This is a genomic window from Achromobacter aegrifaciens, from assembly GCF_902859735.1.
GTDB classification, from domain to species: domain Bacteria; phylum Pseudomonadota; class Gammaproteobacteria; order Burkholderiales; family Burkholderiaceae_B; genus Achromobacter; species Achromobacter aegrifaciens.
Window position 1 is genome coordinate 731471 of record NZ_CADIJY010000001.1, and the last position, 115343, is coordinate 846813.

Sequence of the window (115343 nt, forward strand, 5' to 3'; positions counted from 1 at the left end):
GCCGCGCCTTCGACGATGGTATGCGTGCCGCTGCACTTGGGGCAGGTGACGCGGTCGCCCAGCCGGGCCATGGGCTGGCCGAAGATCATTACTGTTTCGTCGCCCGTGACGACCACTCCGCCATGCGAGGTGCGGTCGCCCTTGCGTATCACCGATAGCTGCGCCATGGCTGCCTGTTGCCCTGTCAGTTTGGTTATGTGTGCTTACAGATAGGTGCCGTCCGGCGCCTGCCGCGGCGTGCCGGTGACGAAGCTGCCGTCGGGCGCCATGCGCACCGGACCGTCGCCGCCCACATAGCGGCCGTCAGGCGCGCGCTGCGGCTTGCCGGCAACGTAAGTGCCATCCGGCGCGCGGGTGATGGGTCCGCCGTCGCCGACGTAGGTGCCGTCGGGGCAACGGCGCGGCTTGCCAATGATGAAGCGGCCGTCGGGCATCATGTGGAATGACTTGTTCATCGCGCATCCTTGTCCTGGGGAACCCGCATGATATCCAGGGTCCGTGATGCGTTTTGTAATAGGACGTGTCATCTTCAAACGCGCAGTCGTTACAGATATGGGAGGATCGGTCCTCTTGTCGCTGCCCGCCGCTGGCCCGGCGGCCGCGATCCTGCCATCCGACCAGATTTATATGAGCGATATCGACACATTGCTGCAGCCCATTGCGGGCGAGGCGCCCTGCGGCGTCGACATGGTGTTCTCAGCCGAATTTGACGCCATCCGCGAAGCCCGCCGCCACGATGATCCGAACCTGGACCAGGGCGACTGGGTTATCGACATCAAGGAGGCCGACTGGCCGGAAGTCATCCGCATTTGCACCACGGTGCTGCGCGAACAGAGCAAGGACGTGCGCGTGGCCGCCTGGCTGGCCGAGGCCTGGGCCAAGACGCGCGGCTTCGCCGGCCTGCGCGACGGCTATCTGCTGGTGGACGGCCTGTGCAGCCACTACTGGGACGGCCTGCATCCCGTGCCGGACGAGGGCGACGTGCAGCAGCGCGTGGGCAACCTGGCCTGGCTGCTGGCACGCTCGCAACAGCTGATCCGCGAGCTGCCGCTGACTCAGTCGGAGGGCGGGCGCTATGGCGCGGCGCTGTGGGACAGCGCCTCGCAACTGGCCAACGCGGTCAAGCGCGCGCCGCAGAACGCGGCCGAGATCACGCGCGGCAAGCTCACGCTGGACCAGTTCGACGCGGCGCGGCGCGACACGCCGCCCGCTTTCTATTCCGAACTGGAAGGCAATCTGCAAAGCTGCTTCGCGGCGCTGGATACGCTGGAACAGACCCTGGCGCAACGCCTGGGCGACGAGGGCCCGGCCTTCTCGCCGGTGCGCGACGCGTTGCGCGACGTGACCGAGCTGACCCGCCGCTTCGCCCGCGACGCCGGGCTGCTGGTGCGCGCGGATACCGCGGCGCCGGCCGCTCCCACCGCTGCGCCCGCAGCTGCCCGGATGGAGCCGACCTTGTCCGCTGCCGACCCTGTTTCCGCCGCGCCCGCAGCCGCGCGCGGCCCGCTGCAAACGCGCGAGCAGGCGCTGGCGCAGCTGCGCGAAGTGGCGGAGTTCTTCCGCCGCACCGAGCCTCACAGCCCCGTGGCCTATCTGGCCGACAAGGCCGCCAGCTGGGGCGAGATGTCGCTGCACCTGTGGCTGCGCACCGTCCTCAAGAACGGCGATGCGCTGTCCGGCCTGGAAGAGCTGCTGGGCGTGCCCAAGCCGCCGGACCACAACGGCTGAACGCAAAGTCACTGTTTGCACAAGCCGGCCCGCGCGGGCCGGCCAAGCGCCAGGCGCCTAGCGGCTGGCGCGGAACTCGATGCGGCGGTTCTTGGCGCGGCCTTCGGCCGTGGCGTTGGTGGCGACCGGCTGGTCAGGCCCCGCGCCCAGCGTCTCAAAGCGCGCGGGCGGCAGGCCCTTGTCCACCAGGTAGGTTTTGACGGCATCGGCGCGCGCCTGGCTCAGCGCCAGGTTGGTGCTGCGGCTGCCGGAGCTGTCGGTGTGGCCGATGATCTGCACCTTGTCGCTATGCAGCTTGGGCACCACGTCCGCCACCTTGTCCAGCAGCTCGCGGCCGCGCGCGGTGAGCGTGGCGCTGCCGGTCTCGAATTCCACCACACGGTTGGTCAGTACCTGGTCCAGCAAGCCCTGTTCGTCCTTGCTGGCGGATACGCGCAGGCCGTTGACGATCTTGTAGGTGGGATTGAGCGAGGTCGCGAAGGCGCTGGCGATCTGCTGGCGCGAGGCTTCATTCTGCACCTCGCCGCGCAGGCGGATCTGGGTGCCGTCGATCTCCAGCTGGCCGCGGTTGATCTGTTTCAATGGCTGGCCGATGAGCTTGCCGACGTGCTCCGACCAGTTCGGCGGCGCGACCACGCCGCCCACATCGATCTGGTCGATCACGTTGCCCACGCCATACACCTGCTGCAGCCGGGCCAGCACATCGGCCTTGGCGGCTTCGTCCGGCACGGCGCCGCTGGCCACGACCTGGCCGGGCTGGGGGATGACGTTGGCGGGCACCACCGTGGCCGCGTCCTGGGCTGCGGCCGTGCAGGCATACAGCGCCGCCATGAGCATGAAGGAAAGGCGCATGGTCAGGCTCCGGTAAAGACTTCAAGAAAGGTGTCGAGCGCCAGGCGCAAGGACAGGCGCGGCTGGTCCAGGTAGCTGGACAGCTTTGCCAGGCCGTGGCTGGCCGATACGTGGTTGCGGACCCAGGGCGCGTCCTCCAGCACGATGTGCTGTTCGGCATACGCCTGCGGCGTGGACAGCAGGCTGGCCAGCGTCTGCGGCGAGGCGCCGCGGAAATCCACGGCCAGCCGGTGCTTGCCGGCGATGCGGCCGATGAAGAGGGTGATCTCGAAGTCCGCGCGCGACAGGAAGGGCGAGATCAGCGTCATCCAATAGGCGGCCACCAGGTTGATGTAGAGCGGATCGTCCGGCAGCGGCAGCGACAGTCCCTTGTCCAGCTGCGAGGAGCCGCTGGACATCACCGGCTCCAGCAGGATGCCCAGCGCCAGGATGATGTCGTGCACGCGCGCGGCGTGGCCGTTGCCGCGCAGCATCGCCTCCAGCCGCTCCACGGTCTGCAGGTCGACGAAGGCGTCGAAGCCGTCGTCGGCCGCTGTGCGGATTTCGCCTTCCAGTTCGTTGAGCGTTTGCAGCGCCGAGGCGGGATCGCCGTCCTGCATCAGCAGGGCAGCGGCGCCGCTCATGCGGTTCCACATGCGGCTGAAGGCAATGGGGCTGCGAGCAATGAAGGCCAACGGCTTCTGCACTTCCACCGAGGTGGCGGAAAGGAAAGGGTAGCGGCGGCCCGACAGGTCCTGGCTGGGCTGCAGATGCCCGGCGATGGCCAGCTTGCCGCGCGACCCCAGGATGGCGAACGGCATGGGCTCGGCTTCGTCGTAAAGCGCCTTCCAGTGCGGTTCCTGCGCCAACATCTCCATGGTGCTGGCGACCCAGGCATCCAGCGTGGCCATCAGCTGCGGATGTGAAGTGTTCTTCACGAAATCGCCGCGGCTGGGAATCTTGCCGAAGTAGGCCGTGCGGAACAAGGGGGACTGCGGGCTGCTCATTGCGGCGCTCCGGGTTGCGTCTGGGCGGAGGATTCGGGAGAGGCGCCGATCACGGACGAGGGCAGGCGCAGGTTGCGCAGGCCCTGGCTGCCGCCGGGCTCGCTGCCGCCGGCGCCGGGCGCCTGGGCGTTGCTGATGATGCGCAGCTTCACCGGCACCGTCACGTTGGATTTGCCCCAACTCATGTTGAAGCTGCCGTCGGCGTTGGCGGTGCGCTGGGCCGTGGAGATCAGGCGTTCCAGGCCGAAGCGGCCGGGTTCGTTGACGATCTCGACCACGCTGCCGTCGAAGGTGGTGGCGGTGATGCGCGCGCCGGGGGCGCCCTGGGCGTTGGGCCACACGAAATTGACCCACTGCGGCGGGGTATTGCGGTAGCGCAGCTGCTGGCCGTCGATCTCGATGGTGTACTCGGTCACGCCGGCCGCGGGCTTGGGCTGGATCTGGAACAGCGTCTGCGGCTGGCTGGCCGCGCCGCTGCCGGCCGCGCCTCCCGAGAGCGGCGCCACCCACTGCGCGAAATTGGCCGTGAAGGTGGGCTGCAGGCTCACGCCCATGTCGCCCCAGGTGCGTGCCGTGAGGATGTCGCCGCGGCGCACCGTCAGCGGACCCAGCGTGTCGTTGACGTACTTGGCGATGCTGCCCTGCGGGCCGAACACCTGGCCGATCTCATCGCTGCTGGCTTCGACGCTGGCGCGGCTGGCAAAGGGGTACTTCTCCGCCAGGGTCTGGTTGAACGGGCGGTAGACCTGCGCGTTCCAGACCTTGTTCAACTCGGATTCCGCCGGCTGCATGGTCACGGCGTAGGCCTGGATCAGCGGGCGCACCAGCAACGGGCGCAGGGTCTCGCGTTGCGTCGCCGACATGCCTGCCAGCATCTGCTCGTCCACCAGCTTCAGCGCGTCGGCCAGTTCCGAGTCTTTGCCTTCCAGGGTCTGGCGCATCAGCGTCAGCGCGCCGGGGCCGGGATCGCCCTGGTTGTTCAGCAGGTTGAAGCGGGTGCGGATCTTGGACAGTGCGCCCATGTAGTTGCCCAGCAGCGACTGGTTGTCGCGCGTGACCACCAGGCGCGCCACGTCGGAGAATTCGCGTCCCACCGGACCCATCGGAATCGCCTCGCCGTTGGCGGCGGTGGCGGGCGCGGCGGACGGCGGCGTCTGGCGCAGGATGACGCGCTTGAACCAGCCGACCACGCCGCTCTGGGCCTGCTGCAGCCCGGCGTTGATCAGCGAAGGGTTGTCCCAGGAGGTTTGCTCATAGGTGGTATTGATGAGCTTGGCGATGGGCGAGGTCTGCGGATCGCCCAGGCGGTTCATCGCGCCCACCGATTGCTCGAAGCTGGTGAAGGGCTTGATCGTCACGCCGCGCAGGAATTTCTGCCACTCCTCGGCGTACTCGGTCTTGTACATCGTCGCCAGGCTTTTCTGGATCTGCTCCGGGCTGCCTTCCAGCGTCAGGTCGTCGCGCGCGTTCACGCCCAGCACCCAGTCGCTGGTCTGCACTTCCTTCTTGGCGGCCTCACCAATGGCGGGCTGAATGTACTGTTCCCAGGCTTCGCGCGTGAACGTGCCGGGGATGGCGTAGCTGCCGGCGACCACGCCCGCGTCGTTCTCGCCCACGATGCGCGCCACCGTCATGGCCTGGAAGCGCGTCGCGGCGCGCGCCTTGAGCGTGGCATAGGCGCGTTCGCGCGCCGGCATGCCCTGCATCACGGCGCGCAGGCTGCCGCGGGTCTTTTCGACCAGCGCCAGATTGGTGTCGATCTGCGGCCAGCCTTCGTCCTGCGCGCGGCCGACATAGAACGAAATCAGCCGCTCGGCGCTGCGGATCAACTGGTCGCGCGGCATGGCGCCGCGGTTGGTTTCCAGCCAGCCGCGCCAGAAGCGCGTGATCTGGTCGGACAGGTGCGTGGGGTCCACGTGCTGATGGTTGGCCATCATCAGGTAGGTCTTGAGCGCGTTGTAGGCGTCGTCCGCGTTGGTGGGCGAGGCGTCCTGGAACAGCGTGTCGCCATTGCCCGCGTGCGCGGCGCGGGCCTGCTGCGGCGCCGGTTGCGGCGCGTTGCCACTGGCTGCTGCGGCGGAGGTGTCGACCTTGGCCAGGAAGTCTTCCAGGCTGGCCTTCACCGGCGTCAGCATGAACTGGCGCGCGCCGTTGTAGTACTCGGCCAGCAACCGCTCCTTCAGCACATCGCCCTGGTACAGGCCCAGCCCCAGGGACCACGGACGGCTGGAGGAATAGCGATCCAGCTGTTCGATGCGGTCCTGCAGGATTTCCATTGCTTCGAGCCTGCTTTGCAGGTCGGTGCGCTCGCTTTGCAGGCGCACCACCTTGTCCAGGTCGGCTTGCACGTTCTGCGCCAGTTGCCGGTTGCCCAGGTAGGACCAGCTCCAGCCGCCCAGTACCAGCCCCAGCGCCAGCACCAGGCCGAAGAAGGCCAGGTAGCGCATGCGCGTCTTGGCGGGACTGGCGTGCTGGCGCACCAGTTTCTTGTCCGCGAAGATCACGCTGGAGAACAGGTCGCGCAGGAAGAAGCCATTGTTGGAGGTGACGCTGCGCGACTGCGCGCGCGCGGCGGGACGCAGTTCGAATCGTTCGGCCAGGCGCTCGGTGGAAGTGCTTTGCGTGATGCCTTCCTGCAGCGCGCTGGTGAAGTAGAAGCCGCGGAACACCGGCTTGTACTGGAACGGATTGGTCTCGAACAGCGTGGACAGGAACGTGCGCAGCGCCGGCTTGATGCCGGCGAATTCCAGCGGGAACGTCAGCAGGCCTGGCGGCAGGTCGCGACTGTTGCGCAGGGAGATCTGCGCCGTGCCCATTTCCTTGAGGCCTTCATACAGTTCGTCGAAGCGGCTGTCGAACAGCGCCAGCACGTCGCGGTTTTCCTCGGCGCCGTAGGGCAGGGTCGCGCCCCAGACACGGTCGCGCTCGCTCTGGTCGCTGTCGGAGAAGAACTCGCTGAAGCCCGAGATCAGGTCGGCCTTGGTGAAGATGATGTAGACCGGCGCGAACACTTCCAGGCGGTCGGTCAGCTCCTGCACGCGCTGGCGCAGGTTCTTGGCCAGGTTGATCGCGAACTCCGGACCCGCGCCCGTCAGCTCGTCGATGCTGGCGGCCACGATGATGCCGTTGATGGGCGCCTTGGGACGGTGCCGCTTGAGCAGGTCCAGGAAGCCCATCCATTCGTTGCGGTCCTCTTCATGCACCGAGTAGCGTCCGGCGGTGTCCAGCAGGATGCCTTCGGTGGTGAAGAACCAGTCGCAGTTGCGCGTGCCGCCCACGCCGCGGACCGCCGCGCCGTTCTTGTCCGCAAAGGGGAACTGCAGGCCGGAATTGATCACGGCGCTGCTCTTGCCGGCCGCGGGGTTGCCGATGACGATGTACCAGGGCAGCTCGTACAGGGCCTCGTTGCCCGAGGTCTGGCCGATCTTCGAGGTCTTGATGGTGCGCACCGCCTGGGTCAGCCGCGTGCGCAGCGCTTCCACGTCGTTGCGGTTGGCGGCGGCGCCCGTCTGCACCTGCTGCTCCAGCATGTCGCCCAGGTTCTTGTTGGCCTTGCGGGTACGCCGCCGGCGCCACAGATAGGCGCACAGCCACAGCAGCACGCATACGCCCAGGGCGATGCCCGCCCAGACCAGGCCGATCTCCACCGTGTCGGCGAACAGGAACAGGAAGACCACCAGGGCCAGCAGCCCGAGCGCCATGAAGGTGCGCGGATTGGCCAGCGCGCGCGAGGACCAATGTCGGCCTTCGCTGATGGCGCGGGAGGCGCCGGATAGGAGATCGGAGGGGCTGCGCATGGTTTGAACTATGTTCTTGTGGGTCAGGCGGGAAGGGTTTCGGAAGGCGACACCAGCGCCAGCGTCCGCAGCGCCGGGTCCTGGGTCATGAGGGCGAGCACGGGCGCGCCGGCCTGGGCGCAGGCGGCGCCCGCGACGGCCACGGTCAGCAGATGCGCGGCCGCGCCGGTATGGCCGCAGCCGGAACCTACTGCCAGGCAGTCCTGGTTGGGGTCCAGCGCCGGAAACAGCGCAGCCGCCAGGCCGGCGGTCTCCAGCGGGCGGCTGCCGCGGTGGTCGGCATCGCTGATCAGCGCGGCCACGCCATCAGCGGGTTGGCCTTGTTCGGCCAGGAATTGCGTGGCCAACTCGGTCACGCGTGGCTCATGCAGCGCGCCGCGCGCGTCGGCGTCGACCGCGCGCTGTGTTTGTGCGGACAGGGTCAGGGTCAGCGCGGAGTCGCTGCGTGCGGGCTCGCCGCCAGGCGCATGGGCGCCCAGGTCCAGCAACAGGCCCGCCGCGGCTTCGCCAGGCACCTGGCCTTGGGGATTGGCGTTCGACATGAGCCGGCCGGCGGCGTCCCATTGCTCGACGCGCGTCGCATCGATGTGGGAGTCGGCGACAGCAACCAGGCGTAGCGTGGCGCTGCGCGCGGTCAGGGGTTCCTGCGCCAGCTGGCGCAGCAGTCCATCGCTGGTGAGCGCGTCTGGCGCGGCGTGCAGGCGCTGGACCATGCGGCTGGCAGGCCACGCCGCCGCCGCGAGTACCTGGTCCACGGCATGGTCGCGCACGGCGTCGGACCAGTCGGCGGGCAGCAGCAGTTCCAGCTGCAGCAGCGGCCATGCTTCGTCATGTTGCGGTTCGCCTTGCTTCAGCACGATGGCGCGCGCTTCCAGCGCCAGCGCCTCCACCACCTCTGCCAGCAGGGCGGTTGCGCGCACGGGTTCTTCTTCGAGCGCGGCGGCCGGGGCGCGGGCCTCGCGCGCCGCGGCGCGCAGCGCATCGGTATCGAGCTGCGGCGCGCGCGCGCTGAAGACAGGAAAGCCTTGCGTGTTCTTGAAGGAAGGGTCCAGATCCGGACGCTGCTGCGCGGCCAGTGCGGCATGGATCGCGATGGCCTCGCTGCCTACGGCGGCGCTGGCAGCGCTGGCCAGCACGCGCAGACTCGCGGCCTGGGGAGCGGGTTCGGCGGTCTGGGCGGCGTCGTCCTGCGCGGGCTGCGCCGGCGCGGCGCGGGCCTCGCGGCGCGCACGCACGATGCGCGCGCCGCTCCAGGCGGCGGCGATCAACGCCAGCGGCAGCGCGAACAGATAAAGGCCGATGTCCACGCCCGTAGGCAGCGTGCGCGACTCCTGCCACCAGATGATGACGGCGAGCCAGACCACGCCGAAGACGAGGGCCAGCAACAGCCCGGTTTTGAGTATGCGGCTCATGGATGCGATATGACGCTTTCGGAGTTGATCATTGCGCGGCTCCGCCATTGCGCCGCATGACGCCGGGGCGGCGCAGCTCGGTGTGGCCGAAGTCCATCATCTTCCAGCGGCCGCCCCAGGTCAGGCCGACGCGCTCGGCGGTTTCGCCGAACAGTTCGTAGCCGCGCATGGCCCAGGGATCCTTTTCGGACACGACCACCTTGCCGTCGCGCAGGAAGGCGCTGTCCGCGGCCAGGCCGAACTGGTGATAGCTCTGGTAGGCGCCGGCATTGGTCACGTGCGAGCCCATCTTGGCAAGCTCCGCCTGGCGGTCGGGGCTGCGATAGCCTTCGATCAGCACCATCTCGTAGCCGTGCTCTTCACGCATCACGCGGTACGCGGCCAGCAGGCGCTGGCGGTAATCGGCGTCCAGCAGGTTCCAGTCGCGGCTGGCGCCGCCCAGGTTGGGACGCACCAATTCCACTTCGCGCGTGGTGAACGCTTCGGGCGGCAGCGGAGGCGGCGGGACCAGTCTTTCGCCGGTCAGCAAAGCCTGGATGCGAGGGTCCGGACCCGCGGTTCGATCCTCGTAAACAAATGTGTGATTGTGTCGCATGACGAAAGCGAAAAGTGACGGAAGCAACACAACCAGCAGGCCCGCAGCGATGTGCCAGCGGTATGCCGAAAACGCGCCGCCAGCCTTTCCAAAGCCCGTGCGCAGCGCCTGCGCGGAGTCGCCCATCGCCCCTCCTGCGTGTCCCGCGCCGCGCGCCATGCCCTGGCGTATTCCCTGTGCAAGCGCGCGCGCTCCCCTTGCCGTGGCCTCCCGCAAGGACGGAAAGACAAGCAACGCGGAAACGCCGATGGCGAGCAGAAAGTAGAGAGGCAGCAGGAGAAGCAAGGAGGTCCCTCAGTTACGAAGGCGTAATCTTTTGTTCTATTCGGGATTCAGGCAAGCGCTTGGACGTTGCAAAACGCGTCTGTGGCTTAGAACTCGTAACAAGAATCGATGATGCGAAAGAAGTCATCAGGTATTCTCGAACCCCTTGGTTACAGGGGTTTAGACGACCTCTGCAGACACGGGACTTCGCATGGCAGAAGACGAAAAAAGATCGCGATCACCGACCTCTGTTCCCAGCTTGCTCGCAGGACGCTCACCGTCACCGGATGAACGCGCAGCGTCGCGCATCCTCGCCGCGCTAGAGGGGCGAGTGCCGGACGCCGAAGTCAAACACCTGGCGCCCAAGCGCCGTTCCCGCTTGCCGCTGGCCTTGCTGCTGCTATTGCTGACGGGTGCTGCGGGCGCGGTGTTATATAGCGTGTTCGATACGCCGCCGCTGCCTGTGGTCGCTGAATCGACTCCTCCGGTTACGCCGCCAGCGCAGCCCGCCGCCGCGCCAGCCGCTCCAACAGCGGGTGCGCGCGTGGCCGCTGCCGATCCCGACCCGCAGCCTTCTTCCGCGGCCGTCATCGAAGACCACCCTCTCGCGCAATTGGGACTTCCCAATGCCGATGAGGACCGCGCGCCCGAGAACCCCTTGTCTGCGTTGGCCGTCACCGCCACGCCGCCGCAGCCTCGCGCTGCGTTGCAGGCGCAGGCCGCTGCGCCCAAGGCAGCCGGGCCCACGGTGCCGCGCGCGATCACTTCGCAAGGCTCGCCCAAAGCGTCGCCCCAGGCCGCGCCGCAGCGCGCCAAGACGCCGCGCAACGATTCCGACGCCGCATTGCTGGCCGCGCTGATGTCCTATGGCCTGCCGCCGGCGTCGCCGCCCGGTACCAAGGTCTACAAGAACGACGGCGTCTTCGTCCGCGAACTGCCGGGCTCGCCCCTGGCGGCCCGGTTGGAGCAATGCCGCAAGCTGGGCTTCCTGGAAAGCGAGCAATGCCGCTTGCGGGTGTGTTCGGGCTATTGGGGCACGGCGCCCGAATGCCCCAATCCGCAAGCCCAGGTCGAACCCTGAGTCTTCAGAGAAGGTTTTTTTCCGCAATGGATCCGACTGCAACGCCTGGCCTGTTCAGTTCCGACGCCCGCCTCTACAGCCTGGAAGGCGAGGGCGCGCTCGCCTCGCTGCAGGTCGAGGGCTGGATCGCGCGCGAAGCCTTGTCGGGCGTTTCGCAGACGCGCGTGGTCGCGCTGTCCGACGACGCCGGCCTGGAATTGCGCGACATGATCGGCCGCCCCGTGACACTGTGGACCACGCGCGCCGACGGCAGCCGCGCGAGTCGCAGCGGTCTGGTCCGCGAAGCCGAGCTGCTGTCGGGCGACGCGGGCCTGGCGCGCTACCGCCTGACGGTCGCGCCCTGGCTGTGGCTGGCCACGCAGCAGCGCAACAGCCGCGTGTTCGAAGCGCGTTCCGTGCTGGACATCGTCAGCCATGTGTTGGGCGGCTACGAAGGCTATGTGCATCGCGTGGCTCCCGATGCGGCCGAAGCGCAGGCCGGCGTGGCGCCGCGCCCCTACACCACGCAGTACCGCGAGACCGACTATGACTTCATCAGCCGCCTGCTGGCCGAAGCAGGCCTGGGCTGGACGACGGTCGAAGATCCGGAGGTTCCCGCGCGCCACGTCGCGCTGATCTTCGCCGACAGCCGCGGCCTGGCCGAGGACTCCGAGTCCGCGAGCGGGGGCGTGCGCTTTCACCGCGCCGGCGCGACCGAGTCGCGCGACACCGTGCAGGCCATGTCGCGCCAGTGGCGGCGCGGTCCTGACCGCGTCACCGTCCTGGGCTGGCACGGCGGCGGCAAACGCGCCGTGGCGGCAGAGGCGCTGGCGCGTCCGGCAGACGGCACTGACGACGCGGGCCTGGAATGGTACGAGGTGGCAGGCCACGGCAGCTTTGCTGATGAGGCCGAGGCGCGTCGCCAGGCCACGCTCGCGATGGAAGCCGTACAAGCCGGCGCTGAGACTTTTGTCGGCCAGGGCGGGGTGCGTACCTTCCGTTCCGGCACGCGTTTCACGCTGCAGAACATGTCTCCACTGGGGCCTGCCGGCGAAGAAGGCTTCGAGCCCGCCTTTGCGCTGGACCGGGTCGAGCACGTCGGCATCAACAACCTGCCGCCAGAAACCCGAGCCTCGCTGTCGCAGCGCTTGGGCGGGTTGGACGCACATTTGGCCTTGGATACCGAGGCGCCCGCGGCGCCTGGCGCGGCGGGTTCGAACGCCGATCCGTCGCGGCCCGACGCCGCGGTGTTGGCGAAAGCGCGCGAGGTCGGCTACGCCAACCGCTTCCAGGCGGTGCGTTGCGACCGCCCCTGGCGGCCAGCGTTGCCGCAGACACGCGGCGCGCGCCTGAGCGGCGCGCCTTCGGTCCATGGCGTGCACACGGCCATCGTCACGGGCGCCGACGGCGCAGTGCAGGCGCAGGGCGAGGACGAGATCCTGCGCAACAAGCGCGGCGACGTGCGCATCCGATTCCATTGGCAGGCAGACGATGCCGAGGGGGTGGCCAAGAGCCGCTGGGCCCGCGTGGCGCAGCGCCAATCGGGCGCAGGCATGGGCATGAGTTTCGTGCCGCGCATCGGCCAGGAGGTGCTGGTGCGCTTCCTGGACGACGACGTGGACCAGCCCATCGTCGTGGGCGCGCTGTACAACGGCCGCGGCGAGGGCGGCACGCCCGCCACGCCGGGCGGCCGGGACGGCGGCAAAGCCGACACACAGGTCTACACCGCCGCGCGCGATGCCGCACCCAGCGCCCAGGCCAACCTGGCGGGAGGCAATGCGCCTGCCTGGCATGGCGCCGCGGGCGGCGACGAGAACCACCGCAACGCCGCCGCGCTGAGCGGCTTCAAGAGCAAGGAGTTCGGCGGCTCGGGCTACAACCAGATCGTGTTCGACGACAGCGACGGACAACTGCGCTTGCAGATCAAGAGCAGCCAGGAAGCCAGCGAACTGAACCTGGGCCACCTGATTCATCAGGCCGGCAACTACCGCGGCGGACTGCGCGGCCTGGGCGCCGAGCTGCGCACCGACGCCTACGGCGCCGTGCGCGGCGGCGCGGGCGTGCTGCTCAGCACCTACGCCGGCACTGGCGCCAGCGCCGGCCCCGCAGGCGAGGCTGCGGGCTTGCAGGCGCTGGCCAGCCAGGCCGACCAGATGGCGCGTTCGCTGGATGGCGTGGTCGGCGCGCACCAGGGCTTGCGCCTGGCGAGCGCGCTGGGCTCCAAGGGAGCGGAAGCCAGCGTGCTGGACGACGGCAAGGCGCCTTTGGCCGCCATGCATCGCGCCGTGTCCGGCACCGTCGCAGGCGAAAGCCTGGATGGTGCGCGTAGCGACGCTTCGGCCAAGCACACCCAGGCGGCCGAGGGCAAGGTGCCGCACCTGACCGATCCGGTCGTGTTCATGGCCGCGCGCGCGGGACTGGCGCAGGTCGCCGGCCAACACATGCAATACACCGCCGGCGAGACCGTGCACTGGTCGGCCGGCAAGGACCAGAACCTGGCCGTGATGGGCGCGCTGCGCGTGCACACCGGGCAGGGCCTGGGCATCGTCGCCGGCCTGCAGCAGGGCGGCGCGGACTCCGGCCTGGACCTGATCTCCGCCACGGGCGACGTGCACGTCCAGGCCCAGCACGACATCCTGCGCGTGCAGGCGCAGAAGGACATCACCATCGGCAGCGCGCAGACCAACGTCGAGTATGCCGCGCCCAAACGCATCCGCATCGCCACCGCGGCCGGCGCCAGCATCGTGCTGGAAGGCGGCAACATCACGGTGACCGCGCCGGGGCGGATCGATGTGAAGACGGGGAACAAGCAGTTTGCGGGGCCGGACCGCATGCCTTACGCTTTTCCCCAGTTCACGGTCTGCAAACAATGCGTGCTGGACGCGCACGATGGCGTGCAGTCCATCACGGACAAGGCATGAGGCGGGCAAGCGCATGACGGATTGGCAATCCCTGCTTGGCGAGACGTTGCGGCATGCTGAAATCAGCCGCATCGAAACGGGCGAGGCAATGCATGCCTATCTGCTCGTGGATTTCCGCAACCGCGCGGAGCTGGCCGCGCCAATCAAGAGCAGCGCTCAAGTCAGCCACGGTTCGGTCTGGCTGGGAACGGATCTGGCCGTATACGGTGAAATCGCGCCCCTGCTGATCGAAATAGACGATCTGACGCGTTTTGAACTGGGGCGCGACACGGACGGGCCATACACCTCTGAACTATTGCGGCTGCTGCGCAGGGTGTACGAGGCGGACGGTGGGCAGTTTGCGGTCACCCATATCCTGTCGCCCATGGCCCTGGCCGAACTAATGGCACATTGCGCGTACTACGGCGACTATGGCTTGCCGGACGGTCGCGAGTATTACCTGCACTTCTACGACAGCCGCATTCTGGACCGCGCTTTTCAGGTCTGGAGCGAAGCCGAGCGCGAGCGTTTCCTGGCGCCGCTGACGCTCATGCGCTATTTGCGCCGGGACGGTTCCATCGCCGAGTGGAAGGGCGGTGGAGAACGTGAATTGAGCGCTGCGGCGCTGCCGGCGCCACAGCCGTTTACGTTGGCGCAGCATCAGGCGCTGCTGGATATGGATTATCCGGACAAGCTGACCCAACAAATCCGCCGCATCTATATGGGAGTTCTGGGCAGCGACCTGCGGCAGGACGAATTGCATGAGCAGGTGCTGGAGCAGATGGCGCGGGCGCGTGCCTACGGGATAGAAAGCGAGCGGGACATGCTGGACTATGTGGCGTGGGGTATCACAATATCGCCGCGTTTTGATGAACACGAGGTGATTCAGTCCGCGCTGCGCGCATTCAAGGGCTCTGGGCTGTCGCAGGCGCTGGAGGATGTGCCTGACGACGTGTGGGATGGATTGTTGCGGGAGAGGACGGGAAATGCGTAAGGGCTTGATTGTCGTTCTGATGTGGCTGGGCTTGCTGGCGGGCTGCAATGGCGAGCCTACGTACCAAGGCGTGACCTTGGTTGCCTTCAACTACACACCTTGGGACCTTGACACCATTCAACTGACCGACAACGCAGGCCGCAGCGCCAGCTCGGGTGCGGTCGGCGTTGGCGGCGGAGAAGGGTCGGGTACGTGTTGCTACACGCTGAAAGGCACCGATTTCGTCGTGAAATGGAGCGGCGCCGACGGCGAAGAAGCGATCAAACATTTGTACGACGGCAAGCTCGACGAGGTGATCTTTCATAAGGAAACGAAGGTGCATTTCCCTGCGGCGCAGATTCCTTCGGGTGACGGTCCGTTGTACATGGAGTTGCACATCTATCCCGACGAGCACATGGAAATCGCATTGAGCCGAAAGTTGCTTGGGCAAACGCGTCTGCCGCTGGTTTCCGTCACGGATTGGCTTTATGCCGCTCATCGAGATGCGCTTCAGGGGTACAGGGATGGCTATGCGGTATTGAGGGCCGTGGGAAAGGTAGCGAGGACGGCTTGGATTGAATACCGTATTGAAGACAAGCGCGACATGCAGCAATACATGCTGCTGTATTTTACGGTTTCGCCAAATTTTGATCGAGATCCGAAGATTGCCGCAATGCTGGCCAAGCCGGGCCGCCAACCGGGCGACTTTGCCAAGGCTGTCGAGGCTATGCCTGAAGGAGAGATTGCACGTCTGAGGGCGGAAGAGAAGGCTTCAGGAGAGAAGAATGGTTGACAAAACCTCGGGTGGCCTGCCGCCGGAAGATCGTACGCCGGCTTCCGTATTGAAGAAGATGGCCGAGAACGAAGCTGCGTATCCCAAGGACGATTGCCTGGAGTGCGGTGCGGTCATTCGGATCGGGTTCTTCTTTGATGGTTTCGGGCGCAGCCGGGACGTGGACCGGAATGATCCGACGTTCTATTCGAACATTTGCAGGCTTTGGGAGGCACACTACATTCAGACGGATCTGGGGCGTCCCGAGAAGCAATTCTGGTTTCGCTTCTATTACTCGGGACTGGGAACCGAGTTGAACGAGGATGCAAAAGAAAAGCAAGACGCCCTGATCTATGCGGCTACCGTCGCGGGCAGCAAGGCGCTGAGCGAAAGCGCCAAGAATCTTGGCAAGGCGGGCCAGAACATCGCCCGGCTGGATGAGATTCCTGAGCATGACGTTCTGAAGCGCTTACGAGCCGCGACGCAGAAGATGATCAAGGAAGGCTCCTTCCAGCCTATGGTAAAGGCCTACAACGACGTAGTGAAGGACGTCAAAACGCTTCCCGACAAGGCTGTGCGGATATGGAATGCCTGGGATCCCGAACGCCTGGCAAATCGTGCGAAAGCCACGGTACAGGGGTTCTGGTCCGGCTTCAAGAGAAACCCCTTGAAGGTCGCATGGACTGCGGGAAAAGAGGTCGTCAAGACCACCGCGATGGAAGGGGTACCCGTGATCCGGGACAATGAGACGGTCGCCTATCTCATGGGAACAGGAGTCGACACTCGGGTCGACGCCGCTCTACGTCAGCTCAAGGCAGCCCATGACGCGGTCAGCGCCGAGATGAACAATGTGCGGCGCATAGAGATCTCCGTGTTTGGCGCCGACCGTGGCGGTGTGATGGCTCGCCAATTCATCAACGACTTGGTCAAGAAGTATCGGCGTCGGAACGATCAAGACCTGGTGATGCCGGGGAAGGAGGGGGCTCCCGCTGCGGAGATCCGGATCCGGTTTCTTGGCCTGCTGGACTCCGTTTCCTCCATCATGGACGAGAGCACCTTCCTGGGATTCATGCCATTTACCGACTTGCTGAAGCAAACCCACAAGGACCGTGCCTTGACGGTGCCGGCCGCCGTGGAGAAGTGCGTTCACTTCGCAGCAGGCCATGAACTGCGCGCCAATCAGCGCATCGACAGTCTGGAGAAGACTCGGGGCGAGCAGTATCTCTATCCAGGTTCCAGCGGCGATGTCACTGGAGTGAGTCCGGCAGGCTCCTTGGGTGCTCGCACGGAACTCTCTCGGGTGCCCTTGCGCGATATGTTGCACCAAGCCCTGGCAAGCGGCGCAGCGATGTACAGCATGGAACAGCTCTTCAAGGTTCGGCCGCTGATCGCCATCAAATTTTCCCTGGCGTCACGCGTGGGGGAGGGGGCGCAGAGCTATGGCATCGCTGAACTGGTGGACGCATATCGCGGCGTGGTGAAGTATGAGAAAGGCATGGACTTCATTCCACACATGGAAGTATTCCTGCGGTGGCTCGCAGTGCGCTACCAGGATCCCGTCTTCAAAGCTGATATGTCGGATCCTGCCGAAAAATGGATCCAGGATCGCGATTTCTTCACTCCGGAGCAGGAATACAACGAAGAGTTCAGGCGCGTATCCATGCTGCCGCGCGAGGAACGCAACAAGCCCGAGAACACGGCTCGCCTGAAAGAGCTGGAAGCGCTCAAGGACGAACGTTGGAATCGTGCCGTCGCGAGCCGGGGCGAATTGCCGCCGCAGCGCTTCAAGCCGCTATGGCAACGCCTGGAAGCGGAGTATCTCGCGCTCGAAGACGCGGAACGCAAGGATGCCGAAGATGAACAGCGCAAGGAAGATTTTCGCCGCAAGAATCCAAATACCGTGCAGGCCATGGAAAGAATGGAGCAGGATCTCCTGGACCAGCAGAACATGCGCAACGAGCTCATCACACGCGGCGGTGGCACGCTGACCGAAGAGGACAAGCCGAAAGATCCTTTCGCTGATATGAAAGCCAAGCGCGAAGTGCAAAAGCGCCTGCTCAACGTATGGCGCGAGGCGAGCGCCGGGACCAACCCTTTGCCTCCTAAGGTCATGGCGCTGTTCGACTTCCTGGTGCATGACGCCATGTTGAGCAGCTGGCCCGATCATTTGCTGGCCAGCACTTCACTGTATTTCCGCGTGCGGGACAAGGACATTTTTGGCAAGACCGACTTCAAGGCGGAACAAGCCAAGTTCAAGTCGGACAATGAGTCGGCATCGCGGGTTGATCAGATGCGTGCCAATCTGGATGGAATGGCTCCGGTTCGTCCGTAGCTGTGTCGGCGTCGGAAGCATCCGGCTTGGGTGATAGAGCATAGGGGATGAGCATGCCGCGAGAGCGTCGGGGACTCTAGCCAGCTCGCTTTGCGACAGCAACAGAAATGCCAGAGTCCGTGGATGCGCAGGAATCGGTGTGGAACCAGTGGCGACTGGGCAAGCCTATGATCAAAGTGGGATGTCGAGGATGTCTGAGCGGAATCAGGGAAAGACAGGGCGCTCGCAACTCGGGCGGTTGGTCGCACTCGGTGTACTGGCGGTGATCGCCGTGGCGGCGGGGGCTTATGTCTACGTAGAGCGAAGCCAGACGCAAAATTTTCAACGAAGCGCGTTGGAAGGATCGGTGGCGGTCTACTCGTACAACTTTACGCAGTACGACGTGGCGTATTCGTTGATGCCTGGTCTGCGATGGATCGCCAGAGCGAATTCGGCCACAGGAAATAATGTGCAGTCATTCGGTTACAGGCCAGCTGCGCCTGATGCTCCGATGCAGATATCGTGGCGCTATGACTCTGGTCCTCAAGCAACGGGAGAGGGAGACTATCCATTTGTCGTGATGCTTCCACAGCCACAGCGGCCAGCGGGCGCCGTGGTGCTGGAATTGCGTATCTATCCCGATGGCAAGGCTGCTGCGCGCTATGTCACGCGTCCGCTGGTATCGGATTTCAGCAACGTGGCCCCTGAGCTTCCGGGAAGCGATTGGGTGTCGAATCGATGATCACGTCAGAAGTCCGGACAGAGATAAACCTTGATGAAGCGGGTCATCGGAGAGCTTGATCCGTAGGAGACGGTTTTGCGTGAATTCGTCATGTGGTCCACCGACATGATCCTCTACGCCACAAAAGCCCTGGGTTTTGCGCTGCCCCTACTCTATCTCCTCGGGATCGCAGTCCACGTGCGCCCAAACCGTTTCGGAGCCCTGGGCTCCGCGGCATCGCGCAAATGGTTTGCCGTGTCCATGGTAGCCGTCTGGGCGTTTGCGGCCGTGGGTGCCCTGCTCGTCTATTACGTCGCCCGGAACTATGACCGTTGGTACGGGTATTTCCTGTTCTTTTTTCCCTACTATCTGGGACCGGCGCTGATTTTGTCCGTGATCGGCCTGTGGGTCCGGGACAGGTTGTGCAAGGGGGTGGTGAAGGACAATGCCTGATGTGCCGCTAAAATCCCGCCATGCTTCCGCCTCAAGTCCTCGTTGCCCTCATCGTCCTGATGCTCGCCGTCGTCATCCCGCTGTTCGCGGTGACGATCCAGCTAAGCCGTTTCATCCATTGGTCCTTCTGGGCCGACAAAACCACGCGCGGCGATCGGCCGCATTTCACGGGGCCGGTGCTGGCGCTGATCTTCAGCACCCTGGCCGCCAGCGATTTCGTGGGCTATGAACCCTTTCTGACGATCTCGGCGATGAATCCAGTGCCGATCGAGGCCAGGGCCTATTTCACCGTTGCGATGCTGGCGCTGGCTGTGTGGTGCTGGGCCTATGGGCGGTCGATCCGGGACCGCGTGCTGCGCATGATCGGGACCCGCGCGTCTTAGCGGGGGCCAGGGTTCACGCATGATGTCGATCTACGGCTTTCTTGCGTTGGGCGCCCTGGCATTGGCCATCTGCGTGCCGTTCGCCGCGACGGCGATACAGCTGATTCGCCTGCTGTGGTTCATCACGGGCGACAAGGAGACGCGCGGCGCGCGTCCGCGCTTCACGGGCCTGGTGCTGGCGATGTTTTTCAGTTCGCTTGCGGCTACCGAACTACTGTCCGCGGAGCCATTCCTGACCCTGTCCCACCTGAATCCGGTGCCGCAGCAGCACCGGGTGGAATTCATGATCGCGATGCTGGCGCTGGCCCTCGCGGGCTGGATATGGGGCGGCGCGATCTGGAACCGCCGGTCAGGCGGCTGAGGCGGCCGCTGGAAACAGGGCGCCTACTTCGCCGCCTGCACTTCGATCTTCACCGTATTCGAGCGCACGCCGTTCGATTCGATATACACCTCGTAGACCGCCGGATCCTTGGGCAGCTGCACCTGCGCCGCCAGGTCGGTGCTGAACTGCGTGCCCACGCTGATGCCGGGGCTGATGGGGATGCCCTTGGGCGGACGCGAGCTGGGGATCTCGTCCACTTCCATGCCGGGGCGTTTGCGCGGCTTGTATTCGTAGGCCACGCCTTCATAAACCGCCTTGGTCTGCGTATTGACGGCGACGAAGCGCGGCAGCTTCTGGTTCTGCGACACGGGAATGATGCCTTGCGCGCAGACCGGGATCACCAGCGCGCCGGACGCCTGCGGACGTACGCGCGCGGGCGCGGCGATGTTGAGCTGGTCGTCGCTGCCATGGTTGGGCGGAATGCAGGCATGGTCGCGCACCGTGCCGATGGGGGCGGTGGCGAACGAGGGCGGGTCGATCCAGTCGGTGTTCATCGTGGTCTTCTGGGTATGTGGGGTGGGGCGCGCGGCGGTGGCGGCGCCAGGCGCGGCCATGGCCATCGCGGCCGCGAGCAGCAGGGCCAGCGCCGGCGCCACGCGGCGCCGCGCGTCAGAACGAGGGCCAGCCATTGGACATGTCCGTCTTGCGTACGGCCTGGGCGCAGCTGGCGCAGAAGCGGATGCTGACGCAGTCGCCGCCGAACATGACGCAGGAGCCGGTGTGGCTGGGATCGGCCTGGCTGGCGGGCAGGCCGAAGTGGCAGTGGTTGCCGAACTGGGAGTAGAAATACGGACCCTTGTCGAGTTTGGACGAGTCCATGTCGGCTTCGTCCGGGTGGGCGCGTACCCACTCGGGTCCGCTGGGCGTCATGCCGATCAGGTGGCCGATCTCGTGCACCAGCGTCTGCTGCAGATAATCCAGCGTGTTGGGCTCCCAGGGGCTCATCGCCGCCACGCCGAGGAGGTTGGTGCCAGGGAACGCCACGCCGCCTGCGGAGCTTTCCAGCAACCGGACCTTCAGAATGATCTTGCCCGAGGTCGGCACGGGCACCAGGCCCGCCATGCGGATGTTCAGGGTATCGCAGGCCTTGGGATTCGCAGGGTCGTAAGGCACCGGGGTCATGCGATCCTTGGGGATGGGGACCTGCCTGATGCCGGCCGCAGGGTCGGTGTACTCGAACAGGCATTCGACGTACCAGTCCACGCCAGGTTCGATGTGATACCACAGGAAGCTGAGGGTGCCGTCGGCGTTGACGAACTGCACCTGCTTGTCGGCCGCGCCGGGGCCGGCCGAGGCTTGCACGTAAATGGGCTGGACGGGCAGCATCGTGGCCAGCCGGTCGATGTGGCAGACGACGAGCGTATAGGGCTCGTGATCCGGGCCCTGCGACCCTGGATAGACGGAGGCGGCCAGCCGGCGCAGGCGTTCATAGCCGTCGTCCGTGAACACGTCCATGTTGGCGTCGCCGCGCGTGCTGACCGGCGGCAATTGCACGACGTCCACACCATGCCGCGCGTATTCCGTAGCGGTCGGCTGGAAGCCGTGGCGGCGCGCCAGAGCCTCGGGGCCGGGTAGCATGATCTCCTGGAGATATAGCCGCCTTGCGGTCTCGACCTGCTCCGTGGAGATGATCTGGTTCTTGTCGTTCACCACCTCGAAGGTATAGGTGTTCAGGCCGGCGGCGGGCAGGGTGATGTTGTCGACCACCTTGGTGCCGTCGGCGTCGGTTACGTAGCTGTACGAACGCTGGTTGGGCTCGCGGTACAGCGGTTGGCGGCTTTGCTCACGCGCGGAGTACACCGCGTTGCCCGGACGCGGGCTGACCTTGACGCTGAAGCGATGCTGGCCGGCCTTGTTGAAGCGCACGCGGATCCTGGGCCTGTTGGTCTGGCGGTCCAGGCTGTCCAGCGCCTGGCCATCGTTCCAGACCTCGTCCTCTTCCTTCAGGTTGACGTACTGGAGCTTGGCGCCGCTCCTGGCCCGGTAGGCGGACGGCGTGGGTGCGCCGGCATCCGGCGTCCCGGCCGCTGCGGAGCCGCCCGCGTCCTGGCCGCCGGGCGCGCCAGCGGGCCTCGCCACAGGGCCGGGCAGGCCGACGCCGGCCATTTCCATGACCCGCTTGGCCATCGCCGGATAAGGCGAGTTCGCCACCGCCGGAATGTTCATGATCGCCTCCGCCACCTTGGGCAGCGTGACGTTGGATATCGTGGGCGATTGCAGGATGGCGCCGACCACGGACGGAATCGCGGAGTCGGTCAGGCCCGGCGTGCTGAGTATGGCGCCCGCCACCGCGGGCAGATTGCCCTGGTTGACGTCGGGCATGGCCAGCAGCGTGTTCACCGCGGAGCTCAGCGCGGCGGGGCGGCCGCCCATGGCGCCCATGGCCTGGGTCATGACCGGGCCAATGGCGGACCCCACGCCACCGCTGCCGGCGGCGGTCAGGTTGGAGGCGGCGCCCAGGGCGGATGCCGCCGTGGCGTTGCCCATTGCCGTGGCGGCGCTGGAAGCGCCCGACAGCATGCCCGAGGCCGACGGGCCGGCGCCTGCGGCCGGCGAGGCGAAGGTGGATGCCTGCGAGGCCAGGGCCGACGCCTGCGTAGCCATGCCGCCGGCCTTGGACACGGCGCCTGCCGCGTCAGTCAGCGCCTGGGGCATGGAAACCGCGCCGGCCAGTGCGTCGCCAGCGCCCTGTGGAATCTTCATGGTGGAGAGGCCGCCGTCCATCAGCGACGGCGTTGCCATGCTGGCCAAGGATTGCGTGGCGCCGTTAGCCAGTGAGGACGTGGCGCCGCCAGTCAGCGACGGAGCCACATTCTGCATGGCCGTTTGCGCCATGCCGCCGGCCTTTGCCATGGCGCCCGACATCAGTTCCGAGCCCGCCTTGCCCGCTGCCTGCATGGTCTTGCCGGCCATCGCGCCCAATTCCTGCACGGGCTTGAGCGCTTCGCCGGCCATGCTCTTGGCCTGGTCCAGCATGCCGGAGGCGCCATCGGCCGCGGCGGACAGGCCGTTGGATACGGCGGTTGCGCCGCTTGCAAGCGCCGCGCCCGCGCTACCCAGCAGCGAGCTTTGCGATCCACTGGCTGCAGCTGCTGTGGGGCCTCCAGCCGCTGCAGCCGAGGCGACCGCGCCGGTCGCCCCAGCCGCATTCAGCGCCTGGCCGGAGCCGGCTTGCGCCTGCAGCTTGGCCTTGGGACGGTGCACCAGTTCGGCCGTGACCAGCATCGGATCTCCCACTTGCGAGGACGGCAGCGCCGGCAGCGCGGCCGCGTCGCTGGCAGGCCCGATCAGGTTGTGGGATGCGCCCTTGACCGAGAACATCCCCGGCCCCTTGAACAGGATGTCGCCGCCATTCATGACGATGCTGGCGCCGGCGGCCTGCAGGGTGATGCTCTGGTTCGCCAGGATCTCGATGCTGTCGGTAGTGGAGGTGACGGTGATGTCCTGGCCGGCCAGCATTTCCAGCATGTCGGTATGCGCGTGGATCGACACAGGCGATTCGGCGGCGACGGCGCGGATGCCGCCGTCCTGCACGAACAGGCTGGTGGAGCGGCCGGAGGCCGTGGCAAAGGTCTGGCGCGCGGCCACGTGGCCGTCGGCCTGCGCGGTGACGTGCAGGTTTTCGCTGGCGTGCAGGATGGCCGAGGCGGGCGTGGCGAAGTTCAGGGAGGACGGCGCGTCGATCAGCATGCGGGCGCCGTCGATGCGCTCCACTGCGTCCGTGCCGGTGCGTTCGCCGCCGCTGGCCTTGACCGCCTGCTGGCCGCCTACGCTGCCCGGATAGCGGCCATCGCCCTTGGGATCGATGGCGCGGGTCAGCGTGTCGTATTGGCTGGTGGCCGCGAGCGCGCGCGCCTGGCGCTGCGCGCCGGCGGCATCCAGGCGTTGCGCCGCATTCTGCGCCCCGCGCAGCAGCGCCAGCGCTTCCTGCGCGTCGGCCTGGGTGGAGCGCGCGTCCTCGCGTGCGTTGGCGGACAGCAGCATGCCTTGTCCTGAGCGCACCACGGTCCAGGCATCCGAGCGCAGCTCGAAGCCGGTGCCGCGCCATGTGCCGCGACTGGATTCATCCGCGCCCTGTGCGACCAGATAGCCCAGGCCCAGCTGCGTGGCGCCGATGGAACTCGACAGGCGCGTGCGCATCTGCCGCGGCGTGTCGTCGAACAGCCATTGGCTGTGGCCCTCGCCGTCCAGGCCCTTGCTGTGCCAGCCGCTGAGCCTGCCGGGATGATTGGCTTCAGCGTCCTCGCCGGCGGACCAGGGCGGCAGGTCGGCGTCGTTGTACAGCTGGGCCGAGGCCACGGGCTGGTCGATGTCGCCGTCCAGGAATTCGACCAGGACCTCGGTGCCTTTGCGCGGCAGATGGTGCGCGCCCCAATTGGGACCGGCCTGTGCGCCCGCAACGCGCAGCCAGGTGCCGGAACTGTCGTCGCCCGGCGCATTGCCGGTGTCGTCGCCATGGCTGCGGTGCGCCAGGCCACCCGGTAGCGGACGCGCGCCGCGCTGCCAGGGGAATTGCACCTTGATGCGCAGGTCGCGGCCCGAGGAAATGGGCGCGTCCTGCGCAGCCACCACTACGGCCGCCAGGCCTTCGGGCGCCGTGGGCTTGGCGCGCCAGCCGGGCATGAGCGGCGCGGCTGCCGGCAGGGCGCCGAAGGTATTGCGGTAAGAGCCATGTTCCAGATCGGAATCGCCCAGCGCCTGGGCGGCCTGGCTGCCCAGGTTGTTGGCGGCTTCGTGTTCGACGTGCAGCAGCGTGTAGCGGTTGCCGCCCATCTCATCGACGGCCTGGCCCGAGCCCCCGGCGTAGCGGCTGTGCTGCGTCAGCGTGAAGTCATGGCCGGGCATCATCTGGCGGGCCGTGCCGCCGCCGTCGAAGCGCACCATGCGGGCTTCATGCGCCTGCAGGCTGCGCGCGGCGGCAAGCTCCGCGCTGTCGCCGTCGGCATGGCGGCCGTGGCCGTCGTAGTCATAGTCTTCAAGGCGGGGCACCGCGCCGGCCTGGACGTCGGACTGCGCATGCGCCGCGTGCGCGAGCAGCTTGCGGTCGTCCCAGGCCAGGCGCGTCACGGCATTAGGCCGTACCGCCCGGGACGCGCCAAAGCGTGTGATGCTGTCCTCGGTTTCCGTGGCGTCGCTGCGGTGAAAGCGCAGCGTGGCATCGGGGCAGACGGGCCGCGCCGCGCGAGTGTCGAACACGACCAGCCGGTGGCGCGCGCCGCCCGAGGCTTCGTCCTGCTGTTCGCCCTGCTGGTGGTCGAAGCGGAAGCTCAAGCCGGCTTCGGCCATCAGGCGCAGCACGAAGGCCAGGTCGGTCTCGCGGTACTGTGTGCGTAGTGGACGCGGCGCGGGCGGTTCGGCGATGTCGAACGAGTAGGCCGCCTGCGGATAGTCGGCGAAGATCTCGCTCAGGATGTCAGTGACCGACTTGTCCTGGTACAGAAAGCTGTCGCGGCGCAGGCCCAGGGCTGCCAGCCAGGGCGCGGCGTGCAGCCGGTAGCGCGCCAGGCCGCCGTCTGCGCCCAGCGCGTCCACGCCTTCCACCACTGCATGCCATTGGCGCCTGTTGCCGTCGGCCAGCAGCAGGCTGACGCTGATCTCGCGGCCCAGCAGGGCTTGCACATCCAGTTCGGCCGAGGACGCCAGGCAATCCAGCGTCAGGGCAAACAGTTCAGACACGCCTTCGCGCAGGACCATCCGTTCTACCGCCAGCGCCGCATCCAGGGGCGTGCGCACCTGTAGCATGCGGGCGTTCTGGGAGAGGGCGGCAACATCCAGGCTGCTGAATCCGGCGGGCGCTTGGGAACGGTCGGTCATGGTGCTGAGCGGTGGCCTGAGGCCTTCAGGGTAGCGAGATGGTCAGGTGCGCGGCGCGCGGGCCGATCTTGACGATGTCATGGTACGGAGCCATGGCGGTCTGCATGTCGCGGTTCAGGAAGTGGCTCATGCCCAGATAGGCCAGCAGCCCCAGCAGCGCGAACAACGCGCCGATGCTCCACAGCGGCACGTCGCGCTTGAGCGTGTGGGCGATCTTGTCGGGCAGGGGCCAGTGCGGCGCGAAGCCCGCGCGCTTGCCGCGCAGCAACGTGATTTCATCGCCAAGCCGCGCCGTGAGATAGCCCAGCTTCTCCTGGCCTTCGATCATGTACTTGCCCTGGAAGCCCAGCAGCAGGCACATGTAGAACACTTCCAGCGATTGCAGGCGCGGCGCGCCCTGCGCGCGCAGGTCTTCCAGGCGCGCAAAGAAATTCTCGCCCGCAAGCTGTTCGCCAAACAGGGTCAGCTGCAGCGGCTGCAGCATCCAGGCGTCGCGGATGGAAAAGCCCGAATTCAGCACGGTCTCGTCCACCGCGGCGCAAAATGCGTACTTGGTGGCGTAGACGTCCTCGGCCGGAATGTCCATCTTCTTCGCGCTGCGCTCGAAGTCTGCCAGGAACTGCTGCACGCGCGCCGAGAACGAGGCGGCGTCCACGGGTTCCTGGCCGCTTTTCAGCAGGAACAGCATCAGGAAGCCGTCGTACAGCAGGTCCAGCAGGGACTTCGCGGGGCGCGAGCCATAGAAATCGGCGGCTCGGGGAGGGAGCGAGGCTCCGGGCATCAGGGTAGGCGCGGCGGCGGTCATGGGCAGGCTCTAGCGGGTGACGGCGATGAGGTCCAGTTTCAGTTCAGGTATGCCCGAGGGGGCATAGATGGCGATGCTGCGTGCCTGCAGCATGCGGTCATACAGCGAGCCGCGTGTTTGCAGGGTGAAGTAGCAAGCGCCCGGCTTGACGGGCACGGCGGGCGGAACCTGCGGCGTGTAGACGAGCTGCACGCCGGGCATGGCCGAGAGCACCAGCTTTTCCACGTCGTCGGGCGCGCCCACCTTGAAGCGCAACGGCACGGTCTCGGCCAGTTCGCTGGCCGGCGTGGCGGCGGATACCGACAGGTAGAGCGCGGTGGTCTCGTCGAGCTTGCCGGAATCCAGCCGGCCGACGTGGAACGAGGGGCGCAGTTCTTCCAGCACGATGGAGAAGTAGCGGGTGGAGATGACGGTGTCGAGCAGGTCGCGCAGGATTTCGTCCAGCTGCGCGAAGGCCGCGCCCGGCGCGTCATGCTGGTAGGCCGGCAGGTCCGCCAGGGTGTGCACCTTGGAGAAGGTCATGAGCGCGCCGGCCAGCCGCAGCATTTCCTGGAACAGGCGCTCGGGATGCAGCTGCGGGTTGTGGAACAGGTGCGACAGCGCGGAATAGGCTTCGTTGCAGGTGTGCAGCAGCCAGAACGAGGCCACATCGCCCGAGCGGAACTCGATGATGTTCTTGTTCGGTTCGCGGTGAAAGCCATAGAGCGCGTTGACCTTGGCCTGCAGCGCGTCCAGCAGCCGGCGCAGCTGTTCGAACAGCGCGCTGCACGCCTGCACCGTGACGCTGGGGGCGATGAAGCTGGTGTCCAGCTCGTAGCCGGCGCTGGCCGTGCGGCGCACGCGCGCTACGGGAATGGTCAGCAGCGCGTCGCGTGGCTCGTGTTCCGACAGCAGGCGCACGTTCTTGCGCAGGAAGGCAAGTTCGGCCGTGCTGGCGTTGGTGTACAGATCCGGCGCGGGGCTGTCCTGGTGCGCATAGCGCGCATCGAAGCCCTGTTCCTGGCGCGTGTCCCGATAGTTGCCGCCGATGTCCTTCATCGGATGCAGCGCCAGGTAGAACACCGCCGTGCTGGCGCCGTCCAGGCCGTCCAGCGCGACGGCGGGCGGCAGGTCGTCGTTATGGGGGGCGCTGTAGATTTCGCCGTCGGGAAATATCGCGGAGAGCTCGGTGGCGCGCAGCATGCCGTTGGCAAGCGCCGCCGCGTCGAAGCGCGCCGCGCGCAGGCCCCATGCATAGGGATGCAGCGCGCGGCTCATTTCCGCGAGGCGGGCCTCGTGGTACGCGTCTTGGCGTTGAAAATGTTGGGGCCGCAGGAACAGCCCCTCTCCCCACAGTATCTTCGCTGAATGGCTCACGTTTGCTGGCTCTTGCTTCTTATATATAGAGGGCGTCGATGACGGCGGCTAGGCGCGGCTTGCGTTCAGTTCGGGCATTGCACCGAGCCGAGGCGGGCCGGGTCGAAGCCGGGCACGCCCGGTGGCAACACTATCTGTCCGGTGACCACGGTCATCGCGCAGGCATGGGCGCCCATGACGATGCCGGTGTCCTCGGCGGTCTTCACTTCGAATACGTATTTCCAACGCTGCGGCGCGGGCGCGTAGAACAAGCCCGCGACAGCGATGTAGGCAGCGGTTTTAGGCACTTTTTCCAGGTGTTCGTAGCGCTGTCCCGGCGTCAGTGTGACTTCGCGTGCAGCGATGATGCTGTCACCCAACGCCGCCTTTTCGGCGTCAGTATCAACCAATTGCGTGAGCGGTGCGCGCTGAAATGCCTCGGCATTCTTCAAATAGTATATTTTCGTAACCACAGCCATTGGCTGTCCGCTACTCGCATTCAAATTTTCTCCGGCATGTATCGCCAATTTCACATCGATTGGCGCATTCGGGTCTTTTTTCAGGCCCGCCATATCCATCATGCCGCCGGTCATTCCGGCCACCGCTCCGATCGCTGAAACCGCTGCGCAACCGCTGATTACGGGGCTTGCCGCGATGATGGCCGCTGCTGCCATGCACCGAGAAAAATAGAGATGTTTTGACATGGCTCTTTATACCGGAAGCCTGCGACAACATACAGATCACGGCACGATGAGCGAAGTTTCTGCGCGAGTTACATGAAGTAATGCACTGTAGTGCTGCGCTAACAAAAGGTTGTTGAAATACGCGGCCTTGGTTACACCCTCCTACATACCAAAAAAATGCACATATCCCGGGTTCTCCTCATCGGCGCAATGATGGCCTTCCTCGCGGGCTGCGCCACGTCCCCCAAGCCGCAGACCGACGCCGAGTACAAGCAGTCGATGACGCACGCCACGCAGACGCTGGCTGCCAAGGGCAACGATCAGGCGGTTGCCGAGTTCCAGGAAATAGCCCTGCTCAATCCCGCGCGCGGCGAGCCGTGGTCGTACATCGCCAAGATCCGCTTCGACGAGCAGAAGTACGGCGAGGCCATCGTCGCGGCCGATGAAGCGCTGAACCGCGACCCCGAAGACTTCACCGCCAAGACCGTGCGGGCCGTGGGCGGCCTGCGCGTGGCCATGCAATCGCTGGCCGATCTGCGCGCCAACGCGCTGTTGGCGGGCAACGCCCGCACTGATGCGGTGGCGCTGGCTGCCGCCATGCGTGAAACCCTGGGCCAGGACGTGCTGTTCCCCGAGGGTTACAAGCCCCCGCGCCCGCGCCAGCCGCGGCGCAACGATGCGCAGGGCGCGGCCGCCGCGCAACAGGCCAAGCCTGCCGCCAACGCGGCGGCGGCGACGCCGCCCGCTACGCCTGCGGCCCCCGCGGCGAATTCCGCTGCGGCTCCCGCCGCAAAGCCGCCTGTGGCCCCGGCTGCTTCCGGCGCCGCGCCGGCCGGCCGCGCGCCGGATCCGTTCGGCAACCTCCTCAAACCCTGATCGGGCCCCACGGCCTCTTCACTATGCACTTCGCTTGGAGCCCCCATGGCTAAGAAAGAAAGCGTTCAGAAAAGACTCCAGAAAGTACGTCCGCCGCGCGTGCAGCTGACCTATGACGTCGAGAAGGGCGACGCGATCGAGCAGAAGGAACTGCCGTTTGTCGTGGGCGTGGTCGGCGACTTCAGCGCGCAGTCCGAAGCCGAGCTGCCGCGCCTGAAAGACCGCAAGTTCGTCAACATCGACGTCGACAACTTCGACGACGTGATGCGCGGCCTGGAGCCGCGCGCCGCGTACCGCGTGAAGAACCGCCTGACCGACGAAGGCGGCACCTTCGGCGTGGACCTGAAGTTCCGCTCGGTCGAGGACTTCCGGCCCGAGGCCGTGGTGCAGCAGATCGAGCCGCTCAAGGAATTGCTGGACATCCGCACCAAGCTGGCCGACCTGCGCAACAAGCTGGCGGGCAACGACAAGCTGGAAGACCTGTTGGGCGAAGTGCTCAGCAGCACTGAAAAACTGCAGCAACTGACCAGCGAAGCCGGCAAGAACGGCAAGGGAGGCAGCAATGAGTAATTCCGCCGCCGCGCAGAACGTATCCGCGCCCGCCGCCGAGGCCGACTCGGGCCTGCTGGACCAGATCGTCGAACAGAGCCGCGTGGCCAAGTCCACGGCCGAGCACGACCGCGCCAAGGATCTCATCGGCGAGCTGGCCCGTGAAGTCATGAAGGGCACCGTCGTGGTCTCGGACAACCTGTCCGCGATGCTCGACGCCCGCGTGGCCGAGCTGGACCGCCTGATCTCGGCCCAGCTGAGCGAAGTAATGCACGGCGCCGAGTTCCAGAAGCTGGAAAGCACCTGGCGCGGCCTGCATTACCTGTGCCAGGAGAGCAACACCGGCCCGATGCTGAAGATCAAGGTGCTCAACGTCACCAAGCGCGATCTGGTGCGCGACTTCCAGACCGCCATCGACTTCGACCAGAGCCTGATGTTCAAGAAGGTCTACGAAGAAGAGTTCGGGACCTTCGGCGGTTCGCCGTTCGGCGCGCTGCTGGGCAACTTCGAGATCACGCGCCAGCCCGAGGACATGTACTTCATCGAACAGATGTCGCACGTGGCCGCGGCCTCGCATGCGCCCTTCATCGCCTCGGCCTCGCCCGAGCTGCTGGGCCTGGACAGCTTTGCCGACCTGGGCCGCCCGCGCGACCTGGCCAAGGTGTTCGATACCGTGGAATACACCAAGTGGCGCAGCTTCCGCGATTCGGAAGACTCGCGTTACGTGGGCCTGACCATGCCGCGCTTCCTGGGCCGCCTGCCCTATGACCCGAAGGAAGGCACTTCGGTAGAGGGCTTCAATTTCGTCGAGGAAGTGGACGGCACCGACCATGCCAAGTACCTGTGGTGCAACGCCGCCTGGGCCTTCGGCGCGCGCCTGACCGCGGCCTTTGCCGACTTCGGCTGGTGCGCGGCGATCCGCGGCGTGGAAGGCGGCGGCCTGGTCGAGAACCTGCCGACCCACACCTTCAAGACCGATGACGGCGAAATCGCCCTGAAGTGCCCGACGGAGATCGCCATCACCGACCGGCGCGAAAAGGAATTGAGCGACCTGGGCCTGATTCCGCTGGTGCATTGCAAGAACTCGGACTACGCCGCGTTCTTCGGCGCGCAGTCGGTGCAGAAGGCCAAGAAGTACAACACCGATAGCGCCAACGCCAACGCGGTGCTGTCGGCCCAGCTGCAATACATCTTTTCGGTATCGCGCGTGGCGCACTACCTGAAGGCCATGATGCGAGACAAGATCGGCAGCTTTGCCTCCGCGCAATCTGTCGAGAGCTTCCTGAACCGCTGGGTCTCGCAGTACGTGCTGCTGGACGACAACGCGAGCCAGGAGCAGAAGGCGCAGTTCCCCTTGCGGGAAGCATCGGTGCAGGTTGCCGAGGTGCCGGGGCGTCCCGGCGTGTTCCGGGCCGTGGCGTTCCTACGGCCTCACTTCCAGCTCGATGAGCTTTCGATTTCGTTGCGCCTGGTCGCGGAACTCCCCGCCCAAGCCCAGAAGTCGTGACCACCGTCGGATTCGACGATTTTTAACCAGAGAGGCTATTAATGAAGGACATCTACGTCAAATTCGGCAACCCCGCACTCAAGGGCGAGTCGCAGGACAAGGACCATCCGGACTGGATCGAAGTCGGATCGTGGCGCCATGAAATCATCCAGCCGCGTTCGGCTACCGCCTCCACCTCCGGCGGCCACACCGCCGAGCGCACCGAGCATGGCGAGATGGTCTTCACCAAGGACCTGGACGTGGTCAGCCCGCTGCTGTATCAGCACGCTTCCGGCGGCACGACGTTCGACGAAGTGACCATCGATTTCCTGCGCGCCGACGGCGAAGGCAACCGCGTCAAGTACCTGGAAATCAAGCTCAAGTACGTGATCATCTCGCGCGTGGCGCCGGAAGTCGTCAGCGAAGGCCTGCCGCACGAATCGTTCTCGCTGAAGTACGCCGCCGTGCAGTGGAAGTACACGCAGCAGAAGGTGGGCGGCAACCAGGGCGGCAACGCCCAGGGCGCATGGAGCCTCACCAAGAACGACAAGACGTACTCGGTCTGAACCTGACCGCATGAACGGCAAAGGCCCCGGCCGGTCCGGCGCCTTTGCTCAATGAGGCCGCGATGAAGGGATTCGAACCCAGCCTGTTCGACAAGTTGTTCGACGGCGACGGGCAGACACCGCATGCGTTGCGACGCCTGTCGGTGGAAGAAATCAAGGAAACGGTCGCGCGCGACATCGAGGCCCTGCTCAACACGCGCATGGTCTTCACAGAAGACTCGCTCAAGCGCTTTCCGAACTGCCAGCGGTCCATCCTGACCTATGGCTTGTCGGATTTTTCCGGCCTGAGCCTTGCCAGTCACTACGACCGCGAGTTCATCTGCCGGTCGCTGGAGCAGGCGATCGCCCGCCATGAGCCGCGCCTGACGCATGTGCGGGTGTTGCTGCAGGTGGACAGCCGCGCGACCTCGGTGCTGTATTTCGCGATTACCGCGATGCTGGACGTAGGGCCTGCGCATGAGCCGGTCACTTTCGACGCGACGCTGCAGCCGTCGACATTGCAGTACTCGGTGAGCAAGGGCCGGGCCAAGGCCGCGGCGGCCGCCTGATAACAAACCATGCACGCGGGCGCCGGCGGCACGCCGCCGGCGAAGAAGGGAAAGATGGAAGAACTGCTGCCTTACTACGAACGCGAACTGGGCTTTCTGCGCGGTTCGTCGCGCGATTTTGCGCAGCGCTATCCCAAGATCGCCGCGCGGCTCGGGCTATCCGGTGAAACCTGCGAGGATCCGCACGTCGAGCGGATGATCGAATCGTTCGCGCTGCTGGGCGCACGCATCAACAAGAAACTGGACGACGATTATCCGGAATTCACGGAAGCGTTGTTCGAGGTCATGTACCCGCATTACCTGCGCCCGTTCCCTTCGTGCTCGGTGGCGCAGTTCGACATGGGCGGCATGGCCTCGCAGCTGACCGCGCCGGTGCGCATGGCGCGCGGCACGGAATTGAAGTCGCATCCCGTGCGCGGCGTGGCGTGCCGTTTCCGCACGGCGTACGACGTGACCCTGGCGCCGGTGAGCGTACGCCAGGCGGTGTTCGCGGCCACGGCCAATGCACCGTCTGCAGCCAGCCTGCCGGCGGGCGTGACGGGCCGGTTGTCGCTGACGCTGGCCTGCCTGGCAGAAACCCAGAATTTTTCCACCCTGGCGGTGGACCGTCTGCGCGTATACCTGCATGGCGAGCCCTCATTCGTAGCCGCGCTGCGGGACTGCCTGTTCCTGCGCACCGCCGCGGCCTATCTTGAAACACAGCCGGGCCGCTGGAACCGCATGCAGGATGTGCCGCTGGCGGAGGTGGGGCTGTCCGAGGACGAAGCCCTGATCGACTTCCCGGCCAGCTCGCATCCCGCCTACCGGCTGCTGGCGGAGTACTTCGCGTTCTCCGAGAAATTCAACTTCGTGGACATCGACCTCGCGGCGCTCAGGCGCGCGGCAGGGCCGGTGCGTGAAATCACCCTGCATCTGGCATTGAAGGGCGTGCGCGCGGATTCGAACACGGCGCGCCTGCTGGAGTCGGCCTCCGCGGACAATTTCCGGCTGGGCTGCACGCCCGTGGTCAACCTGTTCGCGCAACGCGCCGATCCCATCCGCGTCACCCATGCGCAGGCGTCCTATCCGGTGGTGGCCGACGCGCGCCGCGCCTATGGCTACGAGATCTATTCGATCGACCGCGTGCGCCAGGTGCGGCAGAACATGCAGGGCGATTCGGTGGTGGAATTCCGACCCTTCTATTCGCTGCATCATGGCGAAACGCCCGAGGGCGCCGGTCACTACTGGACGGCGCGACGCAATGCCATGGTGGCCGAGCGCAGTCCGGGCTACGAAATGGAGTTGTCCATCGTCGACATCGATTTCGATCCCTCGCTGCCGCAGACCGAGACCCTCAGCCTGGAACTGACCTGCACCAACCGTGACCTGCCCGCGCATCTGGCGGTGGGGCAGCCGGGCGGGGACCTGTTCCTGGAGGGCGGCTCGATCGCGCGTGAGATCCGCATGTTGCGCCGGCCGACGCACACGCATCGTTTCCAGCAGGGGCGGGCGGCGCACTGGCGCCTTATTTCGCATCTGGCTCTGAACCACCTGTCGCTGGTCCACAGCGGTCTGCCTGCGTTGAAAGAGACGCTGCGGCTGTATGACCTGTCGCACTCCGCGGTGGCGGCGCGCCAGATAGAAGGGCTGGTCGGCCTGGACTACAAGCCTGCCACGCACTGGATGCCCGGCGAGCCGTTCGCGACCTTCGTGCGCGGCATCGAGATCCGGCTGACGATCAACGAAGACAACTTCGTCGGCACCAGCCTGCATGCCTTCGTGGCGGTGATCAACCGCTTTTTCGGCCTATACGTGCATGCCAACAGCTTCGTGCAGCTGGTTGTGCTGTCGCGCCGCGGCGCGGAAGAAATCCTACGGTGCGCTCCATGCAACGGCGACGCGATCCTAGCGTAATCGAATCGCTGCTGGCCGAGCCGCAGCGCTTCAAGTTTTTCCAGGCCGTGCGCGTGCTGGAGTCGTGGTTCGCGCGGCAGGAAGGCAGCCGCGCGCGCAATGCCGTGCCCGCGCACCTGCGCTTCCTGAACTCGTCTTCGCTGGGCTTTCCCGCCAGCGAGATCGCCGCGCTGACAGCCTATGACAAGCAGGGCCAGGCGCTGGAAGACACCGAAGCGCGGCTGGCGGCGCTGGCAGCAGGCAACCTGGGACGAGTGGAGATCGAACCGGCCTTCTTTGGCCTGTTGGGCGCACAGGGCGCCATGCCGCTGCATTACACCGAGATCCTGAGCACGCGCGAGAGCTCGCGGCGCGACCGCGGCGCCCGCGCCTTTTTCGATATCTTCTCCAACCGGGCGGCGGCGCTGTTCTATGCGGCCTGGAAGAAGTACCGCATGCCGGTGCGGCACGAGACCGAACAGGACCACCATTACCTGCCGCTGCTGCTGGCGCTGGGCGGCATCGGCCATCCGGCGCTGCGCGACCGCCTGCAGTCGGGGCAGGGTCGGGTGTTCGACGAATCGCTGGCGCACTACGCCGCGGCCGCGCGCCAACGGCCGGTATCGGCGGCCTACCTGCAACGGGTACTGGCGGACTACTTCCAGGTGCCGCTGCGGGTGGAGCAGTTCGTCGGGCGCTGGTATCACGTGCCGCCGCAGAACCGCACGCAGCTGGGCATGCCTGGCGCGGTGCTGGGCGTGTCGGCCATGGCCGGCGACCGCATCTGGCAGCGCGACATGCGCATCCGGCTGTGGATCGGCCCCTTGTCCAAGGACGCGTTCACCGACTTCCTGCCCGGCGGCGCGCGCGCCCAGGCGCTGGAGAAACTCCTGACCATGTTCGGCGGCATGAGCTTCGAATACGAAGTGCGGCTGGTGATGGCCAAGGAAGACGTGGGCGGCAGCGTGCTGGGCGAAGGCGGCGGCGCGCGTCTGGGCTGGAACTCCTTTCTTTGCACCGAAGCGGTGGCATCGGACCGCGATGACGCCAGCTACGAATTGCACACCATACATTGAGACTAGACGACCTGGAATATGGCCACACCCTTGAAGACCCTGATTGGAAAGCTCAACCAGACCTGCCGCCAGGCGGCCGAGCGCGCCGCCAGCCTGTGCATGGCCCAGGGGCACTATGAGGTGGACCTGGAACACCTGTTTTTGGCGCTGCTGGAAAAGCCGGCCAGCGATTTCAGCATCGTGGCGCGGCGCTGCGGTATCGAGGCTTCGGTGCTGGAAGCGGACCTGAATGCCGAGATCCGCGGCTTCAAGAATGGCAACACCCGCACGCCGGTGTTTTCGCCGCATCTGCCGCGGCTGTTCGAACATGCCTGGCTGATCGCTTCGCTGGACACGCAGACCACGCGCATCCGTTCCGGCCATCTGCTGCTGGCCTTGCTGACCGAGCCCGACCTGGCCCAGTTGGCGCGCCGCGGTTCGCGCCTGTTCGAATCGTTCAGGCTGGATGAACTGAAGCACGATTTCGCCGCGCTGACGGCGGGCTCCGAAGAGGCGGGCCAGTCGGTGGCGCTGGGCGACAGTCCGGCAGCGGACGCTGCCCAGGACGGCGCGGCCCCTGCTGCCGGCCTGTCCAAGACGCCGGCGCTCGACCAATACACCGCCAACCTGACCGAGCGCGCGCGCGAAGGCAAGATCGATCCGGTGATCGGGCGCGATGCCGAAATCCGCCAGATGATCGACATCCTGACGCGTCGCCGCCAGAACAATCCCATCCTGACCGGCGAGGCCGGCGTGGGCAAGACCGCGGTGGTCGAGGGGCTGGCGCTGCGCATCGTGGCGGGCGACGTGCCGCCGGCGCTGGCGGGCGTGGCCCTGCGCACGCTGGACATGGGCCTGTTGCAGGCCGGCGCCAGCGTCAAGGGCGAATTCGAGAACCGTCTGAAGAATGTGATCGACGAGGTCAAGCAAAGCTCCACGCCCATCATCCTGTTCATCGACGAAGCCCACACCATGATAGGCGCGGGCGGGCAGGCCGGACAGAACGACGCAGCCAACCTGCTCAAGCCGGCGCTGGCGCGCGGTGAACTGCGCACCATCGCCGCCACCACCTGGAGCGAATACAAGAAGTACTTTGAGAAGGACGCCGCGCTGGCGCGCCGCTTCCAGGTCGTGAAGGTGGAAGAACCCAGCGAGGAACTGGCCGCCAGCATGCTGCGCGGCATGGCGCCGCTGATGGAGCAGCACTTCGGCGTGCGCGTGCTGGACGAGGCCATCGTGGCCGCCGCGCGTCTGTCGCACCGCTATATCAGCGGCCGCCAGCTGCCGGACAAGGCCGTCAGTGTGCTGGACACGGCCTGCGCGCGCGTGGCCTTGGGCCGCAGCGCCACGCCGGCACTGATCGATGACGCGCGCCACCGCCTGGCGCGCCTGGAGACCGAACGCGCCGCCCTGCGCCGCGAAGCCGCGGCGGGCGCGGCGCAATCCGCGCGCCTGCGCGAACTGGATCAGGAAATGGACGCCACGCGCGCCGCGTTGACGGACGCGGAAGCGCGGCTGGAGCAGGAAAGCGAGCTGGTCAGGCAGATCCACGCGCTGCGCGAGGAACTGGAAGCGGCGGGAACGGACGTGACGCCGGAGCCCGCCGGCAAGCGCCGCTCGGGCAAGGCGGCCGAACCCGTCACGCCCGGCCAGGCACAACTGGCCGAACTGCAGCAGCAACTGCGCGCCTTGCAGGGCGAGGCGCCGTTGGTGCCGGCCTTCGTGGACGCGCAGGTCATCGCCGAGATCGTGTCGGCCTGGACTGGCATTCCGCTGGGCCGTATGGTCAACGACGAAATCCGCACGGTGCTGGAACTGCAGCCCCTGCTGGCCGAACGCGTCATCGGCCAGGACCATGCCTTGCACGCCATCGCGCAGCGCGTGCGCACCGCGCGCGCCGGCCTGGAGGACCCGAACAAACCCAAGGGCGTGTTCCTCTTCATTGGCCCCTCGGGCGTGGGCAAGACCGAGACCGCGCTGGCCGTGGCCGACGTGCTGTATGGCGGCGAACGCAAGCTGGTCACCATCAACATGAGCGAGTACCAGGAAGCCCACAGCGTATCGGGCCTGAAGGGCTCGCCGCCGGGCTACGTGGGCTACGGTGAGGGCGGGGTGCTGACCGAGGCGGTGCGCCGCCAGCCCTACAGCGTGGTGCTGCTGGACGAGATCGAAAAAGCCCATCCCGACGTGCTGGAGCTGTTTTTCCAGGTGTTCGACAAGGGCGTGATGGACGACGCCGAAGGCCGCGAAATCGATTTCCGCAACACGCTCATCATCCTGACCTCCAATGTCGGGTCCTCGGCCATCATGCAGGCGTGCCTGAACAAGAGCGCGGAGGAACGGCCCGATCCCGAGGCCTTGCAGGAACTGCTGGCGCCGCAGCTGTACAAGGCCTTCAAGCCGGCCTTCCTGGGCCGCATGAAGACCATCGCCTATTACCCGGTGGACGACGACGCGCTGGCCCGCATCATCGGGCTGAAGCTCGGCCGCATCGCGCAGCGGGTCCAGGCCAATCACCGCGCCGTCTTCGAATGGGACGAGGCGCTGGTGGAGGCCGTGCTGGCGCGCTGCACCGAGGTGGATACGGGGGCGCGCAACGTCGACCACATCCTGAATGGCACGCTGTTGCCGCAAATCGCGGAACAGGTGCTGGGCCGCATGGCGCAGGGCGAGGCCATCGCCCGCATCCGCGTTACCGCCGGCAAGAACGGCGATTTCCGTTACCGCCTTGCCTGACGCCGGAGTCTGACATGCCGATGGATAATGCCGGCCTTTCCCGAATGTCGATCGCGTCGGTCGACCAGGCCAACCGTTTGCTGGACCTGCGCACGCCGCTGGGCGCCAACCGGCTCGTCGCGGAAACGCTGTCCGCCACGGAGACCCTGTCGGACGGCGCGTTCCGGCTGGAACTGACTGCGCTGTCGGACGATGCCGGCATCCCCTTGTCCGAACTGCTGGGCAAGCCGGCGACGCTGCGCCTGCAGACCGCGCTGGGCCGCGAACAGCCCCGTGTCTGGAATGGCTACATCATGGCGGCCGAGTTCCAGGGCGCCAACGGCGGGCTGGCGCGCTATGGATTGACGCTGGAGCCCTGGCTCGCGTTTCTGCGCGCGCGCCGCGACAGCTTTGCCTATCAGGACAAGACAGTCATTGAAATCGTCGACAGCATCTTCGGCGATTACAAGGACCAGGGGGGGCTGGCGCCGCAATGGCGCTGGGTGGTGAAGGACCGCGCCGCCTACCCCAAGCGCAGCCTCACCGTGCAGTATCGCGAAACCGATCATGCCTTCGTCGAGCGCCTGCTGGCCGAAGAAGGCCTGTTCTACTGGGTGGAGCATGAGGCCGGCGAAGGCGAGGGCAGCCACACGCTGATCATTGCCGACCACAACGGCGCCTTTCAGCCCGGCCCGCAGGCCAGCGTGCGCTTCGCGCGCGCCGACGTGACGGAGACCGAGGACAGCATCCAGCAATGGAGCCGGCGCGCACGCTGGCAAACCAATGCGGTGCGCATGGCCAGCTGGGACTACCGCAGCGCCCAGGCCAGGCCGGTGGCAGCCCAGGTCGATGCAGGCGGCGCGAAGGGCGCAATGGATCTGGTCGTCAACGACTATCCCGGCCAGTACGCCTACGAGGACAGCGCGCAGGGCGAACGCCTGGCGCACATCGCGCTGGCCGCGCTGCGCGTGGGCCAGGACAGCTGCGAAGGCGCGGGCACGGTGCGCACGCTGGCGCCGGGCCAGCGCTTTGAGCTGACCGGGCATTATCAGCAGGGCGGGGCCGCCTATGTGGCGATCGCCGTGCGGCACGAGGCCCGCAACAACTTCGACGAGGACCTGGGCCGCGCCGTGCGCGAGGCGCTGGGCGAGACCGGTCCGCAGGCAGCCGAGGCCGACTTCTACCGCAATACCTTTACCTGCATCGGCATCGATACGGAATTCCGCAAGGCCACGCGTGACGGGCACGGCGAACGCCTGCATCCGCGGCCCACCGTGTACGGCGCGCAGACCGCGCTGGTGGTGGGCGCCGAGGCGCCGGTGCACACCGACCGCGATCACCGCGTCAAGGTGCAGTTCCATTGGCAACGCGGCAAGGCTTCCAGCAGCCGCCTGGAGCATCCTTCGGGCGACGAGAACGCGCCGGCCAAGGACGAACTTGGCACGTGGGTGCGGGTGGCGGAGTCCGTGGCGGGCGGTGACTGGGGCGGGAACTTCGTGCCGCGCGTCGGCCAGGAAGTGCTGGTCGAGTTCCTGCACGGCGACATCGACCGCCCCGTGGTGGTGGGCGCGCTCTACAACGGCGCAGGCGCCGAGGACGCCGCGCACAACCAGGTGCAAGGCGGCGCCGCCAACGCCACCGGCAACGCGCCCGCCTGGTTCGCGGGCGGCGCCGACGGCCATGCGCACAATGTGGTGATGTCAGGCTTCAAGACACAGGCGCTTGCCAGCAGCGGGCAGGGCACTGGCGGCTACAACCAGCTGGTGCACGATGACACGCCCGGACAGGCGCGCCTGACGGCGTCGACCACGCAGGCAGAGAGCCGCTTGAACCTCGGTCATATCAAGCAGCAGCGCGACAACGAAAGACTGCAGGACCTGGGCCACGGCGCGGAACTGTCGACCCGCGAGGCCGTGGCGCTGCGCGGCGGCTCCGGGCTGCTGATCAGCGCGGACCTGCGCGGGAACGCCGAGGGTGCGTTGTTGGACAGCTCGGAAGCGGCCAAGCAGATCGAGCGGGCGGCGCGTTCAGCGGAGGAGTTGGCGCAGGCGGCAGCGCGACAGAAGGCGGTGCTGGAAGACGATCCGGAAACACTGCCGGCGCAGGATGCATTGAAGCACGTCCTGGAGGTGATCGACGCGAAGCAGGACGCGCCCGAGGGCGAGCCCGTTGCCGCCTATAGCGAACCACAGGTCCAAGTGAGCGCGCCCAGCGGCATCGGCCAATACACGCCGGCCAACGCCTTCCTGGCGGCCGGGGCGTCGTTGGCGCAGGTGGCGCCGGACGTGAACTGGGTCAGCAGCGCCAACCTGGCGGTGGGCGTGGCCGGCGGCGCGGTGTTGTTCACGCTTGGCCGCAAGGCGTCCGGCGGCAGCCCGGTGCAGGGCCAGGGGCTGCTGCTGCATGCGGCGGGCGGCAAGCTGCGCCTGCACAGTCAGGATGCCAAGATGACTCTGTCCGCGGAAAAGGCGGTGACCTTCGCGTCGGCGCAGGCCGGCGTGACGGTGCAGGCGGCCAAGCGCGTGCTGGCGACGGCCGGCGGCGCCTATGTGCGGGTGGAAGGCGGCGGCATTCAGCTCCATGCGCCGGGGAAGGTCGAGCTGAAGGCCGGCGTGCATAACTGGGTCGGCCCGGAAAGCAGCCAGGCGAACCTGGTCTTCAACGAAGCCAGCCCCTTGTGCGAAGCGCGCGTGCGCGGCGCGGCCCAGCGCGGCGGCGCCGTGGTGCCGCTGGGTTGAGGCGGGAGGAAGGCGGCATGCTCGATTACCAGGCTTTCAGCGCCCATGGCTTTGGCCTCATCCAGGACGAGCGGACGGCCGGCGTGCCGGCCTGCGTCCAGGCCGAAGCCCTGGTGCCGCCGGCGCTACGGAAAATGCCGGGACTCATGCCCCGGTTGGTGGACCTGACCGCAATGCCAGCGGCGGACAAGGCGCAGGCGCTGGCTAGCCTGAACCAGGCCTTGCTCGATGGCGAGGATCTCTGGCTGGGGCTGCTGTTGCAGTCCGATCAGCCCGCCGATGCCGTCGCCGCGCATCTGCGCTCGCGGATGATCGTCGACATCGCGGGACAGGGCCCGTGCTTTTTCCGCTTTTTTGATCCGCGCGTTTTGGTCCAGCTGCCATGGATGTTGGACCCGGCGCAGCTGGTCTGGCTTTGCGGGCCGGTGCAGCGCTTCGTGTTCCACCTGGATGGCGCATGGCGTGCGGTGGCGCGCCCCGACGCCGAGGGGGCGGCGCGTCCGAAGCTGAGCGTGGATCAGTCCTTCGCCTTGACCCAGGTGCAGGCCCTGAATGAAGTGCTGTCGGACCTGGATACGCTGGAGCCCGAAGGGCGCGTCGCCTTGGGCCAGAAGGTGATGGCGCATTTCCGCACGGCCCGCGAACTGGGCCTGGCGACCGCGCAGGAACGCAAGGCGTTTGCACGGCATGCCCTGGACGTGCACCCCGCCTTCCACCGCCACGAGCGGGTCCGCGCCTGCCTGGCAGCAATGCAGCCCGAAGATGATTACCCCTACCTTGCTGCGGTCCAGGACCTGTCCGATGAGGACTGGTCCAGCGTGCGCGCGGATATGGAACGAACTGGAGAGCCCGATGGCCGATGATGCAAAGAACTGCGGGAAGAAGCGCTCGTCGCTGGATTGCGGAGAGGATTGCCCGTTTCACCGGATCGGCCTGCCCATCATGCCGCTGCGCTACGCGGTGCTGAAGAACGACGGTGCCTTTGCGGCGCTGGACGGCGACCTGAACACGCCGCAGCTGGCAGAGCGGCCCCTGGGTGACAGCGCGCGCTATGGCGTGCGGCTGCTGCGTCCGGGCTATCTGTACGTCTACGACGAGGCGCGCTCTGAGCTGAAGGGCTACTACGTCAACGAAAACGCCACGCTGTACAACTTTGATCTCGACAAGCCGGTGCAGGACTGCGACCGGACCTTTACTTGCACGATGGACCACGAAGCCAAGGCTTCGCTGCTGACTATTCCGAACGCCAAAAAAGCGACATTCGTATGGTTGGCGTTTTCGGACGTGCAGTGGACCAAGGACGTGTGCAAGGCGCACAAGGGCAAGAAGGGCGCCGATATGCGCGAGCGGCACATGTTCAAGTTCGATGTGCAGGCCTGGCTCAGCAGCGGCAAGCACGCCAATGCCAAGAGCATCAACACCCTGAAGGATACGGCCGCGGACTACCAGGTGCATCGCAAGCGCGACCTGGATCAACATCAGAAGCAGCAGTTGCTGGGTTGGAGCACCGTCGGCTATTACGACGTGAAGGGCTGGATGGGGGAAATGATCGAGAACGCCGCGGAGGCCTTCCTGCCCGGCAAGGGCCTGATGCTGGCGCTGCCGGACAGCACCGGAATCCTGCAGGATCTCGCGCGGCTGATGCGCATACGCTTCGACGACTTCGTATCGAACAAGGAGGACCTGCGTCCCCTGACCGTGTCGAAGTCCATCGAGTCTCTTAGCGAAATCATCATGCAGTCGGCCGAGAGCGAGTTCCTGGAGCAAAGAGGCCGGGATGCCACCAACCATACGGTCTATGGGACCACGACTCCGAGTATGGGAGCCGGCCCGGGAGGGTCGGGGGCCGGGGGGCTGGCGGTAGGCCAGATGCTGGCGGACTGGCTGATGCCGGAGAACAAGAAGCAGCGCATGGCCGAGGCGGAGGACTATCGCCATCCGACCGAGGCCGAGCGCGGCAAGGTGCGCTGGGAAGCCTGGTCGAAGTACTTCGACAATTACGACGAGAACGCGCGCAGGGCATGGCAGAAGGGATTCGACGAGCGCTTGGCGCAATTCGACGCGGCGACCATCGTGCCCTTGGCGAAGGCGCACGTGGCGTGGATCACCTGCCAGAAAACGCTCGATTCGTTCGAATGCAACTACGACTCCAATAACGCGGATAGCGGTGCGGTTTACCAGACGGTTCTTGCGTTGTGCATCGACGGAACCCAGGACAAGCGCATTTGCTTCAAGCAGTATGCGGACTGGCTACAGGGGGAACCGGACGACACGCGCAACCTGTTGCTGCGCGCCATGTTCCACAACCAGGATTTCGTGGTCAAGAAGGTGGTCGAGGCGCACGAAGCGGCGCTCGACTGGAAGGCCATCCCCTGGGGCAATCTGCACGAGGCCTACAAGACCGGGCTCAAGGTGCTGAGCGAAGGTCAGATGGACAAGACCGCGCGCCTGCTGGAGCAGGTCATGGGGCCGGTTGTGCATGTGCTCAGGCTGGGCGTGGATAGCGGCATCGCGCGCAAGCTGGCGATGTACGTGGGCCTGCTGGCGCGGCAGAACGTGGCGATCGTGGAAGTCGAGGGCGGCAAGAAGGCTTTCCGCGCCGCGCTGATCCGCGAGGTACTGCGCCAGCATGGCAGCCAGGTGAGCATGCGCCAGATGGAGCAGGCGGTGGCGGACGAGCTGCGGCGGTTGGAAGTGCGCGGCGAACAGCTGGAGGGCACCGACAAGAAGCGCTGGTTCATGCTGGTGGACAGGGACGCTGCCGCCAATGTGTCAACGGACCTGCGGGCCGCCGATAGGGCCAGGGCCTTGGCGCAGACCACCATGACGGTCGAGGAATACGAAGCCCGGGAACTGTCGCGCTGGCGCACCGCGATCAACACGGACGTCCGTGTCGGCGTCGTCGGCTGCCTGTTCCAGACTGTGGCGGTGTACAAGCTCTGGAGCGACCTGGAATCGGCCATGCCTCACGAACGCAGCGACGCGAGCTGGAAGTTCGTGGTCGGCATCGCGTCGGCGGGCGGCTCGGTGGCAGACGTACTGGGCGTGGCGCTCAAGAGCCGGCAGGCCGCGGGTATGCGGCTGGGGATTGGGGTGGGACTTGAAACCACCGGTTCTCTGCTGGTGCGATGGGGCGGCCGCATAGGCGTCGTCACTGGCGTCATCATGGCCGTGTTCGATTTCAAATCTGCCGCGGACCAATTCACGATTGAAAAGAACGGCTTGATGGGCGGGCTTTACCTTGCCTCGGGTATCCTCAGCCTGGTTGTCATCGGGGCGTTCGCCCTGTCGGCCACGGTCGTGGGCCTGATCGCGGCGGTGCTCCTGATCATCGTGGCGATATTGATAGAGAAGTTCAAGGGCAACAAGATCGATGAATGGCTGAAGCGCTGTCTGTGGGGGAAACTGCAGGGACAGGCCGGGGCCGATTACTACTATGGGGTGCAGCAAGAGATGAACAGCCTGCGCGTGGCCTTGGGAGGGTCGTGATGGACTTTACGGGACTGATGTCCAGGTTCCCTAACGATCGTCCGCTTTCGGAGTTCGACCGCGAGCATCGCTTGCTGCAAAAGAAGCGTCTCGATGTGCCGCTGCTGGCGCAGCTCTGCGTCGTGAAGATGAATTCCAACAGCCTGCTGTCGGTGGATCGCTGGTATGGCTGGCGAGGCTTTATTGCACTGATCGGCGCCATAGGAATCGCCTTTGGTGTGGGTGGCATCCTGATGCTGGCCTGGATTCTGGTAGTGGGCGATCTGCCCAATGAGAACGGTCTCTGGGAAGCGATCTTCATCGGAATGGCGATGTTCGCCATGCTGGGCTTGGCTGGCGTCTGGATTGCGTGCAAGGAGATGTTCCGTTGGACCTACTATCCCATCGCGCTGGACCGCAAGCGCCGGCTGGTACACGTGTTCCGGCTGAATGGCACCGTCTTGACGGCGCCCTGGGACAAGATTTACTTCACGCTGGGCCGAGGCAAGGGCACGTTCGGCTGGCTCAACTGGGACATACGCGGCCTGATCCTGGCCGAGGACGGCGTCACGGTGCAGGACACCTTCGCCTTTTGCATCGCCACCAGCCGCGTCGAAAATGCCTATTCCCACTGGGAGTTCCTGCGCCGGTACATGGAAGAGGGTCCTCAGGCGGTGCTGGATGCGGTCCTGTACTGCATGCCCGTCGACGGCAAGCGCGAGAGTTTCGCCTTCAGCAAGGAACGCATCTTCGCCAATGATGCGCAGAGCCCTGGCCTCATGTATTTGGTCATGGTGCCCTTCAACTACCTGCATGCCATCATGCGCTGGGCGGTGATGCAGACCAGCAAGATCCCGGCGTTTCCGCCGGAGATCGAGGCCACGCTGCAACCTGAGCCGGGCGACAAGTACGTGCGCGATGCGTCGATGAATCCCGAAGACCTGCGCTAGGGGATTTCATCCGGCGGCGCGGCGGACCGGATTTGCGCTAGGATTACCCCGACCTTTCCGCCCCTCCCTGGAGCCCCCGCATGACCGACCTCAGCGCCTTTCCCATCACCAAGAAGTGGCCCGCCCGGCACCCCGACCGCATCCAGCTGTATTCGCTGCCCACGCCCAATGGCGTGAAGGTGTCGATCCTGCTGGAGGAAACCGGGCTGCCCTACGAGGTCCACCGGGTCAGCTTCGACGCCAAAGACCAGTTTTCGCTCGAATTCCTGTCGCTCAGCCCGAACAACAAGATCCCGGCCATCCTCGATCCCAATGGTCCCGAGGGCAAGCCGCTGGGCCTGTTCGAGTCGGGCGCCATCCTGATCTACCTGGCCAGCAAGGCGGGCAAGTTCCTGCCGGCGGACACGGCGGGGCGCTATGAGACCCTGCAATGGGTCATGTTCCAGATGGGCGGCATCGGCCCGATGTTCGGCCAGCTGGGCTTCTTCCACAAGTTCGCGGGCAAGGACTATGAAGACAAGCGCCCGCGCGACCGCTACGCGGAAGAATCCAAGCGCCTCTTGAACGTGCTGGACCAGCGCCTGGAAGGCCGTGACTGGGTGATGGGCGACGAGTACACCATTGCCGACATCGCTATCCTGCCCTGGGTGCGCAACCTGGTGGGTTTCTACGGCGCGGGCGAGCTGGTGGAGTTCTCGCGGTTCAAGAATGTCGCCCGGGTGCTGGAAGCCTTCGTGGCGCGTCCTGCGGTGGCCAGGGGCCTGACGATCCCCGGATAACGCCGGCGCGTACCCTGCCTCTACAATCGGCCCTGTCATCCCTTCTGGAAAGCCGGGGCCGCCCATGGAACTGCGCCAACTGCGTTACTTCGTCCGCGTCGTGGAGGCGGGCAGCATCGGCCGCGCCGCGCAGTCCATAGGCATGGTGACGTCGGCGCTCAGCCAACAGATCAGCCGGCTGGAGGGCGAGCTGTCCACGCGGCTGCTGCGGCGCAGCGCCAGCGGCGTGGAGCCCACCGACGCGGGCTTGGCGTTCTTCCGTCAGGCGCAATTGGCGTTGCGCCACGCCGACGATGCGGTACATGCCGCGCAGCAGGCCAGGCTGGCGGGCCACGTCAGCGTGGGCCTGCCTTCCACCACCGCCGCCATCCTGGGCGCGCCCTTCGTGCAAGCCATGAACGAGCGCTATCCCGACATCCGCCTGCATCTGGTTGAGGCGCTGTCGGGCCATCTGAGCGACATGCTCAATGGCCGCATGCTGGACCTGGCCATCGTGTTCCAGGCCGAATCCGCGCGCCGCTGGAGCGTGACGCCCTTGCTGGACGAGCCGCTGTTCCTGCTGGCGCGGCCGGACATGGCGGGTTTGCCTGCCGGCGAGACCACGCGCATCGAGGCCATTGCGCATCTGCCTCTGGTCCTGCCCAGTGGACGCCACGGGCTGCGGGCGCTGGTCAACAACGCGTATCAGCAGTCGGGCCGCACGCCGCTGGTGGCGGTGGAGGTGGACGGCCTGCCGGTGCTGATGGACGTGGTGCAACTGGGCCACGTGGCCACCATCCAGCCCAGTTCCGCCATGGCCCGGATCGCGCCGGGCCAGCTGCACATGGCGCGCATCGACGACGCGCACCTGTACCGCCCCAATCTGCTGGCCAGCCTGTCCGAGGACGAGCTGTCGCCCGCGGCGCTGGCCGCCCGCCTGGTGCTGGCCGACGTGTCGCGCACGCTGGCGCGCGAGGGCAAATGGCCGGTGGTGGCTCTTCACGATTCATGAAGACCTGTTGACGGCGGGCTGATATCGGCGGGCGCTGCCGCTCGCTACAGTCCGTTCCTTGGAAGAGGAACGATGGCATGGTCGACGTCTTGGTGGTGGGAGGGGGCAACGCGGCGCTGTGCGCGGCCCTGATGGCGCGCGAGGCCGGCGCCAGCGTGCTGCTGCTGGAAGCGGCGCCGCGCGAATGGCGCGGCGGCAATTCGCAGCACACGCGCAATCTGCGCTGCATGCACGACGCGCCGCAGGACGTGCTGGTCGAGGCCTATCCCGAGGAAGAATACTGGCAGGATCTGCTCAAGGTGACGGGCGGGCTGACCAACGAGCATCTGGCGCGGCTGGTCATCCGCGAGTCCTCCACCTGTCGCGACTGGATGCGCCGCCATGGCGTGAACTTCCAGCCGCCCTTGTCCGGCGCGCTGCACGTGGCGCGCACCAACGCCTTCTTCATGGGCGGCGGCAAGGCCCTGGTCAACGCCTACTATCGCAGCGCCGAAGCGCTGGGCGTGCAGATCCGCTACGACGCGCCGGTCGACTCGCTGGAGCTGGAGGAAGGGCGCTTCGTGGCGGCGCGCATCGGCCATGAGCGCATCGAGGCGCGCGCCTGCGTGCTGGCGGCCGGCGGCTTCGAATCCAACCGCGAATGGCTGCGCGAAGCCTGGGGCCAGAACGAGCGCGGCGAATGGCCGGCCGACAATTTCCTGATCCGCGGCACGCGCTACAACATGGGCGTGCTGCTGAAGTTCATGCTGGACGCCGGCGCGGACAGCATCGGCGATCCGTCGCAGTCGCATTGCGTGGCAATCGATGCGCGCGCGCCGCTGTACGACGGCGGCATCTGCACGCGCATCGATTGCGTGTCGCTGGGCGTGGTGGTCAACCGGGAGGCCAGGCGCTTCTACGACGAGGGCGAGGACTTCTGGCCCAAGCGCTACGCGATCTGGGGCCGCCTGACAGCCATGCAGCCGGGCCAGATCGCCTATTCCATCATTGACGCCAAGGCCGTGGGCCGCTTCATGCCGCCGGTGTTCCCGGGCGTGCAGGCCGACACCTTGCCGGAACTGGCGGTGAAGCTGGGGCTGGACCCGGCGGTCTTCGAGCAGACCGTGCGCGACTACAACGCGGCCTGCCGCGTCGGCAAGTTCGACCATACGGCGCTGGACGACTGCCATACCGAAGGCCTGGCGCCGGCCAAGACGCACTGGGCGCGGCCCATCGACACGGCGCCGTTCTATGGCTATGCCTTGCGGCCCGGCATCACCTTTACCTACCTGGGCCTGAAGGTGGACGACACCGCCGCGGTCCGGTTCAGCGACGTGCCCAGCGACAACCTGTTCGTCGCGGGCGAAATGATGGCAGGCAATGTGCTGGGCAAGGGCTATACGGCCGGGGTGGGGATGTCCATCGGCACGGCCTTCGGCCGCATCGCCGGCACCCGGGCCGCCGCCGCCGCGCGCGGCCGGCATAACGCGGAAGCACGACATGAAGCAGCTTGAAGCCCTGGCCCGCGAGGCCCAGTCCTTTTCCACGCAGCATGGCGAGGCAGCGCCCGTCATGGCAGAGCAGCCGGTGCGCTGGCATGGCAAACAGGCCGAACGCCGGGCGGATCTGCTGACGGGCGATGAAACCGAAGTCGCCCGCGTCATGCAGATCTGCAACGCCTGCCGCTATTGCGAAGGATTCTGTGCGGTGTTTCCCGCCATGACCCGTCGCCTGGAATTCGGCAAGGCCGACTTGAACTACCTGGCCAACCTGTGCCACAACTGCGGCGCCTGTCTGCATGCCTGCCAGTACGCGCCGCCGCACGAGTTCGCGGTGAACGTGCCGCAATCCATGGCGCGGGTGCGGATGCAGACGTACACCGACTACGCCTGGCCGCCCGTGTTGGGCAGGCTGTACAAGCGCAACGGCCTGGCCCTGTCGCTGGCGACGGCCGCAGGCCTGGCGCTGTTCCTGGCCCTGGCGGCGCTGATGGGGGGCGGGCTGCTGCATGAGCCCATGGGCGGCAACTTCTATGCCGTATTCCCGCACAACACGCTGGCGCTGATGTTCGGCGCGGTGTTCGGCTTTGCGATGCTGGCGCTGGGCGTGGGCGTGACGCGCTTCTGGCGCAATGTCAGTCCGGGCGCGGCCACAGGCGCTGCAGTGGCGGAAGCGGCGCATGACGCCCTGCGCCTGCGCTACCTGGATGGGGGGCATGGCAAGGGCTGCAACAACGCGGACGACGCCTTCACCTTGTGGCGCCGCCGCTTCCATCACTTCACGTTCTACGGCTTCATGCTGTGTTTCGCCGCCACCAGCGTGGCGACGCTGTATCACTATCTGCTGGACCAGCAGGCGCCGTATCCCTTCTGGAGCGCGCCTGTGCTGCTGGGTACGGCAGGCGGCGTCGGCCTGTTGATCGGACCCGCGGGACTGCTGTGGTTGAACCTTAAGCGTCATCCGCAGCAGGGCGACGCGGCGCAAAAGCCCATGGACCGCGGCTTCATTGCGCTGCTGTTCCTGACCAGCGCCACGGGCCTGGCCTTGCTGGCCGGCCGCGACGGCGGCGCGATGGCGCTGCTGCTGGCGATTCACCTGGGCGTGGTGATGGCGCTATTCCTGACGCTGCCCTACGGCAAGTTCGCCCACGGTATCTATCGTTCGGCCGCGTTGTTGAAGTGGGCCATCGAGAAACGCCAGCCCAACAAGCTGCAACTGGGCTCGGATTGAAGCACCGCGCAGCCGCGCGGCCATGACGGCGTCCGTCGACGGCGCCGCGACCGACAACAAACCAGGAGACTTCAATGTTCCGCACTTCCTTGCTGGCGCGTGCCGCGCTGGCCGCCTGTCTGCTGCCGGCCTTGCCGGCGCAAGCCCAGTCCTTCCCCTCGAAGCCGATCACGCTGGTGGTGCCGCATTCCGCGGGCGGCACCTCGGACATCCTGGCGCGCACCGTTGCGGCGGAGGCGGCGAAGACGCTGGGGCAAACCATCGTCATCGACAACAAGGGCGGCGCTAACGGCACCATCGCCGCCAAGCAGGTGGCGATGTCCGCGCCGGACGGCTACACGCTGCTCTTGGCAACTGCCAGCACGCACGGCATCAATCCGTCCTTGTACTCGCGGATTTCGTACGATGCGGTGAAGGACTTCACGCCCGTGACGCTGCTGGCCACCGTGCCCAATGTGCTGGTGGTGGGCAAGCAGGTGCAGGCTGCCAATGTGCAGGAGCTGGTTGCCTACATCCGTTCGCAGGGCGACAAGATCAACATGGGCTCGGCCGGCGCGGGCACGCCTGGCCATCTGGCCGGCGAGATGTTCAAGAGCGCCGCGAAGCTCCAGTTCACGCACATCCCCTACAAGGGCGGCAGTCCGGCCATCACCGACCTGATCGGCGGCCAGATCGACTTCATGTTCACGACCATTCCCGGCGTGCTGCCGCACGTAAAGGCCGGCACGCTGCGCGCGCTGGCGGTTACCTCGCCGCAGCGTTCGCCCGCCATGACGGATATCCCCACCATGGCGGAATCGGGCCTGCCGGGCTTTCAGGCCGTGTCGTGGCACGGCATCGTTGCGCCGGCGGGCACGCCGGACGCGGTGGTCGCCACGCTGAACCAGGCGTTGAGCGGCGCGCTGGCCGCGCCTGCGGTCAAGCAGCGCCTGATGGAAGAGGGCGCGCAGGCCTCCAGCCTGAACACGGCGGCGTTTGGCGCCTTCATCCAGAGCGAGATTGCGGCCTGGGCCAAGGCCGTCAAGGATTCGGGCGCCACGGCGAACTGATACCGGGGGCGTAGAGCGGGGCAGTGTCCTAGAATGACGCATGCTTATTGCCCTGCTCACCACGCTGGCCCTGGCAACGGGCAACGCGGCTGCCTTCGAACTTTCCTGCTTCTATGCGGACAAGACCGACGAAGGCGCATTCGGCCACGCGGAACAGTGCGCCCGCGAGGACGGCGGCGGCATCGTCTTCAACCCCGAAATCTTGCGCCGCATGCAGTTCGGCGCCGATGGCCTGGCGCCCGCGGCCGTCGCTGGCTGGCGTTGGGTGCGGCCGGATGGCCGGTCGGTGTCCGTGATTACCTACGACAACGGCCCGGACGAGTTCGAGGAAGGGCTGGCGCGCGGGCGCAGGCCGGAAGGCATGGCCTACTACGACAAGCAGCTGGAGCTGGCGCTGGCCACCTCCTATGCGTGGGCTGAGCCTTTCAGCAGCGGTCTGGCCGCAGTGTGCAGCCATTGCGTCAGCGTGCAGGATGGCGAGCATTCCGTGATGGTCGGCGGCGATTGGGGCGCCATCGACCGCAAGGGCGTCCTGGCGCTGCCCCTGCGGCCGGACGCTGCGTCCTTGCGCAGCGATCTGGAGGCCGCGAGAAAGCGCCGCTGAACGACGCTCGCGGATCAGCCGCCCGCCAGCAGCTTGCCCAGCGTCGCCATGCCTTGCTCCATTTCGGGATTCCAGGGATGGCCGCCGTTCAGCCTCAGGAAGTTGCCGAAGGCGCCTGACGCTGAAAACAGCGGACCCGGGGCGATGCTGATGCCGTGTCCCAGCGCGGCGCGGTGCACCTTGAGCGTGTCGATATGGGCCGGCAGCTCCACCCACACGAAGTAGCCGCCCAGCGGTCGCGTGGCGCGCGTGCCCTTGGGGAAGTAGCGGGCGATGGCTTGCAGCAGTTCCCCTTGCTGCTGGGCCAGCGCCTGGCGGAATTGCCGCAGGTGGCGGTCGAAGCCGCCTTTTTCCAGATAGGCGGCGATGGCGGCCTGCGTAGGCGCGGCGGTCGCCAGGCTGGTGGTGAGCTTGTTGCGCATGATGCGCCGCGTGTAGCGGCCGGCGGCCACCCAGCCCACGCGGTAGCCCGGCGCCAGGGTCTTGGAGAACGAAGAGCAGTGCATGACGATGCCATCGCGATCGTAGGCCTTGGCGGGGCGCGGACGCTGCTCGCCGAAGTACAGCTCGCCGTAGACGTCGTCTTCGATCAACGCCACGTCGTGGCTCGCAAGCAACCGCACCAGCGCTTCCTTCTTGTCGTCGGGCATCAGGCTGCCCAGCGGGTTCTGGAAGGTGGTCATGAGCCAGCAGGCTTTGGGGCGGTGGCGCAGGATGGCCTGCTCCAGCGCCCGCAGGTCTATGCCTTCGCGCGGATGCGTGGCCACTTCGATGGCGTGCAGGTGGTTGCGCTCCAGCGATTGCAGCGCGGCGTAGAAGGTGGGGGATTCCACGATGACCGCGTCGCCGGGCTCGGTGACCGCCGCCAGGCTAAGGTTCAGCGCGTCCAGCGCGCCGTTGGTGATGATGATGTCGTCCACCGGCACCGACATGCCGTCGGCCAGGTAGCGCAGCGCGATGGCGCGGCGCAGCGCCGCGTCGCCCGGACTGAGGTCGTCGATCGAGCCCCAGGGGTCCAGGCGCTGCACCGTGGCCGCCATGAACTTCGCCAGGCGTCCGTAGGGCAGCAGCGACGGGTTGGGAAAGGCCGAGCCAAAGGGCAGCATGTCGCGGCGCAGGGTGGCGTTGAGCACCTGCAGCACGTTGTCGCTGACGTCCACCGGATGGCGTCCGGCGCTGGCGCTGGACAATCCGTCCAGCTCCGGCAGCGTGGCGTGCGGCGCGCGCAGCACGTAATAGCCGGAGCGGTCGCGCGCCCGGATCAGGCCGCGGGCTTCCAGCAGGTAGTAGGCCTTGAACACCGTCGACGGGCTGACCCCGCGGCTGGCGCTGGTCTGCCGCACCGAGGGCAGGCGGTCGCCCGCCTGCAGCAGGCCCGATCGGATCGAGGCGGTGATTTCTTCTGTCAGCCGTTCATAGCGCTTCATGGGGCGGGTCCGTTTGCGTGGGTCGTATTCAGGTCGACATGCCGATGGATCTCATCACCAGGCGCAGCGCATAGGCCGCCACGCCCAGGGCCGCGACACTGCATGCCCAGATCATCGCCAGCCAGAGCAGGCGGCTGCGCCATGAGGGCAGGGAGGATTGGGAGCCGTTCATCAGTGGAACTCCTCGCCAAGGCGCACCTTGCCCCGGAACACGTAGTACGACCAGGCGGTGTACATGAGAATAATCGGAATGATCACCAACGCTCCCACCAGCGCGAAGCCCAGGCTTTGCGGCGGCGCGGATGCGGTCCAGATGGACACGTCAGGCGGGATGATGGCGGGCCAGATGCTGATGCCCAGGCCGCTGTACCCCAGGAACAGCAGCGCCAGCGACAGCACGAAGGGGCCGGCGTTGGGCATGCCCTTGACGCGGCGGATGAGATCGAAGCCGGTCACGGCGACCAGCAGCGGCACGGGCAGGAACCAGAACATGTTGGGCAGGCTGAACCAGCGCTGCGCGATCTGCGGCTGCGCCAGCGGCGTCCAGACGCTGAGCGCCGCGATCACGGCCAGCAGCAGCAGCGTGAGCGGACGGGCGATGTCGCACATGTGGCGGTGCAGGCGGCCTTCGGTCTTCATGATGAGCCAGGTGCAGCCGAGCAGCGCGTAAGCCACCACTAGCCCCGCCCCGGTGAAGAGCGAGAACGGGCTGATCCAGTCCCAGGCGCCGCCTTGATAGGCGCGGTCCACGACCGGGATGCCTTCGATGTAGGCGCCCAGCGTCACGCCCTGGAAGAACGTGGCGCACACGGAACCGAGCACAAAGGCGCGGTCCCACAGCGGGCGGTGATGCTCGTCTGCCTTGAAGCGGAATTCGAACGCCACGCCGCGGAAGATCAGGCCCAGCAGCATGAATACCAGCGGCAGGTGCAGCGCGCTCAGGATCACCGAGTAGGCCAGCGGGAACGCGGCCATCAGGCCGGCGCCGCCCAGTACCAGCCAGGTCTCGTTGCCGTCCCACACGGGCGCCACGGTGTTGACCATGACGTCGCGTTCCTCGCGATCGGAGATCAGCGGAAAGAGGATGCCGATGCCCAGATCGAAGCCATCCATGATCACGTACATCATCACGCCGAACAGGATGATGACGGCCCATACCAGTGCAAGGTCGATGCCCATGGCCTCAGACTCCCGAAGGCTTGCGTTGCGCGGGCTCGATGCCCGCCAGGGTGGAGGCGGCCGACAGCGGCCGCGAGGGCTGGCGCGGTTCTCCCGGGCCGCCCGACAGCGGCGCGTGGCCTGGGGCGGGGCTGGGGCCCATGCGGATCAGGCGCAGCATGTACGAGACGCCGGCGCCGAACACCAGCAGGTACACCACCACGAACAGCGCCAGCGTCAGCGTCAGTTCGCCCAGTCCGTGCGGCGTGGCCGCGTCGGCGGTGCGCATGACGCCGTACACCACCCAGGGCTGGCGGCCGATTTCCGTCACGTACCAGCCGGCCAGGATGGCGATCAGCCCGGAAGGTCCCATCCACAGCGCAAACCGGTGCAACCAGCGCGATTCGTACAGCCGGCCACGCCAGCGCGACCACGCGGCCCAGAGGGCGAGCGCGATCATCAGCATGCCCAGGCCCGCCATCACGCGGAACGACCAGAACACGGCCGTGGCGTTGGGACGGTCTTCGGGCGGATAGGACTTCAGACCCGGGAACTGGCCGTCCCAGCTATGCGTGAGGATCAGGCTGCCCAGGCGCGGAATGTTGACCGCGTAGCGCGTTTCCTCGCGCTCCATGTCGGGGATGCCGAACAGTGTCAGCGGCACGCCAGCGCCAGGCTCGTTTTCCCAATGGCCTTCGATGGCCGCGATCTTGGCGGGCTGGTGCTTGAGCGTGTTCAGGCCATGGAAGTCGCCCACCACGGCTTGCAATGGGGCCACCAGCAGCAGCATGCCCATGGCCATCGCGAACATCTTCTTCACGGCGGGGCTGCGGTCGCCGCGCAACATGTGCCAGGCGCCGGATGCGCCCACCATCAGCGCGGTCGCCAGGAACGCGGCGATGCCCATGTGCGCCAGGCGGTAGGGGAAGGACGGATTGAAGATCACGGCCAGCCAGTCCGTGGGCACCACGCGGCCGTCCAGGATTTCATAGCCGGCGGGCGTCTGCATCCAGCTGTTGGAGGCCAGGATCCAGGTGGCGGACACCAGCGTGCCCAGCGCCACCATCACGGTCGAGAAGAAATGCAGGCCCGGCCCGACGCGCGACCAGCCGAACAGCATCACGCCCAGGAAGCCGGCTTCCAGGAAGAAGGCGGTCAGCACTTCATAGGCCAGCAAGGGCCCGGTCACGCTGCCGGCGAAATCGGAGAAGAAGCTCCAGTTGGTGCCGAACTGATACGCCATCACGAGGCCGGACACCACGCCCATCCCGAAGTTGACGGCAAAGATCTTGGTCCAGAAATGGTAGAGGTCGCGGTAGACGGTGTTGCGCGTGCGCAGCCACAGGCCTTCCAGCACGGCGAGATAGCTGGCCAGGCCGATGGTGATGGCGGGGAAGATGATGTGAAACGAGATGGTGAAGCCGAACTGTATTCGGGCAAGCAATAGCGCGTCGCTATCCATGGCGGTATTCCTGACTTCTTCGCCAGCGCGCCTCAACCGCCACAAGACGGCGTGCGCTGACGGGTGTTTGACCTACACCGTGAAGTTAGAGCCGCAGCCTGGATCAGTACAGATTCAGAGCATGAATAAAAAAGCGGATCAGTTTGGATGGATTGCCGGAAGAAAATGCGCTTTTCATAGGGAAAGCATCTGTGCTGCAAGTCTTGCGAAGACGATGAAGTTACAAAAAAAGCAGCACAGAAAAGGCGGGTGCGTCCCCTGATACGCTGGTTTTGAGTGCGCAGCCCGCCAGGCCGGCGCCTAGGATGCGCAGGCGCGCGCCGCTTCGTCGATCAGGCCGGCCACCTCGGCGGCGCGCGACGCAAGCGATGCGTGGCTGGCGTCCAGCGTGATGGTCTTGCGGGTGTTCAGGCGCGCGGCCATGCGCGTCTGGTTTTCGGGGGCGATCATCCGGTCCTGGCTGGATATCTGGTACCAGGACGGCTTGCTGCGCCATGCGGGGACGGACACCGTTTCGCCGAAGGCGCTGGCCAGGGGCGCCTTTTGCGTGACGGCCATGACCAGGCCCTCGTCGGCGGACAGGTCCTGGCAGAAGCTCTCATGGAACTTGTCGGCGCGCAGCCAGAGGTAGCCGTCGCTGTCGGGCGCCAGGTTGGGCGCGGCCGCGGGCAGCATTTCTTGTGTGATGCCGCCCGGGCTTTCTCCCGCGTCCGGGGCGAAGGCGGCGATGTACACCAGGCCGGCCACGTTGGGCTGGTTGCCGGCTTCGGTAATGACCGCGCCGCCGTACGAATGGCCCACCAGCAGCACGGGGCCCTTCTGCTGCGCGATCATTTTGCGCGTGCGTTCGGCGTCGCCGGCCAGGGAGGCCAGCGGCATGTCGACGGCGTGCAGGTCTTGATAGCCCTTGCGCGCCAGTTCCAGGATGACGCGGCTCCAGTGGGCGGCGCCGCCCCAGAAACCGTGCACAAGAATGATGCTGGGTTTGCTGCTCATGATGTGGCTCCTTCCTCGGGATGGAGCAACGATCATGCGCCGGCCAGGACGGCGCCGCCACAACTATTTGCGGCGGCGCCAGTGCCGTTACAGCGGACGCGGGGCTGGCGCGACGGCGGCCGCACGCTGGGCGCGCTGGCTCAGCCACACGCTGGCGACCACGATCACCATGCCGGCGATCTGCGCGGCGCTCAGCTGCTGGCCCAGCATGCCCCAGCCCAGCAGCACGGCGGTAATGGGGCTGAGAAAGCCCAGCGAGGAGACCACCGCAGGCTCCAGCCGCGCTACGCCCCGGAACCAGAGCACATAGGTCAGCGCCGCGCCAATCAAACCCAGGTAGGCGATGCCGGCCACGTTAAGCGCCGTGAGCGGCGGCAGGGCGGGCTCGGCGGCGAAGGCCAGCGGCGCCAGCAGGATGCCGCCCGCCGTCAGCTGCCACGATGTGAAGGTGAGCGCTGATACCGGCGGCTGCCAGCGGCGGCTGAGCACCGTGCCCAGGGCCATCGAGGCGGCGCTGATCAGCCCGGCCGCAATGCCTACCGGGTCCAGCGCGGCCTTGGGCGTCAGCACCAGCAGCGCCACTCCGCCCAGGCCGCCCAGCGCCGCCAGCACCGACAGGCCGCGCACGGGTGTGCCCAGCAGGCTGCGTGCCAGCAGGATCACCACCAGCGGCTGGACCGCGCCCAGCGTGGCGGCCACGCCGCCCGGCAGGCGGTAGGCCGCCACGAACAGCAAAGCCCAGAAAACGGAAAAGTTCAGCGCGCCCAGGATGAAGGCGCGCAGCCACCAGATGCCTTGCGGCAGTTGGCGCACGATCAGCAGCAGCAGGAAGCCGGCCGGCAGCGCGCGCAGCATGGCGACCGTCAGCGGATAGTCCTGCGGCAGCATCAGGGTGGTGACGACGTAGGTGCTGCCCCAGATGGCGGGCGCCAGGGCAGTCAACAGCAGATCGGAACCGCGGTTCATGGTCATGCTCCGGCTAGCTCAGGCAAGTTCAAGCACGTCGTGGACGGGGCGGCGCGGCTTCTGCGGCCAATTGCCTTCCTGCGCGTAGCCCATGGCGACCAGCATGACCGGCACCTCCTCCTGGCGCAAGCCGAAGGCCTGGGCCACGCCGGCGGCGTCAAAGCCGGTCATCGGGCTGGCGGCCAGGCCTTGGGCCTGTCCTGCCAGCATCAGGGTGGAGGCGCCGAAGGTGGCGCTGCGCACGGCCTCGTCGCGCTGCGTCTGCGGCGAGTCGGCATAGAGGCGGCTGGCCGCGGCTTCCCAGGATGGCACCATGGCCGCGGGCATGAAGCCCGCGTCCACGGACGGTTGCAGGCGGTCGGCCATCCAGGCGGCCTGGGGCAGCACGCCCAGCACGATGAAGGTCACCGCCGATTCGCTCACCTTGGGCTGGTTCCACGCCAACTCGCGCAGCCGGCGCTTGCCCTCCTGGCTGCGCACGGCGATGAAGCGCCAGTTCTGCAGATTGAAGGCGGTGGGCGCGCGGGTGGCCCAGGAGACCAGGGTACGGATGATGTCGTCGTCCACGTCGCGGGCGGGATCGAAGAAGTTGGCGGAAACGCGTTGCGCGATTGCGTCGGTCAGGGCGTGGTTCATGGCTGCCATCCTTGGGATTTGCTGAGATTGCCGGCTCGCCATATGCGCGCCGTCTCCATGTCCACAGGCTAATTGAATCCTTGTTTGGCGATAATATCCAGTTCAATGGCAATATCATTCACCAATAGTGAATAATCTATGGATCATCTGACGGCGCTGAGGGTGTTCAGGCAAGTGGTGGAGCGGGGCGGCTTCGCAGCCGCGTCGCGGCAGATGGGCCTGTCGCCCGCCGCGGTCAGCAAGAACATCGCCGAACTGGAAACCCACCTGGCGGCGCGCCTGCTCAACCGCACCACCCGCCGCATGAGCCTGACCGAAGCCGGCGCGCGCTACTACGAACAGGTGGCGCGCATCCTGGACGACCTGAGCGAAGCCGAGCAATCGCTGGGGCCCTTGCAGCAGGCGCCGTCGGGCACCTTGCGGGTCAGCGCGCCCATGTCGCTGAGCCTGGTCCGGCTGTCCGCCGCCATGCCGCGCTTCCTGGAGCGCTATCCGCAGGTATCGCTGGACCTCAACCTGGAGGACCGCCGCATCGACATCGTCAAGGAAGGCTACGACCTGGCTATCCGCGGCACCGACCGGCTGGAGGATTCCAGCCTGGTGGCGCGCAAGCTGATGACGCTGGACCACGTGCTCTGCGGCGCGCCGGCCTACTTCGAGCGCCATGGCGTGCCGGCCTCGCCCCTGGCGCTGCGCAACATGGAGCGCGTGCAGTTCACCTTGTCTGGCCACGCGGACGAATGGACCTTCAAGCGCGCGGGGGAGACCGAACGCGTGCCGGTGCGGGGCCGCTACAGGGTGAGTTCCAGCCTGGCGGTGCGCGATGCGCTGCGCGCCGGTTTTGGCGTCAGCCTGGTGCCGCGCGTGTACGTGCAGCAGGACCTGGACAGCGGCGCGCTGCAGGCGGTGCTGCAGGATTGGAAACCCGACGAGACCTACGTATATGCGGTGTATCCCTCGCGCCGCCACATGGTGGCCAAGGTGCGCGCCTTCGTCGACTTCCTGCTGGAAGAACTGGGCGCGCCGCGGGAATGAGCCGCGGCGGCCCCTAGCCGCATCAATACATGTGCTGGCCGCCGTTCATGGCGACATTGCTACCGGTCATGAACGCCGCGGCATCGCTGCAGATGAAGGCGACCAGCGCGCCGATCTCTTCCGGGCGGCCGAGCCGGCCCAGCGGGATCTGCGGCAGGATCTTCTCCTTCAACACCTCTTCGGGCACGGCCTCCACCATGCGCGTCGCCAGGTAGCCCGGCGATACGGTGTTCACCGTCACGCCTTTCCTGGCCAGCTCCAGCGCCAGGGATTTGGTGAAGCCGTGGATGCCGGCCTTGGAGGCCGCATAGTTGGTCTGGCCAAACGACCCCTTGCTGCCGTTGACGGACGAGATGTTGACGATGCGGCCCCAGCCCCGGTCGGCCATGGCGCCGCATAGCGGCTGGGTCATGTTGAACATGGAGTCCAGGTTGCCGCGCAGCACGTCCGTCCAGTTTTCGTGACTCATCTTGCGCAGGCTGGCATCGCGGGTAAGGCCGGCGTTGTTGATCAGGATGTCGATCTGGCGGCCGTCTTCCTCCAGGCGCCGCGCCAGCGCCTGGCACGAGTCGTAATCGGCCACGTCCACCCTGTACATGGCGTAGCGGCGGCCCTGGGCCGCCTCCGCGTCCACCCACGCCCGCGCGGCGTCTTCGCTGGAGTGGTAGGTGATGATGACCTGGTGGCCGGCATCGTGCAGGGCGCGCGCGATGGCTTGTCCGAGGCAGCCGGCCCCGCCTGTGACGAGCGCAGTGCGTTCAGCCGTCATGATGGGATCCCGGTTGGCTTGCGTCGCGCATGGCCGAGCACGCCGACGCCATCTGGTTCGACAGCGTCTTCCAGATCTGCGCCATGGGGGTGTCTTCGATGCCCATGGCGCCGCCGGTGGCCTGCTTCAGCCAGCCTCGCATTGCTTCGCTCATGCCGGCGGCCAGGGTGGCCTGTTCTTCGAGCAGCGCGTGGGTGATGGCCTGGCTGGCTTCAAGCTGGCTTTGCCATTGCTTGCGCGTCATTTCGCCCAGCGCGGGCGCGATCTCTTGCCAGTTGCCGGATTGTTGCAAGGGCGCCAGTGCGGCCAGGTATTGTTCCGCGTTGCCGCCGGCCAGCCGGCGGCCCAGTTCAACCCAGCGCTGCTGGCTTTCCTGCGCAAGCTGCGCCATGCGCTGGCAATAGGCGGCATTGGCGCTGGCAAGGCCCTGAGGCGTGGAGGCAGTGGTTTTCTTCATCATCCGTCCTTTTAAGAGAGTGGTAAGGGGTAACGAACACACAGGCCTCAAGCCATCTGGCTGAGGGTCTTGCGAAAGCGCGCCAGCGAGAACGCGAACAGGACCGAGCCTATGAGCGCCAGCGCCAGGAAGGGTTGCCACACGACGCTCAAGCCCGCGCCGCGGTAGAGAATGGCCTGGCCGAGTTCCACGAAGTGAGTGGTGGGAGCGGCCAGCATGATGTCCTGTACGAACTGCGGCATGCTTTCGCGCGGCGTGGTGCCGCCCGACAGCATTTGCAGGGGCAGCAGCACTAGTACAAGCAACATGCCGAACTGCGGCATGCTGCGCGCAAGCGTGGCCATGAATATGCCCATAGAGGTCGTCGCGAACAGGTGCAGCGCCGCCCCGACCAGGAACAGCGCCACCGATCCTTCGATCGGCACTTGCAGCAAGCCGCGTACCACGAAAGTCAACGATAGCCCAGCAGATGCCAACACCACCAGCCCCATCGACCAGACCTTCGCGACCATGATCTCGGTCGGCGTCACCGGCATGACCAGCAGGTGCTCGATGGTGCCGTGCTCGCGTTCGCGGATCAGCGCGGCGCCGGTCAGGATGATGGACAGCATGGTGACGTTGTTGATGATCTCCATCAGCGCGCCGAACCAGGCCTGGGTCAGATTGGGATTGAAGCGCATGCGCACCGCCAGCTCCACCGGCAGTTCGGTGGGCGCGCGGTAGCGTTTGACGAACTCGTTGATCTCGTCGCTGATGATCTGCTGGATGTAGCTGCTGCCCGTGAACGCCTGGCTCATGCGGGTCGCGTCCACGTTGAGCTGGATTTCAGCGGGCCGGCCAGCCAGCACGTCGCGCTGGAAATTGGGCGGGATGTTGACCGAGAAGGTGTAGCGCCCCGCGTCCATGCCGGCATCGGCCTCGGCCGAAGTCGTTACTTCCGGCGGTGTGAAGTGCGGGGGATAGAAGGCCGACGTGATGCGCGCGGACAGGGGCGAGACGTCCTCGTCGACCACGGCGATGGGAGCGTTGTGCAAGGTTTCCGGCACGGCCGTGGCGGCGGTGTAGATCATCAGCGTGAACGACACGAGGATCAGGATCAGCATCATCGGGTCGCGCGCCAGGCTCCACAGCTCCTTCACGCCCAGGCGGTAGATATTGGCCAGGTGCCGCATCTCAGGTCTCCTGTTTCTTCAGCAGCAGCGCCGAGGCGCCCAGGATGACGGGAATGGCGATCAGCAGCGGCCAGAACGAGCCTTGCAGGTTGGAGAAGTCCAGGGCCTTGCTGAAGACGCCGCGGCTGATGGTCAGCATGTGCGTGGCGGGGTAGACCTGTCCGATCAGGCGGCCGGCGCCTTCCAGCGACGACACCGGGTTGAGCAGGCCGGCGAACTGCACCGCGGGCACCAGGGTGCCTATCATGGTGAAGAACAGCGCCGCGATCTGGCTGCGGGTGAACGTGGAGGCCAACAGGCCGATGGCGGTGGCCACCACGTTGTAGATCAGCGCGGCGGCAAGCAGGGTCAGGAAGCTGCCGGTGATGGGCACGCCGAACAGCGTCACGGCCAGCAGCGTCATCAGCAGGAAATTCAGCATGGCCAGCGCCACGTAGGGCGCCTGCTTGCCCAGCAGGAATTCCAGCCGTGTCACGGGCGTGACGTACAGATTGATGATGGAACCCAGCTCCTTTTCGCGCACCACCGCCAGCGCCGTCAGCATCGCCGGCATCATCAGGAGCAGCAGCGGGATCACGGCGGGCACCATGGCGGGGAGGCTGCGCACATCCGGGTTGTAGCGGAAGCGCGTCTCTATGCTGACCGGCAGGGTCGCGTCCGAGCCCAGGCGTTCGCGCGCCTGCTGCATCAGCCAGCCCTGGTGCATGCCCAGCACATAGCCGCGGATGGTCTCGGCGCGCTGCGGCATGGCGCCGTCGATCCAGACGCCGATCTCCGCGCCGTTGCCGCGCTCCGCGTCGCGCGCAAAGCCTTGCGGTATCTCGATGGCCAGCGACAGCTCGCCGCTGCGCATGCGCGCGTCCATCTCCTCGTAGCTGGAAATGGGCGGATGTTCGATGAAGTAGCGCGAGCCCGCCAGGTTCAGACTGTAGTTGTGGCTCAGGCCGGTCTGGTCGCGGTCCATGACCGCATAGCGCAGGTCCTCCACGTCCATGCTGATGCCAAAGCCCATCACGAACATCAGCAAGAGCGAACCGGCCAGGGCCAGCGTGGCGCGCACCGGGTCGCGGCGCAGTTCCAGCGATTCGCGCCACATGTAGCTCAGCATGCGCTGCAGGCTGAAGCCGCGGTGTTCCGGCGTTTCGGCGGAGGCGGACGCCAAGGGGGGAGCGGCTTGCGCGTCGGCGTCTTCTGGTTTGGTGCCGGCGCCCGCGTCGATCAGGTAGGCGATGAAGGCTTCCTCCAGCGTCTGCGCGCCGCGCATGCGCGTGATCTCGTCGGGCGACGCGCTGACCAGCACCTTGCCCGCATGCATCAGCGACATGCGGTCGCAGCGCTGGGCCTCATTCATGAAGTGCGTGGAAATGAAGATGGTGACCTGGTCCTGGCGCGCCAGCGCGATCAGCAGGCGCCAGAAGTTGTCTCGCGCGACGGGGTCCACGCCCGAGGTCGGTTCATCCAGGATCAGCAACTCGGGCTTGTGCACCATGGCCACCGCCAGCGACAGGCGCTGGCGCACGCCCATGGGCAGATTCTCGGGCAAGGTGTCCAGCACTTCGCCCAGGTCGAAGCGCTGCACCATCTCGTCCACGCGCGCCGGAATCTCGGCCTCCGGAACGTGGAACAGGCGCGCGTGCAGCACCAGGTTCTGCATTACGGTCAGCTCGCCATACAGCGAGAACGCCTGCGACATGTAGCCCACGCGGCGGCGGGTATCGATGTTGCGCGGATCGACCTCGGCGCCAAATAGCCAGGCCTGTCCTTCGCTTGCCGGCAGCAGGCCGGTCAGCATTTTCATGGTGGTGGACTTGCCGCAGCCGTTGGAACCCAGGAAACCGAAGATCTCGCCCTTGCGGATGCGGAAGTTCACGTGGTCCACGGCGACGAAATCGCCGAAGCGCATGGTCAGGTCGCGCGCCTCGATGGCGATCTCGGCGTCTTGGTCGATGGCCAGCGGCACGATCTCCACCGGCTTGTGGCCGCGCTTCTTTTCTTCCGGCAGCAAGGAGATGAAGGCGGCTTCCAGCGAGTCCGCGCCGGTGCGCTGCTGCAGTTCGGCGGGCGTGCCGGTGGCCAGCACACGGCCTTCGTCCATGGCGATCAGCCAGTCGAAGCGCTGCGCCTCGTCCATGTAGGCCGTGGCCACGATCACGCTCATGCCGCTGCGCTCGCGGCGGATCTCGTTGATCAGGTCCCAGAACTGCGCGCGCGCCAACGGATCCACGCCGGTGGTGGGCTCGTCCAGGATCAGCAGGTCGGGGTCGTGGATCAGGGCGCAGCACAAACCCAGCTTCTGCTTCATGCCGCCGGACAGCTTGCCGGCCGGGCGCGACAGGAAGGCCGACATGCCGGTGCTGCGCGTCAGGCTGTCGATGCGGCGGCGGCGCTCGGCTTCGTCATGGCCGAACAGGCGGCCGAAGAACTGCAGGTTCTCTTCGACCGACAGGGTGGGATAGAGATTCTTGCCCAGGCCCTGCGGCATATAGGCGATGCGCGGGCACACGTCGTCGCGGTGCCGGCGGCTGGCCATGTCGCCATCCAGCACGTCCACCTTGCCTTCCTGCACCGCGCGCGAACCCGCGATCAGGGCCAGCAGGCTGGACTTGCCGACGCCGTCCGGGCCGATCAGCCCGACCATGCGGCCTGCGGGAATGTCCAGGGTGATGCCGTCCAGCGCCACCGTCTTGCCGTAGCGCAGGCTGACGCCGGACAGCGTCACCACGGGCGCGGTGTCCGGGGAGGTCATCAGGGCACCTTGACTTCAAGATTGGCGGGCCATTGCGCGTCGGCATCGAGCTTCAGCCAGGCCACGCCCGGCAGGCCCGTCTTGACCTGCTTCAGGTGCCGCTGCAGCAACTCGGGGCTGATCTGGGCCTTGACGCGGAACATCAGCTTCTGCCGTTCGCTGGCGGTCTCCACCGTCTTGGGCGTGAACTGCGCGGTGCTGGCCACGAAGGAGACCTTGGCGGGAATGACGTATTGCGGCGCGGCGTCGAGGATGATGCGTACGTCCTGACCCAGCGCCACGCGGCCGGCCGCCTGCTCGGGCAGGAAGAACGTCATGTAGACATCGGCCAGGTCCACCATGTTCAGCACCTTGCCGCCCGCGCCCAGCACTTCGCCAGGCTGTGCCACGCGGTACTGCACACGGCCGTCGCGCGGGGCGCGCAGCTCGCTGTCGGCGATGTCGGCCTCGATGCGGGCGATGGTGGCCTGTGCGGCGGTGACTGCGGATTGCGCGCCGACCTCGGCGGCGCGCGCGGCGTCGATGGCGGCCTGCGCGGCCTTCACCTGCGCACGCGCGGCATGCACCGAGGCCTGTGCGCTGCGCACGCGGGCGCGGTCGTCGTCCAGTTCCTGGATGGACGAGGCGCCTTCCTTGGACAGCGTCTCAGAGCGGGCCAGGCGGCGGCGCGCGGCGTCCAGTTCGCTTTCGCGTTGCACCACCACGGCCTCTGCAGCCAGCTTGTCGCTCTCGCGTTGCGCGACCTGCGCGCTGGCGCTGGCCGCGCCGTTGACGGCCTGCTGATGCTGGGCGCGCGCTTCCTCGCGCTGCGCCTGCAAAGTGTCGATCTGCATGCGCGCCAGCGGCTGGCCGGCGGCGACGAAGTCGCCTTCGACCGCCAGCACTTCCTGCACCCGGCCGGCAAGCTTGGCAGCCACGTCGATTTCGGTGGCTTCGATGCGGCCGTTGCCGCTGATGAATCCCTCGCCCGGGCCGCTGTCGGACAGCAACCGCCAGCCGTAGTAGCCGCCGGCGGCAACCGCCAGGGCGATCAGGACAGGGACCAGTTTTCGGGTGGGCAGGCGCATCGGGGATCCTTGATTATTGGTTTATCGGGGGCTGGCGGTTGGCGCGGAGGCGGTCTGCGCCGCGGGCGGCGCTTGCGTGCCGCCGCCCAGCGCCGCATACAGCCGCACGCGGCTGGACAGCAGGGCGCGGCGCGTCTGCGCGAGCTTCTGCTGGGCCGCCAGCAGATCGCGCTGCGCGTCCAGCACCTCCAGATAAGGCGAGGCGCCATGGTCGTAGCGCAGTTGGGCGAGGCGGGCGCGTTCGCTCTGCGCCGCCACGGTGGCGCGCAGCACGTCCACCTGTTCCGCCAGCCAGTAGCGCGCGGACAGCGCGTCGGACACGTCCTTGAAGGCGGTCTGTATGGTCTGTTCGTAGGCGGCCACGGCCTGGTCGCGGCGCGCTTCGGTCAGGTCCAGGTTGGCCGAGCGCCGGCCGCCGTCGAAGATCGGCAGGCTGATGCTGGGCGCGAAGTTCCAGGCGCGGCTGCCGCCCGAGAACAGGCCGTCCAACTCGCTGCTGGCGGTGCCGAACGCGCCGGTCAGGGTGATGGTCGGCAGGAAGGCGGCGCGGGCCGCGCCGATGTTGGCGTTGGCGGCCTGGAGCTGATGTTCGGCGGCGACGATGTCGGGACGGTTGACCAGCAGGTCCGAGGGCAGGCCCGCCGGCAACTCGCGCATGACGGCGTTGTCGTCCAGGCGCGTGGGCAGCTTGGGCAGGTTCAGCGGCGCGCCCGCCAGCAGCTCCAGCGCGCTGGCCTGGGCGGCGCGGGTCTGTTCCAGGTCCGCGCCCAGCGCCTTGGCCTGCTGCCACAGCGTTTCGACCTGGGTCAGGTCCAGTTTGGAGATTGCGCCTTCCTCGAAGCGGCGGCGGAAGATGCGCAGCGACTCTTCGCGCGAGGCGATGGTCTCGCGGGTCAGCGCCAGGCGCTCGTCCAGTTCGCGCAAGGACAGGTAGCTGTCCGCCACTTCGGCGACCAGGCTCAGCGTCGCGGCCCGCGCGGCCGCATCCGAGGCCAGGTAATTCTGCAAGGCGGCGTCCTTCAGGCTGCGCACGCGGCCCCAGAAGTCCAGCTCCCAGCTGGCCATGCCCAGGCCCACCTGGTATTGGCTGGAGACCAGCGGCTGTCCCGTGAGGTTCAGGTCGCCCGGTACACGGGCGCGGGAGCCGTCCGCTTGCACGCCTATGGTGGGGAACTGGTCGGCGCGCTGGATGCCATACAACGCGCGCGCTTCTTCTACGCGCAGCAGGGCGCGGCGCAGGTCGCGGTTGTTGTCCAGAGCGGTGGATATCAGCGTCTGCAGCGCTGGATCGGGGAAGTAGGTCCGCCAGCCGATTTCGGCGGCGGCTGCGGCGTTGGCCGCGGTCGCTTCGGGCCCTGGGGCTGTATAGGCGGCAGGCACGGGCAGCGCGGGGCGCTCGTAGTCGGGCGCCATGGACACGCAACCGCTGGCCAGCAGCGTCAGCAGGGCTGCGGGAACGAGGCGCGTCGCGATCGTGGCCGGAAACGGGCGGAGTGTCATGCGGGGTCTCTCCAGCGCGGGGGCCGGGCGCGTCCCAGGGCAGGCTTGTGACGCCGCCTTCGGGGCGGACCCGATACCGGGTTCATGCTTGCAGATATTGTGCAGTGCGGCGGCTACGCATTCCTTGATCAGAATCAAAGTAGCGACTGACTGGTCGGTTTTTAATGAATTGCACATATACAGGGAGCAGAGGGATGGTCATGCAGCGCCGTCGTCTTCCTCCGGTGGTGCGGATCGGGCAGATTCTCGATGCCGCGCTCCAGGAGTTCTCGCAGGCGGGCTATGCCGGCGCCAGGATGGATGACATCGCGCTGCGGGCTGGCCTGTCCAAGGGTGGGCTCTATGCGCATTTCGACAGCAAGGAAGCGGTGTTCGAAGCCCTGCTGACGCGCCACCTCAGCCCCTCGCGGCTCGACATCGAGGCGGTGGTGGATGGCGCCCAGTCGCCGCGCCATCTGGCCGAACGCATCGTCAATCATCTCTACGTCAGCCTCGGAAACGCGGCCATGATCAGCACCATGCGGCTGCTGCTGGCCGAAAGCGGGCGCGTGCCCCACCTGGCCGCGCGCTGGCGGCAGGAGACCGCGCAGGCGCATCAAACCGACATCGCGCGGCTGCTGGAGCGCGCGCGCGACCGCGGCCTGTGCGCCGATTGCGTCGCGCTCAAGCATCCCTGGCTGCTGCTGTCGCCCATCGTTCATACCCTGGTCATGTCTGCGCTGATGGGACCTGACGAGCGCATCGACCTGCCCGAGCGGCGGCAGGCGCATGTGGCGCTGATCTGCGAGCTTCTGCGCCAGAGCCCTGCGTGACGGAGGGCCCCGGAGTTCCTTGACGCTGCGCCCGGCTTGGTGTCCTATCCAGAGTTGGTCGCGCGGCGGCCATGCACGACCTACGCGGCGAGGTGACATGGCGACATCGGGAGTGACTGGCGACACACCGTCCTGGCGTTATCTGCCAGTGGCCCTGGCTTTGGTGCTTCCCATCCTGGCCTGTGTTGGCTGGACATGGCTGCAAGCGCACAACGCACAGCGGCTCGAAGGCGAGACCGCCGCGCGCATCGTGCGCGCCCAGGCCGAGAGCATCCTCATCCAATCCCAGGACATGCTGGGGCGGGTGGCGGAACAGGCGGGCAAGCCTTGTGACGAGGTGCTGCCCATGCTGCAGCGCTGGGGCACCTTGAATCCGTATTTTCGTTCCCTGGTCCTGGTACGTAACCAGCGCGTCTACTGCTCATCGGCGGTAGGCGCCGTGGACGCCTCGCTCGACGATTTCAGCAAGTGGAAAATCAACATCGTGTCGGACCACTGGCAGATCTCGGTGGCCGGCACGCCCTTGGCGCCGGAGCGGCCGGCCATCCTCATAGGCAAGTCCGGCGCCGACGGCCATGGCGGCATCGTGGTGGTGGATGGCCGCTACGTGCAGGACCTGGTGAATGCCGTGGCCACCATGGACGACCTGCAGCTGGAATTGGTCGTCGGCAGGAACGGCGCGCCGATACGCAGCGATTCCTGGGGCGGCGCGGCGGCGCGCGCGGTGCCGCTGCGCGACGAGGACGATGCCACCGCGACGGGCCTGAGAGTCAACGTCCTGGCGCCGCCAGAGACCCTGGTGCGCGCGTGGTCCCGGTCCATGGCGACGTATCTGCCGGTGGCGCTGCTGCTCGGGCTGGGCCTGGCCGTGGCCACGCACCGGCTGCAGGTCAGCAGGCGTTCGTTCAAGGAACGCCTGCGCCGCGCCATGCGGGCTGGCGAGTTCCTGGTGCACTACCAGCCCGTGTACGGGCAGGCCACGGGCCGCTGCGAGGGCGTGGAGGCGCTGATGCGCTGGGAGAGGCCGGGCATCGGGCCGGTGCGCCCGGACGTCTTCATCGCCGAGGCCGAGGCCGAAGGCATGATCATTCCGCTGACCCAGCATCTGCTCACGCTGATCGAACGTGACATGCGGACCTGGCCCACGCCGCCGGATTTCCACATCGGCGTGAACATCGCGGCCGAACACTTATCCAGCGTGGAACTGCTGCCCGACGTCCAGGCCTTCGCGGCCAAGATCGCGGCGCGGCATCCGCTGGTGGTGCTGGAGATCACCGAGCGCAGCCTGATCATGGACAACGGGCAGGCACGGCGCAACATCGATGCCTTGCGCGCCCAGGGCCTGCGCGTGGCGATCGACGACTTCGGCACCGGCCACTGTTCGTTGTCGTACCTGCAGAAATTTCCGGTGGACTACCTGAAAGTCGACCAGGGCTTCGTGCAGGCCATCGGGCCCGCGGGCGAGGAAGCGCCAGTGCTGGACGCCATCATCACGCTGGCGCACCGTCTGGGGCTGTCGGTCGTGGCGGAAGGCGTGGAAACGCCATATCAGTTCGACTATCTGAAGGCGCGCGGCGTGGCGTTCATCCAGGGCTATCTGTTTGCGCGGCCGATGCCGTCGGCCGAGTTCGTGCGCTGGTACGCCGGGCATGAACCGCCCGGCGACGCGTAGTCTTCAGGCGGCTTTGCCGTTGGGGGCGGCCTTGGCGAAGAACAGGTCGGTGATGCTCTGGCTGTCCATGGGCTCGCCGTTGATGGCGCGGGCCAGCAGCTCGGCGCCCAGCAGTTGCACGGAGAACACCAGGTCGGGATTCACCCGGCGGATCTTCTCCAGGTGCTTGCTGGTGTTGACCAGCGCGACCGTCTTGGCGCCGTTTTCGCCGCAAGCTTCTTTCGCGGCCAGCACGATGAAGGCGTTCTCGGCGTCGTCGTCGCGCAGCGCCAGCACGTAGCGCGCGCGGGTCACGCCCGCGTTGTGCAGCACATCCACGCTGGACGGGTCGCCTTCGATCAGGTCCGTGGCCGCCGGATATTCCTGCGGCACGCCAGGAGGCACGATGACGGTGACTTCGTCGCCGCGGCGCCGCAGGCCGTCGTAAACGCTCATGGCCAGGGGCGTCGCGCCCGCGATGATGATGTGATTTTTGCGCATGGCGGTGGAGAACCTGCCTTTGACCAGCCGTTTCAGATTGCCGCCGATCACCGGCCCGGCGATCGCGCTGATGGAGGTGGCGAAGATGGTGATGCCCAGGATGATAATCGACGCGGTGAACAGCCGCGCGGTTCCGGTGTGCGGCGTGATGTCGCCATAACCGACCGTGGACATGGATACGATGGAGAAGTAAAGCGCGGTGGTGGCGTCCGTGATGGGCGGATTGAATTCGTTGCCCAGATAGAGCGTGCCGAAGACCGCGTAGATCAGCAGCGACAGCATGCTGACCAGGGCGAACAGCGAGCCGGCGGTCACGCTGGCGCGGTCGAAACGGCGCCAGTAGGCGATCAGCGCGATGACCAGGACCAGCGTATAGATGCCCAGGCCGGCGCGGCCGCTGTCTCCCATGATGGCGAAGGTGCCCACGCCGATCAGCAGCACCAGCGAGAACGCCCAGGCGATGCGCGCCTTGAGGATCAGTCCCAGCGCGATGACCTGCAGCCCCACGCCTAACACCAGGCGCGGTATCTCCAGCAGGCCCACCACGCGCATGACCTCATGCCAGTTGTCGATGGCGAGCCAGAATCCGTATTCGCGCGCCCGCACCTCGCGCAGCACCGGATGCATGAAGGCGTACCCGTCCAGCGCCACCAGGATGGCCAGGCACCAATTGGGCGGAAACAGCGCCAGCAGCTTGCGCAAGCGGTGCTTGAGGGGAACGGGTAGTGTGGGCATGGCTTTGGCGGGAACGGATCCCAAGTCCTTTGGCGGCATTGTAGGGGGCGTGCCGCGCTATACCAGATATGTATGGAAGGCTATCAACAAAGAATTACTGCAAACCTGCCCGAGGTCCTAAACTTCGTGCATCAAGCGGCTATCCATGAGGAACGCCGCTGATAAGGGCGGGACGGCCGCTGTTTTAGCAAACGGACGAATCGCCTGGCGTTGATCACGTTGCAGCCTGTGCAGGGACTAGAGACCCCGCCCAGGTTCACGGTCTGACCGTACGTGAGCAGTATGAGGCACGAATGTTGGAATCGCGTGATCCAGGTAGTAGGCATCAGTGCCGGCTGATGACTCCAGGCTCACGTGTTGTTTTAGCGCGGCGTCTTACCTTTCGAGGCAGCGCCGCGTTTTTTTCGTCCTGGCCCGTTGCGGGCCGGACCTCAAATGGACGCGTTCGCGTCCGCCGTTTCTCGGCGCCAGTCGCCCTGGGCCTCCAGGCGGCTTTCTTCCCCAGATACCCGAAATTCCAGGTCCAGCGTGATGTCCGCTGCGAACATGTAGCCCCAGCCATGCACGGCGCGGATCGGCAGCGTCATCTCGTTGGCCGCCGCTTTGCGCCGCAAGCGGCTGATCATGACGTCCACGAAGCGGCGCCGCGAGATGCCGCTGTCGGCCTCGTCCGCGCCGTCCGCGTAGAAGGCGTCGCGGCTGACCTTGCGGTCGGGCGCGTTGACCAGCCGTGACAGGAAGTCGCGCTCGCCGGTGGTCAGCCCCAGCGTGCGGCCCGTGGGGCTGATCAGGGTCCAACCCTTGTTCGCAAGGCGCCAGGTGTCGTGCATGGATTCATCCAGCGTGTGTCCGTCGGATGCGGCGTCCGCGCCGTCCAGGCCCACGGCGCGGCGCACCAGCGCCTGCAGCGCCGCCGCCAGCTCCAGCCCGGATACGTCCGGCGGCAGGCAGGCATCCGCGCCGCAGAGCAGCGTACGGATGCGGCTTTCGGCATCGGCGAATGCGGCAATGGCGACAATGCCCAGGCCTCGGTCCACGGCGCGCAGCCGGACGGCGGCATTGTGGATGTCGGGCAGGGGCGCTTTCAGCACCACCAGCGGGCAGGGGCGGCGCGAGTATCTGTCGTAGACGTCGGCCAGGTCATGGCAGCGGCGCACATTGAAACCCAGGTGCGAAAGGGCTTCGATGAGTCCGGCATGCCTGGCGTCGTCGTGGCCCAGAAATATGACATCCAGCGTGTTGTTCATTGATGCTTCCAATGAGGAGACAGGCCTGGGCGGCTGTGCCTGATGCCTAGGCGGGGCGCTGCGTGTCATACCCGTCTCCCTGTGCTGCGCGCCGAGGCGCGAGAGCGCCGGGCGGTGTTGTTCGGATGGGCGCGAGGCCCGGGGGGGATTGCCCCTGGTTTCGTGCTTACGCCGATGGCCGCCCATGCTTCGATGCTGCTTGGAAGTCACGCCCGTGTTTCATTTAAACACGGGCGTGTTTTTTTGTGAAGATACGTTTCTGTAGTTTCTGACAGTAACAGAAAGCGCAGGGGCAGCGCTATGGAAACGCTTGAAATACTGTTTGTTTTGGGAAGCGGGTGTTAACGCATTATGTATCGCCGATACATTATTTTCGATTTTGAATACGTGAAACGCCCTAAACTCGCCACGCTCTTGCCGCCGCGGCACGCTTGCATGACAGGGATGCAGCTGCGCGGCAATACCGATGTGGCAAATGCAAGCCAATGATAGATATGGTCTTTTTTATGGCGCATCGACGCGCTTCGAGGCGCCTGGAACAGGCTTGAAGCGCGCGCAGTCGGCTACGTGGCGCGATTTACGGATTAGCCCCGCAATTCGGGTGTAATCCGTTTATTTGGCGCCAGTATTGAGATGTTTTAATCAAATAAATAAATTCTTATTAATGTCTCAGGTTGATCGATTGGACACGTTTAGCCATCGTCTGCGCAACGCAAGAATGCTTCAGGGATGGACTCAAAAGGACTTGGCGGTCGCAAGCAACCTGTCGCAAAGCGCTATCGGCAACTACGAGAGCGGGCAGCGCCGGCGGCCATCCAGCGACGCGCTCATCAAGCTGACCCGCGCGCTATGCGTCAATCCCATGTGGCTCAGCACCGGCGAGGGGCCGATGCTGAACCCGGAGCCGGGCGTCATCCAGGCGGGCGCGGAGCGTGTGGCGCTCCCTGCCGCCTGGCCGTTCGAATCCATCTCCTATGCCACCTATGCGCGCCTGAGCTCCCAGGAAAAACGGCAGATCGAACAAGTGCTGGCCGCCTACATCAAGGCACGCGGCGAATAGACCCGAGGGGCTGCGCGGGCGCGCCAGCGGGGCGCCGCCGGGTGTCGGACGCAGGCGCGGGATCGCGGTCGTCGGTGCGCAGGCGGCTGCGCAGACGCTCGATGGGATCCGCAATCACGCTGTTGAGCAGGGCCGAGAATGCGATGGTGCTCGTGATCACCAGCGCCATGAAGAGCAGCGGCTGGTCCAGATGCGCTTCTTCAAGCAGCCACTTGAAGAACATGATCACCAGCGAATGGCAGATGTAGATCGGGTAGCTCAACTCGCCGATCGCCTTGTCGAGCCTGTGGCGCGACTGGAACAGGAAGGCCAGCGGCAGCAGCGCCCCGAACAGCAGCACGGCCAGGCCGTCGCGCACGGTCTGGTTCATGGCGATCGAGAAATGCAGCACACAGTAGACCGCCAGCACGGCCGTGCCGATTTCCGGCAGGCGCTTGATCCGTTGCGTCCAGGCCTTATAGCGCGGCAAAAGCACCTGGTGCGACAGCGAACCGAGCAGGAACAGGGCGAGTTCGGTCGGAAAGAACCGATACGTCCAGGGATCGCCCAAGCCTATGCCGGTGGCGATCAGCACGCCGCGCAACGCCAGCGATGCGGCCAGCAATGCGAGCAGCCGGCGCGGCGAATGCAGGATGAAGGGAGCGACCAGGTAGAAGCTCATCTCCACGCCCAGGGTCCAGGCCTGCGGCACCAGCAGCCCTTCGTAAAGCGGGACTTCGCTGTGCGCGAAGTTGCCAGTGAACTTGAGCGCGGAATGTTCGATGCCGAAGAACATCAGCCAGTCCTGGCCCATGATGAAAATGTTGGAGAGCACCAGGAACAGTTCGGCGCTGAAGGGCAGCGCGTCGTAGATGCGGAAGAATGCGCCGCCGCTCATCACGTGCGCGGCCAGCGTCAGCGCCGCAACGGCCAGATAGATCGGGAACAGCCGCAGGAAGCGGTTTGCATAGAACTTGCCCACCGCGCCTTGATAGTGGTCGGTGGCGGTGAGCACATAGGAAATCAGGAAGCCCGAAATGACGTAGAACAGCTGTACCGCGAGACGGCCGCCCACCAGATGATTGGTGGCGCCTGCGCCCAGATGGTCCAGCACCACCGACAATGCCAACAAGGTTCTCAAAAAGCCCATCGCCGTGTCTCCCCCGGATTGATCTTATTTTTGGCCCCCGTGAGGAGCCGGACACCTGCGCCTGCGGTCGTTGCGATCGGCTGCCGCGCCTTGCATGCCGGCCAGGCACGGATGACGATCTGTACTGATTCTGCGCGTCGATGTGTGCCGCCGCCATGGGGCGTTCGATGCAGCAAGGCCATGCAATTGGAGCGTGGCCATGCATTTGCCGTGCTGCTTTTGGATACCGCTTATGGGCTTAGAACACGCGTGCTGGACCGAAAGGGCGGTTACAGTCGAGGGATGTGTAATTGATGGAGTCCCGTACATGTCCAAGCTCTTGTCCACGCGTTGCCGCTTGATTGCTCCGGCTCTGCTGGCAGCGGCCCTGGCCGGTTGCGCCGGATCGACTGGCGGCGCGCGCCCGCAAGGCGCAGCTGCGGCCAACGCCGCCAGCAGCGCGGATTCGCTGGCCCAGACCAGTTGGGAACTGGTGCGCTGGACGCAGGCGGGCGGCGCGCTACGCGACATTCCCCATGGCGACAACGGCGAACCGGTACGCCTGACCTTCCTGGCGCAAGGCAAGCAATATCGCGTCAATGGCTTTTCCGGCTGCAACCGCTACATGGGCACCTACAAGCTCGAAGGCGGCAAGCTCTACATCGACGCGCCCGCCGCCACGCGCATGGCCTGCCCCGCGCCGGAACGCGCCCGCCTCGAAGCGGACTATCTGCGCGGCCTGGCGTCCATCGACACGTTCACGCTGGACAACGGCGGCGCGCCGCGGCACCTGACCTTCAATCTGCGCGGCGGCGACGTGCTGGAGTTCGCGCGGCGCCAGGATCCGCCCACCCCCTGACGTAGCCAGCGGACCGCGTATCAAAGAGTGTTAAGCCGCGAATAACGGCGCCAGGCCGCGCCTACAATGGCGTGGTCCGGCCCGCCGCCTTGCGCGGGCGCTGCATTCCTCGCTTTTTCGGAGACCCTCATGTCCCTTCCCGCGTCTTTGCGCTGGCTGGCGCCTTGCCTGTTGTCCATCGGCCTGGCCGCCTGCTCGGCGCCGCCCAAGCGTGCCGCGGATGGCCAGGATCCGCGCTTTCAGCCCGCTTCCGCTTCCGACATGCTGGCGCAGACCAGCTGGGATCTGGCGCGCTGGACCTTGCCCGGCGGCGGCTTGCGGCAGATTCCGCATCCCTCTTCCAATTCGCGCCCGCTTACGGCGAGCTTCGTCCATGACCAGGGGGCGCCGCGCATTTCCGGTTTCTCCGGCTGCAACCAGTACAACGGCTCCTATACCGTTGCCAACGGCCTGCTGATCGTGCAGGGGCGCCCGGTGTCGACCATGATGGCCTGCGCGCCGCAGAACATGAAGCTGGAGCAGGATTTCCTGGCTGCGCTGACCAGCATCACCGCCACGTCGGTGGACAACGCCAACAATCCGCAGCGCATGACCTGGGTGCTCAGCTCGGGCGACAGGCTGGACTTCGGACGCCGCACCGATCCCATCGCAGGCGGCCAGCAGGGACCGACCAAGCTGGTCTACGTGAATTCGGAGCGCGTGCCTTGCACCGCCGGCGCGGGCCGCGCCATGTGCTACCAGGTGCGCGACAGCGCCGGACAGCCCTGGCAGCTCTGGTACGGCGAAATCACGGGGTTCAACTTCCAGCCTGGCGTGCGTTACCGCTTGCGCGTGGTCGAGGTCCGCAACCCGAATCCGCCGGCCGACGCGTCGACGTTGCAGTGGGTGCTGGACGCGGTGGTCGAGCAGGAAATCGTCAATCGTTGAGCCGGATCAAACGGGGCGGCGGGCGGGGAAAACCGCCCAGCGATTACTATTACGCCTTTCGCCGCCCGCTTTTTTCCGCTTTTCCATGACTTCCGTCGTCAATATCGCCGCTTACAAATTCGTTTCGCTGGATGCTCTGCCCGAGTTGCGCGCCCGCCTTCTGGACGAGGCAGGCCTGGCCGCGCTCAAGGGCACCATCCTGTTGGCCGAAGAGGGCATCAACCTGTTCCTGGCGGGTTCGGCGGATGGCATCGACGCGTTTCTGCGCACCCTGCGCGCCGATCCGCGCTTCGCCGACCTGGAAGTGAAGTTCAGCCATAGCGCGGCGGTGCCGTTCCGCAAGCTGTTGGTGAAGATCAAGCGCGAGATCATCCGCATGAATCATCCGGCGATCCGCCCGGAGGCGGGACGCGCGCCCGGCGTGGATGCGAAGACGCTGGCGCGCTGGCTCGAGGCCGGCATGGACGACGCCGGACGGCCCGTGGTCATGCTGGACACGCGCAACGCCTTCGAGGTCGACGAAGGCACCTTCAGGAACGCCATCGATTGGCGCATTGAACGCTTCACGCAATTTCCTGCGGCGGTGCAGGCGCACCGGGCCGAACTGGAAGGCAAGACCGTGGTCAGTTTCTGCACCGGCGGGATCCGCTGCGAAAAGGCCGCGATCTACATGAACGAGGCCGGCATCGAGCACGTCTACCAACTCGATGGCGGCATCCTCAAGTACTTCGAGGAAACCGGCGGTCCCGGCTATGACGGCAAATGCTTCGTCTTCGACGAACGCATTTCGCTGGACCCGGCGCTGGCGCCCAGCAAGGCCTGATGTACCGCGCTCAATAACAAAAAGCCCGCCGATTTGAACTGGCGGGCTTTTTGCATTCAGCGGGGGCGCGGGATCAGCGCACGCGCATGCCGGGCTTGGCGCCGGGGAAGGGTTCCAGCACGTAGATGCCGGCGTCCACGGACTCATCCGCATGGCTGGCGGCCAGCACCATTCCTTCGGATACGCCGAACTTCATCTTGCGCGGAGCCAGGTTGGCCACCAGGACGGTCAGCTTGCCGATCAGGTCTTCCGGCTTGTAGGCCGACTTGATGCCCGAGAACACGTTGCGGTGACGGCCTTCGCCCGCGTCCAGCGTCAGGCGCAGCAGCTTGGTCGAGCCTTCCACGTGTTCGCAGTTGACGATCTGCGCAATGCGCAGATCGACGCGCGCGAAGTCGTCGATGGAGATGGTCTCGGCGATGGGCTCGCCGCCAGGCACCACCACGGGGGCGGCCGGCGGCTCGAACAGGTCTTCCAGCATCTGCGGTTCGACGCGCTGCATCAGGTGCTTGAAGGGCGCCACGCGCTGCGGCAGCACCGAGGCATCGGCCCAGGTGAAAGGCGCCTGCGCGCCGAACAGTTCCAGCGCCACGCGTTCGGACAGCGCCGGCAGCACCGGCGCCAGCATCACGGACAAGGCCTTGAAGCCGGCCAGCGAGCGCGAGCAGATGTCCTGCAGGGCGGCCTTCTGAGCGTCATCGGCGGTGGCGATGCCCTTGGCCAACACCCAGGGCTGCGCCGTGTCGAACGCCTGGTTGATGCGATCGGCGTAGGCCATGATTTCGCGGATGGCGCGGTTGTATTCGCGCGCCTCGAACGCGGCGCGGATGGACTCCGCCTGTTCGGCGTACTCCGCGGCCAGCGCCGAGGTGTCGCCCGAATAGCCGAGGACGCCATCGAAATGCTTGGTGATGAAGCTGGCGGCGCGGCTGGCGATGTTGACGTACTTGCCGATCAGGTCGCTGTTGACGCGGGCGATGAAGTCCTCGGGGTTGAAGTCCATGTCTTCGACCCGGGCGTTCAGCTTGGCGGCGATGTAGTAGCGCATCCATTCGGCGTTCATGCCGAGTTCCAGGTAACGCAGCGGCGAAATGCCGGTGCCGCGGCTCTTGGACATTTTTTCGCCGCTGACGGTGATGAAGCCGTGCACATTCACGGCGTCAGGCGTCTTGCGGCCGGCGAACTTCAGCATCGCGGGCCAGAACAGCGCGTGGAAATACACGATGTCCTTGCCGATGAAGTGGACCTGTTCGGTGGGGCCGGCAGGATCGAGCAGCGCATCGAAGTCCATGCCCTTGACCGCGCAATACGACTTCAGCGAGGCCAGGTAGCCGACGGGCGCGTCCAGCCAGACGTAGAAATACTTGCCCGGCGCGTCCGGGATCTCGATGCCGAAGTAGGGCGCGTCGCGGGAGATGTCCCAGTCGCCCAGCTTGGCCTCGCCATCGTCCGAACCCAGCCACTCGCGCGTCTTGGCCAGCATTTCAGGCTGCAGATGCTTGCCGCCGGCGGCGTTGGAGCCGGTGGTCCATTGCTGCAGGAATTCCACGCAGCGCGGATCGGACAGCTTGAAGAAGAAGTGGTCCGAGGACTTCAGCACCGGCGTGGCGCCGGTCAGGGCCGAGTACGGGTTGATCAGCTCGGTGGGCGCGTAGACCGCGCCGCAGACTTCGCAGGAATCGCCGTACTGGTCCTTGGCGTGGCACTTGGGGCATTCGCCCTTGATGTAGCGGTCGGCCAGGAACATGCCTTTGACCGGATCGTAGAACTGCTCGATGGAGCGGGTTTCGATCAGGTCCTGTGCCTTGAGCGCGCGGTAGATGTCCTGCGATAGCGCGACGTTCTCGGCTGAATCGGTCGAGTGCCAGTGGTCGAAGCGGATGTGGAAGCCGTTCAGGTACTGCGGGCGCTCGGCGGCGTAGCGCGCCACCAGGGCCTGCGGCGTGATGCCTTCCTTTTCCGCCTTCAGCATGATCGGCGCGCCGTGCGCGTCGTCCGCACCCACGAAGTGCACCGTGTGGCCCGCCATTCGCATCGAACGAACCCAGATATCGGCCTGGATGTACTCCATGATGTGGCCGATGTGGAAAGATCCGTTGGCGTAGGGCAGCGCTGTGGTGACAAAAAGGGTGCGAGACATGGTTGTCTTTGGAGGTTGAGGGAAAAAAGGGGTAGGCCGGCCATTTTAGGGCAAGCGCGCAGACTTGCCGGACAGCGGCCCGTCAATGGCTCAACCCACCCTTCGCGGCAGGCGAATCAGGCGGGTTGCGAAAGAATGCGGGGATGGGCGCGAATACACGGCAATTCCGCCGCGCGGACGCACAAGCCCACGGTCCGCTTGCGCCGCGGGCGGCGCAAGCATGCTGGAAAGCCGCCGTCAGCGGATTTCGCGGGCTTCGACGTCGATCACGTCGCCGCGCGGCTGCGTGGCGAAGGGGGCGGTGGCGGACTGGAACGGCCCCGGGCGGGCGCCCTGGCGCTGGCTCCAATAGGCGCGTACGCCGAAAGGTTTGCCGCGCACCTTGGCGACCACGTACAGGATCGCCACGGCGATCGCCGTGGAAAGCATGAACACCAGCGCCATCGCCATGCCGATCAAGGCCAGGGCGGCGAATAGGACGGCACGAAAGAAGCGGATAAGTGTGTTGGTCATGAAGATCGGATGCAAAACGCAGGGAAAGGTTCCCGGGTATCCGCTATCCTTTAGGGGATGGCGGGCCGCAGAAGCCGCGCTGCCTACGGAACCATAGTGACATGAGTATAACGATAGAACAAATTCGCGCCGCGCTGCGCGCCGCGCAGGACCCGAATACCGGTATGGATTTGGGCGTTTCTGTAAAAGATCGTGACATCAAGCTGGAAGGCGGACGGGTTTCGCTGGCGCTCGAGCTGGGGTATCCGGCCGATGCCGCGCGCACCCAGGTCCGCGATATCGCCGTGGCGGCGCTGGCCGCGGCCGGCGTGGCCGACGCCCAGGTCGAGGTGAGCTGGAAGGTCGCCGCCCATGCCGTGCAGAAAGGGCTGAAGCCCTTGCCCAATGTGCGCAACATTATTGCGGTAGCGTCCGGCAAGGGCGGCGTGGGCAAGAGCACCACGGCCGTGAACCTGGCCCTGGCCCTGGCGGCGGAAGGCGCCAAGGTGGGCGTGCTGGACGCCGACATCTACGGCCCCAGCGTGCCGACCATGCTGGGCATCTCGGGCCGTCCCGAAAGCCTGGACAACAAGAGCATGGAGCCGCTCACGGGCCACGGCCTGCAGGCCAACTCCATCGGCTTCCTGATCGACGCCGACTCGCCCGCCATCTGGCGCGGCCCAATGGTGACGCAGGCGCTGGAGCAACTGCTGCGCCAGACCAATTGGCGCGATCTTGATTACCTCATCGTCGACATGCCTCCCGGCACGGGCGACGTGGCGCTGACCCTGGCGCAGAAGGTGCCGGTGGTGGGCGCCGTCATCGTCACCACGCCGCAGGACGTGGCGCTGCTGGACGCGCGCAAGGGCTTGCGCATGTTCCAGAAGGTTGATGTGCCGATCCTGGGCGTGGTCGAGAACATGGCCATCCACATCTGCTCGCAATGCGGCCATGCCGAGCATATCTTCGGCGAGGGCGGCGGCCAGCGCATGGCGGAGCAATACCAGACGCCCTGGCTGGGCAGCCTGCCGCTGACGCTGGCGATCCGCGAGCAGACCGATGCCGGTTCGCCGACCGTGGTGTCGGATCCGGGCAGCGAAGCCGCGGCGCTGTATCGCGGCATCGCCCGCAAGCTGGCAGCTGGCGTGGCGGCGCTTCCCCGCGACATGGCCGGGAAGTTCCCGTCCATCGTCGTGCAGCAACCGACCTGACGCATGCGGTGGGCAGCCCGCGCCTTCTTGGCAGGACTTGTTGTGATGACGGGCGAGGCGTTGGCCAAGCGCCCGGAAATCATTGTGGACCCCGGCGGCGTGCCGCCGGCCGCCCTGCAGGCGATTACCGAAGCCGTCGATGCGATCGCGCGGCTGGCGGAAGACCAGGACGGCGGTGAAATCAACCGCCTGCGTCGGCGCGCGCGCGACGCGACGCTGGCGGCCCTGGCCACCCAGGGCTATTTCTCGCCCACGGTGAAGCTCGAAGCCGGCACCGATATCGGCGGAGAAACCTGGGACATCAGTATCGTTTCGGGCAAGCGCACCACCGTTACGTCCGTGGACCTGAGCTTCACCGGCCGCATCACCCGGCCCGAGTTCGCGGCGCGGGTGCAGAAACTGCGCGACGACTGGCAGCTCAAGACGGGCCAGCCCTTCATCAACAGCGACTGGAACAAGGCCAAGTCGAACCTGCTGGACGCGGTGTCCTCGCGTGACTTCATGCTGGCGCGCATGACCGCGTCGCAGGCGGAAATCGAGGCCGATACGGCATCGGCCGCCCTGCGCGTCACAATAGACAGCGGCCCCCAGGTGCGCATGGGCGAGCTCACCACGGAAGGCCTGAAACGGGTGCCAGAGAAGCTGGTGGAGCGCTATGTGCGCTACTCGCCGGGCGCCGCCTATGACCAGAACAAGCTGGACACCTGGCAGCAGGACCTGCAATCCACTGCGTTCTTCCGCGGCGCGTTCGTGTCGCTGGAGCAGCCGGGCCAGGCGCAGCCGACTCCTGCGCCCAATGCCGACCGCGCACGCGCGCCGGGCTCGACCGATCTGGCGGCTGCCACGCCGGCGGGAGATCCTTCCGTGTCCGGCGGCATACCGCCGCCTGCGCCCGCCTACGACTCGAACGGCGAAGTGACCTTGCCGGTGCAGGTACGGGTGGTGGAAGCGCCGCCCAAGCGGTTCACCGGATCGATAGGCGTGGACGACGAGGCCGGCCTGCGCGTGGAGTCGCTGTACCGGCAGAACGTGGTCTTTGGCCAGCCGGTCACCCTGGAGACGGGCTTCAGCGTGGACCGGCTGCAGCAGCGCGCCTACGCGGACTTCCTGTTACCGCCGAACCAGCGTGGCTACAAGGATTCCTTCGGGGTCCTGTACGACCACTCCGACATCCAGGGGCTGGACGTGACGCGTTACGCGCTGGGCGCTACGCGCCTGCAGGAGCGCAAGGGCGCGGGCGATAGCCGGGTCGAATACGAGACCCGCTGGGGTCTGCTGCTGGCGGAGGATCACGTGAAGATCGACGGCGGCGACCAGTACAAACTGCCGACCCTGACCGCCACGGCCGAATGGCTGCGCCGCGATGTCGATAACAAGTACGACCCGCGCGAAGGCAACCTGATCGCGGTGGGCGGCGGCGTGGGCGTGACGCTGGACTCCGGCGAACCCTACACCCGCGCCCGGCTGCGGGCCCAGAAATGGTGGCCCATCGGCAAGCTGGACGTGCTGACCGTGCGCGGCGAAGTCGGCCGGGTCTGGTCCAACAGCAAGGTGCGCGTGCCGGACGATTTCGGTTTCCGCACCGGCGGCGCGCGTTCGATCCGCGGCTACAAGTACCAGAGCATAGGCGTGAAGCAAGACGACGCTGTGGTGGGCGCGCCCACGCTGCTGGTCGGCAGCATCGAGTACGACCACTATTTCAATGAGCGCTGGGGCATGGGCGTGTTCGTGGACGCGGGCGACGCCGCGGAATCGTTCGGCGACATGTCGATGGCGGTGGGCTACGGCGTAGGCGCCCGCGTGCGCACGCCGGCCGGACCCTTGTTCCTGGACGTGGCCTATGGCCAGCGCGACCGCGACCTGCGCCTGCACTTTTCCTTGGGGATCGCGTTTTGAAGGCCTTGCGCAAATTCCTGCGCCATGTGCTGGTGTGGTGGTTGCCGGGCCTGGCCATGCTGGCCGTGCTGGCGGGCGGCTTCCTGTTCTGGCTGGTCGGTTCGCAGAACGGCACGCGGCTGCTCCTGACCACCGCCGCCCAGCAATTGAATGGCCAGGCGCTGGACGTGAGCGGCTCGCTGTTGCGCGGCGTCTCCGTGGGCAAGCTGGACCTGGACGTCAGCGGCACCCGCGTCGACATCACGGACCTGCACCTGGACGTGAACTGGCGCGCCCTGGGCGACCGTCTGCTGCACGTGCGCGATGTATCGGCGGGCTCGGTTTACATCGGCCTGACCGCAACACCCGAGACGGCGCCTGCCGAGGACGACGGCGAGCCTTTCTCCTTGCCCGAACTGCCGGTGGACATCGCTATCGACCGGGTGGCGTTGGGCGACTTCCAGTTGGACCAGGACGGCGAACCCTTGCCCGTGACCCTGGGCAATCTGGACGCCACCTTCGCCGCGGGCAAGCAGGGCGCGCAGTTGCGCATCGCCAGCCTGCGGGTGGGCCACGAGGCTGCGCAGGCGGACATCTCCGGGCAGGCCGAACTGCAAGGCATGGCCGATCCCTGGCCGTTCGCCGCTCGCCTGGACGTGACCGCGCGCGGGACCGGCTCCGATTCCCCGCTGTGCGAAGCCGACAAGCTGAGTGGCGTGTATGAGCGTCAGGCGGGCGCTGCCAAGAAGCTTGAGCCCAAGCCTGGCGCCAAGGCCGACCCCAAGGATGAATCCAAAGCCGGGGCCAGGACAGATCCCAAGGCGACGCCTTCCGAGCCGCCCCGGCCCGCCTGCCAGGTGGTGCTGCGCGCCGATGCCGCCGGTTCCTTGGATGGTATCCAGGCCAAGCTGGAGGGCGAGGGCTCCGGCCTGCTGCTGGACCTGACCGCCGACCTTGCGCCGCGCACGGCGCTGGTGCTGCGCAGCGCCCGGGCGCAGGCGCAACTGCCTGACAAATCGACCCTGGCCGCGCAACTAGACCTGCAATCCGATAGCACGCAAGGGACGGGCCGCGACCGCATCGCGGGCACGATAAGCGCCCAGCGCCTGGATTTGTCGCCCTGGCTGGGCAAGGATGTTCCGCCTGCGGTCCTGACCGTGCGCGGCGACGTCCAAGCCGACATCGAGAACCTGAGCCAGCTACGCCACGCCGCGGTCGATCTGCGCTTCGAAGAGGGCACGCGCTGGAACAAGCAGCCCCTGACTGGCGCGCTCAAGGCCCAGGTGGATATCGCCGCAGCGACCAATAGCGCGGAATCCGCCGCCGTGCCGAACGGTGCCGCCTTGCCCGAGGCCGATCCTCTGGCCGGGCTGCGCATCCACGGCCTGGACGTGGACCTGAAGCTGGGCCGCAACCGGGTCCAGGCCAGGGGCGAGCTGGACGCCAAGGACGGCGCGCTGTCGCTGGACGCCCAGGCGCCCCAGCTCGACGCGTTCTGGCCGGGCATCCCCGGCGGCGCGGAGTTGAAAGGCAAGCTGGCGGGCACGCTGGCTGCGCACCGCGGCGAGCTCGCGGCCGGCTACACGCCGCCCAAGCCGCGCCCGGGCGTGCTGGGCGAGGCGCCCGCCAAGGCCAACATCGTCTTTGCCGGTTCCTGGGGCAAGGGGCCAGCCGGCACGCCCGACGCAGCCCTGCCGGGATGGCGCGGCACGTTCTCGAGGCTGACGGCAGAGACCGCCGGCTTCACCGTGGCCGTGGACCGTCCGGTCACGCTGGCTTTCGTGCCTTCCGCCGTGGAACCGCAATGGCAGTGGCAGGTGGGGCAGACGGCGCTGAGCCTGACCCTGCCTGGCAAGGAGCGCGTGGTCCTGGCGCACCAGGGTTCGCGGGGGGGCGGCAAGCGTTGGGAAACGGCGGGCAAGGCCGACAACCTGGTGATCACGGCCGCCATGGCGCGCCAGGTGATAGGCGCCTTCGATCCCGAGGCCGCGGCCAAGCTGGGCAAGCGGCCCGGCCGCGTGAACGCGATGGTGCCCGAGGGCCAGCGCCGCATCGCGCTGGACGTCTTGTGGGATCTGAAGTTCGACGGCCGGCTGGGCGGCCGCGCGCGCATCGCGCGCCGCGAGGGCGACCTGCTGATACCGGGCGATCCTCCCATCCCGCTGGGACTGAAGGCGCTGGTGCTGGACCTGACCGCCACGCCGACCTCCGCCAACGCCAGCCGCCTGGACGCCAAGGTCAATCTGGCCACCGACAAGATGGGCCTCATCAACGGCACCGGCACCGCCGTGTTGGTGGTGGACGCCAAGGGCGGCATGGCGCTGGACCCGCGCCAGCCGCTGCGCGCCAAGCTGGACGCGGATATCGCCGACCTGGCCTGGGTTGGCCTGTTCGTGGGCGACTCGATGGAAGTCGGCGGCACGGTCAAGGCCAATCTGGAAGCCCAGGGCACCCTGGCGGGCAAATGGTCGGCCAGCGGCAGCATCCGCGGCGACAAGCTGCGCGTGGTGCGCATCGACGACGGCGTGCGGCTGATCGACGGCACCTTGTCCGCGCGCCTGGACGGCGACCGGGTGGTGCTGGAAAGCCTGCGCTTCCCGGCCTCGTTGCGGGTGATGCCGGCCGAATGGCGCACCAAGGAATGGATCACCACCAATCCCGAGGCAAAGGGCGGCTACGCCGAAGCCAAGGGGCAGTGGAATTTCATCGATGGCGGCGGCGATATCCGGCTGACCCTGTACCGCTTCCCGGCGCTGCAGCGTTCGGACCGCTACGCCATGGTGTCCGGGGTCATCGACGTGAAGGCGGCCATGCCGCGCATCGACATCGTGGGCGACCTGAAGGCGGACGCCGGCTGGTTCAGCCTGGAAATCCTGCAGGGCGTGCCGTCGCTGGACGATGACGTCAAGGTGCGCCGGCCGGGCGATGACCCCGGCACCGTCTCCACGCCGCTGCAGACCAGCATGAACCTGAAGTTCGACATGGGGCCGCGCTTCTACATCACAGGCATGGGGCTGGACGCCGGCCTGCTGGGCTCCATTCAGATCATGCTGAACGATGGACGCCTGACCGGCGTGGGCGCGCTGCGCACCCGTGGCGGCGGCATCGAAGCCTACGGCCAGAAGCTGCGCCTGAGCCGCGGCACGCTGACCTTCCAGGGCCGTCTGGACAACCCCTTGCTGGATATCGAGGCGCTGCGCACGGGCGAACAGGTCGAGGCGGGCGTCAAGGTGGTCGGCACGGCGCAGCGGCCGCGCATCGACCTGGTGTCGTACCCGGACGTCAGCGACGTGGAAAAGCTGTCCTGGCTGCTGCTCGGCCGCGGCCCCGACGAAAGCGGCGGCGACGCGGCGCTGCTGATGTCGGTGGGTACCGCGCTGCTGGGCGGCGGGCAGCCGTTCTACAAGCAGTTCGGCCTGGACGACGTCAGCATCAAGACGGGCAACATCGGCAGCTCCGGCAGCATCCTGCCGGACCGCACGGTGGCCGGCGACGTCAACCGGGACAGCGACAGCCAGCTGGCCACGCAATTCCTGGTGGCCAGCAAGACCTTCGCCAACGGCATCACCCTGAGCGTGGAACAGGCGCTGGCGGGCAGCGATACCGTCGGCCGCGCCAGCTACAGGCTGGCGCGCGGCTTGTCGGTGGACCTGAAGGGCGGGGCGGTCAATGGCATCGCGCTGGTCTACCGGACCTTCTGGGGGAACTGAGGCGGAGCCGGGCGGCACGGTCCCGCCCGGCCCCTCGCCGGTGGCGCATCCGCACTCGGGATAAAATGGCGTCCATTCCATTCCCTAGCACCATTCCCACCATGAGCATCAAAAGCGACCGCTGGATCCGCCGCCAGGCCGAAGCCGGCATGATCGAACCCTTCGAAGCAGGGCAGGTCCGCACGGCCAATGGCGGGCGTATCGTCAGCTACGGCACCAGCAGCTACGGCTACGACGTGCGCTGCGCGGACGAGTTCAAGATCTTCACCAACATCAATTCCACCATCGTCGATCCGAAGAACTTCGACGAAGGCTCGTTCGTGGATTTCAAGGGCGACGTCTGCATCATCCCGCCCAATTCCTTCGCGCTGGCCCGCACGGTCGAGTACTTCCGCATCCCGCGCAGCGTCCTGACGGTTTGCCTGGGCAAGAGCACCTATGCGCGCTGCGGCATCATCGTCAACGTCACGCCGCTGGAACCCGAATGGGAGGGCCACGTGACGCTGGAGTTCTCGAACACCACGCCGCTGCCGGCCAAGATCTACGCGGGCGAAGGCTGCGCGCAGATGCTGTTCCTGGAAAGCGACGAAGTCTGCGAGACCTCTTACCGCGATCGCGGCGGCAAGTACCAGGGCCAGCGCGGCGTGACCCTGCCGCGCACCTGAAGTCTCAGTCCGCGCGCCGCGGCGCCGGACGCAGGTAGTCGATATCCCACTCGCTTTCGCCCGTCTGCACGAACCCGTGCCGGCGGTAGAAGCGGTTGGAATCGCTGTCGCGCAGCGCGCCCAGGCTTACCGCCAGCCCCAGGCGGTCGGCCTCCTGCAGGATCTTGCGCATGACCTGTCCGCCCAGCCCCGAATCCTGCGCGGCGGGGCGGATGTACAGATGATCCAGGCGCAAGCCGTCACCCTCCGGGCGCAGCGCGTAAAACCCGATCCGCTGGCCATCTTGCTCGATGGACCAGGTGTGTTCCGGCCGGAATGTGCTGCGCAGCCGCGAGCGCGCGCGTTCAGGATCGAAGCGCCCCAGGCGCTCCAGGCTTTCGCGCATGGCTTCGATGCGCAGCGCCAGCAGGTCTTCGAAATCCGCTTCCGAGACCGGGGCGTATTGCAGCTGCGGCGTGGACAGCTCATCGTAGCCCCGGCCCAGGAACTGCAGGATGCAGATGCCGTGACCGTAGGGATCGCTCAGGTGGGCGATGCGGCCCCAGTTGTGCGAGACGGCCGGGTCTTCCAGGCGCGCGCCAGCGGCCACCGCCTGTGCGACCGCGCGGTCCGCGTCCTCCACCACCACGTCCAGATGCACCGGCGTCCAGTGCCGCGCATAGTCGCGCGGCTGGCGCGTGGCGCCGGCGGCAGGCGTACCCGCCGCCTTCTCCAGCAGATAGATGGGCGCCTCGGCCCCTGCCATCTCGGCCACCGTCGGTCCTATCCGGCGTCGCAGCGTCAGGCCGAACGCGCGTTGATAGAAGTCGATGGCGTGTTCGAGATCGGGCACGTCGATGTTGACCAGGATGTGCATTGGGGGGCCGTCTGCTGAGTGAAGAAAAAAACATATCATGGCCGCGGCGCGCGGTGTTACTTGCAAATCCGCTAAAGAACATCGCGGCCGCGTCCGTAAATGACAGTACATGTGTTTGCCGATTTGGCGACGTCATCTCCGCAAGCGTAAAAAAGCCCCGACCCGTGCGTTACCCCCATATCCCCTGGCTGCCTTTGTTGTTCTATCCTGCGCTGCCGGTGGCCGCTGCGGTGGGGCTGCTGCTGTGGCGCGAATGGCCGCCGGCCTTGACGCAGATCGTGCCGTTCGTGCCTTGGGTGATGGCGCTGATCGGCGTTGCCGTGTGCCTGATGTACCAGCGCGCACAGACCATGGTGCTGATGCTCAGCGTGCTGGCCGCCACGGCGGCCTGGCCGGCGCTGGCCACGGAAGCGCCCTGGGCCGTCGGACCGGCGCTGGCGTGGTGGTCCCTGGCCTACACCATCAACGCCCTGTGGTCCGAGCGCTCCAGCATGTTGCTGGACCTGGCCGCCCGCATCGGCATGATCGCCGCCGGCGCGGCGGCGATTGCGCTGGCCGGCAAGGACGGCGTGAACGATCTGCTTGGCATGCTCTCCGTGCAGGGCAGGTTGGCCCACCTGAGCGTGCCGATCGAAGGATTGATCGCCTTGCTGGCCACGGGCCTGACGCTGACCCTGCTGTTGCTGCGCTATGGGCGTCCGCAGCAGGCGGGGCAGTGGCTAGGATTCGTGTGCATGGCGTGGGCCTTGCCGCGCGGGGCGGAGCATCCCGTCGAACTGGCGCTGATGTCTACCGCCGCGCTGACGGCCCTGTGCATCTCGCTGGCCCACGAAGGTTTCCACATGGCGTTTCGCGACGAGCTGACCGGTCTGCCGGGCCGGCGCGCGCTGAACGAGCGTCTGCAGCGCATGGGGCGCGTCTATACGCTGGCGATGGCCGACGTCGACAACTTCAAGGCTTTCAACGACACCCACGGGCATGACGTAGGCGACCAGGTCCTGCGCATGGTGGCGGCGCAGTTGCGGCGCGTGCCGGGCGGCGGCCGGGCCTACCGCTACGGCGGCGAGGAATTCACGCTGGTGTTCCCGGGCAAGACCGCGGCGGAAAGCATGCCGCACCTGGAAAGCGTCAGGCGCTCCATCGAGGCCTACCAGATGCGCCTGCGCGACAAGCCGGTGCGCCCCAAGGCCGACCAGATCGGCCTGCGCCGTCGCGGCGGGCGCGACGCGCGCAATGCGCGGCCGCTGCGGGTGACGGTCAGCATAGGCGTAGCCGAACGCAGCGACGCCCTGCGCGCGCCCGACGCGGTGATCAAGGCGGCGGATCAGGCGCTCTACAAAGCCAAGGACGAAGGCCGCAATCTGGTGCGGGCGTTCAGCACGCGGCGCCGGACTGGCGCGGCCTGATGCCGCGCCGCTACTTGCCGGCCAGCGGCAGCGCCATCAGCGCTTCGTCGTAGAGTTCGCCGTTGACGCATAGCGCTTCGCGCTCGCGCCCGTATTCGGCAAAGCCCAGGCTTAGATACAGCGCGGTGGCGGCCTGATTGTTGGCGGTCACGCTCAGCTGCACCTGGCGGATGCCGCGCATGCCCGAGGCATGGGCGATCGCCGCCTGCATCAGTTGCCGGGCCAGGCCCTGACCGCGCTGCGCCGGCGCCACGTACATGCTCCAGATGTGCGCTTTGTGGCGCATCTTCAGTTTGCGCTGTCGGCCCACGCCGACCATGCCGGCCAGGACCCCACCGCAGAACGCGCCAAACATTGCGCTGTCGTCCGAAGGCTGGATCCAGCCGCGGATATCCTCCAATGTCAGCGTGTGTTCCTCTTCGTAACTCGATCCGAACGATTCAGGGGTTTCCACCAGGGCGTCCAGGCGCAATTGGCGCAGCGGCGCCGCGTCGGCGGGAACAAGGCGTCGGACGGTGATCGGGGACATGGTCGGCAAGTGTTGGGAATAGGGAACGTTCGGCGGTGGATTCACCAGTATAGGGGGACGCGCTGCCTATAATGGTCCTAACGCCGCTTGCGGTTTTCACAAAGGAGCCAATGATGTTCGGTTTCCTCAAGACAAACCAGGACGCCAAGCGCGACGAAGTCCAGGAAGAGTTCGTGGCGCGCGTGGCGGGTGCTGCGCAGGACTTCGTCCAGGCAGCCGGCTCGGCTGGCGCCGTGCTGGATTACACGCCATCCAGCGTCCATGCGCTGGACGAAGCGCTGGAGGCCGCCCATCTCGGGACCTTGCCTCTCACTCCCATGCAGACCGTCGGCGCCGCCGCCTATCTCTACGAGGTGGGACGCCGCGCGTATGGCGGCCTCTACGAAGTGTGCGATGACGAGGACCCAGTGGTGCTGGTCTGCGGCGAGCCCGATTCCGAGGTCTGCTTCGGCGCCATCGCCAAGGTCGAAAGGCGCATCCGTTACGGCTCCGCCGAGGCCATCCCACCTTATTTCGAACAGTTCCTGATGGCCTTGCAGGCGGGCGAGGCCCGCACCATCCGCTAGCGTCCCGGCGCTTCGGGCGCCCGGTTTGCTTCCCCGTGCGGCCCGGCTCTCTGTGCTGAAAACGTCCGCTTTTGGCGCGATGACAACGGCCGTCCGGGCCATTCCGGGATTTCCCTTAGGACTGTAAGAAAAACAGCCCTACAATTCGGCCATTCCCGCCGCCCTGGCGGGTGCTCGCGCCGTCTGTCATCAGGCGGATTTTTACTAGAAGTACACTCGCGCCGCGTTACGCGTCCGAACCCGCCTTGCCCCCAGGAGCGCCTGCATGAAATTCCGCTTCCCCATTTTCATCATCGACGAAGACTACCGTTCCGAGAACGCGTCCGGTCTGGGTATCCGCGCCTTGTCCGCGGCGATCGAGGCCGAGGGCGTCGAGGTGATCGGGGTGACCAGTTACGGCGACCTGAGCTCGTTCGCCCAGCAGCAGAGCCGGGCCAGCGCCTTCATCCTGTCGATCGACGACGAAGAGTTCGACGTGGATTCGCCCGAGGACGTGGCCAGCGCCATCAAGAACCTGCGCGCCTTCATCGGCGAGCTGCGTTTCCGCAATGCCGACATCCCCATCTACCTGTACGGCGAGACGCGGACGTCCGAGCACATCCCCAACGACATCCTGCGCGAGCTGCACGGCTTCATCCACATGTTCGAGGACACCCCCGAATTCGTGGCGCGCCACATCATCCGCGAAGCCCGCAGCTACGTCGACAGCCTGCCGCCGCCGTTCTTCCGTGAACTGGTCAAGTACGCGCAGGACGGCTCGTACTCCTGGCACTGCCCCGGCCACTCCGGCGGCGTGGCGTTCCTGAAGAGCCCGGTGGGCCAGATGTTCCACCAGTTCTTCGGCGAGAACATGCTGCGCGCAGACGTCTGCAACGCCGTGGACGAACTGGGCCAGCTGCTGGACCACACCGGTCCCGTGGCCGAATCCGAACTGAACGCCGCGCGCATCTTCCACGCCGACCACTGTTTCTTCGTGACCAACGGCACCTCCACCTCCAACAAGGTGGTGTGGCATGCCAACGTGGCCGCGGGCGACGTGGTGGTGGTGGACCGCAACTGCCACAAGTCGATCCTGCACGCCATCACGATGACGGGCGCGATTCCGGTGTTCCTGCGCCCCACGCGCAACCACCTGGGCATCATCGGTCCGATTCCGCTGGAAGAATTCCACCCGGACAACATCCGCAAGAAGATCGAGGCCAACCCCTTCGCGCGCGAAGCGGTGAACAAGAACCCGCGCATCCTGACGCTGACGCAGAGCACCTACGACGGCGTCATCTACAACGTCGAAATGATCAAGAAGCAGCTGGGCAGCTACGTCGACACGCTGCACTTCGACGAAGCCTGGCTGCCGCATGCGTCGTTCCACGAGTACTACCAGGACATGCACGCGATCGGCCAGGACCGTCCGCGCAGCCAGGATGCGATGGTGTTCGCCACCCACTCCACGCACAAGCTGCTGGCCGGCATTTCGCAGGCCTCGCAGATCATCGTGCAGGAGTCCGAGACCCGCAAGCTGGACCGCAACGTCTTCAACGAAGCCTACCTGATGCACACGTCCACCTCGCCCCAGTACGCGATCATCGCGTCCTGCGACGTGGCCGCCGCCATGATGGAGCCGCCGGGAGGCACCGCGCTGGTCGAGGAAAGCATCCGCGAAGCCCTGGACTTCCGTCGCGCCATGCGCAAGGTGGAATCCGAATTCGGCAAGAACGACTGGTGGTTCAAGGTCTGGGGGCCGAACCGCCTGGTTTCGGAAGGCATCGGCAACCGCGACGAATGGATCCTGGAGTCCAACGACCACTGGCATGGCTTCGGCGAAATGGCCGAAGGCTTCAACATGCTGGACCCGATCAAGGCCACCATCATCACCCCGGGCCTGGACATGTCGGGCAGCTTCGGCGAAACCGGCATTCCCGCCGCGCTGGTCTCCAAGTACCTGACCGAGCACGGCGTGGTGGTCGAGAAGACCGGCCTGTATTCGTTCTTCATCCTGTTCACCATCGGCATCACCAAGGGCCGCTGGAACACGCTGCTGACCGCCTTGCAGCAATTCAAGGACGACTACGACCGCAACCAGCCGCTGTGGCGCATCCTGCCGGAATTCTGCCGCGACCATCGCCGCTACGAGCGCATGGGCCTGCGCGACTTGTGCCAGGAGATCCACGAAGCCTATCGCGCGCGTGACGTGGCCCGCCTGACTACCGAGATGTACCTGAGCGACATGGTGCCGGCCCTCAAGCCGTCGGATGCCTTCGCCCGCATGGCGCACCGCGAGGTCGAGCGCGTCGACATCGACAAGCTCGAAGGCCGCGTCACTGGCGTGCTGCTGACCCCGTATCCTCCGGGCATCCCGCTCTTGATCCCGGGCGAACGCTTCAACCGCACCATCGTCCAGTACCTGCAGTTCGCGCGCGAGTTCAACCAGCGCTTCCCGGGCTTCGAAACCTACATCCACGGCCTGGCCGACGAAGTGGGTCCGGATGGCGAAAAGCGCTACTACGTCGACTGCCTGATCGAAGACTGATGTTCGATGTAGCAGTACTCGGCGCCGGCGCCGCGGGCATGATGTGTGCCGCGGTCGCCGGCCAGCGCGGCTTGCGCGTGGTGCTGGTCGACCACGCCGAGCGCCTGGCGGAGAAGATCCGCATTTCCGGCGGCGGCCGCTGCAACTTCACCAATATTGGCGCCGGCCCCGCCAACTTCCTCTCCGACAATCCGCATTTCTGCCGTTCGGCCTTGGCCGGTTACACGCCGCAGGATTTCCTGGCGCTGATGAAGCGCCACCACATCGCCTGGCATGAGAAGCATCGCGGCCAGCTGTTCTGCGACGATTCCAGCGAATCCATCATCGAAATGCTGCGCGCGGAGTGCGACGCGGGCAGGGTGCAGTGGCGCATGGGATGCTCGGTGGCCGAGATCGGCCATGGCGAGCAGGGTTACGAGCTGCACACCAGCCAGGGCACGATCCGCGCCGCGAAACTGGTGATCGCGACCGGCGGCATGGCCATTCCCCAACTGGGCGCCACCGATTTCGGCCTGAAGATCGCGCGGCAGTTCGGCCTGAAGGTCGTGGAACCGCGTCCCGCCCTGGTGCCGCTGACCTTCGATGCCGAGCAGTGGCGGTCCCTTTCCGAATTGTCCGGCGTGGCGCTGGAGGTCAATCTGCACACGGGGCAGGGCAAGGCGCGCGGCGAGTTCCTCGAGGACCTGCTCTTTACCCATCGCGGCCTGTCCGGACCTGCCATTCTGCAGATCTCCAGCTACTGGAAACCTGGCGAGCCCATCGTGATCGATCTGGCGCCTGGCCGCGATCTGGCGGAAGAACTGCTGGCGTCGAAGTCGGGCAACCGGCAGCAGCTGCATACCGTCCTGGCGGGCCTCTGGCCCAAGCGCCTGGCCGACCGCTGGCTGCACCTGGCGGAGCAGGGCGGCAAGCCGGGCCTGGCGGCGCTGCGCCTGGCCGACGCGCCGGACAAGACCTTGCGCACGCTGGCCCAGGGCATCCATCAATGGAGCCTGGTGCCCAGCGGCACGGCCGGCTACAAGAAGGCCGAAGTCATGCGCGGCGGCGTGGACTCGCGCGGGCTGGACCAGAAGTCCATGCAGGCCAAGACCGTCGCCGGCCTCTATTTCATCGGCGAAGCCGTGGACGTCACGGGTTGGCTGGGCGGCTACAACTTCCAGTGGGCCTGGGCTTCGGGCGTGGCCTGCGGCAAGGCGCTGTAGCGTCCTCTGGCGGGACAGGGCGCCGATAGGCCGACGCTATGGCAGGTATTGGAAGCCTGCCATTGTTATATCAAATAAAAATACTTATCATTTATGTTTTCGATATTGATCCAAACCCTGAATCGGGGGCGGATCCAACGGAGACATGCATGGCCTACACCCTTCCGCCCCTGCCGTATGCCTACGACGCCCTGGAACCTCACATCGACGCAATGACGATGGAGATCCACTACAGCAAGCACCATCAGACCTACGTCAACAGCCTGAACGCCGCGCTGGAAGGCGCGGGCATCGTCACCAACGAGCCGGTCGAGTCCCTGGTGGCGCGGCTGGAGCAGTTGCCCGAAGCCATCCGCGGCGCCGTGCGCAACCACGGCGGGGGCCACGCCAACCACAGCCTGTTCTGGTCGGTCATGTCGCCCGAGGGCGGGGGTGAGCCGGACGGCGCATTGGCAGCGGCCATCGAGTCCGAACTGGGCGGGCAGGCCGCCTTCCGCGACGCGTTCACCAAGGCTGCGCTGACCCGCTTCGGCAGCGGCTGGGCCTGGCTCTCGGTCACGCCGGCCGGCAAGCTTGCGGTGGAAAGCAGCGCCAACCAGGACAGCCCCCTGATACACGGCAACACGCCCATCCTGGGACTGGACGTGTGGGAGCACGCCTACTACCTGAAGTACCAGAACCGCAGGCCCGAGTACATCGGCGCCTTTTACAATGTCGTGAATTGGCCTGAAGTGGCGCGCCGCTACGCGGCAGCCCAGCGCTGAGCGCATCTCTCGCAAGGAGGGCAGCGGCACATGAATACCTTCAGCCGTCATCGCGTGCGGCCGGCGGCCACCAGCATCAGCGTGTGGACCCTGGCCGTATTGGTGGCATGCCTGGGCCTGCACCAGTTGTGGGCCTATCTGGACGTGCGCGCGCCGCACGTGGCCGATGCCCTCCTGGGCGGGCTGGTGGCCGCGGGCGCTACTGCCCTGGGTACTTTGCCCATCCTGTTTGCCCGGACCATCCCCCAGAAAATGCAGGACAGCATGTTCGGCTTCGGCGCCGGCGTGATGCTGGCCGCCAGCGCCTTCTCGCTGGTGGCGCCGGGCATCGCCGCGGGCCGCGACCTGGGCTATGGCCCCTGGGGCGCCGGCTTGACGGTGGGCGCGGCCGTACTGCTGGGGGCGGCGGTGCTGCTGCTCATGGACCGTACCCTGCCGCACGAACATTTCATCAAGGGCCGGGAAGGCATCGAGGCGCACCGCCTGCGCCGCACTTGGCTGTTCGTCTTCGCCATCACCCTGCATAACCTGCCGGAAGGCCTGGCCATAGGCGTGGGCTACGCGGGCAACGACGCCATGCGCGGCACCGCGCTGGCCACCGGCATTGCGATCCAGGACATTCCCGAAGGGCTGGTGGTGGCGGTGGCGCTGCTGGCGGCGGGCTATCAGCGCGCCTTCGCGGTGGCGCTGGGCATGCTGTCCGGCCTGGTCGAGCCGCTGGGCGCGGTGCTCGGCGCCGCAGTGGTCGGCTGGTCCGAGCCGCTTCTGCCCTGGGGCCTGGGTTTTGCCGCAGGCGCCATGCTGTTCGTGATCAGCCACGAGATCATCCCCGAATCGCACCGCAAGGGGCATGAGGTCTACGCGACCTGCGGCCTGATGCTGGGTTTCGTGCTTATGATGCTGCTGGACACGGCGCTGGGCTGAGCCGCCGCGGGCATTCCCTGGCCGCGGCTTTCGTTGTATGCTTGCGCCGCTGTCACGCATGTTGCGGGAGAGAGCGGCCTGTACGTCCGGCCGCCGCCGAAGGCGCAATTCGCCCGGAATCGCTCAGGTAACCCATACCGCCCATGCTTGCCCTGTCCCGGTTTTCTCACCGTGCGGACGCGGCAAAACAGTACTCTGGAGAGACCTGGCGCCGGCCCTGAACTAGGGACATAGCGAGCAGCCCAGGCGCCGAAGGTGCAAACCCGCCATGCGGGGCAACTCTCAGGCAAAAGGACAGAGGGGCGGAAGATTCAGCCGTTGTACAAGCGCACCCCGCTTGGCACCACTGGCATTCCGTAACCCTGGCAACACTGCCGCCCCGGAGTTTCCGCGCATGTCCGCAACCCTCAAACGCACCCCGCTGGCCGAAGAACACATCGCCTCTGGCGCCCGCATGGTCGACTTCGGCGGCTGGGACATGCCGCTGGCCTACGGTTCGCAGCTGGAAGAGCACCACGCCGTGCGCCAGGACGCCGGCATGTTCGACGTGTCGCACATGCTGAACGTCGACGTGGCCGGTCCCGACGCGTTCGCCTTCCTGCAGCGCCTGGTCGCCAACGACGTGTCCAAGCTGACCGTGCCCGGCAAGGCGTTGTACAGCTGCATGCTGAACCCGCAAGGCGGCGTGATCGACGACCTGATCATCTATTTCTTCGCCGCCGACGAATGGCGCGTCGTGGTCAACGCAGGCACGGCCGACAAGGACGTCGCCTGGATGCAGCGCGTCAAGCAGGCTGGCCAGTTCGACGTTGCCATCACGCCGCGCCGCGATCTGGCCATGGTGGCCGTGCAAGGCCCCAACGCCCGCGCCAAGGTCTGGGCCGCGCGCCCGGCCTGGCAGGCCGCCAGCGAGCCGCTGACCCCCTTCGTGGCCGCCCGCGTGGGCGACGACACCCTGGTGGCCCGTACCGGCTACACCGGCGAGGACGGCTTTGAAATCGTGCTGCCGGCCGCCGAAGTCGTGCAGCTGTGGCGCGACCTGGTCGCCCAGGGCGTGCGGCCCTGCGGCCTGGGCGCGCGCGACACGCTGCGCCTGGAAGCCGGCATGAATCTGTACGGCCAGGACATGGACGAGCTGACCCAGCCCGACCAGGCCGGCCTGACCTGGACCGTGTCCCTGAAGAACGCCGAGCGCCGCTTCATCGGCCGCGACGCGCTGGAACAATTCGCTACCCCCGCCACCTTCATCGGCCTGAAGCTGCAAGAACGCGGCGTGATGCGCGCGCACATGGCCGTGCGCACCAAGGAAGGCACGGGCGAGCTCACCAGCGGCACCATGTCGCCCACGCTGGGCGTATCGATCGGCTTTGCCCGTCTGCCTCAAGGCGTCAAGCCGGGCGACACGGTCGAGGTCGACATCCGCGGTAAGTGGGTGCCCGCCCTGGCCTGCAAATTGCCGTTCGTGCGTAACGGCAAAGCGGTCGAACACTCGTAAACTCGAAGCTTCGCGCGAGCCGCCGGCCCCTGGGGCGACGGCCGCCCGCGCGAGGCGCGCAACACCATTCATCTACCCGCATTCCCTCAGGAGTTCCCATGAGTCTGCCCACCGATCGCAAGTACACCGAGTCCCATGAATGGGTCAAAGCCGAAGGCGATGTGTTCGTCGTCGGCATCACCGATACCGCCCAGGATCAATTGGGCGACCTGGTCTTCGTTGGCGACGTGAAGGTCGGCGCCAAGCTGAACGCCGGTGAAACCGCTGGCGTGGTCGAATCGGTCAAGGCCGCTTCGGACATCTACGCTCCCGTGGCCGGCGAGATCGTCGCGTTCAACGAAGAGCTGGAAAACAATCCCAACCTGATCAACGAATCGGCCTTCACCGCCTGGATCTTCAAGATCAAGCCGGTCAACGCCGCCGACGCCGACAAGCTGCTCGACGCCGCCGGCTACGAAGCCGTCGCCAACGGCTAAGCCAGCCTGGCTGGAACGGGCGCAGGGCACCCGCCACGCGCCTGTTCCGCAAGATGCAATACCGTCCGTCCTCCGACGACACCCGCTATCCCGAGACCTCTCCATGTCGCGCGCCCTAGACACCCACACCGACTTCATTCCCCGCCACATCGGCCCTTCCGACGCCGACCAGGCCGCCATGCTTGCCGTCATCGGCAGCGCCAGCCTGGACGCCCTGATCGAAGAAGTCGTGCCGCCCAAGATCCGCAGCCAGGCCCCGCTCGCGCTGCCCGCCTCGCGCAGCGAAACCGACGTGCTGGCCGAACTGAAGCAGATCGCCGGCCGCAACAAGGTCTACCGCAGCTACATCGGCCAGGGGTACTACGGCACGCAGACGCCCAACGTGGTGTTGCGCAACATTCTTGAGAATCCCGCCTGGTACACGGCCTACACGCCTTACCAGCCCGAGATCTCGCAGGGCCGCCTCGAAGCCCTGCTGAACTACCAGACCATGGTCGCGGACCTGACCGGGCTGGACATCTCCAACGCCTCGCTGCTGGACGAAAGCACCGCCGCCGCCGAAGCCATGACGCTGGCGCGCCGCAGCGCCAAGTCGAAGAGCCCGGTGTTCTTCATTTCGCGCCACGTGCATCCCCAGACCATCGAAGTCGTGCGCACGCGCGCCGAAGGCCTGGACATCGAAATCACCATCGGCGACGAGGCCGAAGGCCTGCCCGAGTGCTTCGGCGTGCTGCTGCAGTACCCGCACAGCACCGGCTCCGTCGCCGACTACCGCAAGCTGGCCGAAGCCGCGCATGCGCAAGGCGCCATCGTGGCCGTCGCGACCGACCTGCTGGCGCTGGCCCTGCTGGCCGCGCCCGGCGAATGGGGCGCGGATATCGCCATCGGTTCGGCCCAGCGCTTCGGCGTGCCGTTCGGTTTCGGCGGCCCGCATGCCGGCTTCATGGCCTGCAAGGACGCCTTCAAGCGCAACATGGCTGGCCGCCTGGTCGGCGTGTCCAAGGACGCGCAGGGCAACCCGGCCATGCGCCTGGCGCTGCAGACGCGCGAACAGCACATCCGCCGCGAAAAGGCCACTTCCAACATCTGCACCGCGCAAGTGCTGCTGGCCGTGATGGCTGGCATGTATGCCGTTTGGCACGGCCCGGCCGGCATCCGCCGCATCGCCGAACGCGTGCAGCGCAGCACCGCCATCCTGCGCGCCGAACTGGTCAAATTGGGCGTGAAGGTCGTCAACGACACCTTCTTCGACACGCTGTTGCTGGAGACCGGCGCGGCCACGCCGGCCATCCTGACCGCCGCCGATTGCGCGCACATCAACCTGCGCCGCGTCGATGGCGCCCGCCTGGCGGTGTCGCTGGACGAGACCGTGACCGCGGCTGACCTGCAGGCGCTGGTCAACGTCTTCGCCGCCGGCCTGGAACGCGATGACGTCGAACTCGACATCGACGCGCTGGACGCGGCCGCCGCCAGCGGCATTCCCGCCGGCGTGGCGCGCGAAAGCGCGATCCTGACGCACCCGGTGTTCTCCAGCGTGCAGTCGGAAACCGACATGCTGCGCTACCTGCGCAAGCTGGCCGACAAGGATCTGGCGCTGGACCGCACCATGATTCCGCTGGGCTCGTGCACCATGAAGCTCAACGCGACCGCCGAGATGATCCCCATCACCTGGCCCGAGTTCGCGCTGATCCACCCATTTGCGCCGGCTTCGCAAAGCCAGGGCTACAACGAACTGATCGACCGCCTGTCGGCCGCGCTGTGCGAGATCACCGGCTACGACAACATCAGCCTGCAGCCCAACTCGGGTGCGCAGGGCGAGTACGCAGGCCTCCTGGCCATCCGCGGCTACCATCAGGCCAACGGCCAGCATCAGCGCAACATCTGCCTGATCCCGTCGTCGGCGCACGGCACCAACCCGGCCTCGGCGCAACTGGCCGGCATGGACGTGGTGGTGGTGGCGTCGGATGCCAACGGCAACGTCGATCTGGCCGACCTGCGCGCCAAGATCGAACAGGTCGGCGACAAGCTGGCCGCTTTGATGATCACGTATCCGTCGACCCACGGCGTGTTCGAGGAAGCCGTCACCGAGATCTGCGATCTGGTGCACCAGGCCGGCGGCCAGGTCTACCTGGACGGCGCCAACATGAACGCGATGGTGGGCGTGGCCCAGCCGGGCAAGTTCGGTTCGGACGTGTCCCACCTGAACCTGCACAAGACCTTCTGCATTCCGCACGGCGGCGGCGGCCCCGGCGTGGGCCCTGTGGCGGTGCGCGCGCACCTGGCTCCGTACCTGCCGGGCGTGGTGAACGAGCAGGGCAAGCTGCCTGGCGACGCCAAGGTCGGCCCGGTGTCGGCCGCGCCGTTCGGTTCCGCGGGCATCCTGCCGATTCCGTTCGTGTACATCTCGCTGATGGGCGCCGACGGCCTGCGCCGCGCCACCGAAGTCGCCATCCTGAACGCCAATTACATCGCCACCCGCCTGCGGGACCACTATCCGGTCCTGTACGCGGGCCGCAACGGCCGCGTGGCGCACGAGTGCATCCTCGATGTGCGTCCGCTCAAGGAAACCAGCGGCATCAGCGCCGAAGACATCGCCAAGCGCCTGATGGACTACGGCTTCCATGCGCCCACCATGAGCTTCCCGGTGGCCGGCACGCTGATGGTCGAGCCGACCGAATCGGAAGGCGTTGCCGAACTGGACCGCTTCATCGACGCGATGATCTCGATCCGCGAAGAAATCGCCCAGGTCGAGCGCGGCGAGCGCGATGCCGAGGACAACGTCCTGAAGAACGCGCCGCACACCGCGCAGATGCTGCTGGCCGAGGAATGGCTGCACGCGTACCCGCGCCAGCAGGCCGCCTACCCGGTGGCCTCGCTGCGCGACGCCAAGTACTGGCCGCCGGTTGCCCGCGTGGACAACGCCTATGGCGACCGCAACCTGGTGTGCGCCTGCTTGCCGATCGAAGCCTACGCATAAATGCGGGCCGGGAGGCCCGGCGCGAGCCGGGTCCAAGGCAAAAAAAATCCCCCATCCGAAAGATGGGGGATTTTTTTGTCTCGCGTCAGCCGAGGTTTACTTCGCCGGCGCGGCCTTGCTGGCCACCGAGAAGTCTTCCGCGATGCTGAAGAACGTGTTGAGCATGATCTGCAGGTTTTCCTTGCCGATGCCGCCTTCCGAGTTCATGTCCATCTGCAGCACGGCCCGGTTCTTGTCGTCCAGGTAGGCGCGGGTCCAGCGGTATTCCTGGTTCCAGGCGTTGATGGCCTTGAGCGAGACCGGCTTCTTGCTGCTGTAGGTCGCGGTCACGACGAGGTCATGGCACTTCTCGGTGAAGTCGTTGCACAGGAAGTCGACGCGCAGCTCGCTGGCGCCAGTGTCGCGGGGATCCAGGATCAGGACGGGACCTTCGTCGCCGTCTTGCTTGCGGGGGTTGTAGACCATGTCGTCCAGCATGGTCGTCACGGTGTCCAGGTCGAAGTCCTGCATGTAGCCGGCCACGGACGCGGTGTCGGAGGGCGCGGCAAGTTCCGCGCCTTCGGCCGGTTCGCCTTCCTCTTCCATGCCGTCCATGTCATCCATGTCGTCGTCCATTCCGGTCGCGCCCAGCAGGCCCGAGAACAGTTCGTCGGCGGGGATCTTCTGGCCGTTCAGGTCGCCCATGCCATCGGCGTAGTGGAACTTGCCGATGATGTTGTCGCCGTCGTTCTTGCCGACGTTGAGCATTTCAGCCATGCCGGACATCGAGCGCATCTGGTCGTCGGCTTCCTCGGCCGCCTTTTCCGCGGTCAAGCCCTGCTTCTTGACGGCGTACTGGACGATCAGTTCCCGCACCATGGGCTTGGAGATGACCAGCGTCGCATCGATCTGCTTGATGGCCTTGACCATGATCTCCTGCGGCGTCAGGTCCTTGACGTTGGGCGGATTGGTCAGGTCCAGCGCGAAGGTCAGCTTGCTTTCGCCCTTGTCGGTCTTCCAGCTGATCGGGTCGATGCTGAACGTGGGGTTGCCGTTGAGCAGCTTGCCGGCGTTTTCCAGCACGGCGTCGAACTGCTCGTCCTTCAGGCCTTCGTCGCTGGCGCCCAGCATGTACTGGCGCACGATCTGGTTGTAGGTGTCCGACAGCTGCTTGATGGCGGCGCCGTCCAGCTTGGCGAGCTTGATCACGGCCTGGCCGTTGCCCAGCGCCACGTCGTTGAGCGTGATGGTGCCGGTCTGGTAGGTGGCTTCGACGTTGACGTTCTTGTCGTCTTCGGCCAGCTTGACGCCGTAGCCCAGATTGTCCACCGAGACCTTGATGTCGTCGCCGGCGCGGGTCACGTCGAGGCGCTTGAGCTTGACGCTGGAATCTCCGATGGAGAGGCCGAACTTGCCCATGCGGCTGTCTACGTCCATGGTCAGGCCGGACATCAGCATCTTGACGGGATCATCCGACTTTTCGCCGTCCACCGACAGCGTTTCGACCAGGGCGTGCGCCGTGACGGCCTGCAGCGCGCGGTCGAAGGTGCCGTTGATCGCCATGCCGCTGAAATTGACGGCGTTGCCTTCGTGCGTGATCTGCACGGGGGCAATATTGGCGGTGGAGGTGGCGAAGCCGCCGAAACTGATGACCGTGTCGGCGCTCAGGGGCGCGACGCCCTTGGTCAGCTCGAACAGTTCCTTGATGTTGTCGGTCTTGGCGAGCTCGGCGTGCGTGAACGCCAGCTTGGGCGCGATGGCGCCGCGCGCCAGGGCGCTCTTGGGGAAGGGGCCGTGTTCGATGGACGCATCGAACTCGATCATGCCCTTGGGCATGTCTTCGGCGACCTTGTCGCCCTTGACCAGCGACACGCCGTAGCGCGCCTGCGTCGAGAACAGGCCACGCTCGTACTTCAGCTGATCGATGCGCAGACCGAACAGGGGCGTGATCTTGGCCAGCTTTTCATTGGCTTCCGCCAGGTGGCGCTGCGAGCTTTCCTCGATGCGCTTGCCGGTGTACCACGTGGCCCCGACCCAGCTTCCCGCTCCCACTATGACCACGCCCAGGGTGATCGCTACGCTCTTTTTCATCGTTCTGCTTGTATCGTTGATTATCGAGTCATATCCGGTGAACGGCGGCTGCTTCTGGCCGCCGGACGCCGTTACTGACGCCCGCCATCGGAATACGCGTATTCATCGGCCTGTAAGGCCCGCGGCGAGTATACCGAGGCCGATGGTCATCTGAGGGCGCTCGCCGTTACAGAAGATTTCAAAATGAAAGCCGGCGCAGTTGCGCCGGCTTTCCGGGGTACAGCGACGGCGGTCCGGTTTACATCGGATCTAGGGGATAGATGGGGCGGCGCACGTGCTTGAAATCAAGCTGGCCGTAGTCCGAGGTGGTCACCCCCACGCCGGTGCATTCGATGACCTGCGTTGCCATGTCGGAAAAGCCCGCGCGCCAATGCACCCGGCTCTTGAGCACGACATAGCGTTTTTGCAGCGGATCGATGCCGGCCGACAGCAGGCAGTTGATGTCGAACGGCTCCTGGTGACGGGACACCACCACGATTTCCACGCGGCCTGTGTCGATCACGACCGTCAGGCCGGTGTCGTTGCGCACGCCGCGGTACATGGGGCCGCGGTTCAGGTAGACGCCGTCGAACACCAGCTTGACGCGGCCGGTAACCTCCAGCGGCTCGCTGGGCTCCTTGATGGCGGGCATGGCGAGCTTGCCGCCGAGCTGGATCGTGATTGTCTGGCCCACGCCTGCCGCAGCCGCGTCGAGTGCGGCCTGCGGGTCGCAAATGGCATAGAAGACCACGTTCTCCAGTTCCTGGCGCAGCACCTCGGCCAGCACGGCGGTGGTGTCCATGGTGCCGCCGGAACCGGTATTGTCGTAATGGTCCAGCAGCACGACCGGGCCTTGTTCGATGGCCTTGGCGCGGGCTATGGTGGGCGCCAGCGGCTCCGGGTGGAATACCCAGTCGGCGCGGCCGTTCCAGGCCTGGTCCAGCAGTTCGTCGCGGTGGCGCTGCGCCTGGGCCAGGTTGCCGTCGGTACAGACCACGGCGCTCAGGCCGGCTTCGCGGATGTCGGCGTGGGGGAATCCCACGAAGACGGAGGCGGCCAGGACGCCGCCGGCTTCCAGTTCCTTGCAGCGTTCCTGCAGCGGCTTGTTGGGCACCGCGTGGGTGCCTTGGCACATGATGTGCGGCAGCATGGGCTTGTTGGCCCAGGACATGACAGGCTTGATCTCGCCCTTCAGGGTGCGCGCGATCACGTTCGCGGCGCGCAGGCCGGCCGCGCGGATGTCCACGTGCGGATAGGTATGGAAGCCGGTGATGACCGTGGCATGCTTGACGATGTCGTCGTAGATATTGGCGTGCATGTCCAGCGTCACCGCCACGGGCGTGTGCGGATCGATCTCGCGCAGGCGGCGCAGCAGGTCGCCCTCGGCGTCCTCCACGCCTTCGGCGACCATGGCGCCGTGCAGGTCGAGCAGGATGGCGTCGTAGCCGCCGCGCTGGACCTCGTCCAGGACCAGCTTGCATAGCCGTTCATGGGTTTCGGCGCTGGCGGGGCCGCTGGGCCAGGATTCGGCCGCCACGGGCACGACCATCTCGGCGCCTTCGCGGCGCGCCACTTCGATATAGCCGCCCAGCCCGCTGTCGGTGTTCTCGTAGGCCTTGATGGCGCGGTCGCCGGCCAGGACCTCCGGGTTGCCGCGAAAGAAGCGCTCAAGCGGGGTAGGCACGGGCGAAAACGTATTCGTCTCGTGCTTGATCATTGCCAAAAGCCAACGCATGGGAATTCCTGTGGGTTTGCTGTTGAGGATCGGTCAGGCCGCCCGGGGCGGCTGGGGCCAGGGGTGTTGTTCGGGTCGCATGGCTTCCCAGGCGCGCGCCATGCGCAGCACCCCCAGGTCGTCAAAGCGCGCGCCAGCGATCTGCAGGCCGATGGGCAGGCCGGCCTTGGTGTAGCCGCAATTGACGGACGCCGCGGGCTGCTCGCTCATGTTGTACGGAAGCGTGAATCCGATGTGGTGCATGGTGGTCGCGACCTCGTTGGTGGGCGACGGCCATTCGGCGTTGTAGGCGACCACCGGGGCCACGGGCGAGAGCACGTAGTCGTAGGGCGCGCAGGCCGCGACCGTCTTGGCGCGCACGTTCATGGTCTCGTAGTAGCTGCGGAATACGGCTTCGCCGGACTGGCCGCCGCCGCTTTCCGCCCAGGTGCGGATGAAGGGCAGGATCTTGTCGCGGCGGGCCTGCGGCAAGGCCGACAGATCGATGGCCGAGCGCGTGCGCCAGAAGCGGTCCACGCCCTCCAGCATGTCGGGCGTCATCCAGGGCTGCATCGGCGTCACGATGGCGCCGGCGGCCTCGAAGGCGCGGGCAGCGGCCTCGACCGCGGCGCGGATTTCCGGGTCCAGGGGCAGGCCGCAGCCCGCATCCATGAGCAAGCCGATGCGCAGGCCGCGCAGGTCGAGTTCCAGGTCCAGCCAGTCGAAGTCCTGGTAGGGCAGGCTCATGTGGTCGCGCGCGTCGGGCTGCGACAGCACGCCCATCATGAGCGCCGAGTCGGCGACGGTGCGCGTCATGGGGCCGGCGCAGCGGCCCATGAACGGCGGGTCGATGGGAATGCGGCCCAGGCTGGGCTTGAGCGTGGCAATGCCGCACCAGGCCGCCGGCAGACGCACGGAACCGCCGATGTCGGTGCCGATATGCAGCGGGCCGTAGCCTGCGGCTGCCGCGGCGCCCGCGCCGGCGCTGGAGCCTCCGGGGTTCTTGGAAAGGTCCCAGGGATTGCGGGTCAGTTCATGGAAGCTGGACAGTCCCGAGGACAGCATGCCGAAGTCGGGCATGGTGGTCTTGCCCAGCAGCACGGCGCCCGCCTCGCGCATGCGGGCGGCCGGCGGTGCATCGGCGGCGGCAGGCTTCAATTCCGTTGCTGCCGTGCCCAGCGGCACCGGCACGCCGCGCGTGGCGATGTTTTCCTTGATGGTGGCGGGCACGCCGTCCAGCGTGTGCCCGCCGGTCGCCAGCGGTTCGCCCTTCATCCAGCGAGCCTCGGAGGCGCGGGCCTGCGCCAGCGCGCCGTCCGCATCCAGCGCGTAGGTGGCCTTTAGCTGGGGCTCCCAGCGGGCGATATGCTCCAGCACCGAGCGGGTGACTTCGACGGGCGAGAGCGTCTTGTCGCGGTAGGCCTGGAGCAGCTCCACGGCGGACAGTTCATGCGGTTGCGGCATTTCGGTTCCAGTGTGTGTACAGGCTGCGAGTTTCAGGGCGCGGCCGCGTGGCCCAGGCCGGCGGCGACAGGCCGGAAGTTGCGGAAGTCCCAGTCGCGTCCGGGGGCGGCGTCGATCAGGGCCCGCGTGTATTCGTGGCGCGGTTCGGTCAGCACGGTTTCGGCGGAGCCGGTTTCGACGACCTTCCCTCGCTGCATGACCATGATGGTGTCGCAGATCTGTGCCGCCACGCGCAGGTCGTGGGTGATGAACAGCACGCCCACGCCGGTGCGCTGGCGCACCTGTTCCAGCAGTTCCAGCACCTGCGCCTGCACCGACACGTCCAATGCGGACACGGCTTCGTCGGCCACCAGGACCTCGGGGTCCATGACCAGGGCACGCGCGATGCAGATGCGTTGGCGCTGGCCGCCGGAGAACTGGTGCGGGTAGCGGTTCATTGCGTCCGGACTCAGGCCCACCACGCTCAGCGTTTCGCCGGCGCGCTTCAATGCCTGCTCGCGGGCCACGCCGAAGTTCAAGAGGCCCTCGATGATGGACTCACCGACGGTGCGGCGCGGATTCAGCGAACGGTACGGATCCTGGAACACGATCTGGATGCGGCGGCGCACCGGGCGCAGCGCCGAGCCGGACAGGGTGCTGAGGTCTTCGCCGCCCATCATCATGTGGCCGGCGGTGGGTTCGATCAGGCGCACGATGCAGCGCGCCACGGTCGACTTGCCTGAACCGGACTCGCCCACGATGCCCAGGATCTCGCCCTTGCGCAGCGTCAGGTTGACGTCGGCGGCCGCGATCACGTTGCGCGCGGCCTGGCGCGAGAACAGCGAACTCTTGGTGCCGTAGGTGCGGCCCAGGCCCTTGACGTGCAGCACCGGCATGCCCGCCGGCGCCTCGCGGCGCGAGGGCACCAGGCTGGGTACGGACGACACCAGGCGACGGGTATAGGACTGCTTGGGCTCGGCCAGGATCTCGTTGCGCGTGCCGCTTTCGATCAGGTCGCCGCGGTTCATCACCACGATGCGGTCGGAGATCTCGGCCACCACGCCGAAGTCGTGGGTGATGAACAGCACCGCGGTCTGGTGCTTGACCTGCAGTTCCTTGATGAGCGCCAGAATCTGCTTCTGCGTGGTGACGTCCAGCGCCGTGGTCGGCTCGTCCGCGATCAGCAGCTTGGGCTCCAGGATCAGCGCCATGGCGATCACGATGCGCTGGCGCTGGCCGCCCGACAATTGGTGCGGATAGGCTTCGAAGATGCGTTCGACGTCTGGCAGGTGCACCGACCGGAACATGTCCAGCACCTTGGCGCGGCGTTCCGCGGCCGACATCTGCTTGCGGTGCAGGCGCAGCACTTCGTCGACCTGCTTGCCCACGGTGTGCACGGGGTTCAGCGCGGTCATGGGTTCCTGGAACACCATGGCCATGCGCGTGGCGCGCATCTCGCGCAGGCGGCGCTGCGTGGCCGTGACCACGTCTTCGCCTTCCACGCGGATCGAACCCGCGCTGACGCCCAGCACGCCGGGAGGCAGCAGGCCCATGACGGCCAGCGAGGTGACGGATTTGCCGGAGCCGGATTCGCCGACCACGCACACGGTTTCGCCGGCATGCACGTCCAGGCTCAGGTTGCGCACGACGCGGTTGCCGGCGCCGGCGACTTCCACCGAGAGGTTGCGGATGGCCAGGATGGCGGTCGAAGTATCGCCCGCGGGAGGAGTGGGGGAATAGGTCATCGGCATCAGATCCTGCGCACCATTTTCGGGTCCAGCGCGTCGCGCAAGGCGTCGCCCAGGATGTTCACGCTGAGCACGGTCAGCGACAGGAACAGGCCGGGGAACAGGATCAGGCCGGGCAGCATGCGGAAGTACATGCGTCCTTCGGACATGATGTTGCCCCAGGAGGCGATCTCGGGCGGGATGCCCGCGCCCAGGAAGCTCAGGATGGCTTCGGTGAGCATGGCGGACGCGAACACATAGGTGCCCTGTACCGTCAGCGGCGCGATGGTGCTGGGCACCATGTGGCGCCACAGCAGCAGCGGCAGCGGCGTGCCCAGGGCCAGCGCGGCTTCGACATAGGGTTCGCCGCGCACGGTCAGGATCTGGCCGCGCACCAGCCGCACCACGCGCGGAATTTCGGGGATGGTGATGGCGACCAGAACGGTCGTGATGCTGGCGCCAGTGACCGATACCAGGGCGATCGCCAGCAGGATGCCGGGGATGGCCATGATGGCGTCCATGGTGCGCATGATCAGCCCGTCCAGTGAACGGAACCAGCCCGCGATCACGCCGATGACCAGGCCGATGGCGACGCTGACCAGCGCCGCGCCCAGGCCCGCGATCAGCGAGACGCGCGCGCCGTAGGCCACGCGCGACCAGACGTCGCGGCCGAAGGCGTCGGTGCCCAGCAGGTAATCGGAGAAGGGCGGCTTCAGGCGCGCGCCGGGGTTGATCGAGGTGGGGTCGACTGTGCCCAGCAGCGGTGCGAACAGCGCGATGGCGACGACGGCCACCAGCACGATCAGCGCCAGCATCACGGGCCAGCTTTTGAGGCCCTGGCGGATCTGGCGCCAGGCGGTGGCTTGGGGCGTGCCGCCGCCGGGGAGATCTGCGGCCGCTTGCGCGGCGGCATCGGTTGGCGTTTGCATGGTGTTAGTACCTGATCCGAGGGTCGAACACCGTGTAGGCGCAATCGACAACAAGATTGATGAACACGTAGACGAACGCGAAGAAGAGCGTCAGGCCCTGGATGACGGGGTAATCGCGCGCGAGCACGGCTTCCACCACCAGCCGGCCCAGGCCGGGGATGTTGAACACCGATTCGGTCACGACCACGCCGCTGATCAGCAGCGCGATGCCCAGGCCCACCACCGTGGCGATGGGCACGGCGGCGTTGCGCAGGGCGTGGCCCAGCAGCACGCCGGTTTCGCCCAGGCCCTTGGAGCGCGCCGTGCGGATGAAGTCCTCGCCCATGACCTCGATGACGCTGGTGCGCGTGATGCGCGCGATCAGCGCCACGTAGACCGTGGACAGGGCCAGCGACGGCAGGATGAGGCGGTGCAGGTACGGCCAGAAGCCCTTGGCCAGCGGCGCGTAGCCCTGCACGTTGAACCAGCCCAGCTTGATGGCGAAGAGCCAGATCAGCAGGTAGCCCGTGACGAAGACCGGCACCGAGAATCCCAGCACCGAGAAGCCCATCACGGCGCGGTCCAGCAGCTTGCCTTGGCGCCATGCGGCCAGCACGCCCAGCGGAATGGCGACGAGCAGGGTGAACACCAGGGTCAGCACCGCCAGGCTGAGCGACGGTTCCAGGCGCTGGCCGATCAGCTTGGTGACCGGCACGCCCGACATGAGCGAAGTGCCCAGGTCGCCTTGCAGGAGCTTGCCGCCCCAGATGAAGAACTGCTTGATGACCGGCTGGTCCAGGCCCATCGTCTGGCGTATCTGGACGATGCGCTCGGGCGTGGCGCCGTCGCCCGCCATGATGATGGCCGGATCTCCCGGGCTGAAACGCAATATCGCGAAGACCACCACCGCGACCATCACCAGAACGGGGATGGTCGCGAGGAGCCGGCGTGAGACAAATGCCAGCATGTATTTCCCCCTGAACTACTTGCCCATCAAGGGGCTTTCTTGACGTTCCAGAACGCGAACACCGGCGCGTGCACCAGGCCCGAGAGCTTGGTCGAGTAGACGGTGGGCACGGACATCTGGCCCAGCGGCACGTACAGGCCTTCATCGATGCCGATGCGCTGCACTTCCTCGGCGATCTTCTTCTGTTCCGCGGGGTCGGAGGTCAGCGCCATCTTGGTGCGCAGCTCTTCGATCTGCGGGAAGTCGGGCCAGCCGAACCAGGCGTTGTCGCCGTTGGCCGCGGCCGGGGCGGAACGGACCGGGTCCATCACGTCGGTGGCGTACCAGTTGGTGTTGTGGATGTTCCAGCCGCCTTCCGCGGGCGCAGCCTTCGAGGCGCGGCGCGTTGCGACGCTTTGCCAGTCCATCGCGGCCAGGTTGACGTTGAAGCCGGCCTTGCGCAGCGCCTGCGCCATCACCACCGGCTGCGCCGACAGCGTACCGACGTCGGTCGCGTGCATGACCAGGATGGGCGTGTTGTCGTAGCCCGCTTCCTTCAGCAGCGCCTTGGCCTTTTCGATGTTGGACGGCACCACCATGTCCTTGCCGATGTCGCTTTCCAGCGGCGTGCCGCAACCCCACAGCGAGGCGCAGGTCTTCCAGTACTTCGGATTGCCGACCAGCGCCTTCATCACGTCTTCCTGGCCGATGGCGTACATCGCGGCCTGGCGCACCTTCTTGTTGTTGAAGGGCGGGTACTTGAAGTTGAAGCGGTACATCGTGAAGTAGCCGACCGGGCTGAGCGACTCTTCCTTCAGATCCTTGTTGCCTTCGATCATCGGCAGCAGGTCGTAGGGGAACTGTTCGACGAAGTCGATCTCGCCGCCCAGCAGCGCGTTGGCGGTGGTCAGCGCATCCGGCATGACGTCCCATTCGACCTTGTCGACATTGACGACCTTGCCGCCGGCCAGGCCGCTTGCGGGTTCCTTGCGCGGCACGTAGTCGGCGTTCTTGGCGTAGACGGTCTTCACGCCCGGCTTGAATTCGATGACCTTGAACGGACCCGAGCCGGTCATGTCGGTGATGGGCTGACCGATGGCCTGTTCGGCGATGCGCTTGGGCATCATGAACGGCGCGGTGCCGGTGGGCTTGGACAGGGCGCGCAGCGCCAGGTCCGTGGGTTCCTTCATGACGATGCGGAAATTCTTGTCGTCGATGACTTCGATCTTGTCGGTGAACTTCAGCAGCGTGCGGCCCATGCCGTCGCCGGCGGCCCAGCGCTTGATCGAAGCGACGCAATCCTCGGACGTCACCGGCTTGCCGTCATGCCATTTCTGGCCGTCGCGCAAGGTCATGGTGTAGGTCTTGCCATCGGGGGAGACTTCCCACTTTTCCAGCATCTGCGGCTGGATCTTGTTGTCGGCGTCGGTGGCCAGCAGGGTGTCGTAAATCATGTAGCCGTGCCACGTCGTGATGTACGCGGTGGTGGCATGCGGGTCGGTCAGGCGCAGAGGCGAGTGCATCACCGACTTGATGACGGTCTCGGCGTAGGCGCCGTGAGCCATCATCATGGTGGCGCCGGCCAGCGCGGCCGCTCGGACGTACTTCAGCATGAATGTTCCCCTTGATGCGTGGTGAGCGGCGCCATCGCGCCGCTGCGTCGTTGGTCCGCCGCGCGGTGGCGGCGTGCGAGCTTCAGGCGGTAGCGGGCCCGCCCGAAAAGACAGGTCCGCAAGGCGCCATTCTGATGCCGGGACGCAACCGTGTCCATGGTTGTTTTGCCGCATCCATCAGCATGGAACCCGGGGCCGCGCATACCAGGATCTTTTCTGCGATGCCGGTGAAATCCGCGCGGAAGTGGGCGGAGCTCTTGACCACCAGGATCGCTGCGCGTTGCGGTTCCACGCCGGCGAAGCGGAACATCTCCTGGTCGGCCATCTGCACCTTGTTGGAGGCGACGATGATGCGTACGCCGCCCACGCGCAGGCAGGCGCTGGGGCCCAGGTCCATATGGAAGCCGCGATAGAAGGCGCCGTGCGTATCGAAGCGTCCATCTGAAGTTTTCTCGACGATGAACTCGGTGTCCAGCGGTTCATCGTCGGGAATACCCGAGTGTCCACCCAATGCAATACGTACCTTGTTTCCAGCGCCCGCGCGATGGGCCGCCAGCGCGGCCGCGGGGTCGACGATGAGGCCGATGGCGGTGTCGCGCGCATCGTGCCGGATCAGGGCGCGCAAGACGCCGGTGGTGTCCGAGCTGCCGCCCGCGCCCGGGTTGTCCTGCGCGTCGGCGATGACCACGGGTTTGTGCGCGTCGCGCGCCAGGCGCATGGCTTCCTGCACGGCTTCGTCGGGTGTGTAGAGCCTGCCGCCGAAGTCGCGTTCGGCGTTGAGCACGGCGCGCGCCATTTCGTCGGCAGCGGCGTCGGCGTCGGCTTGGGTGGCGCCATAAGCCCAAACGGTGGGCGCGCACTCGGGGAAATCGGCTGCGGGAAAACCCGTGGCGAACGACAGGCTGAGGGCGCCACGCGCTTCGATGTCGCCCACCATCTGGTACAGGCTGCGCGAGGGTTCGATGTCGGTGGACTGCCAGCACAGCGAAATCAGGTAGGGCAGCGCACGCAGGGCCACGCAGGGCCGCGGCGCGCCCGCCAGCCGCGCGGCCAGCAGTTCGGCTGCGCGCTGCCCGGTTTCGGCCATGTCGATGTGAGGATAGGTGCGATAGCAGACCAGCGCGTCCGCGTGGCGCACCATGGCGCGGGTGACGTTGGCATGCAGGTCCAGGCTGGCCACGACAGGCACGTCCGGACCCACCAGCTCGCGCACGCGTTTGAGCAGTTCGCCTTCGCCGTCGTCCAGGTGTTCCGTGACCATGGCGCCGTGCAGGTCCAGATAGACGCCATCCAGCGGCAGCGCCTGCGACAGCCCCTGCAGGATCATCGCGCTGATGCGTTCGAACGCATCCTTGGTGACCGGACCCGAGGGGCTGGCCGCCGCCCAGGTAGTAGGTAGCAAGGTGTGCCGTCCCATGGCTTCGATGAAGCCCGCCACCGGTATGTTGGCGCCCGCCACCGCCTGGAACATGGCGGGCCCGCTGACCAGCTTGGGCCAGCCCCCGCCTTTCTCGGCAAAATCTTCCCACGCCGCGCGCGAAGGCGCGAACGTATTGGTCTCATGCTGAAAGCCGCCTATCCCGATGCGCATCAGGATTCCCCTTGTCGTTTTTGATATGAGGAAGGCGCGGCTACGCCGCGCCCGTTTCAGTTCCCGCTGCAAACGGGCACAACGCAACTAACTGGCAAGATCGTCCCAAGCGGGGTCGCGCGGATCCGGCTTTGCCGGTCCGCAGCGACGCCCCCTTGAGGGGGGCCCGCCTGAGGGGGAAGCGCGCAGCGCTCCGGGGGGCTCACTTCGCTACAGGCATGGTGAACTCGGCGCCCTTGGCGATGCTGTCAGGCCAGCGCTGCATCACGCTCTTGTAGCGCGAATAGAAGCGGATGCCTTCTTCGCCGTAAGCGTGATGGTCGCCGAACAGCGAGCGCTTCCAGCCGCCGAACGAATGCCAGGCCATGGGTACCGGGATCGGCACGTTGATGCCGACCATGCCGACCTTGATCTGGCGCGCGAAGGCGCGCGCCACGCCGCCGTCGGACGTGAAGCAGGCCACGCCATTGCCGAATTCATGGGCGTTGATCAGTTCGACTGCCGAGGCGAAGTCCGGCACGCGCACCACGCACAGCACAGGCCCGAAGATTTCTTCGCGGTAGATGTTCATGGCAGGCTTGACGTTGTCGAACAGCGTGCCGCCGAGGAAGAAGCCCTTTTCGTTGCCAGGTACCTTCAAACCGCGGCCGTCGACCACCAGCGTGGCGCCGGCGGCGATGCCGTCTTCGATATAGCCCACGACCTTGCCGCGATGCTGCGAGGTGACGAGCGGGCCCATCTCTGCATCGCCTTGCATGCCGTCCTTGACCACCAGCGCCTTGACGCGCGGCGTCAGGCGTTCGACCACCTTGTCGGCCACGTCGCCCACCGCCACCGCCACCGAGATGGCCATGCAGCGTTCGCCGGCCGAGCCATAGGCCGCGCCCATCAGCGCGTCGGTGACCTGGTCCAGGTCGGCATCGGGCATGACCACCATGTGGTTCTTCGCGCCGCCCAGCGCCTGCACGCGCTTGCCGCGGCGGGTGCCTTCGGCGTAGATGTATTCGGCAATCGGCGTCGAGCCGACGAAGGACAGGGCCTCGACGTCGGGATGCGCGATCAGCGCGTCTACCGCCTGCTTGTCGCCGTGCACGACGTTGAACACGCCTTCGGGCAGGCCGGCTTCGGCCAGCAGTTCGGCCAGGCGCACGGACGCCGACGGGTCGCGCTCGGAAGGCTTGAGCACGAAGGTGTTGCCGCAGGCGATGGCCACCGGGAACATCCAGCACGGCACCATCATGGGGAAGTTGAACGGCGTGATGCCGGCCACTACGCCCAGGGCCTGGCGCATGCTCCAGTTGTCGATGCCGCCGCCGATCTGGTCGGAGTATTGGCCCTTCATCAACTGCGGAATGCCGCAGGCGAATTCGACGATTTCGATGCCGCGCGTGACCTCGCCCTTGGCGTCGGAGAAGACCTTGCCATGTTCGCGGGTGATCAGTTCTGCCAGTTCGTCCTGATGCTTGTCCAGCAGCGCCTTGAAATTGAACAGGATGCGTGCGCGCTTGAGCGCGGGCGTTTCGGACCAGGCCGGAAACGCGGCCTTGGCAGCGGCCACGGCCAGCGCGACTTCGTCATTCGACGCCAGCGGAATGGACGCGGTGACTTCGCCGGTGGCGGGGTTGAAGCCGTCGGCGTAGCGGTTGCTGCGGCCGTCGTAGTGCTGGCCATTGATGAAATGCGGGATCTTCTTCATGGGAACGCTCGAATCTGGGGCTTTGAAAAATGCCACAGGGCGGCCGTCGGCCGCCCAGGCGAAAAACCGCCCCTCGCGGGGCGGCGGACGATCAGGCGACTTCTTTCAGGATGCGGCCGATCTGTTCGAAGATCTGGCCGATCTGAGCCTCTTCGATGATGAGCGGGGGCGAGATCGCGATGATGTCGCCGGTGTACCGCACCATCAGGCCGCTGTCGAAGCACTTCTGGAAGACTTCGGCGGCGCGCGCGCCGGGAGCGCCCGCGCGCGGCGCGAGCTCAATGCCGCAGACCAGACCCAGGTTGCGCACGTCGATGACGTGCGGCGCGCCCTTCAGGCTGTGGGCGGCTTCCTGGAAGGCGCCGGACAGCTTGCGGGCGCGGCCGAACAGGTCTTCGCGGCGGTAGATGTCCAGCGTGGCCAGGATGGCGGCGGCGGCCAGCGGGTGCGCCGAATAGGTGTAGCCGTGGAAGAACTCGATGCCGCCGGCCGGGCCGTTGACGATGGCGTCATGCACTTCGCGCTTGACCGCGACCGCGCCAGCCGGCACGGCGGCGTTGCTCACGCCCTTGGCCATGGCGATGATGTCCGGCGTGACGCCGAAGAACTCGGAGGCCGTGGCGGCGCCCAGGCGGCCGTACGCGGTGATGACTTCGTCGAATATCAGCAGGATGCCGTGCTTGGAGGTGATCTCGCGCAACTTTTCCAGATAGCCCTTGGGCGGGATCAGCACGCCGGTCGAACCCGCCATGGGTTCGACGATGACCGCGGCGATGGTGGACGGGTCGTGCAGGGCGACGATGCGCTCCAGTTCGTCGGCAAGGTGCGCGCCCCAGGCCGGCTGGCCCTTGGAATAGGCGTTCTGCTCGATGTTGTGGGTGTGCGGCAGATGATCCACGGCGGGCAGCAGCGCGCCGGAGAAGGTCTTGCGGTTGGTCGAGATGCCGCCGACCGAGATGCCGCCGAAGCCTACGCCGTGGTAGCCGCGCTCGCGGCCGATCAGGCGGGTGCGCTGGCCTTCGCCGCGGGCGCGGTGATAGGCCAGGGCGATCTTCAGGCAGGTGTCGACGGATTCGGAGCCCGAGTTCGTGAAGAAAACCCGGTCCAGGCCCTGCGGCATCATGCTCGCGACTGCGGTCGCGGCCTCGAAGGCCAGCGGGTGGCCCAGCTGGAAGCCCGGCGCGTAGTCCATCACGCCTGCCTGTTTGGCGATCGCGGCGACGATTTCCTCGCGGCCGTGGCCGGCGTTGACGCACCACAGGCCGGCCGTGCCGTCCAGGATCTGGCGGCCGTCGGTCGAGGTGTAATACATGCCCTTGGCGGTCGCCAGCATGCGCGGGTGTGCCTTGAACTGCTTGTTGGCAGTGAAGGGCATCCAGAGGTGGGACAGGTCGGGCAGTTTGTCGGGGGCGTTCATGGCGGCTCCAGGGGACGGACAAGCGCTGGACTTGGGCGACGGTTGTGCAGCCAGCGGGATTGAAACGATTCTGGTGCGTCCGGATAGGAATGAAAATATACGATCCGCGCAAATGCGGCTAACTGTATA

Annotated in this window: 90 protein-coding genes and 2 riboswitches (1 of these 92 cut by a window edge); of the genes, 48 read left to right on the forward strand and 42 right to left on the reverse strand. The window is 66.5% G+C overall.

Annotated features, from left to right (window positions below; translation table 11 throughout):
• Positions 1-167, reverse strand: partial view of a PAAR domain-containing protein gene (locus HV766_RS03380; RefSeq protein WP_042795237.1) — the 5' portion only. 103 nt of this gene lie to the left of the window's left edge; only the first 167 of its 270 coding nucleotides appear in the window; the start codon lies at positions 165-167; its stop codon lies beyond the left edge, outside the window.
• A gap of 36 nt (positions 168-203) precedes the next feature.
• A complete protein-coding gene (locus HV766_RS03385; protein WP_175159920.1) occupies positions 204-455 on the reverse strand; it encodes a hypothetical protein in 252 nt (83 codons plus the stop codon).
• 172 nt (positions 456-627) lie between these two features.
• Here HV766_RS03385 and tssA point away from each other — a divergent pair, with 172 nt between their 5' ends.
• Complete coding sequence (gene tssA / locus HV766_RS03390; protein WP_175180562.1) at positions 628-1728, forward strand: type VI secretion system protein TssA; 1101 nt, start codon at positions 628-630, stop codon at positions 1726-1728.
• A gap of 57 nt (positions 1729-1785) precedes the next feature.
• On the opposite strand, the gene HV766_RS03395 is transcribed toward tssA, so the two are convergent.
• The 5 genes from HV766_RS03395 to HV766_RS03415 form a co-directional block, all read right to left on the reverse strand.
• Positions 1786-2580 (reverse strand): OmpA family protein, encoded by a 795-nt coding sequence (locus HV766_RS03395; protein ID WP_119450364.1) that lies wholly within the window; start codon positions 2578-2580, stop codon positions 1786-1788.
• Positions 2581-2582: 2 nt separating this feature from the next.
• Positions 2583-3566: a type VI secretion system-associated protein TagF gene (gene tagF, locus HV766_RS03400; RefSeq protein ID WP_054452055.1), complete on the reverse strand. Its 984-nt coding sequence runs from the start codon at positions 3564-3566 to the stop codon at positions 2583-2585.
• Positions 3563-7267: a type VI secretion system membrane subunit TssM gene (gene tssM, locus HV766_RS03405; protein ID WP_054452329.1), complete on the reverse strand. Its 3705-nt coding sequence runs from the start codon at positions 7265-7267 to the stop codon at positions 3563-3565. Before tssM ends, tagF begins: the two co-directional genes overlap by 4 nt.
• Before the next feature lie 119 nt (positions 7268-7386).
• Positions 7387-8775, reverse strand: coding sequence for a hypothetical protein (locus tag HV766_RS03410; protein ID WP_175180563.1), 1389 nt, complete (start codon positions 8773-8775; stop codon positions 7387-7389).
• 28 nt (positions 8776-8803) lie between these two features.
• The gene (locus HV766_RS03415) at positions 8804-9655 is read right to left on the reverse strand and encodes a M15 family metallopeptidase (RefSeq protein ID WP_054452053.1); all 852 of its coding nucleotides are present in this window, start codon (positions 9653-9655) and stop codon (positions 8804-8806) included.
• Positions 9656-9965: 310 nt separating this feature from the next.
• On the opposite strand from HV766_RS03415, the gene HV766_RS03420 reads away from it, so the two are divergent.
• The 9 genes from HV766_RS03420 (at position 9966) to HV766_RS03460 (ending at position 19568) form a co-directional block, all read left to right on the forward strand.
• Positions 9966-10715, forward strand: coding sequence for a hypothetical protein (locus HV766_RS03420; protein WP_175180564.1), 750 nt, complete (start codon positions 9966-9968; stop codon positions 10713-10715).
• A 26-nt stretch (positions 10716-10741) separates the two neighbouring features.
• Positions 10742-13615 (forward strand): type VI secretion system Vgr family protein, encoded by a 2874-nt coding sequence (locus HV766_RS03425; RefSeq protein WP_175180565.1) that lies wholly within the window; start codon positions 10742-10744, stop codon positions 13613-13615.
• 13 nt (positions 13616-13628) lie between these two features.
• On the forward strand, positions 13629-14588 hold the full coding sequence (locus tag HV766_RS03430; RefSeq protein WP_175180566.1) for a DUF4123 domain-containing protein: 960 nt from the start codon (positions 13629-13631) through the stop codon (positions 14586-14588).
• The gene (locus HV766_RS03435; protein ID WP_054452049.1) at positions 14581-15360 is read left to right on the forward strand and encodes a DUF3304 domain-containing protein; all 780 of its coding nucleotides are present in this window, start codon (positions 14581-14583) and stop codon (positions 15358-15360) included. Before HV766_RS03430 ends, HV766_RS03435 begins: the two co-directional genes overlap by 8 nt.
• Complete coding sequence (locus tag HV766_RS03440; RefSeq protein WP_175164337.1) at positions 15353-17671, forward strand: T6SS phospholipase effector Tle1-like catalytic domain-containing protein; 2319 nt, start codon at positions 15353-15355, stop codon at positions 17669-17671. The genes HV766_RS03435 and HV766_RS03440 overlap by 8 nt, the downstream gene beginning before the upstream one ends.
• Before the next feature lie 190 nt (positions 17672-17861).
• Positions 17862-18392, forward strand: a complete 531-nt coding sequence (locus HV766_RS03445; RefSeq protein ID WP_147400242.1) for a hypothetical protein — start codon at positions 17862-17864, stop codon at positions 18390-18392.
• Positions 18393-18467: 75 nt separating this feature from the next.
• Positions 18468-18824 (forward strand): hypothetical protein, encoded by a 357-nt coding sequence (locus HV766_RS03450; RefSeq protein WP_175180567.1) that lies wholly within the window; start codon positions 18468-18470, stop codon positions 18822-18824.
• Between the two features lie 20 nt (positions 18825-18844).
• On the forward strand, positions 18845-19207 hold the full coding sequence (locus HV766_RS03455) for a hypothetical protein (protein WP_175180568.1): 363 nt from the start codon (positions 18845-18847) through the stop codon (positions 19205-19207).
• Positions 19208-19226: 19 nt separating this feature from the next.
• Positions 19227-19568, forward strand: coding sequence for a hypothetical protein (locus HV766_RS03460; protein ID WP_175180569.1), 342 nt, complete (start codon positions 19227-19229; stop codon positions 19566-19568).
• Positions 19569-19591: 23 nt separating this feature from the next.
• On the opposite strand, the gene HV766_RS03465 is transcribed toward HV766_RS03460, so the two are convergent.
• The 5 genes from HV766_RS03465 to tssJ all read right to left on the reverse strand — a co-directional run bounded on the left by HV766_RS03465 (position 19592) and on the right by tssJ (position 28247).
• Positions 19592-20218 carry a hypothetical protein gene (locus HV766_RS03465; RefSeq protein WP_175180570.1) on the reverse strand — a complete coding sequence of 209 codons (627 nt, stop codon included), beginning with the start codon at positions 20216-20218 and terminating at the stop codon, positions 19592-19594.
• The gene (gene tssI / locus HV766_RS03470; RefSeq protein ID WP_175180571.1) at positions 20199-25403 is read right to left on the reverse strand and encodes a type VI secretion system tip protein TssI/VgrG; all 5205 of its coding nucleotides are present in this window, start codon (positions 25401-25403) and stop codon (positions 20199-20201) included. The genes HV766_RS03465 and tssI overlap by 20 nt, the downstream gene beginning before the upstream one ends.
• A gap of 25 nt (positions 25404-25428) precedes the next feature.
• Positions 25429-26184, reverse strand: a complete 756-nt coding sequence (gene icmH / locus HV766_RS03475) for a type IVB secretion system protein IcmH/DotU (protein WP_223283522.1) — start codon at positions 26182-26184, stop codon at positions 25429-25431.
• Positions 26185-26217: 33 nt separating this feature from the next.
• Positions 26218-27564 (reverse strand): type VI secretion system baseplate subunit TssK, encoded by a 1347-nt coding sequence (tssK, locus tag HV766_RS03480; RefSeq protein WP_054452043.1) that lies wholly within the window; start codon positions 27562-27564, stop codon positions 26218-26220.
• A gap of 65 nt (positions 27565-27629) precedes the next feature.
• Positions 27630-28247 (reverse strand): type VI secretion system lipoprotein TssJ, encoded by a 618-nt coding sequence (tssJ, locus tag HV766_RS03485; protein WP_225588881.1) that lies wholly within the window; start codon positions 28245-28247, stop codon positions 27630-27632.
• A gap of 189 nt (positions 28248-28436) precedes the next feature.
• Here tssJ and HV766_RS03490 point away from each other — a divergent pair, with 189 nt between their 5' ends.
• The 18 genes from HV766_RS03490 (at position 28437) to HV766_RS03575 (ending at position 51181) form a co-directional block, all read left to right on the forward strand.
• The gene (locus tag HV766_RS03490; RefSeq protein ID WP_054452042.1) at positions 28437-29102 is read left to right on the forward strand and encodes a hypothetical protein; all 666 of its coding nucleotides are present in this window, start codon (positions 28437-28439) and stop codon (positions 29100-29102) included.
• A 45-nt stretch (positions 29103-29147) separates the two neighbouring features.
• A complete protein-coding gene (gene tssB, locus HV766_RS03495; RefSeq protein WP_013396290.1) occupies positions 29148-29672 on the forward strand; it encodes a type VI secretion system contractile sheath small subunit in 525 nt (174 codons plus the stop codon).
• Positions 29665-31158, forward strand: a complete 1494-nt coding sequence (gene tssC, locus HV766_RS03500; protein ID WP_059371264.1) for a type VI secretion system contractile sheath large subunit — start codon at positions 29665-29667, stop codon at positions 31156-31158. The genes tssB and tssC overlap by 8 nt, the downstream gene beginning before the upstream one ends.
• A gap of 41 nt (positions 31159-31199) precedes the next feature.
• Positions 31200-31703 carry an Hcp family type VI secretion system effector gene (locus HV766_RS03505; protein WP_006395404.1) on the forward strand — a complete coding sequence of 168 codons (504 nt, stop codon included), beginning with the start codon at positions 31200-31202 and terminating at the stop codon, positions 31701-31703.
• Positions 31704-31765: 62 nt separating this feature from the next.
• On the forward strand, positions 31766-32251 hold the full coding sequence (tssE, locus tag HV766_RS03510) for a type VI secretion system baseplate subunit TssE (protein WP_054452040.1): 486 nt from the start codon (positions 31766-31768) through the stop codon (positions 32249-32251).
• 54 nt (positions 32252-32305) lie between these two features.
• Entirely contained in the window at positions 32306-34144 is a 1839-nt protein-coding gene (gene tssF / locus HV766_RS03515; protein WP_175161380.1) for a type VI secretion system baseplate subunit TssF, read from the forward strand.
• The gene (tssG, locus tag HV766_RS03520; protein ID WP_175161300.1) at positions 34108-35199 is read left to right on the forward strand and encodes a type VI secretion system baseplate subunit TssG; all 1092 of its coding nucleotides are present in this window, start codon (positions 34108-34110) and stop codon (positions 35197-35199) included. Before tssF ends, tssG begins: the two co-directional genes overlap by 37 nt.
• Before the next feature lie 18 nt (positions 35200-35217).
• A complete protein-coding gene (tssH, locus tag HV766_RS03525) occupies positions 35218-37914 on the forward strand; it encodes a type VI secretion system ATPase TssH (protein WP_175180572.1) in 2697 nt (898 codons plus the stop codon).
• A 14-nt stretch (positions 37915-37928) separates the two neighbouring features.
• Positions 37929-40631 carry a type VI secretion system Vgr family protein gene (locus HV766_RS03530; protein ID WP_175180573.1) on the forward strand — a complete coding sequence of 901 codons (2703 nt, stop codon included), beginning with the start codon at positions 37929-37931 and terminating at the stop codon, positions 40629-40631.
• Positions 40632-40648: 17 nt separating this feature from the next.
• On the forward strand, positions 40649-41494 hold the full coding sequence (locus HV766_RS03535) for a DUF4123 domain-containing protein (RefSeq protein ID WP_054452036.1): 846 nt from the start codon (positions 40649-40651) through the stop codon (positions 41492-41494).
• Positions 41484-44120, forward strand: a complete 2637-nt coding sequence (locus HV766_RS03540) for a T6SS effector BTH_I2691 family protein (RefSeq protein ID WP_054452035.1) — start codon at positions 41484-41486, stop codon at positions 44118-44120. Before HV766_RS03535 ends, HV766_RS03540 begins: the two co-directional genes overlap by 11 nt.
• Positions 44121-44137: 17 nt before the next feature.
• Positions 44138-45049 (forward strand): DUF6708 domain-containing protein, encoded by a 912-nt coding sequence (locus HV766_RS03545; protein ID WP_254593265.1) that lies wholly within the window; start codon positions 44138-44140, stop codon positions 45047-45049.
• An 80-nt stretch (positions 45050-45129) separates the two neighbouring features.
• Positions 45130-45828: a glutathione binding-like protein gene (locus HV766_RS03550; RefSeq protein ID WP_175180574.1), complete on the forward strand. Its 699-nt coding sequence runs from the start codon at positions 45130-45132 to the stop codon at positions 45826-45828.
• A gap of 64 nt (positions 45829-45892) precedes the next feature.
• The gene (locus HV766_RS03555) at positions 45893-46819 is read left to right on the forward strand and encodes a LysR family transcriptional regulator (RefSeq protein ID WP_175180575.1); all 927 of its coding nucleotides are present in this window, start codon (positions 45893-45895) and stop codon (positions 46817-46819) included.
• A 77-nt stretch (positions 46820-46896) separates the two neighbouring features.
• Positions 46897-48312 carry an FAD-dependent tricarballylate dehydrogenase TcuA gene (gene tcuA / locus HV766_RS03560; RefSeq protein ID WP_125470132.1) on the forward strand — a complete coding sequence of 472 codons (1416 nt, stop codon included), beginning with the start codon at positions 46897-46899 and terminating at the stop codon, positions 48310-48312.
• Positions 48299-49528 carry a tricarballylate utilization 4Fe-4S protein TcuB gene (tcuB, locus tag HV766_RS03565; protein WP_225590387.1) on the forward strand — a complete coding sequence of 410 codons (1230 nt, stop codon included), beginning with the start codon at positions 48299-48301 and terminating at the stop codon, positions 49526-49528. The genes tcuA and tcuB overlap by 14 nt, the downstream gene beginning before the upstream one ends.
• Positions 49529-49602: 74 nt before the next feature.
• Positions 49603-50577 (forward strand): Bug family tripartite tricarboxylate transporter substrate binding protein, encoded by a 975-nt coding sequence (locus HV766_RS03570; RefSeq protein WP_119450343.1) that lies wholly within the window; start codon positions 49603-49605, stop codon positions 50575-50577.
• Positions 50578-50617: 40 nt separating this feature from the next.
• A complete protein-coding gene (locus HV766_RS03575) occupies positions 50618-51181 on the forward strand; it encodes a WG repeat-containing protein (protein ID WP_119450342.1) in 564 nt (187 codons plus the stop codon).
• Between the two features lie 14 nt (positions 51182-51195).
• Here HV766_RS03575 and HV766_RS03580 read toward each other — a convergent pair whose 3' ends face one another.
• The 7 genes from HV766_RS03580 to HV766_RS03610 all read right to left on the reverse strand — a co-directional run bounded on the left by HV766_RS03580 (position 51196) and on the right by HV766_RS03610 (position 57826).
• Positions 51196-52608 (reverse strand): aminotransferase-like domain-containing protein, encoded by a 1413-nt coding sequence (locus HV766_RS03580; RefSeq protein WP_054452025.1) that lies wholly within the window; start codon positions 52606-52608, stop codon positions 51196-51198.
• 28 nt (positions 52609-52636) lie between these two features.
• Positions 52637-52780, reverse strand: a complete 144-nt coding sequence (locus tag HV766_RS03585) for a DUF2474 domain-containing protein (RefSeq protein WP_082400805.1) — start codon at positions 52778-52780, stop codon at positions 52637-52639.
• Positions 52780-53787 carry a cytochrome d ubiquinol oxidase subunit II gene (gene cydB / locus HV766_RS03590; RefSeq protein WP_175180576.1) on the reverse strand — a complete coding sequence of 336 codons (1008 nt, stop codon included), beginning with the start codon at positions 53785-53787 and terminating at the stop codon, positions 52780-52782. Before cydB ends, HV766_RS03585 begins: the two co-directional genes overlap by 1 nt.
• Positions 53788-53791: 4 nt before the next feature.
• Complete coding sequence (locus tag HV766_RS03595; protein WP_175180577.1) at positions 53792-55228, reverse strand: cytochrome ubiquinol oxidase subunit I; 1437 nt, start codon at positions 55226-55228, stop codon at positions 53792-53794.
• 300 nt (positions 55229-55528) lie between these two features.
• Positions 55529-56224, reverse strand: a complete 696-nt coding sequence (locus HV766_RS03600) for an alpha/beta hydrolase (protein ID WP_119450340.1) — start codon at positions 56222-56224, stop codon at positions 55529-55531.
• 87 nt (positions 56225-56311) lie between these two features.
• Positions 56312-57190, reverse strand: coding sequence for an EamA family transporter (locus HV766_RS03605; RefSeq protein ID WP_175180578.1), 879 nt, complete (start codon positions 57188-57190; stop codon positions 56312-56314).
• A gap of 18 nt (positions 57191-57208) precedes the next feature.
• On the reverse strand, positions 57209-57826 hold the full coding sequence (locus HV766_RS03610; protein WP_175180579.1) for a nitroreductase family protein: 618 nt from the start codon (positions 57824-57826) through the stop codon (positions 57209-57211).
• Between the two features lie 138 nt (positions 57827-57964).
• Here HV766_RS03610 and HV766_RS03615 point away from each other — a divergent pair, with 138 nt between their 5' ends.
• Entirely contained in the window at positions 57965-58861 is an 897-nt protein-coding gene (locus HV766_RS03615) for a LysR family transcriptional regulator (RefSeq protein WP_175180580.1), read from the forward strand.
• Between the two features lie 22 nt (positions 58862-58883).
• Here HV766_RS03615 and phbB read toward each other — a convergent pair whose 3' ends face one another.
• The 6 genes from phbB to HV766_RS03645 are packed head-to-tail and all read right to left on the reverse strand — an operon-like array spanning position 58884 to position 66572.
• Positions 58884-59630, reverse strand: coding sequence for an acetoacetyl-CoA reductase (gene phbB / locus HV766_RS03620; RefSeq protein ID WP_119450337.1), 747 nt, complete (start codon positions 59628-59630; stop codon positions 58884-58886).
• Positions 59620-60087, reverse strand: a complete 468-nt coding sequence (locus tag HV766_RS03625) for a hypothetical protein (protein ID WP_082400836.1) — start codon at positions 60085-60087, stop codon at positions 59620-59622. Before HV766_RS03625 ends, phbB begins: the two co-directional genes overlap by 11 nt.
• A gap of 47 nt (positions 60088-60134) precedes the next feature.
• Positions 60135-61259, reverse strand: a complete 1125-nt coding sequence (locus HV766_RS03630) for an ABC transporter permease (protein WP_059371289.1) — start codon at positions 61257-61259, stop codon at positions 60135-60137.
• Position 61260: 1 nt separating this feature from the next.
• Positions 61261-64005 (reverse strand): ribosome-associated ATPase/putative transporter RbbA, encoded by a 2745-nt coding sequence (gene rbbA, locus HV766_RS03635; protein ID WP_175180581.1) that lies wholly within the window; start codon positions 64003-64005, stop codon positions 61261-61263.
• Positions 64005-65072 carry an HlyD family secretion protein gene (locus tag HV766_RS03640; protein WP_054452014.1) on the reverse strand — a complete coding sequence of 356 codons (1068 nt, stop codon included), beginning with the start codon at positions 65070-65072 and terminating at the stop codon, positions 64005-64007. The genes rbbA and HV766_RS03640 overlap by 1 nt, the downstream gene beginning before the upstream one ends.
• A 21-nt stretch (positions 65073-65093) precedes the next feature.
• The gene (locus HV766_RS03645; RefSeq protein WP_175180582.1) at positions 65094-66572 is read right to left on the reverse strand and encodes an efflux transporter outer membrane subunit; all 1479 of its coding nucleotides are present in this window, start codon (positions 66570-66572) and stop codon (positions 65094-65096) included.
• Positions 66573-66766: 194 nt separating this feature from the next.
• Here HV766_RS03645 and HV766_RS03650 point away from each other — a divergent pair, with 194 nt between their 5' ends.
• Complete coding sequence (locus HV766_RS03650) at positions 66767-67384, forward strand: TetR/AcrR family transcriptional regulator (RefSeq protein ID WP_054452012.1); 618 nt, start codon at positions 66767-66769, stop codon at positions 67382-67384.
• A gap of 97 nt (positions 67385-67481) precedes the next feature.
• Positions 67482-69056, forward strand: a complete 1575-nt coding sequence (locus HV766_RS03655) for an EAL domain-containing protein (RefSeq protein ID WP_125470123.1) — start codon at positions 67482-67484, stop codon at positions 69054-69056.
• 3 nt (positions 69057-69059) lie between these two features.
• On the opposite strand, the gene kch is transcribed toward HV766_RS03655, so the two are convergent.
• The gene (kch, locus tag HV766_RS03660) at positions 69060-70271 is read right to left on the reverse strand and encodes a voltage-gated potassium channel protein (RefSeq protein WP_054452010.1); all 1212 of its coding nucleotides are present in this window, start codon (positions 70269-70271) and stop codon (positions 69060-69062) included.
• Between the two features lie 431 nt (positions 70272-70702).
• Complete coding sequence (locus tag HV766_RS03665) at positions 70703-71518, reverse strand: response regulator transcription factor (RefSeq protein WP_119450333.1); 816 nt, start codon at positions 71516-71518, stop codon at positions 70703-70705.
• Between the two features lie 664 nt (positions 71519-72182).
• On the opposite strand from HV766_RS03665, the gene HV766_RS03670 reads away from it, so the two are divergent.
• Positions 72183-72578 (forward strand): helix-turn-helix domain-containing protein, encoded by a 396-nt coding sequence (locus HV766_RS03670; protein WP_119450332.1) that lies wholly within the window; start codon positions 72183-72185, stop codon positions 72576-72578.
• On the opposite strand, the gene HV766_RS03675 is transcribed toward HV766_RS03670, so the two are convergent.
• Positions 72559-73707 (reverse strand): acyltransferase family protein, encoded by a 1149-nt coding sequence (locus tag HV766_RS03675; RefSeq protein ID WP_175180583.1) that lies wholly within the window; start codon positions 73705-73707, stop codon positions 72559-72561. The genes HV766_RS03670 and HV766_RS03675 overlap by 20 nt on opposite strands.
• Before the next feature lie 307 nt (positions 73708-74014).
• Here HV766_RS03675 and HV766_RS03680 point away from each other — a divergent pair, with 307 nt between their 5' ends.
• The 3 genes from HV766_RS03680 to HV766_RS03690 all read left to right on the forward strand — a co-directional run bounded on the left by HV766_RS03680 (position 74015) and on the right by HV766_RS03690 (position 76295).
• Entirely contained in the window at positions 74015-74545 is a 531-nt protein-coding gene (locus HV766_RS03680) for an META domain-containing protein (RefSeq protein ID WP_054452006.1), read from the forward strand.
• A gap of 129 nt (positions 74546-74674) precedes the next feature.
• Entirely contained in the window at positions 74675-75472 is a 798-nt protein-coding gene (locus HV766_RS03685) for an META and DUF4377 domain-containing protein (protein ID WP_175180584.1), read from the forward strand.
• An 85-nt stretch (positions 75473-75557) separates the two neighbouring features.
• Entirely contained in the window at positions 75558-76295 is a 738-nt protein-coding gene (locus HV766_RS03690) for a sulfurtransferase (RefSeq protein ID WP_054452004.1), read from the forward strand.
• Positions 76296-76368: 73 nt separating this feature from the next.
• Here the strand turns inward: HV766_RS03690 and metG are convergent, their stop codons facing one another.
• A complete protein-coding gene (gene metG / locus HV766_RS03695) occupies positions 76369-78435 on the reverse strand; it encodes a methionine--tRNA ligase (protein ID WP_054452003.1) in 2067 nt (688 codons plus the stop codon).
• Between the two features lie 237 nt (positions 78436-78672).
• Positions 78673-78948: a hypothetical protein gene (locus tag HV766_RS03700; protein ID WP_006226181.1), complete on the reverse strand. Its 276-nt coding sequence runs from the start codon at positions 78946-78948 to the stop codon at positions 78673-78675.
• A gap of 101 nt (positions 78949-79049) precedes the next feature.
• On the opposite strand from HV766_RS03700, the gene apbC reads away from it, so the two are divergent.
• From apbC to dcd, 4 genes are all read left to right on the forward strand, one after another.
• Positions 79050-80138 (forward strand): iron-sulfur cluster carrier protein ApbC, encoded by a 1089-nt coding sequence (gene apbC / locus HV766_RS03705; protein WP_054452002.1) that lies wholly within the window; start codon positions 79050-79052, stop codon positions 80136-80138.
• A 3-nt stretch (positions 80139-80141) separates the two neighbouring features.
• Positions 80142-82034 (forward strand): autotransporter assembly complex protein TamA, encoded by a 1893-nt coding sequence (locus tag HV766_RS03710; protein WP_175180585.1) that lies wholly within the window; start codon positions 80142-80144, stop codon positions 82032-82034.
• Positions 82031-85723, forward strand: coding sequence for a translocation/assembly module TamB domain-containing protein (locus tag HV766_RS03715; protein WP_415823073.1), 3693 nt, complete (start codon positions 82031-82033; stop codon positions 85721-85723). Before HV766_RS03710 ends, HV766_RS03715 begins: the two co-directional genes overlap by 4 nt.
• A 101-nt stretch (positions 85724-85824) precedes the next feature.
• The gene (gene dcd, locus HV766_RS03720; RefSeq protein ID WP_041654363.1) at positions 85825-86388 is read left to right on the forward strand and encodes a dCTP deaminase; all 564 of its coding nucleotides are present in this window, start codon (positions 85825-85827) and stop codon (positions 86386-86388) included.
• A gap of 4 nt (positions 86389-86392) precedes the next feature.
• Here dcd and HV766_RS03725 read toward each other — a convergent pair whose 3' ends face one another.
• Positions 86393-87244 carry a GNAT family N-acetyltransferase gene (locus tag HV766_RS03725; RefSeq protein WP_175180586.1) on the reverse strand — a complete coding sequence of 284 codons (852 nt, stop codon included), beginning with the start codon at positions 87242-87244 and terminating at the stop codon, positions 86393-86395.
• A 164-nt stretch (positions 87245-87408) separates the two neighbouring features.
• On the opposite strand from HV766_RS03725, the gene HV766_RS03730 reads away from it, so the two are divergent.
• A complete protein-coding gene (locus tag HV766_RS03730; RefSeq protein ID WP_054451999.1) occupies positions 87409-88650 on the forward strand; it encodes a GGDEF domain-containing protein in 1242 nt (413 codons plus the stop codon).
• Between the two features lie 10 nt (positions 88651-88660).
• On the opposite strand, the gene HV766_RS03735 is transcribed toward HV766_RS03730, so the two are convergent.
• Positions 88661-89179 carry a GNAT family N-acetyltransferase gene (locus HV766_RS03735; protein ID WP_054452319.1) on the reverse strand — a complete coding sequence of 173 codons (519 nt, stop codon included), beginning with the start codon at positions 89177-89179 and terminating at the stop codon, positions 88661-88663.
• A gap of 113 nt (positions 89180-89292) precedes the next feature.
• Between HV766_RS03735 and HV766_RS03740 the strand changes: the two genes are divergently transcribed.
• From HV766_RS03740 to gcvP, 8 genes are all read left to right on the forward strand, one after another.
• Positions 89293-89745, forward strand: coding sequence for a hypothetical protein (locus HV766_RS03740; RefSeq protein ID WP_054451998.1), 453 nt, complete (start codon positions 89293-89295; stop codon positions 89743-89745).
• Between the two features lie 265 nt (positions 89746-90010).
• Positions 90011-92272, forward strand: a complete 2262-nt coding sequence (locus HV766_RS03745; protein ID WP_054451997.1) for an arginine/lysine/ornithine decarboxylase — start codon at positions 90011-90013, stop codon at positions 92270-92272.
• Positions 92272-93474 (forward strand): BaiN/RdsA family NAD(P)/FAD-dependent oxidoreductase, encoded by a 1203-nt coding sequence (locus HV766_RS03750; RefSeq protein WP_175180587.1) that lies wholly within the window; start codon positions 92272-92274, stop codon positions 93472-93474. The genes HV766_RS03745 and HV766_RS03750 overlap by 1 nt, the downstream gene beginning before the upstream one ends.
• A gap of 149 nt (positions 93475-93623) precedes the next feature.
• The gene (locus HV766_RS03755; RefSeq protein WP_175180588.1) at positions 93624-94238 is read left to right on the forward strand and encodes a superoxide dismutase; all 615 of its coding nucleotides are present in this window, start codon (positions 93624-93626) and stop codon (positions 94236-94238) included.
• A 30-nt stretch (positions 94239-94268) separates the two neighbouring features.
• Entirely contained in the window at positions 94269-95162 is an 894-nt protein-coding gene (locus HV766_RS03760) for a ZIP family metal transporter (protein ID WP_054451994.1), read from the forward strand.
• A gap of 54 nt (positions 95163-95216) precedes the next feature.
• Positions 95217-95312, forward strand: a riboswitch (glycine riboswitch).
• A gap of 35 nt (positions 95313-95347) precedes the next feature.
• Positions 95348-95470: riboswitch (glycine riboswitch) on the forward strand.
• Positions 95471-95556: 86 nt separating this feature from the next.
• Entirely contained in the window at positions 95557-96657 is a 1101-nt protein-coding gene (gcvT, locus tag HV766_RS03765) for a glycine cleavage system aminomethyltransferase GcvT (protein WP_119450323.1), read from the forward strand.
• A gap of 98 nt (positions 96658-96755) precedes the next feature.
• Entirely contained in the window at positions 96756-97133 is a 378-nt protein-coding gene (gene gcvH, locus HV766_RS03770) for a glycine cleavage system protein GcvH (RefSeq protein WP_042795177.1), read from the forward strand.
• A gap of 103 nt (positions 97134-97236) precedes the next feature.
• Positions 97237-100110: an aminomethyl-transferring glycine dehydrogenase gene (gene gcvP, locus HV766_RS03775; protein ID WP_054451992.1), complete on the forward strand. Its 2874-nt coding sequence runs from the start codon at positions 97237-97239 to the stop codon at positions 100108-100110.
• 96 nt (positions 100111-100206) lie between these two features.
• Here gcvP and HV766_RS03780 read toward each other — a convergent pair whose 3' ends face one another.
• From HV766_RS03780 to aptA, 10 genes are all read right to left on the reverse strand, one after another.
• Positions 100207-102180 carry a DUF945 family protein gene (locus HV766_RS03780; RefSeq protein ID WP_175180589.1) on the reverse strand — a complete coding sequence of 658 codons (1974 nt, stop codon included), beginning with the start codon at positions 102178-102180 and terminating at the stop codon, positions 100207-100209.
• 238 nt (positions 102181-102418) lie between these two features.
• A complete protein-coding gene (locus tag HV766_RS03785; RefSeq protein WP_175180590.1) occupies positions 102419-103894 on the reverse strand; it encodes a M81 family metallopeptidase in 1476 nt (491 codons plus the stop codon).
• Positions 103895-103927: 33 nt separating this feature from the next.
• Positions 103928-105337 carry an amidase gene (locus HV766_RS03790; RefSeq protein ID WP_054451989.1) on the reverse strand — a complete coding sequence of 470 codons (1410 nt, stop codon included), beginning with the start codon at positions 105335-105337 and terminating at the stop codon, positions 103928-103930.
• A gap of 32 nt (positions 105338-105369) precedes the next feature.
• On the reverse strand, positions 105370-107061 hold the full coding sequence (locus HV766_RS03795; protein ID WP_054451988.1) for an ABC transporter ATP-binding protein: 1692 nt from the start codon (positions 107059-107061) through the stop codon (positions 105370-105372).
• A gap of 5 nt (positions 107062-107066) precedes the next feature.
• Entirely contained in the window at positions 107067-107972 is a 906-nt protein-coding gene (locus tag HV766_RS03800) for an ABC transporter permease (RefSeq protein WP_054451987.1), read from the reverse strand.
• A 4-nt stretch (positions 107973-107976) separates the two neighbouring features.
• Complete coding sequence (locus tag HV766_RS03805; RefSeq protein WP_054451986.1) at positions 107977-108918, reverse strand: ABC transporter permease; 942 nt, start codon at positions 108916-108918, stop codon at positions 107977-107979.
• A gap of 26 nt (positions 108919-108944) precedes the next feature.
• Positions 108945-110510, reverse strand: coding sequence for an ABC transporter substrate-binding protein (locus HV766_RS03810; RefSeq protein ID WP_054451985.1), 1566 nt, complete (start codon positions 110508-110510; stop codon positions 108945-108947).
• Between the two features lie 82 nt (positions 110511-110592).
• Positions 110593-112101 (reverse strand): M81 family metallopeptidase, encoded by a 1509-nt coding sequence (locus HV766_RS03815; RefSeq protein ID WP_119450318.1) that lies wholly within the window; start codon positions 112099-112101, stop codon positions 110593-110595.
• 202 nt (positions 112102-112303) lie between these two features.
• Positions 112304-113797 carry a CoA-acylating methylmalonate-semialdehyde dehydrogenase gene (locus HV766_RS03820; RefSeq protein ID WP_054451983.1) on the reverse strand — a complete coding sequence of 498 codons (1494 nt, stop codon included), beginning with the start codon at positions 113795-113797 and terminating at the stop codon, positions 112304-112306.
• A gap of 91 nt (positions 113798-113888) precedes the next feature.
• Positions 113889-115214 carry an omega-aminotransferase AptA gene (aptA, locus tag HV766_RS03825; protein ID WP_175180591.1) on the reverse strand — a complete coding sequence of 442 codons (1326 nt, stop codon included), beginning with the start codon at positions 115212-115214 and terminating at the stop codon, positions 113889-113891.
• Positions 115215-115343: the final 129 nt, after the last annotated feature.

Bases quoted from the DNA above. Each gene is read 5' to 3' on its own strand.
- HV766_RS03425 (WP_175180565.1), top strand. From the start codon at position 10,742: ATGGATCCGACTGCAACGCCTGGCCTGTTCAGTTCCGACGCCCGCCTC.
- HV766_RS03685 (WP_175180584.1), top strand. From the start codon at position 74,675: ATGTCCCTTCCCGCGTCTTTGCGCTGGCTGGCGCCTTGCCTGTTGTCC.
- tcuB (WP_225590387.1), top strand. From the start codon at position 48,299: ATGAAGCAGCTTGAAGCCCTGGCCCGCGAGGCCCAGTCCTTTTCCACG.
- HV766_RS03670 (WP_119450332.1), top strand. From the start codon at position 72,183: ATGTCTCAGGTTGATCGATTGGACACGTTTAGCCATCGTCTGCGCAAC.
- tcuA (WP_125470132.1), top strand. From the start codon at position 46,897: ATGGTCGACGTCTTGGTGGTGGGAGGGGGCAACGCGGCGCTGTGCGCG.
- HV766_RS03435 (WP_054452049.1), top strand. From the start codon at position 14,581: ATGCGTAAGGGCTTGATTGTCGTTCTGATGTGGCTGGGCTTGCTGGCG.
- icmH (WP_223283522.1), bottom strand. From the start codon at position 26,184: ATGCCCGGAGCCTCGCTCCCTCCCCGAGCCGCCGATTTCTATGGCTCG.
- HV766_RS03410 (WP_175180563.1), bottom strand. From the start codon at position 8,775: ATGAGCCGCATACTCAAAACCGGGCTGTTGCTGGCCCTCGTCTTCGGC.
- HV766_RS03460 (WP_175180569.1), top strand. From the start codon at position 19,227: ATGATGTCGATCTACGGCTTTCTTGCGTTGGGCGCCCTGGCATTGGCC.
- tssA (WP_175180562.1), top strand. From the start codon at position 628: ATGAGCGATATCGACACATTGCTGCAGCCCATTGCGGGCGAGGCGCCC.
- HV766_RS03790 (WP_054451989.1), bottom strand. From the start codon at position 105,337: ATGCCGCAACCGCATGAACTGTCCGCCGTGGAGCTGCTCCAGGCCTAC.
- HV766_RS03795 (WP_054451988.1), bottom strand. From the start codon at position 107,061: ATGACCTATTCCCCCACTCCTCCCGCGGGCGATACTTCGACCGCCATC.
- HV766_RS03385 (WP_175159920.1), bottom strand. From the start codon at position 455: ATGAACAAGTCATTCCACATGATGCCCGACGGCCGCTTCATCATTGGC.
- HV766_RS03645 (WP_175180582.1), bottom strand. From the start codon at position 66,572: ATGACACTCCGCCCGTTTCCGGCCACGATCGCGACGCGCCTCGTTCCC.
- HV766_RS03655 (WP_125470123.1), top strand. From the start codon at position 67,482: ATGGCGACATCGGGAGTGACTGGCGACACACCGTCCTGGCGTTATCTG.
- HV766_RS03785 (WP_175180590.1), bottom strand. From the start codon at position 103,894: ATGCGTTGGCTTTTGGCAATGATCAAGCACGAGACGAATACGTTTTCG.
- HV766_RS03675 (WP_175180583.1), bottom strand. From the start codon at position 73,707: ATGGGCTTTTTGAGAACCTTGTTGGCATTGTCGGTGGTGCTGGACCAT.
- tagF (WP_054452055.1), bottom strand. From the start codon at position 3,566: ATGAGCAGCCCGCAGTCCCCCTTGTTCCGCACGGCCTACTTCGGCAAG.
- tssI (WP_175180571.1), bottom strand. From the start codon at position 25,403: ATGACCGACCGTTCCCAAGCGCCCGCCGGATTCAGCAGCCTGGATGTT.
- HV766_RS03690 (WP_054452004.1), top strand. From the start codon at position 75,558: ATGACTTCCGTCGTCAATATCGCCGCTTACAAATTCGTTTCGCTGGAT.
- HV766_RS03700 (WP_006226181.1), bottom strand. From the start codon at position 78,948: ATGACCAACACACTTATCCGCTTCTTTCGTGCCGTCCTATTCGCCGCC.
- HV766_RS03815 (WP_119450318.1), bottom strand. From the start codon at position 112,101: ATGCGCATCGGGATAGGCGGCTTTCAGCATGAGACCAATACGTTCGCG.
- gcvH (WP_042795177.1), top strand. From the start codon at position 96,756: ATGAGTCTGCCCACCGATCGCAAGTACACCGAGTCCCATGAATGGGTC.
- tssF (WP_175161380.1), top strand. From the start codon at position 32,306: ATGGAAGAACTGCTGCCTTACTACGAACGCGAACTGGGCTTTCTGCGC.
- metG (WP_054452003.1), bottom strand. From the start codon at position 78,435: ATGTCTCGCACCCTTTTTGTCACCACAGCGCTGCCCTACGCCAACGGA.
- HV766_RS03570 (WP_119450343.1), top strand. From the start codon at position 49,603: ATGTTCCGCACTTCCTTGCTGGCGCGTGCCGCGCTGGCCGCCTGTCTG.
- HV766_RS03615 (WP_175180580.1), top strand. From the start codon at position 57,965: ATGGATCATCTGACGGCGCTGAGGGTGTTCAGGCAAGTGGTGGAGCGG.
- HV766_RS03710 (WP_175180585.1), top strand. From the start codon at position 80,142: ATGCGGTGGGCAGCCCGCGCCTTCTTGGCAGGACTTGTTGTGATGACG.
- HV766_RS03650 (WP_054452012.1), top strand. From the start codon at position 66,767: ATGGTCATGCAGCGCCGTCGTCTTCCTCCGGTGGTGCGGATCGGGCAG.
- HV766_RS03455 (WP_175180568.1), top strand. From the start codon at position 18,845: ATGCTTCCGCCTCAAGTCCTCGTTGCCCTCATCGTCCTGATGCTCGCC.
- gcvP (WP_054451992.1), top strand. From the start codon at position 97,237: ATGTCGCGCGCCCTAGACACCCACACCGACTTCATTCCCCGCCACATC.
- HV766_RS03585 (WP_082400805.1), bottom strand. From the start codon at position 52,780: ATGAACGGCTCCCAATCCTCCCTGCCCTCATGGCGCAGCCGCCTGCTC.
- HV766_RS03545 (WP_254593265.1), top strand. From the start codon at position 44,138: ATGTCCAGGTTCCCTAACGATCGTCCGCTTTCGGAGTTCGACCGCGAG.
- tssC (WP_059371264.1), top strand. From the start codon at position 29,665: ATGAGTAATTCCGCCGCCGCGCAGAACGTATCCGCGCCCGCCGCCGAG.
- HV766_RS03550 (WP_175180574.1), top strand. From the start codon at position 45,130: ATGACCGACCTCAGCGCCTTTCCCATCACCAAGAAGTGGCCCGCCCGG.
- HV766_RS03505 (WP_006395404.1), top strand. From the start codon at position 31,200: ATGAAGGACATCTACGTCAAATTCGGCAACCCCGCACTCAAGGGCGAG.
- HV766_RS03625 (WP_082400836.1), bottom strand. From the start codon at position 60,087: ATGAAGAAAACCACTGCCTCCACGCCTCAGGGCCTTGCCAGCGCCAAT.
- HV766_RS03725 (WP_175180586.1), bottom strand. From the start codon at position 87,244: ATGCACATCCTGGTCAACATCGACGTGCCCGATCTCGAACACGCCATC.
- cydB (WP_175180576.1), bottom strand. From the start codon at position 53,787: ATGGGCATCGACCTTGCACTGGTATGGGCCGTCATCATCCTGTTCGGC.
- HV766_RS03750 (WP_175180587.1), top strand. From the start codon at position 92,272: ATGTTCGATGTAGCAGTACTCGGCGCCGGCGCCGCGGGCATGATGTGT.
- HV766_RS03810 (WP_054451985.1), bottom strand. From the start codon at position 110,510: ATGCTGAAGTACGTCCGAGCGGCCGCGCTGGCCGGCGCCACCATGATG.
- HV766_RS03780 (WP_175180589.1), bottom strand. From the start codon at position 102,180: ATGAAAAAGAGCGTAGCGATCACCCTGGGCGTGGTCATAGTGGGAGCG.
- HV766_RS03755 (WP_175180588.1), top strand. From the start codon at position 93,624: ATGGCCTACACCCTTCCGCCCCTGCCGTATGCCTACGACGCCCTGGAA.
- tssE (WP_054452040.1), top strand. From the start codon at position 31,766: ATGAAGGGATTCGAACCCAGCCTGTTCGACAAGTTGTTCGACGGCGAC.
- HV766_RS03395 (WP_119450364.1), bottom strand. From the start codon at position 2,580: ATGCGCCTTTCCTTCATGCTCATGGCGGCGCTGTATGCCTGCACGGCC.
- HV766_RS03540 (WP_054452035.1), top strand. From the start codon at position 41,484: ATGGCCGATGATGCAAAGAACTGCGGGAAGAAGCGCTCGTCGCTGGAT.
- tssH (WP_175180572.1), top strand. From the start codon at position 35,218: ATGGCCACACCCTTGAAGACCCTGATTGGAAAGCTCAACCAGACCTGC.
- tssJ (WP_225588881.1), bottom strand. From the start codon at position 28,247: ATGTCAAAACATCTCTATTTTTCTCGGTGCATGGCAGCAGCGGCCATC.
- HV766_RS03800 (WP_054451987.1), bottom strand. From the start codon at position 107,972: ATGCAAACGCCAACCGATGCCGCCGCGCAAGCGGCCGCAGATCTCCCC.
- HV766_RS03740 (WP_054451998.1), top strand. From the start codon at position 89,293: ATGTTCGGTTTCCTCAAGACAAACCAGGACGCCAAGCGCGACGAAGTC.
- dcd (WP_041654363.1), top strand. From the start codon at position 85,825: ATGAGCATCAAAAGCGACCGCTGGATCCGCCGCCAGGCCGAAGCCGGC.
- HV766_RS03445 (WP_147400242.1), top strand. From the start codon at position 17,862: ATGTCTGAGCGGAATCAGGGAAAGACAGGGCGCTCGCAACTCGGGCGG.
- gcvT (WP_119450323.1), top strand. From the start codon at position 95,557: ATGTCCGCAACCCTCAAACGCACCCCGCTGGCCGAAGAACACATCGCC.
- HV766_RS03680 (WP_054452006.1), top strand. From the start codon at position 74,015: ATGTCCAAGCTCTTGTCCACGCGTTGCCGCTTGATTGCTCCGGCTCTG.
- HV766_RS03595 (WP_175180577.1), bottom strand. From the start codon at position 55,228: ATGGATAGCGACGCGCTATTGCTTGCCCGAATACAGTTCGGCTTCACC.
- HV766_RS03535 (WP_054452036.1), top strand. From the start codon at position 40,649: ATGCTCGATTACCAGGCTTTCAGCGCCCATGGCTTTGGCCTCATCCAG.
- HV766_RS03665 (WP_119450333.1), bottom strand. From the start codon at position 71,518: ATGAACAACACGCTGGATGTCATATTTCTGGGCCACGACGACGCCAGG.
- HV766_RS03490 (WP_054452042.1), top strand. From the start codon at position 28,437: ATGATGGCCTTCCTCGCGGGCTGCGCCACGTCCCCCAAGCCGCAGACC.
- HV766_RS03820 (WP_054451983.1), bottom strand. From the start codon at position 113,797: ATGAAGAAGATCCCGCATTTCATCAATGGCCAGCACTACGACGGCCGC.
- tssM (WP_054452329.1), bottom strand. From the start codon at position 7,267: ATGGCGCTCGGGCTGCTGGCCCTGGTGGTCTTCCTGTTCCTGTTCGCC.
- HV766_RS03530 (WP_175180573.1), top strand. From the start codon at position 37,929: ATGCCGATGGATAATGCCGGCCTTTCCCGAATGTCGATCGCGTCGGTC.
- HV766_RS03555 (WP_175180575.1), top strand. From the start codon at position 45,893: ATGGAACTGCGCCAACTGCGTTACTTCGTCCGCGTCGTGGAGGCGGGC.
- apbC (WP_054452002.1), top strand. From the start codon at position 79,050: ATGAGTATAACGATAGAACAAATTCGCGCCGCGCTGCGCGCCGCGCAG.
- HV766_RS03440 (WP_175164337.1), top strand. From the start codon at position 15,353: ATGGTTGACAAAACCTCGGGTGGCCTGCCGCCGGAAGATCGTACGCCG.
- HV766_RS03760 (WP_054451994.1), top strand. From the start codon at position 94,269: ATGAATACCTTCAGCCGTCATCGCGTGCGGCCGGCGGCCACCAGCATC.
- HV766_RS03605 (WP_175180578.1), bottom strand. From the start codon at position 57,190: ATGAACCGCGGTTCCGATCTGCTGTTGACTGCCCTGGCGCCCGCCATC.
- HV766_RS03735 (WP_054452319.1), bottom strand. From the start codon at position 89,179: ATGTCCCCGATCACCGTCCGACGCCTTGTTCCCGCCGACGCGGCGCCG.
- HV766_RS03640 (WP_054452014.1), bottom strand. From the start codon at position 65,072: ATGCGCCTGCCCACCCGAAAACTGGTCCCTGTCCTGATCGCCCTGGCG.
- HV766_RS03610 (WP_175180579.1), bottom strand. From the start codon at position 57,826: ATGAACCACGCCCTGACCGACGCAATCGCGCAACGCGTTTCCGCCAAC.
- tssB (WP_013396290.1), top strand. From the start codon at position 29,148: ATGGCTAAGAAAGAAAGCGTTCAGAAAAGACTCCAGAAAGTACGTCCG.
- HV766_RS03465 (WP_175180570.1), bottom strand. From the start codon at position 20,218: ATGGCTGGCCCTCGTTCTGACGCGCGGCGCCGCGTGGCGCCGGCGCTG.
- aptA (WP_175180591.1), bottom strand. From the start codon at position 115,214: ATGAACGCCCCCGACAAACTGCCCGACCTGTCCCACCTCTGGATGCCC.
- HV766_RS03580 (WP_054452025.1), bottom strand. From the start codon at position 52,608: ATGAAGCGCTATGAACGGCTGACAGAAGAAATCACCGCCTCGATCCGA.
- HV766_RS03745 (WP_054451997.1), top strand. From the start codon at position 90,011: ATGAAATTCCGCTTCCCCATTTTCATCATCGACGAAGACTACCGTTCC.
- rbbA (WP_175180581.1), bottom strand. From the start codon at position 64,005: ATGACCTCCCCGGACACCGCGCCCGTGGTGACGCTGTCCGGCGTCAGC.
- HV766_RS03575 (WP_119450342.1), top strand. From the start codon at position 50,618: ATGCTTATTGCCCTGCTCACCACGCTGGCCCTGGCAACGGGCAACGCG.
- HV766_RS03805 (WP_054451986.1), bottom strand. From the start codon at position 108,918: ATGCTGGCATTTGTCTCACGCCGGCTCCTCGCGACCATCCCCGTTCTG.
- kch (WP_054452010.1), bottom strand. From the start codon at position 70,271: ATGCCCACACTACCCGTTCCCCTCAAGCACCGCTTGCGCAAGCTGCTG.
- HV766_RS03630 (WP_059371289.1), bottom strand. From the start codon at position 61,259: ATGCGGCACCTGGCCAATATCTACCGCCTGGGCGTGAAGGAGCTGTGG.
- phbB (WP_119450337.1), bottom strand. From the start codon at position 59,630: ATGACGGCTGAACGCACTGCGCTCGTCACAGGCGGGGCCGGCTGCCTC.
- HV766_RS03430 (WP_175180566.1), top strand. From the start codon at position 13,629: ATGACGGATTGGCAATCCCTGCTTGGCGAGACGTTGCGGCATGCTGAA.
- HV766_RS03600 (WP_119450340.1), bottom strand. From the start codon at position 56,224: ATGAGCAGCAAACCCAGCATCATTCTTGTGCACGGTTTCTGGGGCGGC.